Below are 115,343 nucleotides of genomic sequence, written 5' to 3'. Positions count from 1 at the left end.
TACTTTTTGCGCTCTCTCTGTAAATCTGCCGAACATCATACCTATCAGCCTCCATCTATCTCCATTTTTAAACGTTCACGAATTAATGCCGCTCTGCGGATATCCCGCTCATCCGGTGTCAGCCCAGTACCGGAATACTGCTGCAGAAAACCCGGCTGTGTTAAAATCATCAATTCATTTAAAATATTTTTGGAAACGTTTTGTATTAGTCCTAAATCAATTCCCAATCTAACATCGGATAAACATCTGGCTGTTTCTTTCGATTCAATAATTCTGCTGTTGGAAAGAATGCCATACGAACGGTAAATGCGATCCTCGAGCTGGATTTTGGATGCCTGAAGCACCGCTTCCCTTGCCGAACGTTCCTGGGCAATTAATTGCTGCACAACGCTGAGAAGATCCTCCGCTATATCCTCTTCCGACTTCCCGAGCGTGATCTGGTTTGAAATTTGAAACAGGTTACCTAAAGCTTCGCTGCCTTCCCCGTAAATTCCTCTAACAACCAGACCAAGCTGATTAATTGCCGGGACAATCCGGTTCATTTGCTTTGTCAAAGCGAGGGCAGGAAGATGCATCATAACAGAAGCTCTCATCCCGGTACCTACGTTCGTCGGACAGCTTGTCAGATAGCCTCGATTCTCATCAAAAGCATAATCTACCTCTTTTTCAATCCAGTCATCCAGCCTGCCTGCCACTTCAAGGGCCTCTTTTACTTGAAGACCCGGGAACAAACATTGTATTCGAATGTGATCCTCTTCATTCACCATGATGCTCACTTCTTCATTAACAGAAAGCAGACATCCGGAGAAAGCGGAATCCTCTGCCAGACTCGGACTAATCAAATGCTTCTCCACCAATACCCTTTTTTGCACGGGCTCGAGCTCACTCATTTTCAGCAGAACGAAGGATCCGATATCTGGGAACGTCTGATTTGAAAACTGTTCTTCAAAAAGCGTAAGAATGTTCTGGAATTCTTCTTCTGATGCTAAGGTTGGAAAGCGGAACTGCTCAATGTTCCGGGCAAGTCTCACTCTGCTGCTCAATACGATATCTGAGTCCGGACCTTCCTGGCTCATCCACGCACTCATTGCATTGTTCATAAAATCCTGCAATGACATCTTAAGCCTCCTCCCCTCTATCGGCATTCATTTCTCTGACGATCGCTTTAATTTCGTCCCTGAGCTCGGCTGCTTTTTCAAACTCCTCCTGTGAAATGTGATGCTGCATCTGCTTCTTCAGCTCTTCCATTTTCTTTTGGAGATGAATGCTGCCTCCAATGCGCTTCGGAATTTTGCCTCCATGAGCAGTGTTGCCGCTATGAACCTTTCTTAAAATAGGCGTAATTTCACTTTTAAAAGTCCGATAGCAATCCGGACATCCGAATCGGCCAGCCTTCCCGAACTCTCGGAACGTCATCTTGCAGCGGGGGCATTGGCGAACTTCCTCTGCCCGATACATCGAGGATGCATCAGACTTCCCAAGCTTTGTTTCAAAATTCAGAAGTCCTGATAAAAGGGAATTGATTGAAAAGCCGCCGTCGCTTCCGAATACCATCATATTACTATTCTCTTTCGCACAATGTTCACAAATATGCACTTCTGCCTTTTCACCATTCACTACTTTGGTGAAATGAAACGTTGCCGGTCTTTCGTGGCACTCCTGACAAATCAATGAGGATCACCTGCCTTACGATTATTTATATTTAAGGGACGTCAGCATTGCCTTTAACATTCGTGACCGTAATTCGTCTCTTAAAGGCAAATCTACATAAAGCACTGAACGATCCATCACACTTATCATGATTTTCGCTTCACGCGGAGTAATGACCTGCTCTGCTGTCAGCCTAATAACAATATCCTCAGCAGATGCCTGGGAAATCCGGTCCCCCGCAAGCTCCAAAATCTGATCCAGAAGGTGGGCCTTATCATTGGATTGAACTTTAATAATCCTAATATAGCCTCCGCCCCCGCGCTTGCTTTCAACCATATATCCCCGTTCGACAGTAAAGCGGGTATTAATCACGTAATTAATCTGAGAGGGCACACACTGGAACTTATCGGCAATCTCGCTTCTCTTCAGTTCGACGATTTCCTCTTCACTCATATCGAGAACCTGCTTTAAATACTGCTCGATAATATCCGAAATGTTTCTCATCAAGCCTCCTCCTCACTTGACTTTGACTATATTTGACTAATATAAATATATGACGTACTCGCTTTTTTTTCAACTATTTCATTCGAGGAAGCTTTCATTTACAGATCCAATCATCCCTTTTTCAACACTCTAGGGAATAAGCCGGTTCATTTTGATAAGTGCCGGGATTGTTTATGCTCATCTTATACACAGCCAAGTCATTGTGATCCAGTGCCCTAAGCACTTCCTTAGACTTTCCTCCCGGTGCACCTTATTTTCATTCTTTCCCTTTCCTGCTTTTTATTAAAACTTCATTGCACACGATTCAGAAAAGAAAGGCTCATCCTGACAACAAAGGCTGTAAAGCATGCAAGCCTATTCATCCCGGACCTAATTACAAGTACAAGGCAGTTCATGGGACACTGGGTCCCTGATGCTAATAGCCAATTCAGTTAAGACACAGGGTGGAAACCGAGAATGATCGAACAGAGAATTGGGGAATTTCCAAATACTTTAAAAACCGCGAAGAGCAAGCAGCATCAGCAAACATGCAACTATACCAACTATTAAATGAATTCTAAAACCTGCCGATACCCTTTCAATTCACATACTTCACCAATAAAGCCGAATTCGACAGCAGTTAAAATAATTGTGATCATCAGCGTAGATTTTTCAGATAGTATAATATCCATCATGGTTTCCATTAATCTGCACCTTCAAACTTTTATTCTTAAAAAATCATTCTATTGGCATATTCTTTTGGGAGGTGGAATTTTGAGTCATAGATAGAAGGCTCGGGTTAGGGAATGAATTATAGTTTGAGGGGGTGGCGGCCGGGGTTTTTTGATGTTGGAGGATGGAGATGGGTTTTGGGGATGTAAATTGGGTGGGTGTTGATTTTTTGAGTTGGTGGCTTGATGCTGTCGGGAGTACTTTGAGCCTGCCAGGTACCTCCGGCTTGAGGAGTTAATAAGGGAGAGAATGAATTTTTTATTAAAACTCGCCTGTTATTGCTCGAAATTGCTGAAATGGTTGGCAAAAAGACTCGGTGGGAGGAAAATGGCGGTGAAAATGGAGAGGAATACGTTCGTTTCTGGTGCGGCAAGGGGGGAGATGGCAAAATATCGGCTATTCTGGAGCGGATATCGACCGAAATTTTGATATATCGGCGATTAATTTGATATATCGACGATTATTTCGATATATCGACTAAAATGAGCGGATATCGACTTTTCGGGATGGTTCGACAGAGATCGCTGCTGCCTCTATTCGTTGGATCTCTTTCCGCAGCCAGTACGGTCCGCCAGTCTCACTCTGTTAAAACTAAGTCCAGCCAAACATTAAGCTGCTAATAAATACTAAGTTCAACTGAATCGAGTATTCCGCCTCCTTCTCCTTCCCTCTACTCTTGGCGTATCCCGAATCACGTATCCGCCACCCCGTCTTTCTCCCTCTATCCCAAGCGTATCCCTCAACCCCAAATCCCAAACAAAAAAGACCCACCCCCTAAGGGGCAAGCCTTTTTTTCATGTACCTGGCAACGTCCTACTCTCACAGGGGGAAACCCCCAACTACCATCGGCGCTAAAGAGCTTAACTTCCGTGTTCGGTATGGGAACGGGTGTGACCTCTCTGCCATAATTACCAGATATGTGGTTGAAAGATTGCTCTTTCAAAACTAGATAACGATTGCTGCACGAGTGAAGCAGCCTTACTTGAATAAAGGTTAAGTCCTCGACCGATTAGTATTCGTCAGCTGCACGTGTCACCACGCTTCCACCTCGAACCTATCAACCTGATCATCTTTCAGGGGTCTTACTCTTGCGATGGGAAATCTCATCTTGAGGGGGGCTTCATGCTTAGATGCTTTCAGCACTTATCCCGTCCGCACATAGCTACCCAGCGATGCCTTTGGCAAGACAACTGGTACACCAGCGGTGCGTCCATCCCGGTCCTCTCGTACTAAGGACAGCTCCTCTCAAATTTCCTGCGCCCGCGACGGATAGGGACCGAACTGTCTCACGACGTTCTGAACCCAGCTCGCGTACCGCTTTAATGGGCGAACAGCCCAACCCTTGGGACCGACTACAGCCCCAGGATGCGATGAGCCGACATCGAGGTGCCAAACCTCCCCGTCGATGTGGACTCTTGGGGGAGATAAGCCTGTTATCCCCGGGGTAGCTTTTATCCGTTGAGCGATGGCCCTTCCATGCGGAACCACCGGATCACTAAGCCCGACTTTCGTCCCTGCTCGACTTGTAGGTCTCGCAGTCAAGCTCCCTTGTGCCTTTACACTCTGCGAATGATTTCCAACCATTCTGAGGGAACCTTTGGGCGCCTCCGTTACATTTTAGGAGGCGACCGCCCCAGTCAAACTGCCCGCCTGACACTGTCTCCCGGCCCGATCAGGGCCGCGGGTTAGAAGTTCAACACAGCCAGGGTAGTATCCCACCAATGCCTCCACCGAAGCTGGCGCTCCGGTTTCCAAGGCTCCTACCTATCCTGTACAAGCTGTGCCAAAATTCAATATCAGGCTGCAGTAAAGCTCCACGGGGTCTTTCCGTCCTGTCGCGGGTAACCTGCATCTTCACAGGTACTATAATTTCACCGAGTCTCTCGTTGAGACAGTGCCCAGATCGTTACGCCTTTCGTGCGGGTCGGAACTTACCCGACAAGGAATTTCGCTACCTTAGGACCGTTATAGTTACGGCCGCCGTTTACTGGGGCTTCAATTCAAAGCTTCGCTTGCGCTAACCTCTCCTCTTAACCTTCCAGCACCGGGCAGGCGTCAGCCCCTATACTTCGCCTTGCGGCTTCGCAGAGACCTGTGTTTTTGCTAAACAGTCGCCTGGGCCTATTCACTGCGGCTCTTCAAGGCTATTCACCCTAAAGAGCACCCCTTCTCCCGAAGTTACGGGGTCATTTTGCCGAGTTCCTTAACGAGAGTTCTCTCGATCACCTTAGGATTCTCTCCTCGCCTACCTGTGTCGGTTTGCGGTACGGGCACCATTTTCCTCGCTAGAAGCTTTTCTAGGCAGTGTGGAATCAGGAACTTCGGTACTTCATTTCCCTCGCCATCACAGCTCAGCCTTAACCAAGGGACGGATTTGCCTATCCCTTGAGCCTACCTGCTTGGACGCGCATATCCAACAGCGCGCTTACCCTATCCTCCTGCGTCCCTCCATTGCTCAAACGGAAAAGAGGTGGTACAGGAATCTCAACCTGTTGTCCATCGCCTACGCCTTTCGGCCTCGGCTTAGGTCCCGACTAACCCTGAGCGGACGAGCCTTCCTCAGGAAACCTTAGGCATTCGGTGGAGGGGATTCTCACCCCTCTTTCGCTACTCATACCGGCATTCTCACTTCTAAGCGCTCCACCAGTCCTTCCGGTCTGGCTTCTCAGCCCTTAGAACGCTCTCCTACCACTGTTCGTAAGAACAGTCCACAGCTTCGGTGATCCGTTTAGCCCCGGTACATTTTCGGCGCAGGGTCACTCGACCAGTGAGCTATTACGCACTCTTTAAATGGTGGCTGCTTCTAAGCCAACATCCTGGTTGTCTAAGCAACCCCACATCCTTTTCCACTTAACGGATACTTGGGGACCTTAGCTGGTGGTCTGGGCTGTTTCCCTTTCGACTACGGATCTTATCACTCGCAGTCTGACTCCCATAGATAAGTCTTTGGCATTCGGAGTTTGACTGAATTCGGTAACCCGATGAGGGCCCCTAGTCCAATCAGTGCTCTACCTCCAAGACTCTCACTATGAGGCTAGCCCTAAAGCTATTTCGGAGAGAACCAGCTATCTCCAGGTTCGATTGGAATTTCTCCGCTACCCACACCTCATCCCCGCACTTTTCAACGTGCGTGGGTTCGGGCCTCCATTCAGTGTTACCTGAACTTCACCCTGGACATGGGTAGATCACCTGGTTTCGGGTCTACGACCACGTACTCAATCGCCCTATTCAGACTCGCTTTCGCTGCGGCTCCGTCTTTTCAACTTAACCTTGCACGTAATCGTAACTCGCCGGTTCATTCTACAAAAGGCACGCCATCACCCGTTAACGGGCTCTGACTACTTGTAGGCACACGGTTTCAGGATCTGTTTCACTCCCCTTCCGGGGTGCTTTTCACCTTTCCCTCACGGTACTGGTTCACTATCGGTCACTAGGGAGTATTTAGCCTTGGGAGATGGTCCTCCCTGCTTCCGACGGGATTTCTCGTGTCCCGCCGTACTCAGGATCCACTCAGGAGGGAACGAAGTTTCGACTACAGGGCTGTTACCTTCTTTGGCGGGCCTTTCCAGACCGCTTCTTCTACCCCGTTCCTTTGTAACTCCGTGTTGAGTGTCCTACAACCCCAGAAGGCAAGCCTTCTGGTTTGGGCTAATCCCGTTTCGCTCGCCGCTACTCAGGGAATCGCTATTGCTTTCTCTTCCTCCGGGTACTTAGATGTTTCAGTTCCCCGGGTCTGCCTTCCAGATCCTATGTATTCAGATCAGGATGCTGCTCCATTACGAGCAGCGGGTTTCCCCATTCGGAAATCTCCGGATCAACGCTTACTTACAGCTCCCCGAAGCATATCGGTGTTCGTACCGTCCTTCATCGGCTCCTAGTGCCAAGGCATCCACCGTGCGCCCTTTCTAACTTAACCTGATAACAGACGTTATCTTCGTTAGAGCTGAAAACAGATGTTTTCAGACTTGATGTTCTCTATCTACGCAAGCGCAGAAGAAAATCGTAAGGTTATTTGCTTACTCGTGTGAATGTTTGACATTCATATCGTTATCTAGTTTTCAAAGAACAAGTGTATAGAGAGAATGATCTCTCAAAACTAAACAAAGTCGAAGTGCGTCCGTTAATTGCTGCACCGCATGGGTGCTGATAATTCTTCCTTAGAAAGGAGGTGATCCAGCCGCACCTTCCGATACGGCTACCTTGTTACGACTTCACCCCAATCATCTGCCCCACCTTAGGCGGCTGGCTCCCTTACGGGTTACCCCACCGACTTCGGGTGTTGCAAACTCTCGTGGTGTGACGGGCGGTGTGTACAAGGCCCGGGAACGTATTCACCGCGGCATGCTGATCCGCGATTACTAGCGATTCCGGCTTCATGCAGGCGAGTTGCAGCCTGCAATCCGAACTGAGAATGGTTTTATGGGATTCGCTTAACCTCGCGGTTTTGCAGCCCTTTGTACCATCCATTGTAGCACGTGTGTAGCCCAGGTCATAAGGGGCATGATGATTTGACGTCATCCCCACCTTCCTCCGGTTTGTCACCGGCAGTCACCTTAGAGTGCCCAACTGAATGCTGGCAACTAAGATCAAGGGTTGCGCTCGTTGCGGGACTTAACCCAACATCTCACGACACGAGCTGACGACAACCATGCACCACCTGTCACTCTGTCCCCCGAAGGGGAACCTTCTATCTCTAGAAGTGGCAGAGGATGTCAAGACCTGGTAAGGTTCTTCGCGTTGCTTCGAATTAAACCACATGCTCCACCGCTTGTGCGGGCCCCCGTCAATTCCTTTGAGTTTCAGTCTTGCGACCGTACTCCCCAGGCGGAGTGCTTAATGCGTTAGCTGCAGCACTAAAGGGCGGAAACCCTCTAACACTTAGCACTCATCGTTTACGGCGTGGACTACCAGGGTATCTAATCCTGTTCGCTCCCCACGCTTTCGCGCCTCAGCGTCAGTTACAGACCAGAGAGTCGCCTTCGCCACTGGTGTTCCTCCACATCTCTACGCATTTCACCGCTACACGTGGAATTCCACTCTCCTCTTCTGTACTCAAGTCCTCCAGTTTCCAATGACCCTCCCCGGTTGAGCCGGGGGCTTTCACATCAGACTTAAAAGACCGCCTGCGCGCGCTTTACGCCCAATAATTCCGGACAACGCTTGCCACCTACGTATTACCGCGGCTGCTGGCACGTAGTTAGCCGTGGCTTTCTGGTTAGGTACCGTCAAGGTGCGGGCAGTGACTCCCGCACTTGTTCTTCCCTAACAACAGAGCTTTACGATCCGAAAACCTTCATCACTCACGCGGCGTTGCTCCGTCAGACTTTCGTCCATTGCGGAAGATTCCCTACTGCTGCCTCCCGTAGGAGTCTGGGCCGTGTCTCAGTCCCAGTGTGGCCGATCACCCTCTCAGGTCGGCTACGCATCGTCGCCTTGGTGAGCCATTACCTCACCAACTAGCTAATGCGCCGCGGGCCCATCTGTAAGTGACAGCATAACCGTCTTTTATCTCCGAACCATGCGGTTCGAAAAGTTATCCGGTATTAGCTCCGGTTTCCCGGAGTTATCCCAGTCTTACAGGCAGGTTGCCCACGTGTTACTCACCCGTCCGCCGCTGACCTCCGAAGAGGTCCGCTCGACTTGCATGTATTAGGCACGCCGCCAGCGTTCGTCCTGAGCCAGGATCAAACTCTCCAAAAAGTAGTTTGACTAGCTCTTGTTTGTTGCTTAAATTAACGTTGGCACTTCGATTTGTTTAGTTTTCAAAGATCATATAATGGTGGAGCCTAGCGGGATCGAACCGCTGACCTCCTGCGTGCAAGGCAGGCGCTCTCCCAGCTGAGCTAAGGCCCCATCGTTTAAGGAAATGGTCGGGAAGACAGGATTCGAACCTGCGACCCCTTGGTCCCAAACCAAGTGCTCTACCAAGCTGAGCTACTTCCCGAGCCTTAATTGAGTATAATGAAATTATGGCGCGCCCGAGAGGACTCGAACCTCTAACCTTTTGATTCGTAGTCAAATGCTCTATCCAATTGAGCTACGGGCGCAATATATGATTCTCAAGTGCCGAGGACCGGGATCGAACCGGTACGGTAGTCACCTACCGCAGGATTTTAAGTCCTGTGCGTCTGCCAATTCCGCCACCCCGGCGTCATGGGATTGGAGCGGAAGACGGGATTCGAACCCGCGACCCCCACCTTGGCAAGGTGGTGTTCTACCACTGAACTACTTCCGCAATTGTAAAGATGCGGGTGAAGGGAGTCGAACCCCCACGCCATAAGGCGCTAGATCCTAAGTCTAGTGCGTCTGCCAATTCCGCCACACCCGCATATTAAAATGTAAATGGTGAGCCATGAAGGACTCGAACCTTCGACCCTCTGATTAAAAGTCAGATGCTCTACCGACTGAGCTAATGGCTCTCTTTTAATAGAGCATAAATGCTGCTACCAAGAAAGTGGTGCCGGCAAGAGGACTTGAACCCCCAACCTACTGATTACAAGTCAGTTGCTCTACCAATTGAGCTACACCGGCATATAATTTTACGAGTAAAATAAATGGTGGAGGATGACGGGATCGAACCGCCGACCCTCTGCTTGTAAGGCAGATGCTCTCCCAGCTGAGCTAATCCTCCGAAAGTGTTAAAGCTGGCTAAAGCTTTAACATCATATGTATATGCCTGGCGGCGTCCTACTCTCACAGGGGGAAACCCCCAACTACCATCGGCGCTAAAGAGCTTAACTTCCGTGTTCGGTATGGGAACGGGTGTGACCTCTTTGCCATAGTCACCAGACATATTCTAAAAAAGCGACAAGATTTATTATACTATGATTTCAGAAGAAATCAAGATATTTTTTAATCTTTTTTTGCTCTTTCAAAACTAGATAACGATTGCTGCACGAGTGAAGCAGCCTTACTTGAATAAAGGTTAAGTCCTCGACCGATTAGTATTCGTCAGCTGCACGTGTCACCACGCTTCCACCTCGAACCTATCAACCTGATCATCTTTCAGGGGTCTTACTCTTGCGATGGGAAATCTCATCTTGAGGGGGGCTTCATGCTTAGATGCTTTCAGCACTTATCCCGTCCGCACATAGCTACCCAGCGATGCCTTTGGCAAGACAACTGGTACACCAGCGGTGCGTCCATCCCGGTCCTCTCGTACTAAGGACAGCTCCTCTCAAATTTCCTGCGCCCGCGACGGATAGGGACCGAACTGTCTCACGACGTTCTGAACCCAGCTCGCGTACCGCTTTAATGGGCGAACAGCCCAACCCTTGGGACCGACTACAGCCCCAGGATGCGATGAGCCGACATCGAGGTGCCAAACCTCCCCGTCGATGTGGACTCTTGGGGGAGATAAGCCTGTTATCCCCGGGGTAGCTTTTATCCGTTGAGCGATGGCCCTTCCATGCGGAACCACCGGATCACTAAGCCCGACTTTCGTCCCTGCTCGACTTGTAGGTCTCGCAGTCAAGCTCCCTTGTGCCTTTACACTCTGCGAATGATTTCCAACCATTCTGAGGGAACCTTTGGGCGCCTCCGTTACATTTTAGGAGGCGACCGCCCCAGTCAAACTGCCCGCCTGACACTGTCTCCCGGCCCGATCAGGGCCGCGGGTTAGAAGTTCAACACAGCCAGGGTAGTATCCCACCAATGCCTCCACCGAAGCTGGCGCTCCGGTTTCCAAGGCTCCTACCTATCCTGTACAAGCTGTGCCAAAATTCAATATCAGGCTGCAGTAAAGCTCCACGGGGTCTTTCCGTCCTGTCGCGGGTAACCTGCATCTTCACAGGTACTATAATTTCACCGAGTCTCTCGTTGAGACAGTGCCCAGATCGTTACGCCTTTCGTGCGGGTCGGAACTTACCCGACAAGGAATTTCGCTACCTTAGGACCGTTATAGTTACGGCCGCCGTTTACTGGGGCTTCAATTCAAAGCTTCGCTTGCGCTAACCTCTCCTCTTAACCTTCCAGCACCGGGCAGGCGTCAGCCCCTATACTTCGCCTTGCGGCTTCGCAGAGACCTGTGTTTTTGCTAAACAGTCGCCTGGGCCTATTCACTGCGGCTCTTCAAGGCTATTCACCCTAAAGAGCACCCCTTCTCCCGAAGTTACGGGGTCATTTTGCCGAGTTCCTTAACGAGAGTTCTCTCGATCACCTTAGGATTCTCTCCTCGCCTACCTGTGTCGGTTTGCGGTACGGGCACCATTTTCCTCGCTAGAAGCTTTTCTAGGCAGTGTGGAATCAGGAACTTCGGTACTTCATTTCCCTCGCCATCACAGCTCAGCCTTAACCAAGGGACGGATTTGCCTATCCCTTGAGCCTACCTGCTTGGACGCGCATATCCAACAGCGCGCTTACCCTATCCTCCTGCGTCCCTCCATTGCTCAAACGGAAAAGAGGTGGTACAGGAATCTCAACCTGTTGTCCATCGCCTACGCCTTTCGGCCTCGGCTTAGGTCCCGACTAACCCTGAGCGGACGAGCCTTCCTCAGGAAACCTTAGGCATTCGGTGGAGGGGATTCTCACCCCTCTTTCGCTACTCATACCGGCATTCTCACTTCTAAGCGCTCCACCAGTCCTTCCGGTCTGGCTTCTCAGCCCTTAGAACGCTCTCCTACCACTGTTCGTAAGAACAGTCCACAGCTTCGGTGATCCGTTTAGCCCCGGTACATTTTCGGCGCAGGGTCACTCGACCAGTGAGCTATTACGCACTCTTTAAATGGTGGCTGCTTCTAAGCCAACATCCTGGTTGTCTAAGCAACCCCACATCCTTTTCCACTTAACGGATACTTGGGGACCTTAGCTGGTGGTCTGGGCTGTTTCCCTTTCGACTACGGATCTTATCACTCGCAGTCTGACTCCCATAGATAAGTCTTTGGCATTCGGAGTTTGACTGAATTCGGTAACCCGATGAGGGCCCCTAGTCCAATCAGTGCTCTACCTCCAAGACTCTCACTATGAGGCTAGCCCTAAAGCTATTTCGGAGAGAACCAGCTATCTCCAGGTTCGATTGGAATTTCTCCGCTACCCACACCTCATCCCCGCACTTTTCAACGTGCGTGGGTTCGGGCCTCCATTCAGTGTTACCTGAACTTCACCCTGGACATGGGTAGATCACCTGGTTTCGGGTCTACGACCACGTACTCAATCGCCCTATTCAGACTCGCTTTCGCTGCGGCTCCGTCTTTTCAACTTAACCTTGCACGTAATCGTAACTCGCCGGTTCATTCTACAAAAGGCACGCCATCACCCGTTAACGGGCTCTGACTACTTGTAGGCACACGGTTTCAGGATCTGTTTCACTCCCCTTCCGGGGTGCTTTTCACCTTTCCCTCACGGTACTGGTTCACTATCGGTCACTAGGGAGTATTTAGCCTTGGGAGATGGTCCTCCCTGCTTCCGACGGGATTTCTCGTGTCCCGCCGTACTCAGGATCCACTCAGGAGGGAACGAAGTTTCGACTACAGGGCTGTTACCTTCTTTGGCGGGCCTTTCCAGACCGCTTCTTCTACCCCGTTCCTTTGTAACTCCGTGTTGAGTGTCCTACAACCCCAGAAGGCAAGCCTTCTGGTTTGGGCTAATCCCGTTTCGCTCGCCGCTACTCAGGGAATCGCTATTGCTTTCTCTTCCTCCGGGTACTTAGATGTTTCAGTTCCCCGGGTCTGCCTTCCAGATCCTATGTATTCAGATCAGGATGCTGCTCCATTACGAGCAGCGGGTTTCCCCATTCGGAAATCTCCGGATCAACGCTTACTTACAGCTCCCCGAAGCATATCGGTGTTCGTACCGTCCTTCATCGGCTCCTAGTGCCAAGGCATCCACCGTGCGCCCTTTCTAACTTAACCTGATAACGGACGTTATCTTCGTTAGAGCTGAAAACAGATGTTTTCAGACTTGATGTTCTCTATCTACGCAAGCGCAGAAGAAAATCGTAAGGTTATTTGCTTACTCGTGTGAATGTTTGACATTCATATCGTTATCTAGTTTTCAAAGAACAAGTGTATAGAGAGAATGATCTCTCAAAACTAAACAAAGTCGAAGTGCGTCCGTTAATTGCTGCACCGCATGGGTGCTGATAATTCTTCCTTAGAAAGGAGGTGATCCAGCCGCACCTTCCGATACGGCTACCTTGTTACGACTTCACCCCAATCATCTGCCCCACCTTAGGCGGCTGGCTCCCTTACGGGTTACCCCACCGACTTCGGGTGTTGCAAACTCTCGTGGTGTGACGGGCGGTGTGTACAAGGCCCGGGAACGTATTCACCGCGGCATGCTGATCCGCGATTACTAGCGATTCCGGCTTCATGCAGGCGAGTTGCAGCCTGCAATCCGAACTGAGAATGGTTTTATGGGATTCGCTTAACCTCGCGGTTTTGCAGCCCTTTGTACCATCCATTGTAGCACGTGTGTAGCCCAGGTCATAAGGGGCATGATGATTTGACGTCATCCCCACCTTCCTCCGGTTTGTCACCGGCAGTCACCTTAGAGTGCCCAACTGAATGCTGGCAACTAAGATCAAGGGTTGCGCTCGTTGCGGGACTTAACCCAACATCTCACGACACGAGCTGACGACAACCATGCACCACCTGTCACTCTGTCCCCCGAAGGGGAACCTTCTATCTCTAGAAGTGGCAGAGGATGTCAAGACCTGGTAAGGTTCTTCGCGTTGCTTCGAATTAAACCACATGCTCCACCGCTTGTGCGGGCCCCCGTCAATTCCTTTGAGTTTCAGTCTTGCGACCGTACTCCCCAGGCGGAGTGCTTAATGCGTTAGCTGCAGCACTAAAGGGCGGAAACCCTCTAACACTTAGCACTCATCGTTTACGGCGTGGACTACCAGGGTATCTAATCCTGTTCGCTCCCCACGCTTTCGCGCCTCAGCGTCAGTTACAGACCAGAGAGTCGCCTTCGCCACTGGTGTTCCTCCACATCTCTACGCATTTCACCGCTACACGTGGAATTCCACTCTCCTCTTCTGTACTCAAGTCCTCCAGTTTCCAATGACCCTCCCCGGTTGAGCCGGGGGCTTTCACATCAGACTTAAAAGACCGCCTGCGCGCGCTTTACGCCCAATAATTCCGGACAACGCTTGCCACCTACGTATTACCGCGGCTGCTGGCACGTAGTTAGCCGTGGCTTTCTGGTTAGGTACCGTCAAGGTGCGGGCAGTGACTCCCGCACTTGTTCTTCCCTAACAACAGAGCTTTACGATCCGAAAACCTTCATCACTCACGCGGCGTTGCTCCGTCAGACTTTCGTCCATTGCGGAAGATTCCCTACTGCTGCCTCCCGTAGGAGTCTGGGCCGTGTCTCAGTCCCAGTGTGGCCGATCACCCTCTCAGGTCGGCTACGCATCGTCGCCTTGGTGAGCCATTACCTCACCAACTAGCTAATGCGCCGCGGGCCCATCTGTAAGTGACAGCATAACCGTCTTTTATCTCCGAACCATGCGGTTCGAAAAGTTATCCGGTATTAGCTCCGGTTTCCCGGAGTTATCCCAGTCTTACAGGCAGGTTGCCCACGTGTTACTCACCCGTCCGCCGCTGACCTCCGAAGAGGTCCGCTCGACTTGCATGTATTAGGCACGCCGCCAGCGTTCGTCCTGAGCCAGGATCAAACTCTCCAAAAAGTAGTTTGACTAGCTCTTGTTTGTTGCTTAAATTAACGTTGGCACTTCGATTTGTTTAGTTTTCAAAGATCATTTGGAAAAGTGAAGCTTTATTATAATACCATTCAGAGATTATGATGTCAACAACTTTTTTCATCTTAATTTCCGTTTCGCAACTGCGTTTTGCAGCAACGAATATTAATATACCACCCCGGAGAGCCCAGTGCAATAGTTTTTTAAAATAAATAAAAAGAAAGCTGGATAAAGTTCATCCGGCTTTCTTTCGTTCTATTTAACGGTGTCTCATTTGCGGGAACAATAGAACATCGCGGATCGATGCCGAGTTAGTTAAAAGCATAACAACGCGGTCGATACCGATTCCAAGTCCGCCTGTAGGAGGCATTCCATATTCAAGAGCTTCAATAAAGTCTTCGTCCATCAAATGAGCTTCGTCATTTCCTTGCTCACGTTCTTTCAGCTGACCTTCAAAACGCTCTTTCTGATCGATCGGATCATTCAGCTCAGTGAACGCGTTCGCGTGCTCGCGAGCGACGATGAAGAGCTCGAAGCGATCCGTGAAACGCGGATCTTCATCGTTTTTCTTAGCCAGAGGAGAAATTTCCACCGGATGGCCGAAGATAAATGTAGGCTGAATCAGCGTTTCTTCTACTTTTTGCTCGAAGAACTCATTGATGATGTGCCCCACTGACATATGCTCGGTTACTTCTACTCCGTGCTCTGCAGCAAGTGCCTTCGCTTCTTCAGGACTCATTTCTTTCCAGAAATCTGCACCGGTAGCTTCTTTTATGGCATCTACCATGTGAACTCTTTTCCACTCAGGCTCAAGATTTACTTCATGATCGCCATACTGAATCATAGTAGTTCCCCGCACTTCTTTTGCAATGTGGGCAATGAGGTTTTCAGTCAGCTTCATGATATCTTTGTAGTCTGCATATGCCTCATAAAGCTCGATCATAGTGAACTCAGGATTGTGGCGGGTAGAGATTCCCTCATTACGGAACACGCGTCCGATCTCGTACACTTTCTCAAGACCGCCTACAATTAGACGCTTTAAGTGAAGCTCGATCGCGATCCTCATATATAACGGCATATCCAGCGCGTTGTGATGAGTGATAAACGGACGGGCTGAGGCTCCCCCCGGAATCGAGTGCATGGTTGGAGTTTCGACCTCAAGGTATCCATGATCATCCAGGTAACGGCGCATGGATTGAATAATTTTGCTGCGGGCAATAAATGTTTGTTTGCTCTCAGGGTTCATGATTAGATCCAGGTAACGCTGGCGATAGCGCTGTTCGATATCTTTCAGACCATGATACTTATCCGGAAGAGGACGCAGTGATTTTGTCAAAAGCTCAAAAGAAGTCGCTTTAACGGAAAGCTCGCCTACTTTTGTTTTGAACATAACGCCTGTAACGCCTACGATATCCCCAAGATCCGCAGTGTTGAACAAGTCATATTGTTCCTCGCCTACTCCATCCATGCGAACGTAGATCTGGATTTGTCCTTGCAGATCCTGAATATGAGCAAATCCGGCTTTTCCTTTGCCGCGTTTTGTCATGATCCGGCCTGCGATGGTAACACGGCGTTCTTGATCCTCAAGCTCTTCTTTTGTTGTGTTCTCGAATTCTGAAAGAAGACCCGCTGTTTGATGGGTAGCATCAAAACGCTTCCCGAATGGATCGAGTCCTTTTTCTCTTAAAGTATGTAGTTTTTCCCGTCTAACCTGCAGCTGGTCGTTTAATTCTTCGTGATTCATTTCTTGTTCACTCACGGAATCCTCATCTCCTATTCTTCGTTAAAAGGGCGGCCGCTATAGGCCGGCCTCTTTATTCCTTATACAGCTTCAGCGCTATTTTCCTGTTTAGCTTCTATTTCTTCTGTAAATTCGTCCAGCAATGTAACCATATCCTGTCTAGTATCACACACATTGACGCCGTTGCGGACTTTAGCATTGCCTCTAATGCCTTTCAGGTACCATGCAGCGTGCTTACGCATTTCCCTCACCGCTACGTGTTCGCCCTTCAGCTCAATCAGTCGGTCAAGGTGGAGCTTGCAAACAGCCATTTTTTCTCTAGCAGACGGTTCTTCTGCCAATTCACCTGTTTCAAGGTAATTAACTGTACGGTAAATCATCCACGGATTTCCCAGTGCAGCCCGGCCAATCATCACACCGTCTACTCCAGTTGTATCAAGCATTCTTTTTGCATCCTGCGGTGTTTCAACGTCTCCGTTCCCGATAACCGGGATACGAACCGACTCTTTCACCTGTTTAATGATATCCCAGTCCGCATGCCCTTCATACATTTGTACACGGGTACGCCCATGGACGGCCACAGCCTGTCCGCCGGCACGTTCAACAGCCTGCGCATTCTCGATAGCAAAGATATGATCGCTGTCCCAGCCGATTCTCATTTTTACCGTAACGGGCTTATCGACGGCATCGACAACCGCGGCTACCATTTCGTAGATCTTGTTCGGATCGAGCAGCCACCTTGCTCCTGCGTCGCATTTCGTAATCTTTGGTACCGGGCATCCCATATTAATATCAATAATATCGGCTGTTGTGTTTTTATCAACAAACTTCGCAGCTTCTACTAATGTATCTTTCTTACCGCCGAAAATTTGCAGGCTGAGCGGTTTTTCCCGTTCATCAATGAAAAGCATGCCCATCGTTCTTGCATTATTATATAAAATTGCCTTATCACTGACCATTTCCGCACAAACAAGGCCCGCACCGAATTCTTTGACGGTTAGACGGAAGGCCGCGTTGCATACTCCAGCCATAGGGGCAAGGACGACACGGTTCTTCATCTGAATGTCGCCAATTTTGAACATCCATTCTCCCTCCTTTCATTCATTCTTTTATTCTTCAGGTGATAGTTCCTCAACTGGAACCTTCAGTGTATCAGCCATTTCTTTCACAAAATCACGGCTTGGGATCCGGTTGCCCCGCTCTACTTCGCCAAGGACTGAAACCGAGATGCCAAGATCCTTCGCGAAACTTTCCTGGGTGTAGCCCTTCAGCTTTCGGTAGGCCCGAATCCGCCTTCCCCATTTCTCAGCTTCCATAGTCTGACCCCTTCTTTGTCTGATAATTGTTCTATGATGACCGAAACCGGCTTGTTAACCGCCGGTATAAAAGCATTTGAATTGATTTCATTTAAAGGTATTAACACAAAAGCACGTTCCGGCAATCTTGGGTGCGGAACAATTAACCGCTCTGTTTCAATATTTTCATGATTATACAATAAAATGTCAAGGTCTAAAGTCCGCGGGCCCCACCTGATTTCCCTTGTTCTTCCCAGGGATTGTTCAATATGCTGAGTTTTATCAAGTAATTCACACGGGGTGTATGTGGTGGAAATTTCCACCGCCATATTTAAAAAAGCGTTCTGGTCCGTATAGCCGACGGGATCTGTTTCATAGATGGACGACAGCTTTGTGACCTCAATCTCCGGCTCTTCGTTAAGGAGCTTTATGGCATCCAGTAAATACGATTCCCTGTCCCCCATATTCGATCCGAGGGCAAGGTAGACCATTGCATTCATGATCTGCCTCTTGTGATTTCCACTGCCACATGATCATAATGCCCGGGTATAGGAGGGTCAGGCTTAATCAGTTTGATCGTTACAGAATGAATATCCGAAAATGCAGCCAGAATCTCTGAGGCGATTTTTTCGGCCAGTGATTCCACCAGCTTCTTCGGATCCCCTTCAATTACTCGCTGGCAAATCTTATAAAGATCAGCGTAATTCACCGTATGTTCAAGCTTATCCGTTTCCCCTGCTTTTTTCAGATCCTTCTCTATCGTGAGATCGGCACGGAATCTTTGGCCAAGCTTGTTTTCTTCCTTATACACACCATGATATCCGTAAAACTCCATTCCGGATACATAGATCTTATCCATGGCCATGGCACCCCTTCCCTATCATGGCATCCATCATTTTCGCCATCCTTGCTATTTCCTTTACATCATGGACCCGGACAATGCCGCAGCCCTTTTGGATGCCAAGGCATACAGTGGCTCCGGTTCCTTCCATTCTTTCCTCCGGAGGCAGGTCCAAGATCTTTCCGATGAACGTTTTTCTTGATGTTCCAAGAAGTACAGGATACCCAAGGCTCGTAAAGGCCTCTAAAGCTCCCATCACTTCCATGTTGTCACCGAAAGTTTTGGCAAAGCCTATTCCCGGGTCTAGAATGATTTTATTATTTTCAACACCGGCTAGCTCTGCAATGGCTACACTTTCCATTAAGTCCGTAATCATATCCGGTATAAGCTTTTCGTAATTGCGTTCCTTTCTGTTGTGCATAAGAATGATGGGGGCGTCAAATTCCGCCGCTGCCGCTGCAATGGCCGGCTCTGCCTTAGCCCCCCATATATCATTCACAATGTGAGCTCCCGCTTTGAGTGCCTCTCTTGCCACAGCCGCTTTGTAGGTGTCTACCGAAATAGGTGCATCCACTTCTTTAGCTAATCGTTCAATAACCGGAATCACACGTTCCATCTCTACCTCTTCAGGAACAAACTCTGCTCCGGGTCTTGTCGATTCCCCGCCTATATCAATGATGTCTGCCCCGTCCTCAACAAGCGCTCTCGCACGCACAATTGCCTGATCAAGCGAATTATATTTCCCGCCGTCGGAAAATGAATCGGGTGTAATATTTAAAATCCCCATGATCAGGGTCTTTTCATTGTAATTTAATGTGTAGCCGCGGCAATCCATCCCGGACTGCTTCACTAGTGTCGTTAACCCCATCAAACCTCATCCTTTACAGCTCATCTCGTGACCAAAGAGCATGGCGATATTTTGAATACTCTTCTTGTAGTTTCTGTATAACCGCCCCATCCTTCCCTGCAAATGATTGGATATCAATTTTAGAGAACGGAATCAATTCCTGCACAGAGTTGGTCATGAACGCTTCTTCCGAGGAAAGCAGATCATCCAGCGGAAAAAAGCCTTCTTTGTATGGAACATTCATTTTTTCACATAAGGCAAGAACGAATTTCCGGGTAACCCCATCCAATGCGCCCGTTTCAGGTGACGGAGTGAAGACGGTTCCTTTCTTCACCCAGAACAAATTGGAAACAATGCCTTCGCATACGTTATCTTCTTTCGTCAGAAAAATGCCCTCTGTATCCGGCTTGCCGTTCAGCTCTTTTTTGGCCAGAAAATTGTTCATGTAGTGGCTCGACTTCATCCTGAATGTTCCTTCAGGCGTATTCCTTCTTAATGTGAGCACTTGCCCCTGTTTTTGGTCAGCCGGGGCAGCAATCGGCCTTAAAAAACAGGAGATGACCGGTTCATCAAAAACCTGATCTGAAAATCCCGGGCCTCCATTACCTGCTGAAACCGTCAGCCTCACTGCTGCATTCCCATCTTTTATATGGTTGGCAGTGAGCAGTTCCTCAACCATTCCGTGAACCTGCCCGGCCGTCAAAGATGCTTTGATTCCGAGCACGGACAGGGAGGCATGCAGCCGGTCCAGATGGTCTTTTAATAAAAAAGAATGGCCTTGGTAGGCACGGAATGTCTCAAAGATCCCAAGGCCGTACATATATCCATGGTCGAAGAGGGAGATGCTCGCCTCTTCGGCCCTTATCATTTTGGAATTAAGATAAATAAACATTACAAGATGCTCTCTTCCGCTTTCTTGTAGGTTTGTATGAAATTTTCGAGCAGCTTTTTTCCTGCGGATGTCATGATGGACTCCGGATGGAACTGCACCCCTTCAATCGGAAGCTCTTTATGGCGGATGGCCATAATTTCATTCTGCTCTGTTTTTGCGGAAACGATAAAGCAGTCCGGAAGGGTTTCGTTCTTCACAATAAGTGAATGATATCTTGTCGCAAGAAATGGTGTTTCAATCCCGCTGAAAATCGTTTGCCCATCGTGCTGGATCTCGGATACTTTTCCGTGCATGAGCCGTTCAGCTCTTACAACGTCCCCGCCGAATACCTGGGCGATCGACTGATGGCCAAGGCATACTCCAAAAATAGGAATTTCGCCTGCAAATTCACGAATGGCTTCCAGGCTGATCCCTGCTTCATTCGGGCTGCATGGTCCGGGGGATATCATTAAAAATTCCGGATTCAGCTCACGAATTTCCTGAATGGTGATTTCATCATTGCGCCTCACCAGCAGTTCTTCTCCAAGCTCTCCCAAATACTGTACCAGGTTGTACGTAAATGAATCGTAATTATCAATCATTAAAATCACTCTGCTCACCTCATCCTTTTAATCGCTCAGGTCTTCACTCTGCTCTGCCGCTTTTAAGACAGCGGCCGCCTTTTTCAGAGACTCTTTATACTCATAGTCTGGATTCGAGTCAATCACAATACCGGCACCTGCCTGAATATAACCCATTCCATTTTGGGCAAAAAGAGTTCTGATAACTATATTCAACTCCAAATCGCCATTAAAATCAATCCATCCGATAGATCCTGTATAAATTCCGCGCCGTTTCGGTTCAAGCTCCTCAATGATTTCCATCGTCCGAACCTTTGGGGCGCCTGTTATTGTGCCGCCCGGGAATACGGCCCGGATAATATCGGAAAAATTTTTTCCATTTGCTAATTCTCCTTGGACATTAGAAACAATGTGCATCACATGGGAGTATCTCTCTATTGCCATGAACTCATTAACTTCGACTGTTCCATATTTGCACACCCGGCCGAGGTCGTTCCGTTCCAGGTCGACCAGCATGACATGTTCTGCCCGTTCCTTTTCGTTATCAATGAGCTCGGCAGCAAGCTTTACATCCTCTTCATCATCCTTTCCACGCGATCTCGTTCCGGCAATCGGTCTTGTACTAAGAATCGTCCCGCTTTTTTTAACTAACAGCTCAGGCGAGGCAGACACGATTTGAAAGTCCGGTGTTTCCAGATAGCTCATATACGGAGACGGATTGATCTCTCTTAATTTTTCATATATCCGGATGGGATGGTCATGAAGAGCTGCAGCTTGTCTTGTCGATAAATTGACCTGGAACACATCCCCTGCCGCAATGTAATCCTTTATCTTTATCACGGCTTCCTTGAATTGATCAGGGCTGAAATGGAGCTTAGGCTCGCTCCCCGCCTGAGTAGGCTGTGTCCGTTCTCCGTATGAAGGCGGGTTAAGCCACCTGTCCTCAAGCTCAGCAAGTTTCAGCCGCGCCTGCTCTGGTACCGAACTGTCCTCCAGCACAATCAGGTACACTTCGTCAGCTTCATGATCCAATATCGCAAGCTCATGGAAAATCATCCAGAAAAAATCAGGTGTTTGGAGATCATCTTCTCCTTTTTCCTGGAGCTTCTCAAAATGCCGAACCGCATCATAGCTGATGAAGCCAATCGCTCCGCTTTGAAAGTCCGGAAGCTCCGGATTCCTTTCGACATGAACGCCAGCCATCCACTCCTGAAGCCAGACAAGCGCATCCTCCTCTTTGAAAGTTTGCTGCTTACCGTCTTCTGTGAGCACGATTTCATGGTCTTTCGCGGAAATGACAGAGCGCGGAGACAATCCGGCTATGCTGTATCGGCCTCCTCTGCCGCTTTCAAGCAGTGCGTGATGCTTCTCACCAGCTGAAAGGCTTTTATATGTATGAAAAAAGTCATTTACTCGTTTTATTTTTTTGTAAAAAGGATAGTAAACCGTTTTTGGCATGGGGCACACTCCTATTTGGCATATAACGATATTTTACTTGATGACGGCTAAATTCTGCTACATGGAAATTTTGCTGCTAAAAAGCGGGAATGAGGTTCCGCTGAGGAACCAATGATCTTATACAAGTCTTCGGGACAAAAATAAAAACAGTCCGAGGACTGTTTTTATTTTTCTATTCAAATTGGTAAAGCGGTGTGCTCAAGTAACGTTCTCCATTACTAGGAATGATCGCTAGAACCTTTTTGCCTTTGCCCAGCTCTTTCGCAACCTTCAGCGCTGCATAGATGGCTGCACCGGAGGAAATCCCTCCTAGAACACCCTCTTGTTTCGCAGCAAGGCGTGCATATTCAAAAGCATCTTCATTTTTTACAGGGATGATCTCTTCATAAAGCTCCGTGTTCAGGATGTCAGGAACAAATCCCGCTCCGATTCCCTGGATTTTATGAGGTCCTGGCTTTCCTCCGGATAGGACCGGAGAATCGGCCGGCTCCACTGCATAAATCTTAATTCCTGGAAAATGCTCTTTTAAAACTTCGCCGGCACCCGTGATGGTTCCGCCTGTCCCAATACCTGCGATAAACGCATCAAGCTGATCCATTTGACGAACAATTTCCGGACCAGTTGTCAGACGATGGACCTCAGGGTTCGCTTCGTTTTTGAATTGCTGAGGCATGAAGTAACCATGTTCCTTGGACAGCTCTTCCGCCTTGCGGATCGCACCGCCCATTCCTTCTGCTCCGGGCGTCAGCACAAGCTCAGCCCCATAAGCACGCAGCAGGTTTCTGCGCTCCATGCTCATCGTATCCGGCATAACAAGAATCGCTTTGATTCCTTTTGCCGCCGCAACCATTGCAAGACCGATTCCTGTATTCCCGCTTGTCGGCTCGATTAGCGTGTCGCCAGGCTTAAGACTGCCGTTCTTTTCTGCCGCTTCAATCATAGCAAGGGCAATACGGTCTTTTACACTGCTGCCGGGATTCATAAATTCAAGCTTTAAATAGACATCTGCATAGTCGTCTTCAACTAGTTTATTCAACTTTACAATGGGGGTTTCCCCAATCAGTTCATGAATAGAATTTGCCACACGCATTGAAAGCACCTCTAATCCGAGTATTTTTATTGGTTTTATTAAAAGTTACCAATACAATTCGGAATTGTCAATCTTTTTGCCCATAAAACCATTCTGCTTTTGCTTCTTCCCACAGAGGTTTGACCGAGACCTCCCCTTCCATCTGCTCAAGCGCAAGCTGGCGGCGGATCTGCTCTTTTACCTCATTGTATGAATAGGTCCGCCCGTTTATTTTCTCATTCAAAAATAAAACGGCGTATCCCTTATCTGTCTTTACCGGCTGCTTGCTATATTCCCCGGCTCCCATGGAAGCAGCCGCTTTTCTGTAAGCCTTGGGAACGGATGTCTGGTCTTCAGTAATGAAACCAAGGTCTCCCTGCTGTTCCGAAGCAGACGCATGTTCCTCGGCAAGAGCTTGAAAACTGGATCCTGCTTTCAGCTCTTTAATCACATCTTCCGCCTGCTTCTCACTTTTCACCGCAATGTGCGAAAGGTGATAGGCATCATCGAACGCATACTGAGCTTTATTTTCGCTATAATAGGTCTTCATTGCTGCTTCGGAAACATTCACATCTCTCGTTAACAGCTCCTCAAGCAAAATGCTGTAGCGAATCTGTTTCCGCCATTCCTTTTCATTTTCCAAGCCTTCACTCTCCGTTACATTAGAGGAAGCCTTAAACATATCAAGCTCACGGTCGATGGTTTCATCCTTAACGGTGATGTTATATTTCTTCGAAAGCTCTTCAACAACACGGCTGTTCACCATTTGTTCGAGGGTTTCTTTTCCGAACCGGTTTTCAAGCTGTGCAAGCCATTCTTCCCTCGTTACTTCTGTTTTCCCAATTTTTGCAACGGTTTCTGAAGATTCATCCGGAGCTGATTCTTTTGACATAAAAAATAAGAAAGTTGCAAAATTCAATAGAGCAAGTCCAATAATCACGAACCACAGGGCTCTTTTATTCATTTCCCCACTCCCTGGCTGCGGTATTATTTAGATTCTGCTTTCAGTTCTTCAAGCTCTTCTTTAGAAAAAATATAGATTTCGTTGCAGAAATGGCACTGAGCTTCCGCCTGGCCGTCTTCCTCGATCATTTCATCGATCTCTTTCGTGCCTAGACTGATAATTGCTGAACCAAATCGCTCTTTTGAACATTGACATTTAAAGGATACGGGCAAGGTTTCAAGGATCTTCACATTTCCTTCTCCTAAGACCACATCCAGGATTTGTTCTGGAGACAATCCTTTTTCGATAAGCTTAGAAATCGGCTCCATCGCAGTCAGCCGCTCTTCAATGTTCGTAATCGTTTCTTCTTCTGCTCCCGGCAAGAGCTGAACAACAAATCCCCCAGATGCAAGAATTGTATTATCCGGATTCACAAGCACACCGACTCCTACAGAAGATGGTACCTGTTCGGATGAAACAAGATAATACGTGAAATCCTCGCCAAGTTCTCCGGATACAATCGGCACCTGTCCTGTAAAGTGCTCTCTCATGCCAAGATCCTTCACAACGGTCAGCATTCCCTCTGTACCAACAGCACGGGCTACGTCAAGCTTACCGAATTTATTCAAATCAAAGTGAGTCTGCGGGTGGGTAACATACCCTCTTACTTCCCCTTTAGCATTCGCATCAACAAGAATCGGACCAAGCGGACCGTTCCCTTCCACTTTGATTGTTAGTTTATCATTGCCTTTCAGCATCGTTCCAAGCATGATGCCAGCTGTAAGTGTTCTGCCCAGCGCAGCTGAAGCGGTTGGCCACGTTTGATGTCTTCTCTGGCCCTCTGCGACGGTATCGGTTGATTTAACGGCATATGCGCGGACTTGTCCATCATATGCCAATGCCTTTACTAAGTAATCCATGAACTATATGCTCCCTTCAGGATCCTGCTCCTGTATGTGAATTATTGATTTCTGTCGTAAATAAGCTGCAGCCCTTTTAAGGTTAAGAAAGGATCCACGATATCAATCGTATTGGATTCATTCGCAATTAGACCTGCTAAACCGCCAGTACCGATGACCTTTGGATTCTGGCCGGTTTCCTCCTTCATTCTTCTGACAATTCCTTCGACTTGGCCGACATAGCCAAATAAAATACCGGATTGCATCGCACTCACTGTATTTTTGCCAATGATCGTTTCAGGCCTTGCAATTTCAATCCTCGGAAGCTTGGCTGCTCTCGAATATAGCGCTTCCGTTGAGATATTTACTCCCGGCGCAATTGCTCCGCCCATATATTGTTTATCCTCGTTTATATAGCAATAAGTAGTAGCTGTACCGAAATCAACGATGATCAGCGGACTTCCGTAGAGGTGGATTCCCGCTACCGCATTTACAATCCGGTCTGCCCCTACTTCTCTCGGGTTTTCATATTTAATATTCAAACCGGTTTTGATGCCCGGTCCGACAACCTGGGGTTTGATATCAAAGTACTTTTTGCACATACGTTCAAGTGAGAACATGATAGGAGGAACTACAGAAGAAATGATGATTCCCTCAAAATCCTTAAAGGAAATTCCAACATGCTCAAAAAGCGATGTGAACAGCATGCCAAACTCATCTTCTGTTTTATTACGGCTTGTTTCAATCCGCCAATGATAGTTCAGCTCTTCTTTTTCATATACACCAATAACTGTATTTGTATTCCCGACATCCAATACTAAAATCAACGATTTTCACCACTCTATATAGTTTCTCTAAGTCTTTGTAAAACATTCCGCCACCATCATATCATAAAACATGTAAAACAAGACGGCAACGTGCTCCATTCTCTTCGCTCGTTTCATACAAAAGACCGCATTCCCGGAAGAATGCGGTCTTATTAATGGATTCAGTCTTTTTTCAGGTCCGGACGTCCAGGTTCATCTAATGGAGATGGTTCTTCTGTCTTTCTCTGAATGTTAATTTTTACATCTGAAGCATCACTTGTATCTTCAAGATCCTCGATCCGATCTGGAAGCTTGCCGTGTTTCATCAGATGATCAATTTGCTTGGCATCAAGCGTTTCTACTTCGAGAAGTGTTTTCGCTACAAGCTCAAGCTTATCTCGGTTTTCTGTAAGAATGGTTTTTGCACGCTCATAACTCACTTTAATAAAGTTTTGAATCTCTATATCGATTTCATGAGCGATGGCATCACTATAGTTTGGCTCATTGTTAATATCGCGGCCTAAGAACACTTGTCCTTGGGACTGGCCAAACTGAAGCGGTCCAAGCTTATCAGACATACCGAATTCTGTAACCATACGGCGGGCGATGCCAGTCGCTCTTTGGAAGTCATTTGAAGCACCTGTGCTGACTTCGCCGAATACGATTTCCTCTGCCACGCGTCCTCCAAGAAGGCCGGTAATTTTATCAAGAAGCTCTGGTTTTGTCATAAAGTAACGGTCTTCCTTAGGAAGCATAACGGCATAACCGCCTGCCTGGCCGCGGGGGACGATGGTTACTTTATGTACCATTTCAGCCTCATCAAGCACATGTCCGATAATGGTATGTCCGCCTTCATGGTATGCGACAATGTTGCGTTCTTTTTCAGAAATAACACGGCTTTTCTTCGCAGGTCCTGCGATTACCCGGTCAGTCGCTTCATCAATGTCGAGCATGTCGATTTTCTTCTTGTTTGTACGTGCAGCAACAAGTGCCGCCTCGTTAAGCAGGTTCTCAAGATCTGCTCCGGAGAAGCCTGGTGTTCTCATAGCAATAGCTTTCAAATCAACAGAGTTGTCAAGAGGCTTATTGCGGGAATGAACCTTCAGCACCGCTTCGCGTCCTTTTACATCCGGACGGTCTACTGTAATCTGGCGGTCAAAACGTCCCGGACGAAGAAGTGCCGGGTCAAGAATATCAGCACGGTTGGTAGCGGCGACAATGATAATTCCTTCATTGGCACTGAAACCATCCATTTCTACAAGCAATTGGTTCAGCGTTTGCTCGCGCTCATCATGGCCTCCGCCAAGACCGGCTCCGCGCTGGCGTCCAACTGCATCAATTTCATCAATAAAGATAATACATGGTGCGTTCTTTTTCGCATTTTCGAACAGGTCACGTACACGTGATGCACCGACCCCAACGAACATTTCAACGAAGTCTGAACCGCTTATGGAGAAAAACGGCACTCCGGCTTCTCCCGCTACTGCACGTGCAAGAAGCGTTTTACCTGTACCCGGAGGTCCCACAAGGAGAACACCTTTAGGAATTCTTGCACCGAGTTCAGAGAATTTACGTGGATCTTTAAGGAAATCAACGACCTCCACAAGCTCCTGCTTTTCTTCATCTGCTCCTGCCACATCTTTAAATTTAACCTTTTTCTTTTCTTCGCTGTACAGCTTCGCTTTGCTTTTGCCGAAGTTCATGACACGGCTTCCGCCGCCCTGAGCCTGGTTAAGCAGGAAGAAGAAAAGAATGAAGATGATAACAAATGGAATAATGGAGGTGAAAAAAGTCACCCATCCGCTTGTCTCTTCAGCAGGCTGAAATTCCGTCTGGCTTGATTTTGCAGCTGCTGTAATCTTATCAATTGACTCGCTTGGAACATGAGTCAAAAAGTACTCGTCTTTCTTAGCGCCTTTAAGCTGTCCTTTTACTTCAAAAACACCGCGCACGGGTTTTGCCGTTATTTGCTTAACGTCTCCCGCTTCTAATTTCGAAACGAAATTGGTGTAAGTCAATGGTTCTGTTTTCGGATTTTGACCGTTAAAGGTACTAACGATTCCGATCACAACCAAAAATATGAGTAAATAAAAGATCGTATTTCGGAAGATCCGTTTCATTCCTTACCTCCTCCACAGTAGACACAATTAGTTTAAATAGTATCATAGAAAATCATGCCAATACAAACAATATGGCGCCATTTATTCAGGCCTTAATCCTCAGTTGGTGTTTTGATAAACGCGGGGTTTCAAAACGCCGACGTAAGGAAGATTACGGTAGCGCTCAATATAATCGAGCCCGTATCCTACAACAAAGGCATCCGGCACTTCAAATCCAACATAGTCAGCCTGGATGTCCGCTTTTCTTCCGCTCGGCTTATCCAAAAGAGTGACAATTTTGATGGACTTGGCTTTCCGATACCTGAATAATTCCACAAGATAGCTTAATGTTAAACCACTGTCGATAATATCTTCTATGATAAGGATGTCACGGCCTTCGACAGAAGTGTTCAGATCCTTTAAGATCTTTACTTCCCCTGAGGATACAGTTGATGAACCGTAGCTTGAAACATCCATAAAATCCATTTCCAAATATGTATCGATGTGCTTAAGAAGATCTGTCATAAAAGGCAGTGCACCTTTTAATACTCCAATAGCTAAAGGAAAGGTTTCTTTGTACTCTTCAGTTAACAGTGTTCCCAATTCTTTAACTTTTGCCTGTATTTCTTCTTCTGTAACCAAGATTTTTTCAATATCCTGTTTCATCATGTGTGTTTTGCCCCCTAGAAGATCCTTGTTGATGATATTGTAAAAAAATGAATTCGCCCTCAGACCAATCATTTTCCTCCCAGGCTGATTTCGTCAGACCCGGCAGCCACAAAATCGTTCCATTTGCGTCTTCAAGAACCGGCCACTGATTCCTGGCTTCAATTGCGATCTTCTTGTCAATAAATATATCTTTGACTTTTTTTGTGCCATTCATGCCTTTGAGTTTCAGTTTGTCCCCATTTTTCCTGGAACGGACTGAAAGCGGCAGCAGGACTTTGTCCCGCTTTATAAGAAGGCTGTTCTTTCCCCTGTCAGCACCTGGACTCTCAGTAATCAGCTTCGCTTCTATACGGCCTCCTGAGGGAAGCATAGCCTCGCCCGGAATTGGCAATTCCAGGTGGTACGGTTCCGGTTCTGCTTGTTCAAAAGTAAACATGCAGAGGTTATAGGATTTAACGGCCTTTAAACCATTTGGAAGATGGAGAGATCCGGAAGGGTGAGATTGGGAAAGCAAAGATAGAACGCTTTCTGTATGTATGGATGATAATGAAGACGGAACACTTTTGTAAAGATAGTTTAATATTAGTTGAATCCCTCTTCTTTGTAAAGGTAAAGGCAACCTTTTCAGCAGATCGATTTCAAGCTCTGCAAAACCGTCTCCTCTTCTCCATACTGTATTCATCTCATGCTCCGTTAATTCCTGCAAATACCGCTCGTCTTCTGTTAAGTTTTCGCTGAATGCCTGGAACTTTTCATGCACTTGAGGGTTTTCTTCTTTCAGAAAAGGGAGGATCCTCTTTCGGAACCTGTTTCGTGTATAAGTGTCTTTTTCATTGCTCGGATCAAATCGGGGGGCCAATCTTTCCTTCTCGCAATAATCCAGGATTTCCTGCCGAGTCATGCCGAGAAGGGGCCGTATAATGAATCCGCCGGCAAACTCCCGTTTGGGCTGTATTCCGGCAAGTGCCGTACCTTTGCCGCCGCGGACCAGCCTCATTAATATGGTTTCAACCTGATCGTCTCCGTGGTGGCCCAGCGCTAAGGCTGATGCCTGGTATTGATTCATCATTTTTTCAAAAAACTGATAGCGGCATGCTCTTGCTGCTTCCTGCGCACTCATTTGATGGGATATGGCATAAGCTCCTGCATCTGCCTGGCAGCTTTCGAAAGGTACATCATGCTCCCTGCAAAAGGATCGGACAAATTCCATCTCTTCTTCAGATTCTTTTCCCCTGAACATGTGGTCTACATGCAGAACAACAAGATTCAATTCCCATTCTTTACGGATGCGGAGGAGCATGTGCAGCAGACTAAGCGAGTCAGGACCGCCTGATACGCCTGCCAAGATGGTTGAAGAGGGTTCGATCAGCTTATGCTTTTGTATAAATTGAATAAAGGGTACCACGTCTCTCCCTCATTTACTGACAATTTCGGACTAAGGATATCGTACCATTATTATCCTGATTTCCGCAAAATTCAGACCGTTTGTTCACAAAATCACCATTTTTACGGCAGCAGGAAATGATAGATGTAGAGAGCATACAATATAAAGACTCCGCTTACGACAATAAAGGTATCCATCCAGCCGCTGCTCGAATGACTGCCGCCGCTGCTCCTTTTCCTTTTCGTAACGGGCTTCTTTTGGGCTGAATGCCTTTTTGGCGGAGGAGATGCCGTTTTTTGCCCGGATCTGCTGCTTCTCCCCATTGAAGACGTTTGCCTTTTTTCCGGTTCCGCCAGACATCGAAGCAGTTCTTTCTTCATCTCTTCCGCTTTGGCATATTGTCCTTTTAATGCCTTCCTTAGAACACTTCGCTGTTTATAAAGAAGCGGTACGCTGTCAATTTTCTCAAATAAAAGCTTTTCTCCCTCACTGTTTTTAAGAAACCTCCCCCCGCAGCCGGCATTGACCGCAATCATGGCTGCGGCAAAAAGATCATAGCCGGGATCCGCTTTTCGTGATCCCATTCCCCAGTATCCTCTGTCGAAAAATTCTGTGTACTCCTTAATGGATCTGCCTATTCCTGTTGTTCCGCCTACATCAATAATCTTAACTGTAACAGGCGAATCCGTTACAATAAGATTTTCCGGTTTAAGATCTCCGAAAACCCAGCCGGCTTCATGCAGATTCGACAAGCTGCCAAGAAGCTGGAGCATGAGGACAGGCACCCATTCAGCACCCCTTGCCTTCACAAAATCCAAAAAGGGAACACCTTTTATGTATTCCATCACGTAAAAAGAAGGAACGGGGCTTCCCCCTCCCTGATCCCAGTCGTCCGTATCAAATAAATGAGGCCCAAGGTTTTTCCCCTGGACCTTTGAAAAGTGTTTCAGCACATTCACTTCAGACGTGATAGACATGCTGTTGTCACTCAGTTTTAACGCCGCAAGCCCACTGCTCCTCTGAACTAAATAGACCGCCCCGTTCGCTCCTTTTCCGAGAGACTTGATCACGGTGTATTCGTTCTGATGCCACTTTCCCTTAATTTTCGTACCGGGAAGTATTTTATCGGCCACCTTCATAGCGATACCCCTCATCATCCAGCAGGTCTTTCCGGCTTCCTCTTTTTTTGCTGATAAGAGCGGCACCCTCGCGAATTGCAGGTCCCGTTGGGGTAAGCCCCCCAGCAGAAAGCTTGGAAAATATAGAGGATATGGACTCCAGCCGAGGTGTCCAGTCTATGACGGTCTCCACATCCGCACGTTTCCCAGGAAATACACACACAGAGAACTCATTTTCGCCAATCCGGGAATTCAGGCTGATGGACAGATCCAGCAGCGCCTCTTTCACAGTAGGGAGCTTCGGTGTCATGCTTGCACTTACATCGACCATGATGACCATTTCTAAATGCATGGTTTCTCCCAGCTCGTCCACTACCTCCATCACTTCCCCCCTTTTATCAGGCGGCAGCTCTTCCATTGAAACCTTTTTCCCCAGAATTTGCTGAAGCTCTTTGTTGACGACCCCCTGGATGGTTTGCGTCATCGCTTTCCTTGTGACCATTTGTACCGTTTGAGACAGCACTTGAGTGTAGACGGTCTGGCTGACACCGCCTCCGGAAGCTGCAATGCTCTCAATCTCTCTCATAGCGGCTTCATCAATAACCTTTTCATCTACCACCCCAATTACGTTCACTGTGATCCCTTGCTCGTTGGCATACGCTGCCATTGCGACCGGGTCCTCTCCATGATTGGAACATCCGTCAGTGATGAGAAGGATCTGTTTAATTCGTCCTCGATTCATTGCTTTCCCCTCCTGTAAGGTCTGATATCTATCAGCCTTGCCACAGGAGTACAATTTTCATACTATTAAATTTTTATTCTGTATGATCATGAAGTGGAATTCACGGTTCTACTGCTTTTCCTTTATGAAACACTCTGTTTTTTCTTTTGAAAATAGCGGTTTGTAGAAATCGCCGCCCATTTAGGAGTGTTGTGTTCAATCTTCGCAGCGATAATGGTCATATCATCATCGATTTTTCCGGAACGGGTCCTAATGACCTCTTCCATAATTAAATCCGCCACCTCCTGAGGATCATTTGTTTCCAGCTCCGATACTTTTCTCTTCATCCAAATTTCATGATTCTCTACATGTTTAGGTCCTTCAAAAATCCCGTCGCTCATCATAATAAGCAAATCCCCTGCTTTAAGCTGCTCACCTACCACATCCACTTCAAAGTCTTCGATAATTCCAATCGGCAAATTGCTCGCCTGTATTTTTATGACTTTATCCCCCCGTTTGATAAAGCTTGGCGTTGAACCGATCTTAAGGAATTTACACGTGGCATCCTGCAAATCTACAATAGCCAAATCAAGTGTTGAGTACACTTCATCTGTCGTTCGAAGAGATAGAATCGAGTTGACGGTTTTAATCGCCACCTTTTCATCGATCCCCGATTGCAGGATTTTTTCAAGGAGCTTAATCGTTTCGTTGCTTTCAAACTGTGCTCTCGCTCCATTTCCCATTCCGTCGCTTATGGCAATGGCATATTTTCCAACCCCCAAATCAATCATGGAATAGCTGTCTCCTGAAACAAGCCCGCCTCCTTTTGCAGCATGTGCTGCTCCGATATCTACTTTAAAGCTCTTGGCTGAACCGAATGATACATGACAAAATCCGTTTGGATACAGGCCGCACTCCTCGTGCTTCACTATGACCTGCTCTTCCAATATATCTGAAAGCATTGGAGCAATGATTTTTTCGCATTCGCCATGGCCCTGGCAAAACGGGATCGACATTTCCATGTCTACATTCCCCTGCTCCAAGCTGTATATTTCAACATGACCGATTTCCACTCCGAAATTCTGGAGAGCTTCTAAGATCTGCTCTTCCAGTAAAAAGTGATTTTCCCTTTCACGTCTGATTTCCCGGGAAAAGTCCTCCATCACTTTGGAAACGCCAAGCAGCTGTTCAGCTACGAGTCTGCGGCTCTCCTGGACTTGCTTATTCAATTTCTGGTTCGCTTTGAACTCATTAAGCTCCTGTTCTATGGCCACTTCTACCTGAGTCGCCTTGGAGCAATGTGCATGAAATTCCTTCTTCAGTTTCCGATTAACCGAGTACGTGTTCGCACTCGTCTCATTCGTCACCTGTGTCATAAGATCATAGGTGTCTTGAAAATTATTGACCCAGCACCTTTCTTTTTTATAGCAATGATGACAGGTTTTCTCTGTAATCGTACTTAAAAATAAATCCGTTTCTCTTGCCGAGTCTGCCTCTCCCTTTTCATAGAAGGCATTAAAACTTTGGGACAGAGCCTCAAATACACCAGAGAACTGATCCACCCGATGCGCGGTGACATCTCTTATTCTCGTAGCGTACAGCTGCTGTTCCATCGCATGCTCATTTGTTCCAGGAATATGCTTTGCAAGACTGGCTGTTATTCCTTTCGGTGTAAGGAAAAACAAAACGATTGCTGCCGTGGATTCCACCATAGTGGCCATGAAGTCGGACGTGCCGCCCCCATACAGGGACAGCAGCATGGATCCGATGAGCAGGCCAGCTGCTGCCCCGATTTTCTGGCCTTCCTTTAACAGCCCGCCGAGTAAACCTGAAAATGCCAGCAGACTCATTTGATACAGGTTTCCTACATTGGCGAGACTCAAGATCAGGCCGGTGACTACCCCAACGGTACAGCCGATGCTTGATCCTCCAATAAAGGCAAATAATAGGACCATGTATCTGGAAAAAACGTGCTCTGCTTTGAAGTCCATATAAGAGACCCCGGTTAAACCGGTCATTACCGAAGCAATGAGAATCATCAGACAAATGATTTCCTCTGATTTCAGTGACTGCTTATACCGCGGACTCGATATGAGCGGAATGCTTTGAAGAAAAATGAGAGTAAGGATAAAGGCCAATCCGGCTTCTACACCGGCCATCATCCCATCATAGGAAGAAATTGTTCCGTATAATACGAAGGTGGAGGCAATCCTCGTTCCCGCTACCGCGAGCAGGATGATGAAAGGCAGTGTCCGAACCCGGTCCTTAAATATAAAGGCACCGGCCTTTTGCAAAAATAAGAAGAACAGCAGGTGGCACGTAATGATGAGGGATGTTTCCAGTGAGATTGTCAGCCCTCCGGCCGCCAGCGATAAAGCTCCGATCAGCGCTTTATCTTTTTTCATTAAGAAGAGTACTCCAAAGAACGGAAGGGCAAACGGGAGAATTTCAGTTAGGATAACAGCTCGTCCAAGTAAAAATCCGATGAACATATATAGAAGTCCTTTATGAAACAGAATGGATTGAAAGTAAGCACCCGCTTTTTTCGTAGATCTTTGAATTGCATGCTGCGTTTTTTCAATCGCTGCTCCGCTAATCGGTTCCATTAATCTTCTTTCAGCTTTTTGCACTATACATACCCCCAAATCGGTTTGTTGAGGTAATTATAGCGGACGGAAAAAATAGATTTTGTCAAAACAAGGGTGCTTGAACAAGAAAGCGTTCGACGGTTTAAGCTTGCTCCTTCATGATTTAGAGCGAATCCCCCAGCATTTACAAAAGAAAAAGAAGATTGCTGACGTCATTTCGATGAACGTGTAGAAAAGACTGAAAATTATTTGGTATAAATTTTGAATTTGTTTAATTTGCCTATTGATTTTAGCTTCTGGTCCGGCGGTCCGGTTCCAAAATCAATAGATCGCATTAGGAGGTAAACGAAGAAATTAAGCAGAGAAGCGTACAGCTGAGAAGAAATGACTGATTGAAGCCCCGGGGACAACGTGTGGGATTCTGGAAGGCTTTTATTATATAGGTGCTTTGAACAATTTTGAGTTATGATGATTGGAGCATCCTGCAGCGAAAATCTGCCGCCACGCAATTTAAAAATTACTTTCTTATATAAACAAAAAAACTTCCCTAATGGAAGTTTTTCAATGATTGATGACCCGTACGGGATTCGAACCCGTGTTACCGCCGTGAAAGGGCGGTGTCTTAACCGCTTGACCAACGGGCCTCATAATTCTGTTTTAAAAATTGGTAGCGGCGGAGGGGATCGAACCCCCGACCTCACGGGTATGAACCGTACGCTCTAGCCAGCTGAGCTACACCGCCATATAAATGCGCGACCTGCCATGGCCGTGCGGGCTGTACTTCTTTCAAACAGGCTTGCTGTCCTATGAAGCACAAGTTCTATAATACAAAGCTTTGGGTTATGAGTCAATACTAAATTTAATTTTTTTCAAGAAACCATTAAATGACTGGGTTATCTTCTGCTCAGTCATCTAATAAAAAACAAAAAAACACCCCAAAGGAGTGTTTTTATCTATATTGACAGCAGCAAGTTAGCCTCTTTTTGCTCCGCGTCCGCCGCGTTTTGATTCTGTATTCCTTTTAAGAGAAGATAACCGGTCTTCACTGTCTTTAAGGAAGCGGCTCATTTTTTGTTCAAAATTCTCTTTAGGACGGAATTCGTTTCTTCCTGCTCCGCCTCCGCCACCTCGGTGCGGCCGGTCTGTACGCGGGCGATCCTGACGAGGACGCTCAGGACGTTCAGGACGATCTGGACGGTCGATTGCTTTCTTAATCGATAGACCGATCTTTCCATCTTTTTCAACGTTGATGACTTTTACTTCAACCATGTCGCCAACTTTAAGATGGTCATTAATGTCTTTCACGTAATTATCGGCTACTTCGCTTATGTGAACTAGACCCGTGGAACCTCCCGGTAGCTCAACAAAAGCTCCGAAATTCGTAATACCAGTTACTTTACCTTGTAACTTGCTGCCAACTTCAATGGACATAAAAAAAATGCTCCTCCTTAAACTGATAAAAAAATCATCATTTCTTTAATTATACCTAAACCAAAATCATAGTGTCAATAAAGGCTATTTTTTGTCCGGTGAACTGAAAATAATTTCATTCTCTCCGGAGAGGAAATAATCCCTTCTCGCCAGTTCTGCAATATAGTCATCGTCGTTCAGTTTGCCAATTTCCTCCTGAAGCATACTTTGTTCTTTTTTCAAATCCTTCAGCTCACTCGTTAGCTTGTCCTTCTGCTCGGCTTGCTCTGAAAGGGCTGCTGACTGATTGATCATTCCAGTAATAATGAAAATCGCGAATAAAGCGACGATGGCTCCAAAGACGGTTAAACGGCGAAAAAGACCTCTTTTTCTGCGCTTTAGAATTTGATCATTGCGCTCCTGCTGCTGCATATATTGGGACTGAAGCTGCGTTACTTTATGGCTTCTTTCTGCTGACATTTATACATTCCCTCACTTTCCAGTGATTCGTTTAATCGATTTCCACGCACTAATCAATAAGTTCTTGGCTTGATTCGCAATTCCTTCCAATTTTGAAAAGATTCGCGAAAAAAATGTTTTCAAAAAACCGGGCATCATGTTCCAGATGAGCAGCATGGCCCATCTTAAAGGTGCTAATACGATTTTAACGGCTCCCCAGATAAAAAGAAACGCCCATTTTAATATTTTCCAAAAAAGATTCAGCAAACCGGTGATGACAACGGCAAATAGTGTGATGATTCCCTTAATGGGTTTTATCAGAACAAAATGTGCGACACCCATTAAAAGCTTAAAGATAAAGAGGAAGGATCGGATCAGAAAATTCAGGACTGCCAGGTATATACCCTTTAGCAGGCTTTGATAAGCAGCAAAACCGCATAAAATGGCGAGGAACATATAAATTCTCAGTTCCCCCTCATTTACAAGAAGCAGCACGTAAAAAAAGAGAACACTTTGGAGCAGCCAAAATACCAGATCATTGAAGAATACAATCCAGCCTGCCCTTTTGGAACGGACTAGAAATCTTCTATATGTATCCAGGGCTGCTCCAAGCCATGCTCCCATTCCTGCCATGGCAAACATGGTATAAAACTGAACCGTTAGCGTCATTTAAATAATTTGCTAAAGAATCCTTTAGCTTTCTCCGCATGCTGTTCGTCCAGGTAAACAATGTCCAGAATCCGGCCCTTAATGGACACAATTCCTTTGTCCACATCAAGATTTTGCATCTGCAGATTTTCACCGCGGACCGCAAGCGCCCCCATAACCGTATCCAGCAGAAACTCTTCGTTATCAAAGCTTTCTACTTCTTTAACGCCTGTAATCTCCAGGAGTTTTCTGCCTTTCATGACAAGATCATGGTTTTCCGGTACTGTATTTGTCTGAGGCTGATTTTGCTGATAGTAATTCATCCTCTGTACCCCCGCTTCTCATATCGTTTTGCTTATATCTATGAGTAAAACGGGAGAAAAAGAACAAGCCCCTTCAAGCAGATTCAGTTCTCGCCCAGTTTTTCTTCTTTAATAATCGTATACATTTCTGCTGCATCTTCTTTTTTAGTGGTTTCTTTTAAATGGTCGATGCGGACCGTTACACGCTTTTGGCCGAAGCGGATGACCATTTCATCCCCTTCTTTTACATTAGAGCTTGCTTTTGCGGGTGTTCCATTGATTTCAATACGGCCCTGATCGGCAACTTCCTTTGCCAGCGTGCGGCGTTTAATCAGTCTGGATACCTTCAGAAATTTATCTAGTCTCATGTTCATAACCCCTTCTTTCTGTCTATTCCAATCCTTTTGCTTCATCCCAGTAGGTGTCCATTTTTTCAAGCGTCAACTCTTCTAGAACTTCGCCATTTTCTTTGGCTTTCTTCTCTATATATTTAAAACGAGAAGTGAATTTTTGATTTGTTGAGGACAGCGCCTCTTCCGGTTCAATTTGAAGGAATCGTCCAATGTTCACCAGGGCAAATAAGACATCCCCAAACTCCTTGAGAAGTGCTTTATTATCTTCACCGGGATTTTGTTTAAGCTCTTCTTCAAACTCCAGGATCTCTTCCTTTACCTTAAGCCACGCATCTTCTACCTTATCCCAGTCAAACCCTGCTTTCGCAGCCTTTTTCTGAATTTGATACGCCTTTGAAAGGGCTGGCAAAGCCCCAGGAACGGAATCAAGCAATGATTCTGGAGCTGTCTTCCCTTCCGCTTTCTTAATCTCTTCCCAGTTTACAAGCACTTCTTCTGCCGTATCTGCTTCGATGTCGCCAAAGACATGAGGGTGCCTCCGCACCATTTTTTCAGAGATTGACCGGATAACTTCATCGATGGAAAACAGCCCTTCGTCTTCACCAATTTGTGCCTGCAGGACAACTTGAAGAAGAACGTCTCCCATTTCCTCAATCATATGGTCAATGTCCTCAGACTCAATCGCATCGAGGAGCTCATAGCACTCCTCAATCAAGTACTTTTTCAGCGATTGGAAGGTCTGCTTCTGATCCCAGGGACATCCTCCAGGTCCGCGGAGCGAAGCAATGATGTCTCTGAACGCATCGAACCTGTGATAAAGAAGCTTCTCATCCTGAACAGGCGGAATATACAGGCTCGTAAGGTTGGAGACAGCGGAAACCCGGTCCAGTTCATATAGCGGTACTTTAAGAATTTCTTCCTGCCTGCTTCCTGCAGCTGTAACGATGTATACCTCATAATCAAAAGGCAGCTCTTCCATAAGAGTGAGCTTGACCTCAGACGCCACCATCTGATCATATACCTGACATAAAACGATATGCTGGGTGAATTGCAATTCTCCCCTTTTCAGAGTCAAAGCATCCACCATTTGAAAGCCGTCAATTGGATCAATGTTCAGCGATGCGAACGTCGCGTCCAAAAAGCTCTGTCCTCCTGCGACACGTACTTGGAATGAATTTCGCTTCGATTCCTCAAGCAAAATTTGAACCGTTTTTTCAGCAACCATCGGATGCCCGGGAACCGTATAAACGACATCTCCGCTAGCTGCCTCCTTGATCAGGAATTCAGCAATTTCTTCATATACATCCTCGAACCTCGAATGCTGCATGTACATTTCATCAAACGAGCCGGCTATCGCTATTTCATTCTTCAGTTCTTCCAGAACAGGATGGTCCATCGTTCTTGTATAAATCCGGTTTGAGGATTGAAGAAGACGGTAGATCCCAAGCGGAAGCTGGTTGATGTCGCCAGCGCCAAGTCCGGCTATATGAATGGTGTTCATTTTTTCACGTCCCTTTTCTTCTGCGACCACAGCCGGATTTTTGTGCCGAATGGAACAATATCCAGTTCGTCGCTGTTAAAAACATTTAATTTGATGACAGCAAACATATAGACGGCGCCGCCAACTGCGACTGCCGTTATGGCCTCAATAGAAGCAAGAGCCCTGTTTCTCCCAAGCACCCACTCAAACCCTGCCATGTAGCCTCTCAAAACGGCAAGCATGAGGACAGCGGAGAAAACAATCTTGATAATACTCCTGTACTCATGAAGCTTGTACTGTTTTTTTCTGAGAAAATATATATTCATCACCGCAACAACGAAGAACGCCGCGACGGTTGCAACAGCGGCCCCATCCGCTTCGTAACGGGGGATCAGGACAATGTTTAAGGAGATTTTTATGATGACACCTGCAATTACGGATATAGCAGGATAAATGGTCTGATTCAAACCTTGAAGGATAGCTGCAATAGTCATGGATAAAGATGTAAACAGGATGGACAAGCTCAAAATACCTAAAATATCTGATCCATAGTTGTTACGGAAAAGCATAATATTCGTTTCCTCGACAATCCCAATCAGTCCTGCTGTAGCACCCGCTCCAACAGCCAAACAAACCTTAATCGATAAATTAATTTTATCTTTTATAAATTTCTCATCATTCCTGCGCTTCGCACTGGAAATCAAGGGCACAAGCGACAATGACAGGGACGTAGCGACAACAGTTCCCAGCTGAATAAGAGGCTGGCCCCGGTCATAGATTCCTTTAGCTGTTTTAGCAGCAGTCGGATCCATTCCTTTATTGACCAGCATTGAAAAGAGCTGAAATGCGTCAACAAGCTGAATTAAAATCAGCAGAAGACTGCTGACACATATGGTAAAAGTAAACAGAATAAGGTCTTTTAATAAATCCCAAGTCTTAATTACGGAAGGAATTAAAGGCCCATTTAACTCTCTGTGATCCCTGCGGAACCAGTAAACAGCAAGAACAATCAAAGCAGCAGCCCCTCCGGTAAGAGACCCAAAGAGCGCGCCTTGCCCCGCTTCATAAAAGTTGCGTCCATTTTTCAGCAAAATATAGGCAACCCCTATAATTGTCACCACACGAAATGCCTGTTCAACTACTTGGGAAAGAGCCGTCGGAAACATATGATGCATCCCTTGAAAATAGCCCCTTAGCACGGATACGAAAGGAACGAGCAAAAATGAAAATGAAATAATTTCAATTAACGGTTTAAGATGCATATCTCCCATAATGCCCGCAATCCATCCGGAACCTGCATACAAAAGAGAAAATGATAAAAGACCGGTAAACACAAGAAATAAACTGCTGACTTTCCAAATTTTCCTTAAATCAGCAGGATTGTGCCCCTCACCATATTCAGCGAACAGCTTTGAAACGATAATCGGAAACCCTGATGTAGCAAGCATAATAGAAATCCCGTAAAACGGATAAACCTGCTGATATATGTAAAATCCAATATCTCCAACAATATTTTGATAAGGCACCCGATAGGCAGCACTCATAATTTTTGTAAGCAAACCGGCAATCGTCAAAACGAAAGCCCCCTGCCAAATAACGCTCTTTCTAGACGGCACAGCCATCCCCATTCTCCTTCCAAATTCACTGACGAAGATATTATATCACATGAAATGCGCAGGGCGCTTGCTTAGCCGTGAAAGACGGTGGAGCCCCCGACGGAGAGGCGCTCAAGTAAGGTTGTTCAGCTAAAAGCGCGACATCCTGTCGCAACGCTGAACGGGCCTTCATCGTGAAGGCCCTCGACCGAGGGGGCGAAGCGGCCGAACGGCTAGCGCCCGGAGCTGGACACCATGAAAAGCGGAGGCGTCTTGTAATTAAGGATGTTCAGCTAAGAGCGCGGCGTCCTGCCGCAACGCTGAACTGACCTGCCTCCTGCAGGCCCCCGACAAGCATAAGAGAATTCTCAGAGAGGAAGGCGGTTTTTCCTTCCGCAGGATAATTCACTTATGACCTCGAGGGGCTAGACGCCGCAGCTGGACAATTTGAAATGCGGAGGACGCTTCTAGTAATGAGGTTCTGCTAAGTGCGCGGCGTCCTGCCGCAACGCTGAACTGACCTGCCTCCTGCAGGCCCCCGACAAGCATAAGAGAATTCTCCGGAGGAAGGCGGTTTTTCCTTCCGCAGGATAATTCACTTATGACCTCGAGGGGCTAGACGCCGCAGCTGGACAATTTGAAATGCGGAGGACGCTTCTAGTAATGAGGTTCTGCTAAGTGCGCGGCGTCCTGCCGCAACGCAGAACTGACCTGCATCCTGCAGGCCTCCGTGAGAGACATTGGAGCCCCCGACCGAGAGACGCTCAAGTAAGGTTGTTCAACTAAACCCACGACATCCTCTCTATACAGGAAAAGACAGCCCAAAGGCTGCCTTTTTGTAATACATATAATAAGATCGAAACCTAGTTCTCCATTTGGCGTGCAAGGAAGCCGGCTGCTGTTTCTACCGCTTTTTTCTCCACTTCGCCAAGCGTTCCTTCTTTTGAGAAGATAACGACTGCGCCGATTGGATCTCCATTTGCAATGATTGGACCTATAGTATAGGCTTTGACTTCTTCTTTAATCCCTTCAAGAAGCTGAAGCTCTCCTGCATCTGTTTTTAGAATGGAGCTTCTTTCTTCCATGGAGCGTTCAATGTCTTCGCTGATGTTGCGGTTCATGTATTCCTTTTTTGAACTTCCGGAAACAGCGATGAAAGCGTCTCTGTCACAAATCAGCACCGGGTGCCCCATGCTGTCGTAAAGAGCGTCTGCGTATTCCCTTGCAAAATCTCCAAGCTCACTTATTGGTGAATATTTCTTCAGAATGACTTCGCCGTCGCGGTCTACGAAAATTTCCAGCGGATCCCCTTCACGGATGCGGAGTGTTCTGCGGATTTCTTTCGGAATAACCACACGTCCTAAATCATCAATTCGACGAACAATGCCAGTTGCCTTCATCTATTGCTGCCTCACTTTCATCTTGTGAATTGATACCAGGTAATGGCTCCATGTTAGCAGCCGTGACCTCTTGTTGAGAATAGTATCCTTCACAATAAAGGTAATATACACACAATAAATGAAAATATAAGCAGATAATCAACTGGCTGAAATTTCTTCCTTTTTCACATGCTTTAGTCCTTTAAGAAGGCCGATTAAAATAGATAAACGTTCTTCCGCACTTAAGCCCTTTGTCTGGACAGAAATTTTTAATTTGTTCGCGTCCATTCCGAGACCGACTTTACGGCCGTACTGGCTGCTTAATTCAAACAGCTTTTGGCCATCTGCGCGCTGGCTGGCCTCCTCGTTGATGGACATGTAAATAACGTCCTTCGCTTCTTTAATGATTTCGACTTTTTCACGAATCGCAAGAAGTTTCGCTTCAGCCACTTTAAAGAGATAGCTTACTTCGGAAGGATATGTGCCGAAGCGATCCGTCATTTCTTCCTGCAGCTCTGCTAGATCTTCTTCTGTGGCAATTCCTCTGAAGCGTTTGTACATATCGATTTTCTGTTTTCCATCTGAAATGTACGCCTCTGGAATGTATGCATCCAGATCCAGATCAATTTCCGGTTCAAATGCTTTTTCTTTCGGTGCATCGCCTTTGCGTTCTTCGATGGCCTCTTTCAGCATCTGGGAATATAAATCAAATCCGACTGAATCAATGAAGCCATGCTGCTGTGCTCCAAGAAGGTTTCCTGCACCCCGAATGGATAAATCGCGCATTGCGATTTTGAATCCGGATCCAAGCTCGGTAAATTCTTTTATCGCCTGCAGCCTTTTTTCTGCAACTTCTGTAAGAACTTTGTCCTTCCGGTACGTGAAGTAAGCATATGCGACCCTGCTTGATCGGCCGACACGCCCTCTTAACTGATAGAGCTGGGAGAGTCCCATTTTATCTGCATCATACACAATAAGAGTGTTTACGTTCGGGATGTCGACGCCCGTTTCAATAATCGTGGTACTGACCAGGACGTCTGACTGGCCTTCAAGGAAGTTAAGCATGACGGATTCCAATTCGTTTTCCGTCATTTTCCCATGTGCATACGTGACTCTTGCATCTGGAACAAGCATTGAAATTTCATCGGCTTTGCGGCTGATGTCCTCTACGCGGTTGTAAAGAACATAGACCTGCCCGCCCCTTGAGAGCTCACGTTCAATGGATTCTCTGACAAGTCCTCCGTTGTTTTCCACAACATATGTCTGCACAGGGTAGCGGTTTTCCGGCGGCGTCTCTATGACCGACAAATCCCTTACTCCGAGCATCGACATATGCAGTGTTCTTGGAATTGGAGTCGCGGTAAGCGTCAGTACATCTACGTTTGCTTTCATTTGTTTGATTTTTTCCTTATGGGTAACACCAAAGCGCTGCTCCTCATCAATTATGAGCAGTCCCAGATTCTTATATTTAACATCCTTAGAAAGAAGACGGTGGGTTCCTATTACAAGATCTACCGTTCCATTCTCCAGGCCTTTTGTCGTTTCATTCATTTCCTTGCGGGTTCGGAATCTGCTTAGGAGACCGACAGTCATAGGATAGTCCTGGAACCGTTCGCGAACAGTTTCGTAGTGCTGCTGGGCTAGGATCGTCGTTGGAACAAGGAGTGCTACCTGCTTTCCATCAGCAATAGCCTTGAAGGCTGCCCGGATTGCTACCTCTGTTTTCCCGTAGCCAACATCTCCGCAAAGAAGCCGGTCCATCGGACGTTCCCGCTCCATATCCATTTTAATTTCATGGATGGAACGAATCTGATCCTCTGTTTCCTGATAAGGGAACGCAGCCTCGAAATCGCGCTGCATTTCTCCATCCGGAGAAAAGGCATAGCCTCTGCTTGCTTCCCTTTCCGCATAAAGCTTAATTAAATCATCCGCAATATCCTGAACGGATGATTCCACTTTTTTCTTCACCCGGCGCCAGTCATTTCCGCCAAGCTTATAAATTTTCGGTTCTTTCCCTTCAGATCCAACGTACTTTTGAACCTGATCAATTTGCTCTACCGGAACGTAAAGCTTGTCAGAGCCCTGATACCGGATATGAAGATAATCCTTGTGATTGCCGTTGATTTCAAGCGTTTCAATCCCTAAATACTTTCCGATTCCATGATTAATGTGCACGACATAATCACCTGTTTGAAGCTCGGAGTAGCTCTTAATCCGCTCGGCATTGGACAGCTTCTGACGTCTCGGCTGCTTCTTAGCGCGCTTTTTGAACAGCTCTTCTTCTGTAATGACGGCAATTTTTTGCAAAGGAAGCTCAAAGCCCGTTTGCAGATCCCCCTCTAAAATATAAGCCTTTCCAGGTTTAAGAGGATCTCCATCTTTCATAATTGTTGCTGACATATCATAGTCCTGGAGCACCTGCTCGAGCTTTTGCACCCGCTCTGCACTGGCTCCCAGAAAAACAGTGATGAACTTTCCTTTGTTCCATCGGTCGAGCTCGCCCTTTAAGACGTTCATCTGGCCATGAAAATTCTGCATTTGCTTGCATGATACGTTTAAGATATTTTGAGGACTTGTATGAGGGACATGTCTTAAAAACAAGGAAAGGTATACGATTGGATTGGCTGGAAGAGCCAGAGGCTGCTCGCGGGAAATTTTCACATCATGGACAATCTTCCCGTTTTCAAGCATGCTCGTAATCCATTCCGCTTCTTCCGATTCAAGCTGCTCCATCATCTCATGGATACGGCTGATTTCATCCATCACAACGGTTGCAGTCCCATCAAAATAATCTAGTAAACTAGCAGGCTTTTCATAGAAGAAGGAAAGGTATTTATGCATTTCCTCCGTAACCTGGCCATTCCGGAGCATTTCAAGCTCATACTGGACATTTTGGAGCAGCAATTCCTTCTGCTGGTCATTTTTCAGCTTTTTCAATGATTTGGAAAGAGCAGCTTCTAATTGCTGTTCGCCGCGCTCAAGATGCTCACGCTGCAGCAGAATTTCTTTTGCAGGACCAAGCACGATGTTCTTCATCTTTTTCAATGAACGCTGATCTGCAAGGTCAAATGAGCGGATGGAGTCCACTTCAATATCAAACAGTTCAATCCGGACGGGATTTTCCTCCGTCAGCGGATAAAGGTCAATAATCCCCCCGCGAACACTGAATTCTCCCGGTGCCGAAACCATGTTGGTCCGTTCATAGCCAATTTGGGAAAGCCAGCTGAAAAATGAATCCGTATCCAGTTCATCTCCGACCGAAAGTGTTTTCTGGCTTGCATTCCACATGCTTTTGGCTGGAAGCAGTCTCCGCAATGCAGCAGCCGGTGCAACCACAATGCCTTTTTTACCAGAGGCCAAATGATTCAGCACTTCCATCCTCTGAGCCATCAGCTCCGGACTGGCTACCGCCATATCAGAAGCAATCAGTTCATTAACAGGATAGAGAAAAACATTACCGCCCGCTAAATTTGCCAAGTCCTCAAAAACCTTTTGAGCCTGGTAGAGATTGTGTGTGACAACGAGGACGGATTCTCCTGTTTCCATATATAAAGAGGATGTGAAAAGAGACCTTGCCGAACCGGAAAGCCCAGCCAGCAGCTGCTCTCTCAATCCTTCTTTCAGACCGGTAACAACGGTTTTAAAATCTTCGTTTGAATAAAAAAACGAGTGCAGACTTTTCATGCCTTTCCCTCCTTCCGAAAAATTTGTCCCCATACAGGCGGACAAATAGAAAAACGCTTTGGGACTAAAAGCCAAAGCTTTTTATTGTATGAATTTTTCTACCTGGTGGAAAGCAGGGTTCCGATCAAGGGCTTCCTGGCAATCCTCACAAATCGTTTTTACCTCTATATCTCCATTCGCCATGTAGCGGATCATTTCCTGTCTCTCTTCACTGGTTAAGTAGTGAAAACCTAATTCTCCGCTATGAATGGCCTCATTTTCCAATGTGCCGACTTTTGTGCCGCAATGGCGGCAATAATAGTGGTAACCCATAGTTCCTCCAAAAGCTTTTTACAGATAGTATAAACGCTTGAGGAATCCATTATACTTACTTGGACTGATTAAACTCGTTCATCACCTGAAGAAATGGTTTGTTCAGCCATTCTGCGCAGGCATCTGCTGATCGGATTACAGCATCTTTAATCAGGGGCTGTTCATCCTTTGAAAATTGACCGAGCACATAGTCCGGCACCTTCATCCCGCTTGGCGGACGGTCGATTCCGATCCGTACACGGTTGAATTCCTGTGTGCCAAAGTGCTGGATCATGGACTTGATGCCATTATGACCGCCTGCGCTGCCCTTTGTACGAAGCCTGATTTTTCCTGCCGGCAAATCAAGGTCATCATAAATGACCGCCATGTCTTCATCTGGCACCTCGTAAAAATCCATAAGAGGGCGGACGCATTCTCCAGATAAATTCATATATGTAAGCGGCTTAACAAGTAAAACCTTTGTTCCGCCGGCCATACCCAAGCCATACACCCCATTGAATTTAGAGCGGTCAAGCTGAATGGACAGACGGTGAGCCAATTCATCGATTACCATAAAACCAGCGTTATGACGTGTTTCTGCATATTGTTTCCCCGGATTTCCGAGCCCAACAAAAACTTTCAAGTAATTCCCACCTTTATAAATAAAAATCGGCGGATGTCTTCCAGCCAATTTTTCTTCTTGATTTCTCCATTATATTATAAAAAAGTTTCGGCACATAGAAAAGAGGCTGGCACAAAACAGTCTGTTTTGGCCAGCCCGGCATGGTTATTCTTTTATTCAGCCTCGTCTTCCCCTTCACGCCCTTCAGCGTTTTCAGGCTCACCAGGCTCCTGCTCTTCGCCAGAATCAATTTCTTCTTCTGCTTGAGGAGGGAGAATCGAAGCGATAACCTCATCATCTTCATGATTGATTGTGTATTTTTTAGAATCCTTCAAGTCGGATATAGTCAGCGTATCATTAACAGCAAGGTTTGAAATATCCACTTCAATCGTTTGCGGGATATCATTTGGTTTTGCTGTAACGGAAATCTGGTAAAGAGGCTGCTGAAGCACTCCGCCGTCTTTCACGCCCTGCGCTTCGCCAGTTAAGGTAAGCGGAACTTCTACATCCACTTCGGAATTCATATTTACAGCTAAAAAGTCAGCATGCAGAATTTCGTTCTTCATGGTGTCGCGCTGCATATCATTTACCATTACGGAATGCTTTTTACCATCTACATCAAGCTGAATGATTGCGTTGCGTCCTTCATCACGCAAGACTTTCAGAAGATCGATGCTGTCAATAGAGACCGCTTTGTTATCTGTTTTAAATCCATATATGATGCCAGGCACATGGCCTTGCAATCGTATTGCCCGTGTAGCGGACTTTTTAAAATCTTTTCTTTCTTTCGCTTTAATTGTTGTGCTCATGTCTTACACCTTCCTAACATCGTGATAATTGCTTATTATAGTCAATTCCCACAATTCGTCCGGTCTAAACATAAGATCGATTAATCGAACAGTGTACTTACAGATTGCTCTTCATGAATACGGATGATGGCTTCACCGATAAGCGGAGCTACGGAAAGCTCAATTACCTTATCAATTTTTTTATCTTCCGTAAGCGCAATAGAGTTTGTTACAACAAGCTCTTTAATCTTGGAATTCTGGATTCTCTCGATTGCAGGGCCTGACAAAACAGGGTGCGTACAGCATGCATACACTTCTGATGCTCCATTTTCAACGAGTGCATTCGCTGCAAGTGTAATTGTCCCTGCTGTATCAATAATGTCATCAATCAGAATGGCAGTCTTTCCTTCAATGTTACCGACGATATTCATGACCTCAACCACATTAGGGCGCGGTCTGCGTTTATCAATAATGGCAATAGGCGCTTTCAGACGGTCTGCCAGCTTACGGGCACGTGTTACTCCGCCATGGTCAGGGGAAACGATTACGATATCCTTAAGATCCTTCTTGCTGAAGTAATCCCCAAGGATCGGAACACCCATTAAGTGGTCGATCAGAATATCAAAGAATCCTTGAATCTGCGGTGCATGCAAGTCTAACGTGATGACACGGTCCGCTCCTGCCGTTTCAAGAAGATTTGCCACAAGCTTCGCTGTAATCGGCTCGCGCGCGCGTGCTTTACGGTCCTGGCGGGCATATCCGTAGTAAGGCATAACAATGTTAATTGTTTTAGCAGAGGCACGTTTCAATGCATCAATCATGATCAGAAGTTCCATGAGATGTTCATTAACAGGGCCGCTTGTAGATTGAATAATGTATACGTCACAGCCGCGGATACTTTCTTCAATGTTGATTTGAATTTCGCCGTCGCTGAAACGGGTAACAGAACATTTTCCAAGCTGAACGCCTACAACATTTGCTATTTCTTCGGCAAGACCGGGATTTGAATTCAGTGAGAAAATCTTTAAATTTGCATCACCGTACTGATTTGACATAATGTGGTGAACCTCCAATTAGGAATTAGAATTTTGATTCATGCTCAGACGGCCGACATAGTCTTCTTTGTTGACTTGTCTGGCGCGTGCAACCGATAGCGCTTGGCCCGGCACATCTTCTGTAATCGTTGAGCCTGCTGCTACATAGGCTCCTTTTCCAACTGTTACAGGTGCAATCAAGTTAGAATTGCATCCGATAAATGCCCCATCTTCCACCTTTGTTAACGCCTTATTCTTCCCATCATAGTTCACTGTAATCGAACCGCAGCCGAGGTTAACGTCTGAACCGATTTCCGCATCGCCGATATAGCTCAGGTGAGAGGCTTTGCTTCCTTTGCCCATAGATGTTTTCTTGATTTCGACAAAATTGCCGATCTTCACTTCATCTGAAACAGAGGACTGCGGACGAATATGCGCAAACGGGCCCACTGCGACTAGCTTTCCAATTTCACTATCATGAACAACTGATTGGCGGATCACTGTTTGATCTCCTATTACACTGTCTTTAATCTCAGTGTTAGGGCCAATTTCACAGTCTTCTCCGATTTTAGCATTCCCTTTAATTATCGTCCCTGGATAAATCATGGTATCTCTGCCAATCTCAGCATCTGCAGAAATGTAAGTCTGGTCAGGATCGATCAAGGTAACCCCATTGCGCATATGGAAGGTATTGATGCGTTTCTTCATATATTTTTCTGCTTGTGAAAGCGCTACGCGGTCATTCACCCCGAGTGATTCTTCAAATGAGTCTGTCTGATAGGCAGAAACCACCTGGCCCTCGTTCTTAAGAATTTCAATCACGTCCGGCAAGTAGTATTCACCTTGTACGTTGTCATTCGAAACTTTGCTTAGCGTTTCGAACAGCATTTTGTTATCAAAGCAGTATGTACCGGTATTGATCTCATCAATTTTCCGTTCCTCTGCTGAAGCGTCTTTATGCTCAACAATTTTCTCAACAAGTCCCGAGCTGCTGCGGACGATACGGCCATATCCGGCTGGATCCTCTGCTTTAACCGTCAGAATTGTTGCTTTTGAGTTTGTTTCGCTGTGATGGGAAAGAAGATTCTCCATCGTTTCAGACGTGATCAGCGGTGTATCTCCGCATACTACGATCGTCGTACCATCAAGATCCTGGAGCTGGCTTGAAGCTTGCATGACCGCATGAGCGGTTCCAAGCTGCTCGCTTTGCAGAGCATATTCACTTTTTTCTCCAAGCTGTGCTTTTACCATTTCTGCACCATGCCCAATAATTGTCACCATTTTCTCAAGGTTTAATTTGGACATTTCATCCGCTACGTGCTGAACCATTGGTTTGCCGCAAACAGGATGCAGAACTTTATAAAGCTTGGATTTCATACGTGTACCTTGACCAGCTGCTAGAATGACTGCAAAACGATTTTCCATGTGTAAGCCTCCCAAGTATCCCTATTTATCCATTAAAAAATATATCTTAAATATGGCTTCATTTCAAGGCAGGATGCTAAAGTGCCGAATATTTCTCATAGAAGAAAAATCAGGATAGGACTTTATCAGCAGGTTCTTAAGCAGGGTCGGACCCTGTGGACCGCTGAGGTGAGGAGTTAGGATGGATGCTAAAGTACGGGGCACAATTTAGACATAATTAAACCCCTGTTACTTAGTAACAAGGGCGAACATATTTTAGGAAGCACCTGCTTCTTCAAATTCAACTTCAACTTCTTCCATTTCTCCAAGCCTGTGGTATTCAGTCAAAACAGCTTCTTGAATTTTCCCGCGTGTACCCGAATTGATTGGATGGGCAATATCACGGAATTCTCCGTCTGGAGTTCTTTTGCTTGGCATTGCTACGAATAGCCCATTATTCCCATCGATTACACGAATGTCATGTACAACAAATTCGTGATCGAGTGTAATGGATGCAATCGCTCTCATTCGGCCTTCTGTGTTAACGCGGCGTAATCTTACGTCAGTCACTTCCATTATGTTCACCACCTTTTCCCTGGATGAAAAACTTTACAGTATGAATTCCACGGAAATTTCTCAATTCCTGCATTCTGAAAAAATTTTTTTGAAAAAACAGGGAAAGGTAGGAAAGTTTTCTTATTGACTTGGGTAAATTATTTAGTTAGGGCAACGCATTCAATTTCAATAAGTGCGTCTTTTGGCAGTCTCGCTACTTCCACACAGGATCTTGCGGGCTTGTGCGTATGAAAATATTCCCCGTACACATCGTTGATTTCCGGGAAGTCATTCATATCCTTGATGAAAACAGTTGCTTTTACAACCTGCTCAAGTGAGCTCCCAGCCTGTTCCAGAACCGCCTGTAAATTCGCAAACACCTGATGGGTCTGCTCCCTCACGCCGCCTTCCGCCATTTCACCATCGGTTTTGAGCGGAATTTGTCCGGAAGTGAAAACGAGATTGTTCACAGCCATCCCTTGAGAATAAGGTCCGATTGCCGATGGCGCTTTACTTGTTTGAATGATTTTCATCGTTCTTCAGCTCCTTTTAAAATGCCAAAAAAACCTTACGGCCGCTTGGCAGCATCAAAAAAATTACCTTCCTGAAGCTCAATTTGTTTGCCCTTCACATCAACACCGGTCAGTTTTACAAGAGAAATATACTCGTCCACTAAACGCTCTTCGACACCCTTGGTCTCAACCAATACGCCGATTCCCGCGACCTTCGCCTGGAATTCCTCCAGCAGGCTCACCATTCCGTTAATCGTTCCCCCGGCCTTCATAAAATCATCAATTATGAGAACGTTTGATCCTTCTTTCAAACTTCTTTTCGCAAGCACCATTGTCTGGATTCTTTTGGAGGACCCGGAAACATAATTAATGCTGACAGTAGATCCCTCTGTCACCTTGCTGTCTTTTCTAACGATGATCACCGGAACGTTCAAGTCGTTGGCTACTGCATAGGCAAGAGGAATTCCTTTTGTCGCAACGGTCATCACAACATCAATTTTCCGCTCTGCAAAAACAGAGGCAAACATTCTTCCCACCTTATTCACGATGGATGGATCTCCAAGAATATCCGTCAAATAAAGATAGCCGCCCGGAAGCAGACGGTCCGGAGCCGCCATTCTCTTTTTAATGGAGTCAATGATTGCGCCTGCTTCTTCGATATGCATACCCGGTACGAATTTCACCCCGCCTGCTGCGCCCGGAACCGTTTGAAGAGAGCCGACACCCTGCTGTTCAAAAGTTTGTTTAATAATGGTTAAATCTTCACTGATTGATGATTTTGCAGACTGGTATCTTTCCGAAAAGTAGGTAAGAGGGACAAGCGAATGCGGATGATTAAGCATATAATTCGTCATGTCCACGAGTCTGCCGCTTCGACGAAGCTTCATGGAATAACCCCCAAAATCCGAATATTGTTAAAGATAATATATCTTAATATACGTCTTTAATCAAGTTCGCATCGCTCGCCAAGCATTCTTACGGCAAATACCTGATCGCAAAATCCTCTCAGCCCATTGTAAATCCGGTGGACCTTTGATTCATATTGAACCAAACCAAACACAGTAGGCCCGCTTCCGCTCATCAAAACAGCATCTGCGCCAAACCGTTTCATCTGATCCTTAATCATCGCAACTTCCGGCTGCATTTTCAGGGTAACGGATTCAAGAACATTCCCAAGATTATCGCAAATGCCTTCATAGCTTTTTTCCTGAATAGCCCCTACCATTCTGCCGGTGTGCGGATGCTTAACGCCATCCAGCTTCAAACCGCGGTAAACATCTGCAGTTGATACCCCTGCTGTAGGCTTAGCCAGGATCACCCAGCAATGCGGAGGTGCTTCAATGTGGCGGATTTTTTCTCCGCGTCCGGTAGCAACCGCTGTTCCGCCGTATACGCAAAAGGATACATCAGAGCCGATTTCCGCTCCGATTTCAGCCAGTTCATCCAGAGTCAGCCCCAGATTCCATAGTCTGTTCAGACCTCTTAAAGCTGCTGCTGCATCACTGCTGCCTCCTGCCAGTCCTGCTGCTACAGGAATGACCTTGGTAATCCCGATCGACACTCCCCGCTTAATGCCAAAGCGTTCTTTCAATATACTTGCGGCCTGATAAGCGAGGTTCCGGTGATCATCAGGAACGAACCGGTTGTGTGAGGTGATGGATATGCCGCCTCTAGGCCCCATATCAATCAGCTCGATCCGGTCTGCCAGATCAATGGTCGTCATCACCATTTCCACTTCATGAAACCCGTCTTTTCTTTTATGTAAAACGTCAAGCGACAGATTAATCTTCGCCGGCGCTTTTTCTAGAACTCGCATACTCTCACCTGCTTCTAAAACGAACTGAAATTGTATCCACATTGTACCACAAAAAGAAGATAAATATTGCTGTTTTTCGACATGGTTTTCATGTACGCCAAGCCTCGGGAGCTTTTACATGCTGCGCAAAAGAATTTCCCTGACATCCTGTTTATTCAGGACCTTATAGGTTCCGACTTCATCCTTCATGAATGATTTTTCAACAAGCTGATCAAGCTTTGAATCATCAATGCCATAATCAGCCAGTCTGCTTGGTGCGCCAATTGAATTCCAAAAGCTTCTCAGCGCTGCAATACCTTCTTTAGCCGTCTCTAATTCACTTTTTCCTTCAGGGGAAATCTTAAACACATTCACCGCCAGTTTTTTCATCCTGGAAGGATCAATTTCAGAACAATAGCTCATCCAGTTTGGAAAAAGAATTGCAAGCCCGCCTCCGTGGGGAATATCATAGACAGCTGAAACGGCATGTTCAATTTGATGCGAACCCCAGTCTCCACCATCTGTCCCGTTTGACAGCGTCTCATTGAATGCAGTTGTGCCGGCATACATCACCGTCTCCCGCAGTTTGAAATTATGAAGATCCTGAACCAGTTCCGTTCCTGCTTCCATAACCGTAATCAGCAGCGACTCAATAAACCGGTCAATCATTGGGGTATTCTCTGTTCGGTGGAAATATTGCTCTAGTGCGTGGGACATGATATCCACGATTCCGTAAACCGTTTGATCACGCGGAACGGAAAAAGTAAAAGTTGGATCCAAAATCGAGAATTGCGGGAATACAAGCGGACTTCCCCAGCCCCGCTTCTCATTTTTCTCCCAATCCGTAATGACGGAAATATTATTCATTTCCGATCCTGTCGCTGCCAATGTCAAAACCGTACCGAAAGGAAGGGCCCGGTCCGGTGCTCCTTTTCTCGATATGACGTCCCATACGTCCCCTTCATAATAAACACCAATGGAAATAGCCTTCACACAATCAATAACACTTCCGCCTCCAACGGCCAAAAGCAAATCGATTTCCTCTTTGCGGCAAAGCTCAATTCCTGCCTTTACTGTAGTAAGACGGGGATTCGGTTCCACTCCTGACAGTTCAAATACATGTGCATCTGCTTTATGTAATTCGTTAAGAACTGCATCATATACACCATTCTTCTTAATGCTTCCCCCGCCGTATACGATCAGCACGTTTTTGCCAGTGCCTCCGAGCTCGCTCTTCAATTGACGGATTTGACCTTCTCCAAACCAAAGCTTAGTTGGATTATGCTGTAAAAAAGAAATCACGTACTCTTCCTCCTAAAAAATCATCATGAATGTATCATAGCAAAAAGTGCCGGGAATAAGAACAATAGTGCAAGCGAATGAAATTCTGTTAAGTGCGAGGCACCCTGCTTTTCCCGAATTTCCAAATAACGAAAAAGAGCAGCCTCGTGAAGAGACTGCCCTTTCTTTATCGTGAGGTGTGAGAAGCCATATGCTCTTGAGCAAGTTCAACTGCTCTTTTTGTCATATTGCCGGCATCCCTTGAGCGGATTCCGCCCCAGCCTTCTTTCATTACGGTATCGTAAAAGCCTAAATCCTTTGCAAGCTCATACTTAAAACTTTCCGTCATGATCCCTTTTCGTCTGCCCATGAAACGAACCCCCTCATGTGTGCTTTAACGTGTCCGGGACGAGTTTGCCGGGACCCTTTTAGTATGTGCACACTTAATGAAGACAGGCAGCTTGAATATATGTAAAAAAAGGTGAAAACCGGTAAAATAAAAAAAGCCGCCGTTTTTCGACATGAAAAAAGCAGCAAACAAATGTCTACTGCCCGCTTATAGCTAATGCTCCTGATGCATCTTCAAAAAATGTTAATTGTACAGTTTCGGTGAGAACATCTGCATAGCTGTAGGAAACTCTTTCAAATGCATTCTCATCTTGATCCAATTCTACGATAAAGACGGACGGATAGGTCTCAGCCAGAACCCCAGATCGCTCTACGGTCTTTCTGCGTCCTCCATTTGCCTTCAATGTCAATCTTTTGCCCAGATTCAAATCCAACACGTTTTTGATATCGGTTAAAGTCTTCGCCATTGCATCCACCTCACTGTAGACAATTATACCTCTTTAGCACTCTAAAGTCAAACAAAATTTAAATTATACAGAGGCTCAACAACATTGTCAACAAAATTATTTCTACAATATTTTCTAACCTTCGCACCTATTATGTACCGAAGCATCCCCTTTTATGTAAATTTTTTCTGACTTTATCTTTTCATATAAACATATGGGATTGGGCATGCTATCGAGCTGAGTGATACACCGATCTTTTAGCCGGAAATATGGAAAACAAAAAAACCGCCTAAAAAAGCGGCTCCTACTCCTGAACAGTTTGAATACGTTTGTAGGGCATTCCTGTACGAAGCACTCCCTTTGTCTCAACGCCTCCCAGACCCTTCTCACGGGTAAGCGTATTGCGAAGGACATCCCACACATTAATTCTCTCTATAAACGGTGTGAAACTAATCTTGGCTACAATATAAACCGGATCAAGAGCATGAATATTCACCCTCGATGGCGAGCTTGCAAAGTTCGCCCCGGCGCGAATCAGCGATTCAAAATGGGATTGGCAGGCTCCTGCAAATATAACAAGCTGATCCAGATTCGGAATCCGGCTTCTCGCATTCAAAACAGCCTCCACAAAATGCTTTGAATGCCTGTAAGCCTCCAAATCACTCATGCTTCCTTTATGCTTTGAATATGCATCATGGCCTGTAATGACCAGGATATCTGGACGGTATTGAGCCAGAAGCCCTGTAACCTTCTCAGGCATCTCCTTTTCCAGGCAATGAACACCGTGAACAGGTACACCTATTTTTTCGTACAAAGAAAGGCATTTCTGAAGATAAACGGGATCTCCATCTAAATGAAGAACCTTGCCGGGCACGTGAAAAAAATCCTCCTGATGACTATAGCTAGCCGTGGCATAATATTCCCTTTTTTCTTTCAAAAGCTGATAATCCTGTTCCAAAAGATACAGCGATTGATCGAGCTTCTCTTTTTGCTGGACATGGCGCTGATTGAGTTCACGATCACTGATCACCACCAGATCGGAACAAGGCGAATCCGCAATAAGACGGAATTCCTCACCATAAAGAACTGCAATCACCTCGCCGCTCTGCCCCTGCTTCAAATCTATAACCCGAAAGAGCATATCCAAATGATACGATTTGCGCGCAACGACATCTCCTATAGTAAATGACATATTCTCACTCCAAAACGGGGGATTTTGGAACATACCTGCATATGGATCCTTTTTTAGCCTATGTATGAAAAAGGAAATTGTGAAAAGAAAAGCGGAGGCGGCTTGCTCAGCCCTGAGAGACGGTGGAACCGGGACTGGCAAAGTCGCTCTTTGACTTTGACTGAACCGGTGAAGCGGCCGAAGGGCTAGCCGCCGGAGCTGGACACCAAGAAAAGCGGAGGGCGCTTGCTTAGCTGTGAGAGACGGTGGAGCTCGCGACCGAGAGGCGCCCAAGTTAGGTTGTTCAGCTAAATGCGCGACGTCCTGTCGCAACGCTGAACGGGCCTTCATCGTGAAGGCCCTCGACCGAGGGAGCGAAGCGGCCGAACAGCTAGCGCCCGGAGCTGGACACCAAGAAAAGCGCAGGCGGCTTCTAGTAAGGAGGTTCTGCTAAAAGCGCGCCGTCCTGCCGCAACGCAGAACTGACCTGCATCGTGCAGTCCTCCCTGAGAGACGGTGGAAGGGCATGAAACAAAGAAAACCCCCGTTACGCGCTATCCGGGGGTTTTAAACTAATATGGATCAGACTTATTGTTTTTTCAGCAGCGGATAAAGTGCATCGGCCGCTTTGGCAAATTCCTCAATGGTCAGCGACTCGCCGCGTCTTCTCGGATCAATTCCGGCTTGATTCAGCCCAAGCTCAATTTCTTCCTTCATCGGCTTGCCTGCAGGGTAAAACTGCAGGATATTATTCATGATGGTTTTTCTTCTCTGTGCAAAAGAAGCTCTCATCAGTTCAAAGAAAAAGGCTTCATCCTTCATGTCTACTGCAGGTTTTTCCCGCTTTAGCAGCCGGATGACAGCTGAATCTACATTCGGCTGAGGAACGAAAACGGTTTTCGGAACGGTCATTACGGTTTTCGCTTCCGTGTAATATTGAATCGCAATAGAGAGGGAGCCGTATTCCTTTGTAGAAGCATTTGCCGAAATCCTGTCTGCCACTTCTTTTTGAAGCATAACAACAATGCCTTTGAGCGGAAGCTGGTCCTCAAGAAGCTTCATAATAATTGGAGTGGTTACGTAATACGGAAGGTTGGCTACAACCATTACTTCCTTGCAGTCTCCGAACTCCTCTTCCATCACTTGCTTCACATTTGCTTTCAGTATATCTTCGTGGATAATTTTAATGTTTGGATAAGGACTGAGTGTGTCATTTAGAATAGGCAGCAGTCTTTGGTCAATTTCAAAAGCAACTACCTTTTTTGCACGTTTGGCAAGCTGCTCCGTCAAGGCTCCTATTCCCGGACCGATTTCTATGACTCCGGTTTCCTCGCCCACTTCCGCATGATCCACGATCCGGTGCAGGACGTTCGTATCAATGAGAAAGTTTTGTCCAAGACTTTTCTTGAAGGCAAATCCATATTTTTTTAGTATCTCTTTCGTTCGTGCCGGAGTGGCGATATCTTTAATCATGTTTTTCTTCCTCCTGCAAAATCCTGTTCATGGCATTTTCATAATCTGACTTTGGTATTTGAAACATTTGCAGCCTTTTTAACAGCTGTTTCCCGTTCGTATATCCGATTTTCAGTTCTGTTCCAAGCTTCTCGCGGCGTTCTTTAGCCATTGGATGCCCAATCAGTCCATAATCAAGAAGATCGTCCTGTGTCCATTCCGATGGAATATCCGGCATCTCTTCTTTCACTTCACTCAAAGCTGCGCGGATTGCGTCCGGAGAAGCATGCTCCACTCCAATTCCGCGGCCTTTTTTTGGCCTCGCATCGGATTTTTCAATAAATGCATGCTTACAGCCGGGAACAGCCTCTGCCACAGTCTTGCGGATTTTTTCACCTGGGAAATCCGGATCTGTAAAAATGATCACGCCTCTTCCCGCAGCAGCAAGCTTAACCCGTTCAATCACGTCTTCACCAATGGCCGATCCATTCGTTTCTATTGTATCCGCAGTGACGGCTCTTTTGATAGCGACTGTATCATCGCGCCCCTCCACCACAATTATTTCTTTAATTTTCATTTTTTCCTCCAACTAATGAAACTTTCAGAAATTTCATTTCGTCTAAATAGTAAAGCTGAATATCGTTATTATAACGCAAGTTTCTTCGTAAACATAAACCTTCCAAAAACCTTCCGTTTAATAACACTTGAATTCCTCTCGTGCACGCTGAAGAAGGCATAAAAAAACAGAGGGAATCATCCCTCTGTTCGATCTTTTTGTGTCGGCCAGAAAAGCAGGCAGGTATTAGTCGAGGATTTTAATTTTAACCCGTTTGCTGCCCCATTTGATTGCCGAAGATTGATCCGGGAAAAATACATCAATCTTATTCCCGTTAATCGCTGAACCTGTATCGGCTGCTACAGCATAGCCATAGCCTTCAACATAGACTTTCGTTCCAAGCGGGATGACATCAGGGTCAACAGCAATTACCTTAGCATTAGGATTTGCCTTCAAATTAACGCCTGTAGCCGTACGTCCAGAACATCCGCTGCAGCTTGCCGTATAGGCAGTAGACGTCACATACATTTCTTTCGAAACCGAGTCATTGTTTCTGGAAGCAATTGCCCTGGGTGCAGATGAAGCCGGTTTTGAGACTATTGCAGCTTTCTTGGCTTTTGTGCCGATAGCCACAATGCGGTCCTTGCTCTCTTTAACCGTTTCCTCTTTCACAAGCCTGCGGGAGATGACCTTCCCGTTTTCCTTCACCACTGCGAAGTGGACTTTCTTGGATCCTTGTTCGCCTTCTTCAACTACGTTTTGCTTTCCGCGTTCCAAATTACTGTCGTTTTTCTTCACAACAGCGAAATCAAGCGGTTCTTCCACTACATCGGTGACTTTTTCTACGCGTTTTACAGTTACAGCGCTGTTTGCCTGCAACGTATCCTCTAATCTTGGCTCAACTTTATCTGATGGATTGAGTTTAATTTTCTGGTTCTTTAAAAAGTCAGCGACCGTAGTCGAAGTGGTCCAAACCTTTTTCTCTTTGCCGCCTACATTCATGGACAGCTGAAAAGCTCGGTTAATTGAGAGGGATAGCTGATCCGTAATCTTTGTATCCGGGGACGGACTGACCTTGTCGTGGCTGGATAATTTAATGCCTTCTTCTTTCAGCATTTCGTCCACAGTATCAGCTGTAGTCCACAGAGTTTGATCTTTTCCGTTGTCTGAAAGCCTGACCGGTTTGGCTGCTTCGTAGACAACTTTCATGGTGCTGTTTAATTTTGTGTTCTCCGAATGGGAAAGCTGGTCTTGATCGCGCACATCTATATCTAATTCTGAAAATAAATCTCCTACGGTGTCTGCGTGCGTTCTAATCGTCTCCTCATTTCCGTTCACAGAAACAGTAATTTCGTCTTTCGTTCCCTCATATGTACCGAAAGCAGTGCCTGTTCCCATTACTAGCAAACTAGTAGCGGAGAGGATGAGTTTATTTTTACTCATCTTTTCGGAAAACAGCTTTTTCAAGTTTTCTATCACTATGAAAAACGCCTCCTTATCCTCCGAGTGATTATATAGAGTATCACTCAGACTGTCAACCCTCACCACATTTTTCTATATTTTCTAGCCGCAGTCCCTATTATGCTAAGAAAATAGTGAAATGGGAAGGAAAACTTGTCGACAAGGTTATCCTATGCACAGGCCCAAAACGGTAGAACTTTTTTACATTTACGACATGCCGGACAAGCTTCCCCACCATTTGACAGGGATTTCTGTCAGGAAATGCCGAAACATTTTTTTGCATTTTTGGTGGTAATCTGAGCTACCTCTTCGTAAGTCATTCCTCTGAGTTCCGCAATCTGTTCAGCCACATATTTCACATAGCCCGGTTCATTTCGTTTTCCTCTGAAAGGATGAGGAGTAAGATATGGACAGTCTGTTTCGATCAGCAATCGGTCCAGCGGAATCTCTGCAGCCACTTCCTTCGGTTTTTTTGCATTTTTAAACGTAACGGGACCTCCAAACGAAATATAAAAATTCATATCCATACACTCTTTTGCAACTTCTGCGCTTCCTGTGAAACAGTGCATGATTCCGCCAACCTCTTCTGCTCCTTCTTCTCTCAATATTTCAACCACATCTGCCGTAGCATCACGATTATGAATAATGATTGGGAGCTTTACTTCTTTCGCTAATGCAATTTGCTTCCTGAAAACTTCTTTTTGAACTTCTTTTGGAGATTTGTCCCAATGATAGTCCAAACCCATTTCCCCAATAGCTACCACTTTAGGATGGGAGGCAAGTTCCTTAATCCATTCAAGGTCCTGATCCGTCATATCAATCGCATCTACAGGATGCCATCCGACTGCTGCATAGATAAAATCATATTGATCTGTCAGCTCCATTGCTCTCGTGATGGTATCTGTGTCAAATCCAACCACTACAATTTTTTCAACGCCTTCTGCTTTTGCCCGATCAATAACTTCCTCAAGATCTTCTTTATACTGTACCGCGTTTAAGTGTGCGTGCGTATCGAATAACATGTTTATATACCCCTTTCTGTCTTGCTTTTTTTATCATACTCTTCTCTGCCTTTTTTAACAAAAAAGCTCTTCTTTCATCAACAATTCTAAACAAAAAAAGAGGCGTTCCACCAAAATGTTACACGTGGAACACCTCTTTCGACAAATTGTATGCTTGTCAAAATTATTTTATTTTTGTACCGTTTGGCAGGGTTTGATCCACTGTTGCGAGAGATAATCCCCCTTCATGATCTCCGGCCAGGATCATCCCTTGGGATAGTTCGCCTCTCAGCTTGACAGGTTTAAGGTTTGTCACGCAAATGACCTTTTTTCCAACAAGGTCCGCAGGTGTATAATACTTGGCAATTCCTGAAACTACTTGCCTTTTTTCCGTTCCAAGATCCAGCTGCAGTTTAAGCAGCTTGTCTGCTTTCTTGACCGGCTCAGCTTGCAGAACCTCTGCCACCCGAAGCTCCACTTTGAAGAAATCATCTACCGTGATTTCAGCCGCTTCTTCAATTTTTTCTTCTGCAGGTTCCTCTATCGGGGTTCCGCCTGACATTTGGGACTTAATGTACTCCACTTCTTCCGCCATATCGAGACGAGGGAAGATTGGGTCACCTTTTTCCACTTTACTATTCTTAAGATGGCCAAAGGTGTATATGCTTTCCCACTTTGTTAAAGAATCGTCTTTAATGCCAAGCTGGGAGAAAATTTTAGCCGGCGTCTCTGTCAGGAATGGCTGAAGAAGAATCGCTGTTCTTCTCAAAGATTCTGCAAGATGATGCATAACAGAGCCGAGATCGTCTGTTTTTGCAGCGTCTTTCGCCAATGCCCAAGGCTGTGTTTCATCAATGTATTTATTCGTACGGCTTACAAGCTGCCAAACGGAAGCCAGAGCTACCGAGAATTCCATTTTTTCCATAGCCTCTTCATAGCGTTCTGAGACTGTACGGTTCATTTCTTCGAGTATACGGTCAAATTCCGTAACGGATCCTTGGTAATTAGGAATATTTCCTTCGAAATATTTGTCGATCATCGCAACCGTTCTGTTGAGAAGGTTTCCTAAGTCATTCGCCAAGTCGTAATTTACTCTCTCCACGAATCCTTCCGGTGTGAATACACCATCGGAGCCGAACGGAACTTCTCTGAGAAGATAATAGCGCAAAGCATCCAGTCCGTAGCGGTCAATCAGTGTAATCGGGTCCACGACATTCCCTTTGGATTTGGACATTTTTCCATCCTTCATCAGCAGCCATCCATGAGCGAAAACCTTCTTCGGCAGCGGCAAATCAAGCGCCATAAGCATGATTGGCCAATAGATTGTATGAAAGCGGACAATTTCTTTACTCATCAAATGAACATCTGCCGGCCAATACGTGCGGTATTTCTCATCCTGATCCGTTCCATATCCAAGAGCGGTAATGTAATTAGAAAGTGCATCAATCCAAACATAAACGACGTGCTTCGGATCCCCCGGAACCTTAACCCCCCAATCAAAGGATGTTCTGGATACAGCAAGGTCCTCAAGACCCGGTTTAATGAAGTTGTTAATCATTTCATTTTTACGGGACTCAGGTTGAATGAATTCCGGATTTTCTTCGTAATACTTCAAAAGGCGGTCTGCGTATTTTCCTACCCGGAAAAAGTACGACTGCTCTTTAACCAGTTCAACAGGATGTCCGCTGTCAGGGCTTTTTCCGCCGACAATTTTGCCATCCTCCATAATCGGGTCATCGAGCTGATGTGCCGTGTAATAGGTTTCATCAGGGATTGAATACCAGCCCTCATATTCATCCAAGTAAATATCTCCCTGATCAAGAAGCTGCTTGAATATTTTTTCGACAACCATTTTGTGGCGGGTTTCTGTAGTTCGGATAAAGTCGTCATAAGAAATATCCATGCGCTTCCATAGGCTTTTTATTCCGTCCACAATACCATCCACGTATTCCTGCGGAGTAACGCCCTTTTCCGCTGCTTTTTGCTGAATTTTTTGTCCGTGCTCATCCGTTCCTGTCAGATACATCACATCAAATCCGCGCATGCGCTTATATCTTGCCATCGCATCGCCTGCCGTTGTTGTATAGGCATGGCCAATATGTAAATTTCCGCTTGGATAATAAATCGGAGTTGTAATATAAAACGTCTTTTTGCTTTCCATGAATTCCACTCCTTGCCGTAAATTAGAACAAATGCCCTCGCCCCGAAGGACGAGAGCATGTTTGCTATCTCGCATCTACTCTTTATGATACCATCTTAGCCTTCAATATCAAGAAAATATACCGCAGTATGGACAAAAAAATGCATCATCCAGTGAATTATATAATATTGCAAACCATCCAAATGCTGGATTTAGCAAAATTATGTTGAATTTTGTCGAAGGATGTTTATAATTAGGTAACTAGAAAGCTATTACCGCTATAATGTTTCACTGGTTGAATTAGGTTTAATTTCCTATTTTCTAGGGTATTTATTTAAATACAAACTTTATCAGAACAAGCTTTGCAGTCTTTTTCTAAAATGCTTAATAATTATTGGAAACAAAATTATTGACGTAATTTGGAAACACTGTTATGCTTATGAAGCAAATAAATTTTGTCGAATAATGACGAAGTTAATAGAAAAATAGCATATATAGCAAAAACGGGAGGAGAACATTCAATGAAATCTACAGGTATTGTACGTAAAGTTGATGAACTAGGCCGCGTGGTGATTCCGATTGAATTGCGCCGTACACTAGGAATTGCAGAAAAAGACGCTCTTGAAATCTACGTGGATGATGAAAGAATCATTCTTAAAAAATACAAGCCAAACATGACTTGCCACGTTACTGGTGAAGTTTCTGATGACAACATGACATTGGCTAACGGCAAATTGGTGCTAAGCAAAGAAGGCGCTGAGCAGCTGATCCAAGAAATTCAAAACCAATTCCAATCTAAGTAATATAAAAAAGTCCCTATAACAGGGACTTTTTTCTTATTCACAAAAAGAGCTTACTCCTCCTTATGATACTCGTTATACACTTCCCTTTTAGGCAGTCCTCTATCTAAAGCTACTGTTTTTATAGCTTCCTTTGAAGAAATCCCTTTTTCAATATAATGTTCAATATGGGTAATTATACCTAATCCATTCCACCACAAATCTTCCTCCGGCTGTATATCGTCATTGGATGCACCTTCTAAAATAAGGCAAAATTCCCCGCGGATCTCATTGGCTTTTGCCCATTCATTCGCTTCAGAAAGGGTGCCTCTTACAAACTCTTCAAACTTCTTTGTCAGCTCTCTTGACAGGACAACCTTCCGATTTCCAAGGATTTCTTCCATTAAAGTGAGCGTATCTTTCAGCCTGTGTGGTGATTCATAAAAGATCATCGTTTCCTGACGCAATTTCAATAACTCAAGCTCTTTCTTCTTTTCTTTTTTCTGGCGATTTAAAAACCCATAAAAGAAAAATGGCTGCGGTGTCAATCCGGATGCAATAAGTGCAGTTAGGGCAGCATTTGCCCCCGGAAGCGGAACAACTGTAAGATTTTCTTCCAACGCTGCTTCCACAAGCTCGCTTCCCGGATCCGAAATGGTCGGCATCCCCGCATCGCTTACTAGGGCTATGGTTTTTCCCTCTTTTAAATAGTCGATAATTTTATATCCGCTGCTTTCTTTATTATGCTCATGATAGCTTGTCAGCGGTGTATTAATTTCAAAATGGTTGCACAGTTTCTTGGATTGCCTCGTGTCCTCAGCAGCAATCAAATCGGCTTCCTTTAATATGCGAATGGCCCTGTATGTCATATCTTCAAGATTTCCGATGGGCGTCGGAACCAGATAAAGGATCCCCGTTTCCGTATTCTCCTTGAAGCTCTGCTGTGTCTGCATGCTTATTCATCCTTTTCCAGATTGGAAGATGCTCTTCCAGGTATTTTTCCTTGCGTTTTCTTGTCAATTTTTTAAAGTGGTATTCGGCACTCATCGCTTCATTTTTCGTTTCAAAGCAAGCAGCATAGAGAAGCACAACCGGCCTGCGCGCTCTCGTATATTTCGCACCCTTCCCATCATTATGCTTTTTGAGCCGCTGCTCAAGGTGATTGGTGTATCCTCCATAAAAGCTTCCATCGCGGCATTCAAGTACATAAAAGCAATGGCTATTCTTCTCCATAAAGGATGTTCCTGACTTCCTTTGTATATTCATTGTTTTCATCGTATACAAACAGAGGCGGCAGGATCTTTAAATCCGGCTGTCCGTTCTTAGTTCCTTCTATTAAAAGAGTGTTCGCTTCCCTGCCCTTTTTCGGGTAAACAAATTGTATGCGCTTTGGCTCAATCTTATAGTGCTTCATCCACTCAGTAATCTCAAGCAGACGGCCCGGCCGGTGAACGAAGGCAACCTTTCCCCCCGGTCTGACGAGCTGGCTGCTTACGCGCACAACATCCTCAAGTGTACAGTGAATTTCATGTCTGGCAATCGCCAAATGTTCATTTTCATTCTGCTCCCTTTTTTGAGGAGTCTTGAAATATGGCGGATTGCATGTTACCACATCATACTTTTGATGCCCTAGTACAGAAGGCATATCCTTTAAATCTCCGTGGATCATGTCAATCTGATTGGAAAGCGCATTGTACTCCACGCTTCTTTTCCCCATGTTATAAAGCCGTTCCTGAATTTCCACTCCTGTAATTTGTGCTTTTGAACGGGTGCTTAAAAGCAGCGGAACGACCGCGTTTCCTGTACATAAATCTAGTACCTTTCCCTTCTGGATCGGCATATATGCAAATTTGGCGAGCAGTACGGCATCTAGCGAAAAAGCAAAGACACTCGGACTTTGGATAATCCGGAGGTTTTCTGCCAATAAGTAATCCAGCCTCTCATCGCCTATTAATTCCAAATTCATCACTTTATCCTTTCTTCAGAAATTGACCGATAAAAAAAGCCCCCAAATAAAAGGGAGGCTACTTTTTATTAAGAAATGACAAACAGAAAAGGCAATCTCCGTCTTTTCTCAGACTTCCGTAGTGAACATTGCAGATATGAAAGCCTTCCTGATAAAGCCTCGCAAGGTTATCATACCCTTCACTTATGTCCACATTGTCATCATCATGGTGAACCTGTCCCTTTTTTTCATCAGAACGAAGAGTGACATCCTCTGAAGAAGAAAGCTCAAGCCGTCTTCTTAAATTCTGATTTTCCAAAGATAAGGCCTGATTTTCTTCAATCAATTCTGCTATATGCTGTTTTAAATCGCCTAGCTGATTGTATAGGGAACCAATTTGTTCTTCCAAACTGGTCACAGATTCGAAGATTTCTTTTTTCTCCAATCTTTCCACCTCATTCTGTGGATTGCATCGAAACGGCGCCTTCCTGCTGCAATTCCTCCCAGCTGAACTCGACCACTCCGTCTCTTTCCTTCAGCTGAACCTGCAGGAGCCGCTCTAAAATATTCAATCCGACAACCTTGCCTGTTCCGGACGGGGTTCTGATCGTTTCCCCAAGATCGGGCAGAAGTTCTTTTGCGGATTCATATTCATCATTCTCATATTTCAGGCAGCACATAAGACGGCCGCACAAACCTGAAATTTTGGTCGGATTAAGAGAAAGGTTTTGATCCTTTGCCATCTTAATGCTGACGGGCTCAAAGTCTCCGAGAAATGTCGAACAGCATAGCATTCTTCCGCATGGACCTATGCCTCCGAGCATTTTAGCCTCATCGCGAACCCCAATTTGGCGAAGCTCAATTCTTGTTTTAAAAATAGAAGCTAAATCCTTAACCAGCTCCCTGAAATCGACCCGCCCATCAGCAGTGAAATAGAAAATGACCTTATTCCGGTCAAATGTATACTCTACATCCACAAGCTTCATATCAAGCCCGTGTTCCCCTACCTTTTGCTGGCAGGTTTCATACGCCTTCAGGGCCGCTTCATGATTTTCTTCGACAAGCATCCTGTCTCTTTGATCTGCAACACGGAGCACCTTTTTAAGAGGGAGCACTACATCATGCTCGTCCACTTTTTTACTGGCAACCACGATCTTGCCGAACTCTACTCCTCGAACTGTCTCAACGATGACACAATCGTTCTCATCTATATCAAACCCGTTCGGGTCGAAATAATATATTTTGCCGGCTTTCTTAAACCGGACACCTACTACATCATACAAAGTTATCCCTCCTGCAACGTTAAAACCAGCTGCTCCATCAAAAGCTGCGGATTTGCATTTGAATGAAGCTTCCGCTTGGTCTCCAATATGCTCAATACCTTCTCTGTTATACGTTGCTGACCTGTCTGAAGGGCTTCCTTCTTCAAGGTTTCCTTCATATCTATATAAATTACGGCATCTTCCATCCCCAATTGAATGGAGAGAAGGTCTTTATATAAAAATAATAACAAATCCAATCCTTGATCCTGAAGCTCTTTCTCAGAAAAAAACGGCATCCACTGAGTATGCACGAACACCATTGCTTGCTCTTTTCTTACCGTTAAGGCTTCATACAATTTTATCACTATCGCTCTAGCTTCTGCAAACCAATCATTTCGACTTAATTCGATAGCGTCGTCCAGGTTGTTCGTCATTTGGGAAGCAGCAGCAGCCATATATCCTATAACGTCCTGTTTTTCAAGCTCAAGACGAATAATTGATGAAGGAAGCGGGCTAAAGGGAAGAATTTGGCACCGTGATTGAATCGTGTTCAGAATCATATGAACCTGCTCAGTCGTTAAAACCGCAATGGTATCTTTTCCTGGTTCCTCTAAAAATTTCAGAAGGCTGTTCGCTGCGTTCGTAGTCATTTTATCCGCATGCGAAATCATATAAAACTTCTTTGAAGATTCCAATCCTTTTTTCGAGAATTCTTCCTGAAGACTTTGAATCTGATGTTTCTTTATGGAAAGACCGTCCGGTTCGATTATATGAAGATCAGGATGGTTTCCTGAATTAATTCTCCGGCAGCTGCTGCATTCACCGCATGGCTCTGCATCCATACGTTCTGTACAAAAGAAGCTCTTGGCAAGAAGAAGGGCCGTTTCTTTCTTTCCGGTTCCCTTTTTCCCCTCAAATAAATAAGCATGCGCCAGCCTGTTTTTGCCAATGCTTTTTTCCAATAGCTTCAATACCCTCGGCTGATAAGCCTCGAGCTCTGTCCACGTTCTGTTCATCTATATCACTCGCTAAATATATAAATTAACCAGCATCCCCTTAATTTCTCCAACGGTTCCAAGGATGTCGATGGCAGTCTTTTCTTTCTTCACAAGATCTTCCGTTAACACGATAAGCTTGTCATCAATTTGCTCAATCAATTTATGAGAGCGGCTGTTTCCTTGATAATCCCAGCTTTTTGATTCCTTTAGCTGCATACCATAATCGACAGCTTCCTGGACAATTTTTTTCACGAGTCCTTTAACCTTCGCCAAGTCCTGAAAATTTCTTGAACGGGATAAGCGGCTTCCTGCTGCCTCAAGCTCCGCAATCATTTGATTTAGCTGACTTACCTTCATCTGGCCGCTTTCTTTCAAAACGGCATTTCGAAAGCTTCCGGCGGATGAGGGAGCCTCCTGATGACGGATGTTCTGTTTATCGGCAGCAATGCGAATATCCTGATTAATTTTCATTTTCGCTTCTCCTTAAAATTGGTGGAATTCTTCCACAGGAAGAACAAATACAGTTGCTCCTCCTACCTCTACCTCTACTGGATAGGGAACATACGAATCTGCATTTCCTCCCATGGGTGAAACAGGGGCAACAAGCTGTTCGCGGGCCTGGCAGCTGTCTTTAATAATTTGAAGTGCCTTTTGCACTCTCAATTCTTCCGTTCCAATCATGATCGTAGTGTTGCCTGATTTCAAAAAGCCTCCGGAGGTTGCAAGCTTCGTAACTCTGAAATTATGATCGGTAAGAGATTTGATTAAACGATTCGTATCTTGATCCTGCACAATAGCAATTACCATTTTCATTTCCAATTCCTCCTTGGATTATAGAGACAATTTATTTCGAATTAATAGCCATACTTCCTCTGCCACCTCTTCAGGCGTCTGGTCCGCATTAACTGATTTTATTCTCTCGGGATATTTCTCAAGTAAGATGGCATACCCTTTTTGAACGCGATCATGAAACTTCAGATCTTCGTTATCAAGCCGGTTGATTTCTCTATTTTCGCCCGAATAGACTCTTTTCAGCCCTTTCTCAGCGTCAATGCTGAAATAAATCGTCAAGTCCGGCATAACATCCTCAATGGCAAACAGATTAATCGAAAGAACTTCTTCCATGCCAAGTCCTCTTGCATATCCCTGATAAGCAAGAGAGCTGTCTATAAAGCGGTCGCATAATACAACCTTCTTCTCTTTTAAAGCAGGCAGTACCTTTTCAACCAGATGCTGTCTCCTGGCAGCCGCATACAGAAGAGCTTCTGTTCGCGGATCCATTTCGGTATTCTCTATATCTAAAATAACACTGCGGATTTGTTCAGCGATTTTAATTCCCCCGGGCTCGCGGGTAGCAACCGGATCAATTCCTTTTTCCTGCAGCTTCTTATGAATTTCTTTTAAAATAGTGGTCTTGCCGGCCCCTTCAGGACCTTCAAATGTAATAAAACAGCCTGTCAATCTTCTCAACCTTTCTTATAAACAGCTACAGTATTAAAATTCCTGTTCTGTCGGCCCTGAAACCGGGCTCCCCGATCCTTCATCTGAAGAATCCATTCTATGTGCTGTTCGCTTATTCTTTCTCCTGCCAATAGGAGCGGAATCCCCGGCGGATACGGAATGACCGCCTCTGCCATCACCCTGCCATCCGCTTCGTGCAGATGTACTTCTTCCTTGGCTGTTTGCTCCATCTCGCCATAGGTCAGAGAAAGCTTGGACGCAGGCAGGGACGGGAATGTAATCGGGAGTTTTGTTTTCGCAGGATTCGTCATGGACGAAAATTCTTTTTCAAGACCTGGGTGACGAAAGCTGCTTTTCCCCAGTCCAGCAATCAAAAGGAAATTGCGCTCATCTGCAAGTTCTCCGTATATTCCATGACGCTCAAAGCGTTCCTGAAGATCAAAGCCAGAAAGCCCGGTTTCAGAAACAATGGCCAGCTTTATAGGATCCTGAATAGCATTTGGATCCTCTGTACCTATTGCTTTAATTCCCTCAATAGAATTGAAATACTCTTTTATTTTTGAAGCTTCAAGCGCAAGTTCTCCTGCTCTTCCGGAATCCTTTATTTCCTGGGCAAAAGCCCTGGCAAGATCCAGCGAGGCCATAATTGGATAGGATGGACTGCTCGTTTGCAGCATAGACAACAATTTTGCTACTCTCCTAAAGGAAACAAGCCTGCTGTTCACGTGTAAAAAGGAGCCCATCGTCATAGCAGGCAGCGTTTTGTGAGCGGATTGAACAACCGCGTCCGCGCCGGCTTTTAATGCAGATTCGGGAAAAGGAGCACCTATTCCGTAATGGGCACCATGTGCTTCGTCAACCAGAACAGGAATGCTGTAAGAATGAGCAAGGCGGACGATACGCGTGAGATCCGCCGTTACCCCGTAATAATTAGGATTTGTTATAATAAGCGCCTTTGCATGAGGATAAGCTTCAATGGCTTCAGCTATGCGGTCTTCCTCAACGTAAGAAGGAACATGCAGCGCTTCATCTATTTTAGGACTGATAAAGACCGGATCTGCTTTAGCAAGCTCCAATGCATTCATAATGGATTTGTGGCTGTTCCGCTGAACTAGAACGGTATCCCCTTCCCTGCAGCATGACAAAATCATCGCAAGATTACCGGATGTCGAACCATTTACAAGAAAAAATGTCTTCTCTGCTCCATAAAAGGATGCAGCGAGCGACTGGGCCTCATCAATCACTCCATGCGGGTCATGTAAATCATCCAGTCCTGACAATTCCGTTACATCAAGCTTCATCACATTTTTAAAAAAACGTGATGTCTCTTCCGGCAGCAGCAAACCATTTTTATGGCCAGGCACGTGAAAAGATACCGGGTTTTTCTCTTGATGCTTCAATAGCGAAGAAAACAATGGAGTATACATAAGCACTAGGTCCCATCCTTTTAATACGATACTTCCATTATACCAATATTTGTTCCTCACTTCAGCAACGATTCCATCTGCCCATCAAAACCCACTAAATCAGCAAAAAGAAAAAAGACCCTTTCAGGTCATTAAGAATACATAGGCGGTGCCTTTACGCTCTTTAGTTTTTTTACGAAAAAATCATACTTCGGCTCCGCTGCATCAGTCGACACCATTTCCCTTTCACAGTCCGTACATATAAAGCTCGTATAGAGATGAATTCCATCAGGTTTGCACGTGTCGCATATAATACACGTTTCCTCCTTTGAAATTCCAGACAGTTTACCAATCATTCCCTCCACCTCCATACTGCTATTTTGGCCAGCGGCGGTGATTTGTATACAACTTTCAGAATTTTACAGGTTCACCTTTGCCCTCTGCCCTTAATGTATGAAGGCTTTCGCCCAACTGTGTATGTCTATAAAAGTTAATCTTGCTGTTTTTGTTGGGGAGGGGGCAGATCGGAGGATATTCACACGAAAACTTTATCATTGCATTTAAACTAGATTAACTGCAGGCGGTGGGAGGCTGGATATATTTGATGGCAGATGAGGAATTTTGAAGGTGGATACCGATTTCTCGGGAGATTGGCTTTAGCAGAAGCATCTTTTGGAGAGTAGAGGATTAAGGTAGTGGATTTTTTTATTAAAACTCGCCTGTTTTTGTTCAAAACTGATGAATTGGGGAGCATTACGATGCGGAGAGAAGAAATTGGCGGCGAGAATGGAGAGGAATACGCTCGTTTCTGATGCGGGAAGGGGGGAGGTGGCAAGATATCGGCTATTCTGGAGCGGATATCGACCGAAATTTGGATATATCGGGGATTATTTTGATATATCGACCAAAATTTTAATATATCGACGATTATTTTGATTTATCGACTAAAATGAGCGGATATCGACTTTTCGGGAGGGTTCGATAGAGATCGCAGCCGCCTCAATTCGTTGGATCCTCTTCCCCAGCCAGCACCATCCAGTACGGTCCGCCAGTCTCACTCTGTTAAAAATAAGTCCAGCCAACCGTTAAGCTACTAATAAACACTAAGCCGAATCGAGTATTCCCCCTCCTTCTCCTTCCCTCCACCCATGGCGTATCCCGAATCACGTATCCGCTCCCCCTTCTTTCTCCCTCTATCCCAAGCGTATCCCGCATCCCCAATCCCAACAAAAAAAGACCCACCCCCTAAGGGGCAAGCCTTTTTTTCATGTACCTGGCAACGTCCTACTCTCACAGGGGGAAACCCCCAACTACCATCGGCGCTAAAGAGCTTAACTTCCGTGTTCGGTATGGGAACGGGTGTGACCTCTCTGCCATAATTACCAGATATGTGGTTGAAAGATTGCTCTTTCAAAACTAGATAACGATGTGCTGCACGAGTGAAGCAGCCTTACTTGAATAAAGGTTAAGTCCTCGACCGATTAGTATTCGTCAGCTGCACGTGTCACCACGCTTCCACCTCGAACCTATCAACCTGATCATCTTTCAGGGGTCTTACTCTTGCGATGGGAAATCTCATCTTGAGGGGGGCTTCATGCTTAGATGCTTTCAGCACTTATCCCGTCCGCACATAGCTACCCAGCGATGCCTTTGGCAAGACAACTGGTACACCAGCGGTGCGTCCATCCCGGTCCTCTCGTACTAAGGACAGCTCCTCTCAAATTTCCTGCGCCCGCGACGGATAGGGACCGAACTGTCTCACGACGTTCTGAACCCAGCTCGCGTACCGCTTTAATGGGCGAACAGCCCAACCCTTGGGACCGACTACAGCCCCAGGATGCGATGAGCCGACATCGAGGTGCCAAACCTCCCCGTCGATGTGGACTCTTGGGGGAGATAAGCCTGTTATCCCCGGGGTAGCTTTTATCCGTTGAGCGATGGCCCTTCCATGCGGAACCACCGGATCACTAAGCCCGACTTTCGTCCCTGCTCGACTTGTAGGTCTCGCAGTCAAGCTCCCTTGTGCCTTTACACTCTGCGAATGATTTCCAACCATTCTGAGGGAACCTTTGGGCGCCTCCGTTACATTTTAGGAGGCGACCGCCCCAGTCAAACTGCCCGCCTGACACTGTCTCCCGGCCCGATCAGGGCCGCGGGTTAGAAGTTCAACACAGCCAGGGTAGTATCCCACCAATGCCTCCACCGAAGCTGGCGCTCCGGTTTCCAAGGCTCCTACCTATCCTGTACAAGCTGTGCCAAAATTCAATATCAGGCTGCAGTAAAGCTCCACGGGGTCTTTCCGTCCTGTCGCGGGTAACCTGCATCTTCACAGGTACTATAATTTCACCGAGTCTCTCGTTGAGACAGTGCCCAGATCGTTACGCCTTTCGTGCGGGTCGGAACTTACCCGACAAGGAATTTCGCTACCTTAGGACCGTTATAGTTACGGCCGCCGTTTACTGGGGCTTCAATTCAAAGCTTCGCTTGCGCTAACCTCTCCTCTTAACCTTCCAGCACCGGGCAGGCGTCAGCCCCTATACTTCGCCTTGCGGCTTCGCAGAGACCTGTGTTTTTGCTAAACAGTCGCCTGGGCCTATTCACTGCGGCTCTTCAAGGCTATTCACCCTAAAGAGCACCCCTTCTCCCGAAGTTACGGGGTCATTTTGCCGAGTTCCTTAACGAGAGTTCTCTCGATCACCTTAGGATTCTCTCCTCGCCTACCTGTGTCGGTTTGCGGTACGGGCACCATTTTCCTCGCTAGAAGCTTTTCTAGGCAGTGTGGAATCAGGAACTTCGGTACTTCATTTCCCTCGCCATCACAGCTCAGCCTTAACCAAGGGACGGATTTGCCTATCCCTTGAGCCTACCTGCTTGGACGCGCATATCCAACAGCGCGCTTACCCTATCCTCCTGCGTCCCTCCATTGCTCAAACGGAAAAGAGGTGGTACAGGAATCTCAACCTGTTGTCCATCGCCTACGCCTTTCGGCCTCGGCTTAGGTCCCGACTAACCCTGAGCGGACGAGCCTTCCTCAGGAAACCTTAGGCATTCGGTGGAGGGGATTCTCACCCCTCTTTCGCTACTCATACCGGCATTCTCACTTCTAAGCGCTCCACCAGTCCTTCCGGTCTGGCTTCTCAGCCCTTAGAACGCTCTCCTACCACTGTTCGTAAGAACAGTCCACAGCTTCGGTGATCCGTTTAGCCCCGGTACATTTTCGGCGCAGGGTCACTCGACCAGTGAGCTATTACGCACTCTTTAAATGGTGGCTGCTTCTAAGCCAACATCCTGGTTGTCTAAGCAACCCCACATCCTTTTCCACTTAACGGATACTTGGGGACCTTAGCTGGTGGTCTGGGCTGTTTCCCTTTCGACTACGGATCTTATCACTCGCAGTCTGACTCCCATAGATAAGTCTTTGGCATTCGGAGTTTGACTGAATTCGGTAACCCGATGAGGGCCCCTAGTCCAATCAGTGCTCTACCTCCAAGACTCTCACTATGAGGCTAGCCCTAAAGCTATTTCGGAGAGAACCAGCTATCTCCAGGTTCGATTGGAATTTCTCCGCTACCCACACCTCATCCCCGCACTTTTCAACGTGCGTGGGTTCGGGCCTCCATTCAGTGTTACCTGAACTTCACCCTGGACATGGGTAGATCACCTGGTTTCGGGTCTACGACCACGTACTCAATCGCCCTATTCAGACTCGCTTTCGCTGCGGCTCCGTCTTTTCAACTTAACCTTGCACGTAATCGTAACTCGCCGGTTCATTCTACAAAAGGCACGCCATCACCCGTTAACGGGCTCTGACTACTTGTAGGCACACGGTTTCAGGATCTGTTTCACTCCCCTTCCGGGGTGCTTTTCACCTTTCCCTCACGGTACTGGTTCACTATCGGTCACTAGGGAGTATTTAGCCTTGGGAGATGGTCCTCCCTGCTTCCGACGGGATTTCTCGTGTCCCGCCGTACTCAGGATCCACTCAGGAGGGAACGAAGTTTCGACTACAGGGCTGTTACCTTCTTTGGCGGGCCTTTCCAGACCGCTTCTTCTACCCCGTTCCTTTGTAACTCCGTGTTGAGTGTCCTACAACCCCAGAAGGCAAGCCTTCTGGTTTGGGCTAATCCCGTTTCGCTCGCCGCTACTCAGGGAATCGCTATTGCTTTCTCTTCCTCCGGGTACTTAGATGTTTCAGTTCCCCGGGTCTGCCTTCCAGATCCTATGTATTCAGATCAGGATGCTGCTCCATTACGAGCAGCGGGTTTCCCCATTCGGAAATCTCCGGATCAACGCTTACTTACAGCTCCCCGAAGCATATCGGTGTTCGTACCGTCCTTCATCGGCTCCTAGTGCCAAGGCATCCACCGTGCGCCCTTTCTAACTTAACCTGATAACAGACGTTATCTTCGTTAGAGCTGAAAACAGAAGTTTTCAGACTTGATGTTCTCTTCATACGCAAGCGCAGAAGAAAATCGTAAGGTTACTTGCTTACTCGTGTGAATGTTTGACATTCATATCGTTATCTAGTTTTCAAAGAACAAGTTTTAGAGACAAAAAAAGTCTCGTTGGTGGAGCCTAGCGGGATCGAACCGCTGACCTCCTGCGTGCAAGGCAGGCGCTCTCCCAGCTGAGCTAAGGCCCCAACGAATTTCAATGTATAAAGATGGTGGGCCTAAATGGACTCGAACCATCGACCTCACGCTTATCAGGCGTGCGCTCTAACCAGCTGAGCTATAGGCCCATCAAAAAGAGAAGCAAGTTCTCTCAAAACTAAACAAAGTCGAAGTGCGTCCGTTAATGTTGCACCACATGGGTGCTGATAATTCTTCCTTAGAAAGGAGGTGATCCAGCCGCACCTTCCGATACGGCTACCTTGTTACGACTTCACCCCAATCATCTGCCCCACCTTAGGCGGCTGGCTCCCTTACGGGTTACCCCACCGACTTCGGGTGTTGCAAACTCTCGTGGTGTGACGGGCGGTGTGTACAAGGCCCGGGAACGTATTCACCGCGGCATGCTGATCCGCGATTACTAGCGATTCCGGCTTCATGCAGGCGAGTTGCAGCCTGCAATCCGAACTGAGAATGGTTTTATGGGATTCGCTTAACCTCGCGGTTTTGCAGCCCTTTGTACCATCCATTGTAGCACGTGTGTAGCCCAGGTCATAAGGGGCATGATGATTTGACGTCATCCCCACCTTCCTCCGGTTTGTCACCGGCAGTCACCTTAGAGTGCCCAACTGAATGCTGGCAACTAAGATCAAGGGTTGCGCTCGTTGCGGGACTTAACCCAACATCTCACGACACGAGCTGACGACAACCATGCACCACCTGTCACTCTGTCCCCCGAAGGGGAACCTTCTATCTCTAGAAGTGGCAGAGGATGTCAAGACCTGGTAAGGTTCTTCGCGTTGCTTCGAATTAAACCACATGCTCCACCGCTTGTGCGGGCCCCCGTCAATTCCTTTGAGTTTCAGTCTTGCGACCGTACTCCCCAGGCGGAGTGCTTAATGCGTTAGCTGCAGCACTAAAGGGCGGAAACCCTCTAACACTTAGCACTCATCGTTTACGGCGTGGACTACCAGGGTATCTAATCCTGTTCGCTCCCCACGCTTTCGCGCCTCAGCGTCAGTTACAGACCAGAGAGTCGCCTTCGCCACTGGTGTTCCTCCACATCTCTACGCATTTCACCGCTACACGTGGAATTCCACTCTCCTCTTCTGTACTCAAGTCCTCCAGTTTCCAATGACCCTCCCCGGTTGAGCCGGGGGCTTTCACATCAGACTTAAAAGACCGCCTGCGCGCGCTTTACGCCCAATAATTCCGGACAACGCTTGCCACCTACGTATTACCGCGGCTGCTGGCACGTAGTTAGCCGTGGCTTTCTGGTTAGGTACCGTCAAGGTGCGGGCAGTGACTCCCGCACTTGTTCTTCCCTAACAACAGAGCTTTACGATCCGAAAACCTTCATCACTCACGCGGCGTTGCTCCGTCAGACTTTCGTCCATTGCGGAAGATTCCCTACTGCTGCCTCCCGTAGGAGTCTGGGCCGTGTCTCAGTCCCAGTGTGGCCGATCACCCTCTCAGGTCGGCTACGCATCGTCGCCTTGGTGAGCCATTACCTCACCAACTAGCTAATGCGCCGCGGGCCCATCTGTAAGTGACAGCATAACCGTCTTTTATCTCCGAACCATGCGGTTCGAAAAGTTATCCGGTATTAGCTCCGGTTTCCCGGAGTTATCCCAGTCTTACAGGCAGGTTGCCCACGTGTTACTCACCCGTCCGCCGCTGACCTCCGAAGAGGTCCGCTCGACTTGCATGTATTAGGCACGCCGCCAGCGTTCGTCCTGAGCCAGGATCAAACTCTCCAAAAAGTAGTTTGACTAGCTCTTGTTTGTTGCTCTAGAATTAACGTTGGCACTTCGATTTGTTTAGTTTTCAAAGAACTTTTTTTCATTCACTTCTTATTGAAGCGACTTGATTATCATACCATTTACTCGCTTGCCGTGTCAACAATTATTTTTACTTTTGTTTTTTCGAAATAACTTATGTATCAGCGACGTATAATAATATACCATCCATTTATCTTATATGTCAACAAAAAATAAAAGCAAATGGCGAACCATTTGCTTTTACACTAGAATATACGTTTTTATCACGTATAATGCAGCGATGCCCGGTATGCCGAGCAGCCCGGAAACTGCGGAAGTACCGGCATTAATCGGGATGTGGATTCCAATTCCTGATCCTAATGCATTTAATACAAAGAGGAGCAGGGCTCCCGCTACAATCTTGGCTGCAAGTCTTCCTGCCCATTTAATGGGATTTCGGAACGAGCCGTTCATCAGCAGAAGCACAATGGCTCCGCCGGCAATAGCAAATATGACAATCGGATTCAAATAATCACTCACCTTCACAGTACCTGTTTTGTACAAGCATATGAAGCCTGACCGCTTATTAGAACTTCCCGTCTACAGGGTAATTCGAATCTTTCTTTGTTTTGCTTCTCTTAATAGAAAGAAGTATTTCGACTCCGCCACTTTCAAATCAAAAAGAACTTCTTCAGAAGGTTCTACGCTTTTTTCTACAAGCTGCTTTTGACGATTCCATTCAGATTTATTTTTCATAAGAAGATTGATTAGCTGTTGGTTAAAATCCTGCCTTAACCGCCCTTTTCTTTTGAAAAGCAACAAAAACCCTCCTATTATAGTTCTCTTCTTCCCTCAAGCGCTTTGGATAAAGTAACCTCATCCGCGTATTCCAAGTCTCCCCCTACAGGAAGACCGTGAGCAATTCTCGTAATTTTAATTCCTGAAGGTTTTAGAAGGCGGGATATGTACATGGCCGTTGCTTCTCCTTCAATATTTGGATTCGTGGCAAGAATTACTTCCTGGATTGAATCGTCCTGAAGTCTTTTCAGCAATTCCGGCACTTTAATATCTTCCGGGCCAATTCCTTCTATTGGAGAAATAGCACCATGGAGTACGTGGTAAAGACCGCTGTATTCCTTCATTTTTTCCATTGCTATGACATCCTTTGGATCCTGAACGACGCATACAACGGAACGGTCCCTTCTTTTATCCTCGCATATATAGCACGGGTCCTGATCTGTAATATGGCCGCATACGGAGCAATACGTCAGGTTTCTTTTGGCGTTAACAAGTGCCTTGGCAAAATCAAGGACGGTGTCTTCCTTCATGCTGAGGACAAAAAAGGCCAGACGTACGGCCGTTTTCGGTCCTATGCCTGGCAACTTCATAAAGCTGTCAATTAATTTGGATATAGGTTCAGGATAATGCATAAAGCCTTCCTCCTAGAATAAACCTGGCATATTCATTCCTTTTGTAAATTGACCCATTGTTTGAGAGGTCATTTCTTCTACCTTTTTCAAAGCATCGTTTGTAGCAGCAAGGATTAGATCCTGAAGCATATCGATATCTTCCGGGTCCACAACTTCTTCCTTAATCTTCACGTCGATGATTTCGCGGTTGCCGTTTGCGATTACGACTACCATTCCGCCGCCGGCTGACCCTTCAACTTGCTTTTCGGCAAGCTCTTCTTGAGCCTTCTCCATATCTTTTTGCATTTTTTGCATTTGTTTCATCATTTTTTGCATATTTCCCATTCCGCCGCGCATTGTAACATCTCCTTAAATTTAGTCTTTTATTTCAATTAAATCATCGCCTACTAATTTCTTCGCTTCCGCTATGAAGGGATCTTCTTCCGCTTCATTCGCGCTTGGATCTTCATCCTTCTGATCCCGGATGAATTCTTCTCTTATTTTACCCCAATCCCTCTCAGGGACGCCAACCATTTCGACTGGTTTGCCAAGTAAATTTGCGAGAATGGCTTCAATGTTGGTTCGGACATCATTATTGTTCTCAGCGACCATTTTGCAATGAATCTCATACTTGAATTTTAGCACAAATGATTTGGACGATGCCGCAACAGGTTCGCTTTCCCCGATAAGAGCTGCGTGTGAGGCTTTATTTTGGGTGCGAAGCTGATCAATCATCCCGCTCCAGATTTTCTTGAGTGCCTCCAGATCCTGTCTTGTTGCTTCTTTAAGAATCTCATGAATTCTCCCGGCAGGAACCTTGAAATTGCTTCTTACCATTTTTGCTGCCTTTTGGTCACTAGGAGCTTGGGCCGGCTGGCCGGCTGGCACTCCGTTCTTTCTTAGCTCTTTCAGTTCTGCTTCAAGCTGTGAAATCCTCTCCAGCAGCTGCGGATCGGCTGTTCCTGTTTGCACCGCTTTTGCGGCCTCTGTTTCACAAAGCTTTACAATCGCCACTTCGAGGAAGATCCTTGGGTGGTTTGTCCATTTCATTTCCTGCTGGCTTTTATTCAGTATGTCTATGACCGCGTATAGGCTTTCGGCTTCAGCAGCATCCGCCAGTTCCTTAAACGCATCGTCTACAACGACTCTCTCCAAAGCCTCTTCAAGGTTAGGCGCAGTCTTGTAAAGCAGCAGATCCCGGTAATAATAGATCAGGTCTTCGATAAACCTTACGGCGTCTTTCCCCTGGTCCATTAACTGGCTCAGAATTTGAAGGGCCCCTGAAACCTCTTTTCTGTGAATGGATTGAACGAGTCCCGTCAGCAAATTTTGTGAGACGGAGCCCGTTATGAGCAGGGAATCCTCCAGGGTAACGCGTTCATCGCTGAATGAAATGGCCTGATCAAGAAGGCTGAGTGCATCACGCATACCGCCATCGGCAGCCCGGGCAATTACGTGAAGCGCTTCTTCCTCCGCTTCAGCCTCCTGCTCTTCCATAACCGTTTTCATCCGGTCCACAATGTCTTGAGAGGTAATTCTCTTAAAATCAAATCGCTGACAGCGCGAGATAATGGTTAAGGGGATTTTATGAGGCTCAGTTGTAGCGAGAATAAAGATGACATGTTTAGGCGGCTCTTCAAGTGTTTTAAGCAGTGCATTAAAGGCGCCCATGGAAAGCATGTGAACCTCATCTACTATGTATACTTTATATTTAACCGCAGAAGGAGCATATTTTACTTTATCCCGTATGTCGCGAATTTCATCCACGCCGTTATTGGATGCCGCATCAATCTCCAGCACATCCGAGATGGAACCATCTGCAATTCCTATGCAAGACGGACATTCTCCGCAAGGCTCGGCTACAGGTGCTTTTTCGCAGTTAACTGCTTTGGCAAAAATTTTGGCCGCGCTTGTTTTCCCTGTTCCCCGCGGGCCTGAAAATAAATAAGCATGGGAGAATTTGCTGTGAAGCAGGGCATTTTGCAATGTGCGGGTAATATGATTCTGGCCGGCAACATCCTGAAAGAGCTGCGGTCTGAATACACGATATAATGCTTGATAGCCCACAAAAGCCCCCTCCTTTTTATTCGTAGTGGAAATCCAATATGTATTATAACCCACTGCAGGCACACAGAAAAGCCGGGTCCTTTTTCTATCATTATACAGAAAAACTCACCCTATAAGGGTGAGTGTTCTATTATTATTATAACTGCCGTGCACCTTTCGTCGATTAGCGGCCACAAGCGTTACTCAAGCAGTTAGCTCGGCCCAGGCTGTCCCGCGGCACATGAAAGCTTCCACTTAATGCTGCTTCCTTCCGGACCTGACATGGTTCATGGATTTCCATTGCGCAGGACCCAGACGTCAACACCACTTACTTGAGGGCAGACCCTGCAGTCAACTAACCTCGGAAAGGGATTCGGCCTCGCTAGAGCGGATTGCGAGTACAGGGCACCGCTACCTCCCCGCTTAGCACGGCAAAATTGATACCTATTAGAAGTGCGTCTTATCGGACGCATAATTTAGTATACTCTGATTCCGGAAAAAAATCAATTCAAGGCAGATGTAAATTTTTTGAAATAGCCTTTTCAGATTTCTTCCGTTCCCGAATCTGCCGAAAAAAATCGGAAAGCAGTTTGCCGCACTCTTCCCGCAGAACTCCCTCTTCCACTTCAACCTGGTGATTAAAGCGCTCCTCCTGAAGCAGATTCATCAGGGTCCCTGCACAGCCGCCTTTCGGATCGGGAGCACCAAATACTACCCGTTCCACTCTTGAAAGCACAATCGCTCCTGCACACATCGGGCAAGGTTCAAGAGTGACGTACAGTGTCGCCCCCTCCAGTCTCCATGTCCCAAGCTCCCGGCATGCTTCATCAATAGCCAAAATTTCAGCATGAGCAATGGCACGCTGCTCGGTTTCTCTTAAATTGTGGGCAGCTGAAATGACTTCTCCATTGCGGACGATCACGGCTCCGATTGGAACCTCCTGGACAGCCTCTGCCTTTTTTGCCTCTTCAATTGCAAGCTTCATATACCATTCATCTAATTTCATGTTCCGCTCCTTACTTATAGAACAAATTAAACATGCATACCCTAACTTTAAAGGAGAGGACAAGATGAGTCAAAACCATAAAGCCGCATTACTCATTATCGACATGATCAACAATTTTCAATTCGGATATGGTCCAGAGCTTGCAGAAAAAGCAGCTGCCATTGCAAAGCCTCTCTCCCAATTAAAAAAGCTGGCTGTTTCGAGAGGCATTCCCGTTATTTATATTAATGACCATTATGAGCTGTGGCAGGCCAATTTGGAAAAAATCATGAAGAAGTGCCGCAACCCGCTGAGTGCGCCTGTTATGGAAGCCATTGCACCAGGGGATGATGATTATTTTTTGATTAAGCCGAAGCATTCGGCCTTCTATGGAACAGCCCTGAACACTCTTTTGTATCATTTAAAAGTCGATACCCTCATTTTAACCGGACTTGCTGGAAATATATGCGTCCTTTTTACAGCAAATGATGCTTATATGCGCGGGTACAGCCTGATCGTCCCGCCGGACACCATGGCATCCGTCAGTGAAGAGGATGAGCAGTACGCGCTTCGGATGATGGAGAACGTATTGAAAGCAAAAGTTGAACCAAGTGATCAGATTAAGCTCTAGCATAGTCAGCAAGCCCTGCTCATATTCTTCTATAGAAAGAAGCAGTATGAGGAGGGCATCATATGCAAATCTATATTGTCAAACAGGGAGACACCATTTCCAACATTGCCTTTCGCTATGGAACAGCCGCGAAGGAAATAGAAGAAGCCAATCAGCTCCCCAATCCAGACCAGCTCGTGGTCGGGCAGGCGCTTGTCATTCCGATTATAGGCCGCTTTTATACGATTAAAAGGGGCGATACGCTTTGGACGGTCTCAAGGCTCTTCTCCATCAATCCCGTGCAGCTCGCCCGCATTAACCGGCTGAATCCCAATAGTCCTTTACAGGTCGGTTTCAGGCTTTATATCCCGGAACCTCCTAAAACTAAAGCTGAATTTAATGCCTACCTTGAACCCGCTCAGAATCAGGTAACCGAAGAGCAAAAGCAAAGCGCGAGAGAGGCAGCCCCCTACTTAACCTATCTGGGACCATTTAGCTTCCGGATTCAAAAGGACGGATCTTTAAAGGAACCTCCGCTGGACAGTCTTCCAGAAATCGCTTCCTCCAACAATGTTACGTTGATGATGATTGTGACCAATTTAACAGATGAAGGCTTTAGTGATGAAATCGGGAAAATTGTATTAAATGATCAGCAAATTCAAAACAAGCTGCTAGAAGAAATAACCATTAAAGCGAAAAAATACGGCTTCCGAGACATCCATTTTGATATGGAATATTTGAGACCGGAGGATAAAGAGGCCTATAATGCTTTCCTTAGAAAAGCGAAGCAGCGGTTCCAGAAAGAAGGATGGCTCCTATCCACCGCCCTGGCTCCTAAAACAAAAGCCGATCAAAAAGGGAAATGGTATGAGGCGCATGACTACAAAGCCCACGGCCAGATTGCGGACTTCGTTGTCCTTATGACATATGAATGGGGATACAGCGGCGGCCCTCCCATGGCTGTATCGCCGATCAATCAAGTGAAAGAAGTGCTGGATTATGCATTAACTGAAATGCCGGCATCCAAGATTATGATGGGGCAAAACCTGTATGGCTATGATTGGACGCTCCCCTTTAAACCTGGAGGGGAATTTGCAAAAGCCATCAGTCCCCAGCAAGGCATCCAACTCGCCGCCAAGTACAATGAAGCCATTCAATACAGCCAAAGGGATCAAGCTCCCCATTTCAAATATCGGGATGAAAACGGGAAAGATCATGAGGTATGGTTTGAAGACGCACGCTCCATTCAGGCAAAATTTAATCTGGTGAAGCAGCTGAAATTGCGGGGCATGAGCTACTGGAAGCTTGGTCTTTCGTTTCCTCAAAATTGGCTTCTGATTCAGGATCAGTTCGAGGTTGAAAAAAAGACAGTTCCGTCCCGCTGAACTGTCTTCCTTTTTTTCGATTCCTTCCTTCCTCTAAAAAAACAATTCCCCCAAAATGGAAACCGCTGTGATAAAATAAAGTTTGTCTTTTTTAAAAAAGTTGTCGAATATTGCACACATCCATCTATTCTGCCTGCACCATGCAGGCTCATCATACCAGTATACATGTTTCTGATTGAATTGCAGCAAAGGAGGAACCGGCATGAAAGGAGTACCCTTCATTACCGTTGAAGGTCCTATTGGCGTGGGCAAAACCTCTCTCGCCAAAGCGATTTCGGACCATTATCGCTATCAGCTATTGAAAGAAATTGTGGATGAAAATCCATTTTTGGGGAAGTTTTATGAAAACATTGATGAGTGGAGTTTCCAGACAGAAATGTTTTTCCTGTGCAACCGGTATAAACAGCTGGAGGAAATCAATTCTGATTACCTGCAGCGGGACCAGGCGGTTGTAGCAGATTATCATATTTACAAAAATCTGATCTTCGCCAAACGGACTTTGAAGGACGAGCAGTATACGAAATACATTCAAATTTATGATATTTTGACAAGTGACATGCCTAAACCGAATATCATCCTGTATTTGAGTGCGAGCCTTGATACTCTTCTGGAAAGAATTTCACTGCGCGGAAGAGATATTGAAAAGAACATTGACCCAAGCTACCTGGAGCAGCTCTCAGCCGACTATGAGACCGCGATGTCTCAATGGGAACAAATTAATCCTGAAATTCCAATCCTCCGTTTTAATGGGGACGAGCTTGATTTTGTCCACCGCCCTGAGGATTTAACGTATATCCTTAAACGCCTTGATGATTATTTGCTAAAAGGAGTAAGCCATACATGAATCTACGCGATCAGTACCAAATACCGAAGGACGCGGTTATAACGATAGCCGGGACGGTCGGAGTCGGAAAATCAACCATGACGAACGCTCTTGCCGAAGCCTTGAATTTCCGCACATCCTTTGAAAAAGTTGATACCAATCCTTACCTCGACAAATTTTACGCAGACTTTGAGCGGTGGAGCTTTCACCTGCAAATTTACTTCCTGGCCGAGCGTTTCAAGGAACAAAAGAGAATCTTTGAATACGGCGGCGGATTTGTTCAGGATCGTTCCATTTACGAAGATACAGGCATCTTTGCCAAAATGCATTATGAAAAAGGCACAATGACAGAAGTTGATTACGAAACCTACACAAATCTCTTCGACGCCATGGTCATGACTCCTTATTTCCCTCACCCGGATCTTCTCATCTATCTGGAAGGAAGCCTTGAGGATATTTTAGGAAGAATCGAAAAGCGCGGTAGACCGATGGAACAGCAAACTCCTATTTCCTACTGGGAGGAAATGCATGCGCGGTATGAAAACTGGATTAACAGCTTCAATACATGTCCTGTTATGCGCTTAAATATCAACGATTATGACATTATGGCCAACGGAGGTTCCGTCGAGCCTATTTTAGAGAAAATCAGCTACTTTATGAAGCAATCACGCAAGCTGAAAAGATAAAAATCCGGAAAGACCTGACGATTTTATATCGCCGGGTCTTTTTTTGGAACTTTTTCCAGTTATCAATCGTATTAAAAACTATCCCGGACGAAAAAGGAGGAAATGATTTGTCATACGTACTGGAAGTCCAAGGATTGAAAAAGAAAATCAGAAAGCGATACATAGTAAATGATGTGAACTTCAGGGTGGAAGAGGGAGAAATATTCGGTCTGCTCGGACCGAACGGCGCAGGAAAAACAACGATCATCCGAATGATTACCGGGCTGATTAACCGCACAGACGGGAATGTCCTGATCAGAGGCAAAAGTGTGGATACGAGCTTTAAGGAATCCATGAAGGAACTGGGGGCCATTGTAGAAAACCCCGAATTCTATAAGTTTATGTCCGGGTACGCTAACTTAAAGCACTACGCAAGAATGGCTTTGGAGCCTATCTCAGAAGAAAGAATAAAAGAAGTTATCGGGCTGGTAAAGCTTGATGGTGCCATTCATCAAAAGGTGAAAACCTATTCACTTGGAATGAGGCAGCGGCTTGGAGTTGCCCAGGCTCTTTTACACAATCCTTCTTTGCTCATTTTGGATGAACCGACAAACGGATTGGACCCGCAAGGCATGAAGGAGCTTAGAGAGTATTTGAAGACGCTGGCTCAAAGCGGTACAGCGGTTCTCGTATCCTCGCATATTCTTGGAGAGATGCAGCTAATGTGCGATCGCTTCGCCATTATTGAAAAAGGAGTTTTAACACATGTGTCCTCCATGGAAGACACAAATCTTGCCGCTGCAGAAGAAATGCGGGAAGTTCTGCTTACCGTCAGCTCAGCGGCAGAGGCAGCCGCCTTGCCTGGATTAAGCTCCCTATCAGATAATTTGGCGGTTACCGGTGATGGAACGCTAAAATTTTCAGCAAAATACGAATCTCTTCCATTAATTATTAAAGAATTAACGGAGAACGGAATTCTCGTCTATGAGATGACACCTGTCAAAAAATCATTGGAAGACCGTTTCCTTGAGCTGACGAAAGAGAAGGAGGGTGCCCTCTCATGATGAATTTAGTAAAAAATGAATGGGTTAAAATCTTTGCAAAGAAATCATCCTGGATTTATTTTATTCTCCTGGCTGTATTTCTCATCATCCTGACTGTTGCAACAGCCTATATCGATCAAGAAAAAACAGTATCGAACTGGCGTCCAGGTGTGGAGCAGGAAATCGCTGATTTAAAGCAGCAGCAAGAGGATCCAAAGCTTGAGGCCGGTGAGAAAGAGGATCTCGCCCAGCAGGCAGCTGAAAAACAGTTCTATCTGGATCAGAACGTGAACCCCTCTTTAAAAAGCAACTGGCAATATGCAAATTCTGACGGCGTTTCTCTTTTCTCAACCGTCGCCCTGTTCTGCGTCATCATCGCGAGTACGAGTGTAGCTTCAGAGTTTTCGGACGGGACCATTAAGCAGCTGCTGATCCGCCCGCATCGCAGGTGGAAGATTCTTTTGTCCAAATACATTTCAGTCGTTGCGTACTCTTTGCTGCTTTTATTCTTCCTGGCAGCAGCAAACGTTATTGCGGGTACCTTCCTATATGGGACAGGAGATTTTGGTGCAAAAATAGCTGAAACACCGATGACCTTCGGAGGCGGAGAGCCTGTTATTTCGGCAGTTGGAAATATGTATATCGAAAAGATCCTGCTATTCATTCCAAATCTCATTATGGTGGTTACGATTTCCTTTATGCTATCCACTCTCTTCAAGAGCCAGTCAATGGCAGTGGGCTTTGGAATTTTCGTTCTTTTCATGAATAGTGCATTAAACATAGGTGTCCAGCTCCTGATCGGCTTAAAACAGGAATGGGCTAAGCTGCTGCTGTTCCCTCACCTTGAGCTGATGCAATTCTCAGCGGCGGAGGAAATCCTCCCAGGTGTCACGCTTATGTTTTCATTGGCGGTGCTTCTCGTTTACTATATTCTCTTTATGGCCATCACCTTCTTCTTCTTTCAAAGGAAGGATGTTAGTATTTAAAAACACAAAAAGGATGCCTTCACGGGCATCCTTTTCGCTTTTTCCATATAAAAAATCCGCTGCACAAAATATGCAGCGGACAAGACAATCTCCAATTTATATGCGCGTAACATAATAAGTAAATGGAGGAGGAAGGGGGATTCGAACCCCCGCGAGGTTTGACCCTCCTGTCGGTTTTCAAGACCGATCCCTTCAGCCGGACTTGGGTATTCCTCCGTGTCGACAAGAATAAATATATCAAATCATAAAATACTTGTCAACACACTATTTGAGAAAAGTTTAATTTATTTACCAACCGGTTTAATGACTTCTTTATTTCCCATATATGGGCGCAGGACCTCTGGAATGATGACACTGCCGTCTTCCTGCTGATAGTTCTCAAGAATGGCTGCAACGGTGCGTCCTAGCGCCAAACCAGATCCATTCAGCGTATGAACCGGCTCCGGTTTTGCTTTCGGCTCCGGACGGAAACGGATATTCGCACGGCGCGCCTGGAACGCTTCGAAATTACTGCAAGAAGAAATCTCACGATAAGAACCGTAGCTTGGAATCCATACTTCCAAATCGTATTTCTTCGCTGCCGTAAAGCCAAGGTCTGCTGTACACATGCTCATTACACGATAAGGCAGGTTTAGAAGCTGAAGAACTTTCTCAGCATGACCTGTCAGGTTTTCAAGCTCCTCGTAAGAGTTCTCCGGCTTAACAAACTTCACAAGCTCTACTTTGTTAAATTGGTGCTGACGGATAAGTCCGCGTGTATCTCTGCCTGCTGATCCTGCTTCAGAACGGAAGCAAGCACTGAAAGCTGTGTAATTGATCGGAAGCTGAGACGCCTCAAGGATTTCATCACGGTGCATATTCGTGACTGGCACTTCAGCCGTCGGAATCAAGAAGTAGTCCTCTTCTCTAATTTTAAATGCATCCTCTTCAAATTTAGGAAGCTGACCTGTTCCCGTCATGCTTGCACGGTTCACGATGTAAGGAGGCAAAATTTCTGTATAGCCATGCTCATCATTGTGAAGGTCCATCATGAAGTTCAGAAGCGCACGTTCAAGGCGGGCACCCAATCCTTTATAAAATACGAAGCGGCTTCCTGTTACTTTAGCAGCTCTCTCGAAATCAAGAATATCTAAATGGTCTGCTACGTCCCAATGTGCCTTCGCTTCGAATCCGAATTCGCGAATCTCCCCCCATTTGCGGACTTCGATATTATCATCCTCTGAATCCCCTTGCGGAACACTCTCATGCGGGATGTTCGGGATAGAAAGAAGCAGTTTTTCAAGTGTTTCTTCTACTCCGCGCAATTCTTCATCGATTTCTTTGATGCGGTCTCCAACCTCACGCATTTCCTTGATCAGATCATCTGCATCTTTTTTCTCTTTTTTAAGAGCAGCAATTTGTCCGGATACTTCATTCCGTTTGCTCTTCAGTTCCTCAGTAGCAGCAATCAGTTCGCGTCTTTTAGAGTCAAGCTCTTCAAATTTTTCAAAATCTGTTAAATCTTCTCCGCGAATAGACAGCTTTTGTTTTACTTCTTCAAAATTTTGACGCAAATATTTAATATCCAGCACAGCAATCTCTCCCTTTTTTAATAATTAGGCTGTTACTTTCCATGGCATCCGGTTCGCTTATCCCTTCGCGGGCGATGTGTACCTTACGCTTGCGGGGGCCACACCTGTCCCTCTGATCAGGAGTCTCCCTTCTTCCACGGCTTACACCCAGCCAAAAAACAAAAAACTCCCGTCCCCAATAAAGGGACGAGAGTTAACCCGCGATGCCACCCTAATTGAAGACAGAAGTCTTCCAGCTCTGCATGATAACGGCCATGACCGGAAGCATTTCAATGCTTCACTCGAGGACGGATTCACAAACTTCCAGCACCGGTTCGCACCACCCACCGGCTCTCTTAAGAAGGAATATTCGCTACTGCTTCCTGTCAATGTTTTAACGATTTCTTTGATAGTTCATAATTTACTACAAGTCTGAACCAGTTTCAACCTTTTTATGCAGAAGCTTTTTCTTTTGATTCTTTCACCATCTCAAGGAACAGCTGCGTCATCCGGTGATCATCGGTCAGTTCCGGGTGAAAAGAGCACCCAAGCAGGTGATCCTGTCTCGCTGCAACGATTCTTCCGTTGTATTTAGAAAGAACTTCGACATTCTCTCCAGCCTCAACAATATGAGGAGCGCGAATAAACACGCCTGTGAAATTTTCCCCGACTCCTGTAATGGTCAAGTCTGCTTCAAAGCTCTCCCGCTGGCGGCCGAACGAATTGCGCTCGACCTTAATATCCATGGCCGCGAGATGTCCTTCCTCGTAGCCGACAATCTCCGAAGCCAGAATAATCAGCCCTGCGCACGTACCGAACACCGGCTTTCGGCTCGCCGTAAACTGGCGCAGCGGCTCCATAAATCCGTATTTATCAATCAGGCGGCGCATTGTCGTGCTCTCGCCACCCGGAATAATCAATCCGTCTATTTCATTCAGCTGCTCAGGACGCTTTATCGTAACAGCTTTCGCTCCGCTCGCTTCAATAGAACGAATATGCTCGCGGAAAGCTCCCTGCAGGCCTAATACTCCAATTGTGTACATATGCAAAACTCCTTTTTACCAGCCGCGCTCCTGCATACGGTTTTCAGGCAGAAGTGTGGAAATTTCAATGCCCTTCATCGCTGTTCCAAGACCTTTTGACAGTTCAGCGATTAGCGCATAGTCTTCATAGTGAGTCGTAGCTTCGACAATGGCACGGGCAAATTTAGCCGGGTTTTCGGATTTGAAAATTCCGGATCCGACAAAGACTCCGTCTGATCCAAGCTGCATCATTAGAGCGGCATCCGCTGGAGTTGCTACACCGCCAGCTGCGAAGTTAACAACCGGCAAACGGCCTTCTCTTTTAATTTGAAGAAGAAGCTCATACGGAGCGCCTAACAGCTTAGCTTCTGTCATCAGTTCATCTTCATTCATGCCTGCCACCTTGCGGATCTGGGCATTCACTTTACGAATGTGGCGGACAGCTTCAACAATGTTTCCAGTACCGGGCTCTCCCTTTGTGCGAAGCATGGAAGCACCTTCGCCGATACGGCGTGCTGCCTCACCTAAGTCGCGGCATCCGCAAACAAAAGGTACCGTATAATCACGTTTGTTCAAGTGATACTCTTCATCAGCAGGGGTCAAAACTTCACTCTCATCGATGTAATCTACACCCATTGCTTCCAAAACGCGGGCCTCTACGATATGTCCGATTCTGGCTTTCGCCATGACCGGAATGGAGACTGCTTTCATGACTTCTTCAACAATTGTAGGATCAGCCATTCTCGCTACCCCGCCTGCAGCACGGATATCAGCAGGAACGCGCTCAAGAGCCATAACCGCTACTGCTCCGGCTTCCTCTGCTATTTTAGCCTGCTCTGCATTCACAACGTCCATAATAACGCCGCCTTTTTGCATTTCTGCCATGCCGCGCTTTACTCGATCTGTACCTGTATTCATTGTAAATCCCCCTCTATACTCAACATTGTAGTTTTATGTAATCATATTCTCTATTTTATCTCATATCTGTGAATAATCCTATACTATTATACGATTGCAGATTCAATATTCTAAAAGTTCACTGTAAAAACTTCCAATAACGGAAATGATCGCTAAAAAAAGACACCTTCTGCAAGGTGTCTTTCTTATTATTAGGAGAACCAGCCGGATACAGTCTGAACCACACTGTCCCAAAGACCGGCAAAGAATCCGCCAATGCCTCTCATCGTCAGAACAAACCAGTTGGCTTTTTCTACGCCTTCTTTTGTCACGACGTTAACTTCGCCGCCTGCTTCACCAGTTAGGAAACCATAATCTTTTTCTTCGCCTTTATAATCTACGACCATTTTACCAACTGCCTCTTTTGCTTTAAAAGGAGCAGCCAGCTCGCCTTTTTCATTTAATTTCTTTTTATCTATCATATATTTAGCCTTGTAGTTGCCTTTTTCACCGTTTTTCATAGCAACCGTCATAGGCTGGTCCGTTTGGATTCCAACCTCTTTTTCTTTTCCGCTGACAACTGGAATAGAAGATTTGCCTTTAATCTGATAGCCTGCAGGGTAAAGCTCTTCTACAGAATAATTATTGTAGGCAAAATCGAGAAGCTTCTTTGTCTCTTTGAAACGAGGAGATTTTAAATCGCCTGTTCCATCAGAAGCATCCATTACAACCGTAATCACACGCATTCCGTTTTTCTCAGCTGTCGCCGTAAAGGATGAACCGGCTGAATCTGTTGAACCTGTTTTGAGTCCGTCTACTCCTTCATACTCATAGATCAATCCTTTGAGCATCCAGTTGTAGTTCGGCATGTCCGTTCCTTCTTTAAAGGTCTTTCTCGGAATGCTTGCCGTCTCAAGAATCTCTGGGTAATCCTTAATTAAACGGGAAGCAAGCTTCGCCATATCGCGTGCTGAAACTTTGTTCTCGTCATCCTCTGATGTACCCTCCGGATGATTTCCGTTTAGATCTTTGTTTTCAAGGCCTGTAGCATTAACAAAATGATAATCGGTCAAACCAAGTTCTTTCGCTTTATCATTCATCATTTTAACAAAATTTGTTTCAGAGCCGGCAACCACTTCTGCAAGGGCAATGGCTGCACCGTTTGCTGAATAAATCGCCATCGCTTCATACAATTCTTTTACTGTATAGCTTCCGTCTTTTCTGAGAGGTACGTTAGACAGTCCGCGGATTTGCGAGATGCTGTATGTATAGTCGTTAGGCGTATACGTTTGCTCCCATGTAACTTTTCCGTCTTTGATCGCTTCCATAACCAGGTACTCAGTCATGATTTTTGCCATACTTGCAATCGGGAGAGATTCATCTATGTTGTTTCCGTAGAGAATTTTTCCGGATGATGCTTCCACTAAAATAGACGCTTTTGCATTAATGCTGATTGGATCAGCTGCAGCGGATACCTGTTTCATTGGCGCAAGCACAGTAAGGAACATCGCTGCTGCCATGAAAACTGCTAAAATACGTTTTTGATTCATGCTGTTCAATAACCTCCATGTGAATTTTCTATCTATGTAATAGGTTTGACTGTGGGTAAAACATTTAAAAATGGGGATGCTATAGTATACGTAACGGCTTGTCCCGCTTGGACGGAGCTTGGTCATTTTTTTCGAAAAGAAACACAAAATTAATTCTATCATAGGGATGCTAAAAAAAATAGACAGAGAAAGAGTCTCTGTCTAAATGTTTGCTTTTTGTACACTATTTATAGATTACGATATTATCTTGAATAATTAGGCGATTCTTTTGTAATGTTTACATCGTGAGGATGGCTTTCAATCAGGCCAGCTCCGGTCATGCGGATAAATTTGCTGTTTTCACGAAGTTCGAAAAGATTTTTCGTTCCGCAATAGCCCATTCCGGAGCGAACCCCGCCGGTAAGCTGATAAACGGTATCCGCCAATGGCCCCTTATAAGCAATTCTTCCTTCAATTCCTTCTGGAACGAATTTTTTATTATCCTCTTGGAAATAACGGTCCTTGCTTCCTTTTTCCATGGCACCAACTGAACCCATTCCGCGGTACACTTTAAATCTTCTTCCCTGGAATATTTCCGTTTCGCCAGGACTCTCCGTCGTACCGGCAAGCAGGCTGCCAAGCATTACAGCATGTCCCCCTGCAGCAAGTGCTTTTACGATATCGCCGGAATATTTAATTCCGCCGTCAGCGATAATGGAAGCACCATGATTTCTTGCTTCTGTCGCACAATCGTAAATCGCTGTGATTTGAGGAACACCTACTCCAGCTACAACACGGGTTGTACAGATGGATCCAGGCCCAATTCCGACCTTCACCACATTCGCTCCTGCTTCAATTAAGTCTCTTGTCGCTTCAGGAGTAGCCACATTTCCCGCAATGATATTCAGTTCAGGATACGTTTCCCTGATTTTTCTTACTGCATCAAGTACGCCTTTTGAATGACCGTGCGCTGTATCGAGCACAATAACATCAACGCTTGCTTCAACCAATTTTTCTACCCGCAGCATCGTGTCAGCTGTAACTCCTACTGCTCCGCCAACGAGCAAGCGGCCATGCGCATCTTTAGCGGAATGCGGGAATTCAATTACTTTTTCAATATCCTTAATGGTGATCAGGCCTTTCAGTACGCCTTCATCATCCACAAGAGGGAGTTTTTCAATTTTATATTTCTGCAAAATGCTTTCCGCTTCCTGAAGTGTTGTTCCAACAGGAGCCGTAACCAAATGCTCTTTTGTCATAACATCGGAAATTTTAATGGAGTAATCCTGGATGAAGCGCAAATCGCGGTTCGTAATAATCCCGACTAGCTTTTGCTCCTCCAGTGTATTCACGACCGGAACACCTGAAATGCGGTATTTACCCATCAAATGCTCAGCATCGAATACTTGATGATCCGGAGTTAAAAAGAAAGGATCCGTAATGACTCCGCGTTCGGAACGCTTCACTTTATCCACCTGCTCTGCCTGCTGCTCTATGGACATATTCTTGTGAATTACACCAAGTCCGCCCTGGCGAGCCATAGCAATCGCCATCTCTGCTTCCGTAACAGTATCCATCCCCGCACTGATAATAGGGAGATTTAATTTAAGGGTGGGGGTTAATTCAACCTTAAGGTCTACATCTCTTGGCAGGATTTCCGACTTAGCCGGGACCAAAAGAACATCGTCAAACGTCAAACCTTCTTTAGCAAACTTATCATTCCACATTATATAAATCCCCTCGATTCCGCAAAATATTATTAGTAGAGTATCAATAGGTTCTAGATAATGTCAAGAAGACCACAAAGAGTTTAAATATTAAGAAAACTGGAGAGGCATACAATGAAACCAACTAATCCTTGGAATTCCTACATATACCTGCATTCGACTGAAAGCTCGCAAAACACACTGGAAAAAATTTATACAAAGTCATTCGGATCTCTCGCATCCCAATTGTCTTATCGAAACTCCTGCACATTCATGTATTATCTCATGCATGCAGAGAGCTTTTACAAGCAGGCAGAGGAAGCTCCCCTTTCCATTAAACCCATCCTTTACTTCTATGGCCTCACTCAGCTCGTGAAAGCAAGCATTCTTACCGAGGACCCTGATTATCCCGAAACCACCTCAGTGCTTGCCCACGGCGTCACAACACGTAAAAAGAAGAAACAGGATTACTTGTTTCTTAAAGATGAGGTACGACTCCAGAAAAACGGCCTGTTTCACCATACCGCCCGAACTCTCTTTAAGCTCAAGGAATTGGATAAAGAACGCTATACAATGGAAATGCTCCTGCGGAGAATACCCGAAATGGGGCATTGCTTCAAAGTACTCCGGAATGGGAAACCGGCTTTCCCTCTAAAGGAAGGCCCGGATGCCATCTATCTATCATCTGAAGCAGCCGTCGCCTATCACATCACCGATAAAAGGCTGGCGGAAACAATCGAACACCTTACCGGCTTGGAAACCGCCATTTCAGATGGAGAAAAGATAATTATGAAAAAAGAAAGCCTCTCTCCATTTTCAACGGCCATACTCTCCTACAGCCTCGAAAAAAAGGAGTACTCGCTGCCCGCTGAAAAAGAACAGCTGTTTATCATGCCTGAACTGCTCACTCATTACCTGCTGCTCTACAACCTCAGCATGATCTCAAGATACGAAACAGAATGGTGGTACGACCTGATACAAAACCGCTCAACAAATGACTATATTTACATTACCGCCTTTATGGAAATCACCGCCTGGAAAATTCCTCAGCTGATTTGGCTGTATTTGAGTGAACGGATTTAGGGATGGATGGGGTTTGGCTGGGATCAACAGGAGGTTCGGCGCTATTGCAATGTGAGTGAGGCGAAGGGTTGAATTTTTTAGGAGTGGACCATTAATATCTCAAATTTACGATCAAAACTCCTCTATTTTGGTTCAAAACTGTTCAAATGGCATGACATTACGGCGTAGTGGAGGCGAAATAGGGTTAGAATCGAGGCAGATTCATTCGTTTCTGTTGCGGCATTGGGGTAGCTGGAGAGCATATCGGCTATTCTGGAGCGGATATCGACCGAAATTTGGATATATCGGGGATTATTTTGATATATCGACCAAAATTTTAATATATCGACGATTATTTCGATTTATCGACTAAAATGAACGGATATCGACTTTTCGGGAGGGTTCGACAGAAATCACAACCGCCTCTATTCGTTGGACCCTCTTCCCCAGCCAGCACCATCCAGTACGGTCCGCCAGTCTCACTCTGTTAAAAATAAGTCCAGCCAACCGTTAAGCTACTAATAAACACTAAGTTCAACTGATTCGAGTATTCCCCCTCCTTCTCCTTCCCTCCACCCATGGCGTATCCCGAATCACGTATCCGCTCTCCCTTCTTTCTCCCTCTATCCCAAGCGTATCCCGCATCCCCAATCCCAACAAAAAAAGACCCACCCCCTAAGGGGCAAGCCTTTTTTTCATGTACCTGGCAACGTCCTACTCTCACAGGGGGAAACCCCCAACTACCATCGGCGCTAAAGAGCTTAACTTCCGTGTTCGGTATGGGAACGGGTGTGACCTCTCTGCCATAATTACCAGATATGTGGTTGAAAGATTGCTCTTTCAAAACTAGATAACGATTGCTGCACGAGTAAAGCAGCCTTACTTGAATAAAGGTTAAGTCCTCGACCGATTAGTATTCGTCAGCTGCACGTGTCACCACGCTTCCACCTCGAACCTATCAACCTGATCATCTTTCAGGGGTCTTACTCTTGCGATGGGAAATCTCATCTTGAGGGGGGCTTCATGCTTAGATGCTTTCAGCACTTATCCCGTCCGCACATAGCTACCCAGCGATGCCTTTGGCAAGACAACTGGTACACCAGCGGTGCGTCCATCCCGGTCCTCTCGTACTAAGGACAGCTCCTCTCAAATTTCCTGCGCCCGCGACGGATAGGGACCGAACTGTCTCACGACGTTCTGAACCCAGCTCGCGTACCGCTTTAATGGGCGAACAGCCCAACCCTTGGGACCGACTACAGCCCCAGGATGCGATGAGCCGACATCGAGGTGCCAAACCTCCCCGTCGATGTGGACTCTTGGGGGAGATAAGCCTGTTATCCCCGGGGTAGCTTTTATCCGTTGAGCGATGGCCCTTCCATGCGGAACCACCGGATCACTAAGCCCGACTTTCGTCCCTGCTCGACTTGTAGGTCTCGCAGTCAAGCTCCCTTGTGCCTTTACACTCTGCGAATGATTTCCAACCATTCTGAGGGAACCTTTGGGCGCCTCCGTTACATTTTAGGAGGCGACCGCCCCAGTCAAACTGCCCGCCTGACACTGTCTCCCGGCCCGATCAGGGCCGCGGGTTAGAAGTTCAACACAGCCAGGGTAGTATCCCACCAATGCCTCCACCGAAGCTGGCGCTCCGGTTTCCAAGGCTCCTACCTATCCTGTACAAGCTGTGCCAAAATTCAATATCAGGCTGCAGTAAAGCTCCACGGGGTCTTTCCGTCCTGTCGCGGGTAACCTGCATCTTCACAGGTACTATAATTTCACCGAGTCTCTCGTTGAGACAGTGCCCAGATCGTTACGCCTTTCGTGCGGGTCGGAACTTACCCGACAAGGAATTTCGCTACCTTAGGACCGTTATAGTTACGGCCGCCGTTTACTGGGGCTTCAATTCAAAGCTTCGCTTGCGCTAACCTCTCCTCTTAACCTTCCAGCACCGGGCAGGCGTCAGCCCCTATACTTCGCCTTGCGGCTTCGCAGAGACCTGTGTTTTTGCTAAACAGTCGCCTGGGCCTATTCACTGCGGCTCTTCAAGGCTATTCACCCTAAAGAGCACCCCTTCTCCCGAAGTTACGGGGTCATTTTGCCGAGTTCCTTAACGAGAGTTCTCTCGATCACCTTAGGATTCTCTCCTCGCCTACCTGTGTCGGTTTGCGGTACGGGCACCATTTTCCTCGCTAGAAGCTTTTCTAGGCAGTGTGGAATCAGGAACTTCGGTACTTCATTTCCCTCGCCATCACAGCTCAGCCTTAACCAAGGGACGGATTTGCCTATCCCTTGAGCCTACCTGCTTGGACGCGCATATCCAACAGCGCGCTTACCCTATCCTCCTGCGTCCCTCCATTGCTCAAACGGAAAAGAGGTGGTACAGGAATCTCAACCTGTTGTCCATCGCCTACGCCTTTCGGCCTCGGCTTAGGTCCCGACTAACCCTGAGCGGACGAGCCTTCCTCAGGAAACCTTAGGCATTCGGTGGAGGGGATTCTCACCCCTCTTTCGCTACTCATACCGGCATTCTCACTTCTAAGCGCTCCACCAGTCCTTCCGGTCTGGCTTCTCAGCCCTTAGAACGCTCTCCTACCACTGTTCGTAAGAACAGTCCACAGCTTCGGTGATCCGTTTAGCCCCGGTACATTTTCGGCGCAGGGTCACTCGACCAGTGAGCTATTACGCACTCTTTAAATGGTGGCTGCTTCTAAGCCAACATCCTGGTTGTCTAAGCAACCCCACATCCTTTTCCACTTAACGGATACTTGGGGACCTTAGCTGGTGGTCTGGGCTGTTTCCCTTTCGACTACGGATCTTATCACTCGCAGTCTGACTCCCATAGATAAGTCTTTGGCATTCGGAGTTTGACTGAATTCGGTAACCCGATGAGGGCCCCTAGTCCAATCAGTGCTCTACCTCCAAGACTCTCACTATGAGGCTAGCCCTAAAGCTATTTCGGAGAGAACCAGCTATCTCCAGGTTCGATTGGAATTTCTCCGCTACCCACACCTCATCCCCGCACTTTTCAACGTGCGTGGGTTCGGGCCTCCATTCAGTGTTACCTGAACTTCACCCTGGACATGGGTAGATCACCTGGTTTCGGGTCTACGACCACGTACTCAATCGCCCTATTCAGACTCGCTTTCGCTGCGGCTCCGTCTTTTCAACTTAACCTTGCACGTAATCGTAACTCGCCGGTTCATTCTACAAAAGGCACGCCATCACCCGTTAACGGGCTCTGACTACTTGTAGGCACACGGTTTCAGGATCTGTTTCACTCCCCTTCCGGGGTGCTTTTCACCTTTCCCTCACGGTACTGGTTCACTATCGGTCACTAGGGAGTATTTAGCCTTGGGAGATGGTCCTCCCTGCTTCCGACGGGATTTCTCGTGTCCCGCCGTACTCAGGATCCACTCAGGAGGGAACGAAGTTTCGACTACAGGGCTGTTACCTTCTTTGGCGGGCCTTTCCAGACCGCTTCTTCTACCCCGTTCCTTTGTAACTCCGTGTTGAGTGTCCTACAACCCCAGAAGGCAAGCCTTCTGGTTTGGGCTAATCCCGTTTCGCTCGCCGCTACTCAGGGAATCGCTATTGCTTTCTCTTCCTCCGGGTACTTAGATGTTTCAGTTCCCCGGGTCTGCCTTCCAGATCCTATGTATTCAGATCAGGATGCTGCTCCATTACGAGCAGCGGGTTTCCCCATTCGGAAATCTCCGGATCAACGCTTACTTACAGCTCCCCGAAGCATATCGGTGTTCGTACCGTCCTTCATCGGCTCCTAGTGCCAAGGCATCCACCGTGCGCCCTTTCTAACTTAACCTGATAACGGAAGTTATCTTCGTTAGAGCTGAAAACAGAAGTTTTCAGACTTGATGTTCTCTTCATACGCAAGCGCAGAAGAAAATCGTAAGGTTACTTGCTTACTCGTGTGAATGTTTGACATTCATATCGTTATCTAGTTTTCAAAGAACAAGTTTTAGAGACAAAAAAAGTCTCGTTGGTGGAGCCTAGCGGGATCGAACCGCTGACCTCCTGCGTGCAAGGCAGGCGCTCTCCCAGCTGAGCTAAGGCCCCAACGAATTTCAATGTATAAAGATGGTGGGCCTAAATGGACTCGAACCATCGACCTCACGCTTATCAGGCGTGCGCTCTAACCAGCTGAGCTATAGGCCCATCAAAAAGAGAAGCAAGTTCTCTCAAAACTAAACAAAGTCGAAGTGCGTCCGTTAATGTTGCACCACATGGGTGCTGATAATTCTTCCTTAGAAAGGAGGTGATCCAGCCGCACCTTCCGATACGGCTACCTTGTTACGACTTCACCCCAATCATCTGCCCCACCTTAGGCGGCTGGCTCCCTTACGGGTTACCCCACCGACTTCGGGTGTTGCAAACTCTCGTGGTGTGACGGGCGGTGTGTACAAGGCCCGGGAACGTATTCACCGCGGCATGCTGATCCGCGATTACTAGCGATTCCGGCTTCATGCAGGCGAGTTGCAGCCTGCAATCCGAACTGAGAATGGTTTTATGGGATTCGCTTAACCTCGCGGTTTTGCAGCCCTTTGTACCATCCATTGTAGCACGTGTGTAGCCCAGGTCATAAGGGGCATGATGATTTGACGTCATCCCCACCTTCCTCCGGTTTGTCACCGGCAGTCACCTTAGAGTGCCCAACTGAATGCTGGCAACTAAGATCAAGGGTTGCGCTCGTTGCGGGACTTAACCCAACATCTCACGACACGAGCTGACGACAACCATGCACCACCTGTCACTCTGTCCCCCGAAGGGGAACCTTCTATCTCTAGAAGTGGCAGAGGATGTCAAGACCTGGTAAGGTTCTTCGCGTTGCTTCGAATTAAACCACATGCTCCACCGCTTGTGCGGGCCCCCGTCAATTCCTTTGAGTTTCAGTCTTGCGACCGTACTCCCCAGGCGGAGTGCTTAATGCGTTAGCTGCAGCACTAAAGGGCGGAAACCCTCTAACACTTAGCACTCATCGTTTACGGCGTGGACTACCAGGGTATCTAATCCTGTTCGCTCCCCACGCTTTCGCGCCTCAGCGTCAGTTACAGACCAGAGAGTCGCCTTCGCCACTGGTGTTCCTCCACATCTCTACGCATTTCACCGCTACACGTGGAATTCCACTCTCCTCTTCTGTACTCAAGTCCTCCAGTTTCCAATGACCCTCCCCGGTTGAGCCGGGGGCTTTCACATCAGACTTAAAAGACCGCCTGCGCGCGCTTTACGCCCAATAATTCCGGACAACGCTTGCCACCTACGTATTACCGCGGCTGCTGGCACGTAGTTAGCCGTGGCTTTCTGGTTAGGTACCGTCAAGGTGCGGGCAGTGACTCCCGCACTTGTTCTTCCCTAACAACAGAGCTTTACGATCCGAAAACCTTCATCACTCACGCGGCGTTGCTCCGTCAGACTTTCGTCCATTGCGGAAGATTCCCTACTGCTGCCTCCCGTAGGAGTCTGGGCCGTGTCTCAGTCCCAGTGTGGCCGATCACCCTCTCAGGTCGGCTACGCATCGTCGCCTTGGTGAGCCATTACCTCACCAACTAGCTAATGCGCCGCGGGCCCATCTGTAAGTGACAGCATAACCGTCTTTTATCTTCGAACCATGCGGTTCGAAAAGTTATCCGGTATTAGCTCCGGTTTCCCGGAGTTATCCCAGTCTTACAGGCAGGTTGCCCACGTGTTACTCACCCGTCCGCCGCTGACCTCCGAAGAGGTCCGCTCGACTTGCATGTATTAGGCACGCCGCCAGCGTTCGTCCTGAGCCAGGATCAAACTCTCCAAAAAGTAGTTTGACTAGCTCTTGTTTGTTGCTTTAGAATTAACGTTGGCACTTCGATTTGTTTAGTTTTCAAAGAACTTTTTTTGCTGTTGCCCCCGAAGGAACTATCTTAATATACCACCGCGGACTACCCATGGTCAAGGTTTTTCTTAAAGTTTTTCAATCTTTTATTTTTCGGCTGCCAAATGCTTATGAATAAAGAAAAAAGAGCCGGAAATAACCGGCTCAGAGAAGAGTTTCTACTATATAAAGATCTATTCGTTTTTCGAGCTGGAGAATCTGATTAGACTCTAAGCGGATGATCGGACGAACCGGTTTCTGCGAATCAGTGAAAATAACCTCCCCGATTGTTCCATCCGATAATTTCACATGTGAACCATTCAGAATACGAGCCAGCATTTTTGAAAGTACATTTACGGCGGTGAGATCAAATTTCCCAAAGCTATCATGCTTGATTTCTTCAAATACCTTAAAAGGTGAAAGTCCGTTTCGGTATGGACGGGGGCAGATCATGGCCATAAACGTATCTGCCAGTGCAACAATTTTTCCGTATGGATGAAGCTGATCGCCTTTTACCCCTAAAGGATATCCGCTCCCGTCCATTCTCTCATGATGCTGCAGCACCCCGACTTTCACTCCTTCTTTAATTACGGCAATATCTTTTATCATTTTGTACCCTTGAATCGAATGCTGTTTAATTTCCGCAAACTCTTTATCTGTCAGAGCAAGCCTTTTAAGCAGGACAGACGGCTGTATTTTAGACATACCGCAGTCGCTCAGTGCACCGGCTAGAGCAATTTGATTAATCTCTCCACTCGGAAAGTTTAATTGATTCGCAATATATGAACTCATGAGAGAGACGGCAAGGCAATGCTGCGCTATGTAATCTTTCCCCGTATAGTAGTTTGGAATATTCAGCAGCTCTTTTGGCTGGTCTTTAAACAAATCGATTAGGGGCAGTACAATTTCCCTTACTTTTGGAATATCGATGGATACGCCTGACTGCCACGAGTTAAACATCCGCTCGAACTGCTCGGCTTGTTTTTTGAATTGAATCGAAATATCCGTAGTTTCCATTTCAATTCGTCCATCTGCTTCATTTTTCTTTTTAATTTTATAGCCTGGTTTAAAAGGCTCTCCGCTTATTAAATAAGGCTCGACCTCTATTTCCTTTACCATAAATGCCCGGAGAACTTCCAGCTTTTCCTCATCCATGACCGTTTCTTTCTTCATTAATGGTTCTTTAGACTTACCATTAATATCTTCTGAGAGAACACACCCGTCAATTATTTGCTCCAATCCTGTGCGCATTTTCGAAACACCCCCCTGTCCTTATATGAGCCGTTTGTCCTATATATTCCTTTTATCGGCAAAAAAAGGGACAACCTTTAATGGTTGTCCCTTTTTTTTACTATTTTTTATTCAGCTGAAGATTCACTATCATGATGCCCTTCTTCCAGCAACTCTTCTTCTTCTGCAGCAGGCTCTTCTTTTTCAACGAGAGCAACCGTTGCAACATGATGATTTTCACCCAGCCTGATCAAACGTACACCTTGTGTGTTACGTCCCATCGTGGAAATATCGTTAACATCCATACGGATCAGAACTCCATTTGCCGTGATGAGCATCAGATCTTCTTCGCCGGTGGAAGCTTTAAAGGATACAACAGAGCCGTTTTTCTCTGTTATATTGCACGTTTTCAAACCTTTACCGCCGCGGCTTTGAATACGGTACTCCCCAGCAGGAGTCCTCTTCCCAAAACCATTCCGCGTTACAATCAGGATATCTGTGTCTTCTTCCAGAATCTCCATACCGACTACTTCATCACCTTCGCTAAGGTTAATCCCCTTCACTCCAGTAGCGGTTCTTCCCATTTGACGAACGTCCGTCTCAGGGAAACGGATCATCATTCCGTCCTTCGTTCCAATAATAATGTCTTTTGATCCATCCGTAAGGCGGACAGAAATAAGTTCATCCTCTTCGCGCAGTCCAAGGGCGATCAGACCGTTCGTACGGATATTGGCGAACTGGCTAAGCGGAGTCCGTTTGGAAATCCCCTCTTTAGTTGTAAAGAACAGATACCAGTCATCCACAAATTCAGAAACTGGAATAATGGCTTTTACCCACTCATCCCGCTCCACTCCAAGAAGGTTAACGATTGGAAGACCTTTAGCCGTGCGGCCGTATTCAGGCACTTCATACCCTTTCGTGCGGTATACCTTCCCTTTATTGGTGAAATAAAGAATGGTGTCATGGGTTGAGGTTGTCAAAAGCTGATCGACGAAATCATCCTCGTTTGTGCCCATCCCTTGAATTCCTCTTCCTCCGCGCTTCTGGCTGCGGTAGGTTGAGATTGGGAGACGTTTAATGTATCCATTATGAGTAAGTGTAAGTACGATGTTTTCTACAGGAATGAGATCTTCATCTTCAAATACCTCTGCTCCGCCGGCAATCAGTTCCGTGCGGCGCACATCATTGAAGCGCTCTTTAATTTCAAGAAGCTCTTCTCTGATGATTTCGAGTACTTTTTCTTCGTCAGCAAGGATGGCCTTCAATTCGGCAATCAGCTGTACAAGACCCTGGTATTCTTCTTCAATTTTTTCTCTTTCCAGACCTGTCAAACGCTGAAGACGCATATCAAGAATCGCCTGTGCCTGCTTTTCGCTGAGTGAAAACTGCTCCATTAAGCCTTGACGGGCAATCTCAGTCGTCTGCGAGCCGCGAATCAAAGCGATGACGGCATCCAAATGATCGAGCGCAATCCGCAGGCCCTCTAAAATATGAGCACGTGCTTCTGCTTTTCTCAATTCAAAGGCAGTACGTCTCTTAATAACAACTTTTTGGTGTTCCAGGTAATGCTCAAGGAACTGCTTAAGGTTCAGTACCTGCGGCTGGCCGTTTGCAAGGGCAAGCATGTTAATACCAAAGCTTGTCTGCAGAGCAGTCTGCTTGTAAAGGTTGTTTAAAAGAACATTCGCATTGGCATCTTTGCGAACCTCGATGACAATTCTCATACCGTTACGGTCGGACTCATCACGAAGATCGGAAATACCCTCTATTTTTTTATCGCGGACAAGGTCAGCGATTTTTTCAATTAATCTCGCTTTATTTACCTGGTAAGGAAGCTCGTGGACAAGAATAACTTGTTTGCCTGATGGCTTCTCTTCAATTTCAACCTTTGCACGGACAATGATGGAACCTCTGCCCGTTTCATATGCTTTGCGGATTCCGCTGCGCCCAAGAATCTGGCCGGCAGTCGGGAAGTCCGGACCTGGAATGATTTCCATTAGTTCAGCAATGGTTACATCCGGATTTTTACTAACGGCAAGAACACCGTCAATTACCTCGCCCAGCTGATGGGGAGGGATGTTTGTAGCCATTCCGACTGCGATTCCAGCCGCACCGTTAACTAGCAGGTTCGGGAATCTTGCCGGAAGAACGACTGGTTCTTTTTCTGAGCCGTCGTAGTTATCTTGATAGTCAATTGTATCTTTATTAATATCCCGAAGGATTTCCATTGAAATTTTAGACATGCGCGCTTCTGTATAACGCATCGCAGCTGCTGCATCGCCGTCCACTGAACCGAAGTTTCCGTGTCCGTCTACAAGCATGTACCGGAAGTTGAAATCCTGCGCCATCCTGACCATTGTGTCGTAAACAGCGGAATCACCATGGGGGTGATACTTACCGATTACTTCACCGACGATACGTGCCGACTTCTTAAAGGGCTTGTCGCTCGTCATGCCGAGATCATTCATCGCATACAAAATTCTGCGGTGGACCGGTTTCAATCCATCGCGCACGTCAGGCAGTGCACGTGATACGATGACGCTCATCGCATAATCCAGGAATGAAGAACGCATTTCCTGGCTAATATTTATTTCTTTCACTTGAGGTGTTTTATCTTCAGCCATGTTTAAACCTCCCCAGAACTTTAGTTTGGGAGTTAGAAAAAACTATCTCCGTTTATATGAAAATTATTTCAAAGATTTTATGTAGTTTGAAATCAGGCCATATTCTCCATTATATCAATAATCCCTTTATATTACACGTCTATTGGCGAAAAACTCCTTTCTTTGTGAATTTTTGATCAAAAAAAGAACCTCCAGCAATAAACTGGAGGTTCTTCTCTAAAAAACCTATTTCAATTAGTTCAATCTTCTTTTTCGAACAATTGTTGCAATAGCAGCAAGGGCCAGAATGAATCCTGAAACACTCATCCAAATCAATGAAGAATTTCCTGAATCGGATGTTCCGCCCATACCTGTTTTTGGCATTTCGGTAGGCATGCTGCTCATAAACTTATCAGGGTATTGATCTACGATTGCTCCTGAAACACCAAGACCTACACCAAACATATGATTATAGGCTTCATGGATGCTGTCATAAGCCATCTCGTAGTCTTTTTCATTATAGCTGTTAAAAGCGTTTAGCAATTGATCAATATGCATTTCCAAACCTTTTTCCAGATCCGCTGCTTTTAATCTGCCTTCTGTTGCTGTATCCAGGAATTTTGCTTGTTCTGCACGATATTCATCCAGCTCCTTTAACGCCATTTCTTTTGCTTTTTCATCCTTCGCACCTGTAGCCTTCACATAGTCTACAAGATAGCCAATGTGGCTGTTCCAGATTTTTTTATACTGCTCTCCGCCTTCATTTCCGTATACGGATGCAACAGCAGCTGATAAATCATTTGTATTTTCGTTAAGGGCAGCGGCAGCCTCATCAAAGTCTTCTGTCCCGTCAATTCCTTTTTGCATCGCTAAGGCTGCAAGAGCGGCATGCTCGGAGAACAGGTAGTTTAAATCAGCTCTGAGATTGGCTGCAGGAGTATCAACAGATTTTTTCTCGAATTTATCAGGGAATTGATCTGTAATCGCCCAAGAAAGGCCTTTTCCTACTCCATACATATGCTTAATGGATTCTCTAACTGTGCTGTAAGTTGTATCATAGTCTTTTTCTGTATAGCTATCAAATGCTGTAATTAATTCAGTTACGTGCATTTTTAGGCCTTCTTCAAGATCTTTCGCTTTTAAACGGCCTCCTGTTGCTTTATCTAAAAATTGGGCTTGTTCAACACGATATTCATCAAGATCTTTTTTTGCCTTCATTTTGCCATCTTCATCTTTTGCAGCGGTTGCTTTGACATAATCTACGAAGTAGCCGATGTGGCTGCCCCAGATCTCCTTGAACGCATTGCCTGCTTCTTCACCGTAAACGGAACCGACTGCCGTTGATAGAGCATCCGTATTCTCATTCAGCTGAGCAGCTGCCTCATCGAAATCTTCTTTTCCGTCAATGCCTTTTTGCATCGCTACGACAGCCAAGTATGCATGTTCTGAAAGAATAGCATCAAGCTGTGCTCGTAAGTCGATTGCAGGATTAGAGACTTCGGTTGACATTTTCATATTGCCGGAATGATTCATTGAATGTCCTTCATGGGCTGAAGCAACACCCGCTGCTGGTACTAATAGTGCGATGCTTAGAGGTACAGCCAACCATGTTCTTTTCATTTTCATATGAACCTTCATTTTCATCTCTCCTCAAATGCTCTATTTACTAAGTAAACGGAGGGGGATGAAAAATGGATCACACCTTTAGAACATATTTACTTTATTGCACCCTTCGTAACTCCGCTGATAATCCATTTTTGCGCAATGATATAGACAAGAATCATTGGAGCTAATGCCATCAAGTAAGAAGAGAAGGCTAAATTATAATCGGTGCTGAACTGTCCCTGGAAGACGAATTGCACGAGCGGCAGAGTGGAGAGCTCCCTGTCGCTGATGATGACGAGCGGCAGCATAAAGTCGTTCCAGGCCCACAGAGTCGTCAATATGCCGACTGTTGCGTTCATCGGCATAAGCAGAGGGAAGATGACCTTCCAGAAAACCACCCATGTACTCGCTCCATCCACAATCGCTGCTTCTTCCAATTCTGCTGGTATAGACTTGATATACCCTACATACAAAAACACGTTGAAAGCCAATCCGTATACAACATAAAGAAAAATCAACCCAACCAGGTTATCGAGATTCCATTGTGCTGTCTGCTTGACAATCGGCAGCATGATGATCGGAAAAGGAATAAACATCGCACTAACCAGGTAGTAAAAAATAAACTTATAAAATTTTTTGTGCATATTGCGCGCAATGGCATACGCGACCATTGAGTTCGTAAGCAGAGTCAGAACAACAACGAAAATTGTAATGAATAAGCTATTGCCCATCGCCTGAAAAAAGTTTGTCAGCTCGATTGCCTGGGCATAGTTGGAGAAGTTCCATTGCTCCGGCAGGGCGAGAAGGGATTTCCCCATCTCTTCCGGCGTTTTAAATGAGATCGTAACAGCGAGATAAAGCGGAAAAAGAATCAGTAGGGAACCCGCGATTAAAAGACCTGTAATAAGCCAGTTTGTTTTGCCTTTTTTCATCACAGTTCCACCTCTCTTCTTTGAAGATAGCGCAGCTGAACTACAGAAATAATCACAATGACCAAGAAATAGATGACGGCATTGGCAGACTGATAGGCGAATTCTCCGCCCTCAAAGCCGCCGCGGAAAATCAATAAAGAAATCGATTCCGTTGATGTACCCGGGCCTCCGCCTGTCATCGCCATAATATGGTCAAACACCATCAGGAAGTTTTTCATTGCGAGCACCATGTTGATCGTGAAGAATGGTGCAATCAGAGGAAACGTAATGCTCCAGAACTTTTTCCAGGTCCCTGCTCCATCAATGCTTGCTGCTTCATACAGCTCCTCCGGGATCGTGACGAGACCGGCCAGATAAAGGATGGTGTTAAAAGCAACGCCTTGCCATACGGACACCACGATAATCCCAATCCAGGCAGCATCAGGCTTTCCAAGGATATTTTCTGCAAGGGCATTGATGCCAAGCGCTTGAGCAATATCCGGAATAAAAAAGGTGAAAATGAAGTTGAAAATGTACCCAACGATCAAAATACTGAGGATATTCGGAAGAAAATAGACAGCCCGTAGCGTCTTTGAAAATTTGATTTTTGAATTTAGTCCGATGGCAATAACCAAACTGAAGATATTAACTAATATTGTCGCGATAATTGCAAATTTGAACGTAAATCCATAGGCCTGAAGTGCCCGCTCATCCTGAAAAACATTAAAATAGTTTTTCAGTCCGACAAAATTCCATTCGCCGTAGCCTTTATAGTCGGTAAAGCTGTAATAGATTCCCTGCAGCGCCGGATATGTATGAAAAATGAAAAAGAGAATAAGCGCAGGAATGGTCATGAGCATGAAAGCCCGTTGTCTTGATTTCATCCGTCTGGTCCCCCCTTAAGGCGAAATTAGTAGCGATTTTGAACCTTATCCCATTCCCGGTCCATTTTTCGTAAAAAAGCCTCTTTGTTTTTGCTGATTAAAAATTCCTGAATGATCCCCTCTGGACGTATTGCTCTCGGATAGGAATGGTCAGGGAAGCCGGTTAACTGCTCGTTTTTAAAACTATCCTGGATTCCTTCCATCACGGGGTCCTCCTGAATCACTCCTTCAAGTGCAGAAAAGGCTTTTTGTTCTTCGATATACCGTTTGGATTGCTTCTCCTCCAGCATAAAGGCTAAGAACTTCTTAGCTTCTTCCGGATGTTCGATGTCTTTATTCATTGTCAAAAGTACGTCGACTCCTGATACAAGATTGTTTTGATCAGGCTGATCTGTTACCGGGAGCGGAAAAACCCCAAGCTCCAGTTCCGGATTAATTTTCTGTATTTCCGGGATTGCCCAGTTTCCCTGCAGATAAAATACACCGTCGCCATTTGCAAATGCTTTGTTCCCATCTGCATAGCCGTATCCGTAATTATTCTTATGGCCATATTCCAAGAGAGTCAGCATCTTATCCGCCACTTCAGAATAGTTTTTTTCAAAGCTTGCTTCCCCTTTTCGTTTTTTCTCCGCAAAGTTTTCACCCTGCAGATTTCCTGCAATTGAATTCCACGGAATCATCCCTGTCCAGGCATCTTTGAGAGTGAAGTAAATCGGTACATCGCCGGCCTGCTTCACTTTCTCCAGCTGTTCTGTAAATTCACTCCATGTTTTGGGAGCGTCAAATCCGTACTTTTGGAATTTTTCTTTGTTGTAAATCACTACGTTCGCATTGGTTGAATAGGGAATACCGTATGTACCGCTCTGTTCATTGGAAAGAGTATTAATCATTTCTAAATAGGAAGGCTTCACTTGATTGAGAAGGTCTGTTTTGGAAAAATCATAAAAGATTCCTGCGTTTGCCAATTCTCCGTAGGATCCGTTTCCACCAATGGCAAGCATGTCCGGCATGTCCTCTTTCACGAGTCTGGTTTTAAGGACTGTGTCTGCTTCAGGAGGTGCATTAAGCTGAATATCAATCGCTGGATTTTTCTTTTCAAATTCAGCGATGAGGCCTTCAAAGGTTTTGACATTCTCAGATTTATTGGAAAACAGCTCAAGCTTCACTTTCCCGGCAGACGAAGTATTCTCAGCCTGGCATGAAGTAAGCAAACCCATACCGATGAGTAGAAAAACACTGTACATCAATCGTTTTCTTAACATGATGAGCACTCCTCCTTCGTTTGGTAAACGTTTACGTAAATGGGTAAAAAAATATGTGTGTAAACGTTTACGTTAATCAATGAATTTATCATACCAAGAGCCCGGCTTATTGTAAACTCTTACATTACATTTCTTTTCTGCTATCTCCGTGCTTTTCCCAACAAAAAAACCCGCTCATTTAAGCGGGGCTTTTTTTAATAGCTCTGTTAAATTTGGCTGTTGATTGCAGCTAGCAGGCGTTCGCCTTCCACTCCAATCAACAGGTGTTAAAAATCAACACCAGACTTTAACATAGTTTTTTTATTAAATATCAAGATTTTTAACATACCGGGCATTTTCTTCAATAAAGTTCCGGCGCGGCTCTACCTTGTCACCCATAAGGATATCAAACGTTTCGTCCGCTTCAATGGCATCCTGAAGGTTGACCTGCAGAAGGGTTCTAGTATCTGGATCCATCGTTGTTTCCCATAGCTGCTCAGGGTTCATCTCTCCAAGACCTTTGTAGCGCTGAATGCCTGGTTTCGGATTTTGCGGTAATTCTCCAAGAATGCGCTCGAGCTCACGGTCGTTGTATGCATACTCGATCCGCTTGCCCTGCTGAATTTTGTAAAGCGGCGGCTGGGCAATGTAGATGTAGCCACTTTCAATAATTTCACGCATATACCGGTAGAAGAATGTCAGAAGCAATGTGCGGATATGCGCTCCATCGACATCGGCATCTGTCATGATGACAATTTTATGATATCTTGCTTTTGCAATATCAAAATCCTCGCCGATTCCCGTTCCAAGAGCGGTAATGATCGTGCGGATCTCATTGTTGGATAGAATTTTATCAAGACGCGCTTTTTCCACGTTGATGATTTTTCCGCGGAGCGGCAGGATTGCCTGGAAATGACGGCTGCGTCCTTGCTTCGCGGAGCCTCCGGCAGAATCTCCCTCCACGACATACAGTTCGCTGATGGATGGATCTTTAGAAGAACAATCCGCAAGTTTTCCCGGAAGGTTGGAGATCTCAAGCGCACTTTTGCGGCGTGTCAGTTCTCTCGCCTTTTTGGCAGCCATTCTGGCACGTGCGGCCATCAGACCTTTTTCTACGATTTTTTTCGCAACCTGCGGATTTTCAAGCAGGAAGGTTTCGAAGCCCTGGTCGAAAAGTGAATCCGTTACGGTACGCGCTTCGGAATTTCCAAGCTTCGTTTTTGTTTGTCCTTCAAATTGCGGATCAGGATGCTTAATGCTGACGATTGCGGTAATTCCTTCCCGGACATCTTCACCGCTCAGGTTCGCATCATTGTCCTTGAACACATTTTGTTTGCGGGCATAATCGTTGATTACACGGGTAAGGGCTGTCTTGAACCCTGCCTCATGCGTCCCGCCCTCGTACGTATGAATGTTATTAGCAAACGAATAAATGCTCGTTGTATAGCCTTCGTTGTATTGAAGGGCAATTTCAATCGTAATCCCGTCTTTTTCCCCTTCAAGGTAAACAGGCTCTTCATGAATCACTTCTTTTGTCCGGTTTAAATGCTCTACATAGGATTTAATTCCGCCCTCATAGTGATATTCATTTTTGCGTTTATTCTCGCGCTTGTCTTCAATGACAATGTTGATGCCGCGGTTAAGGAACGCAAGCTCTCTTAAACGGTTTGCCAGTGTTTCATAGTCATACTCTGTCGTTTCCGTGAATATTTCATCATCAGGCACAAAGTGAATAATGGTTCCTGTTTTGTCGGTTTCCCCAATAATCTCAAGATCGCCCTGAGGTACACCGCGCTCGAAGCGCTGGTAGTGGATTTTCCCATCACGGTGGACTTTGACTTCAAGCAAAGTGGAAAGGGCATTAACAACAGATGCACCAACACCGTGAAGACCTCCGGAAACCTTATAGCCTCCGCCGCCGAATTTACCTCCGGCATGGAGTACGGTCATGATGACTTCAACAGCCGGCCGTCCCATTTTTTCATGGATTCCGACCGGAATTCCGCGGCCGTTATCGGTTACGGTAATGCTGTTGTCCTCTTCAATAATGACGTTAATTTCATCACAGTGACCAGCGAGTGCTTCATCAATACTATTATCAACAATTTCCCAGACTAAGTGGTGCAAGCCTCTGGCGCTTGTCGAACCGATGTACATTCCGGGACGCTTACGAACCGCTTCAAGGCCTTCAAGTACTTGTATCTGGTTTTCATCATATGCTTGTTGTTCCATTTGTTTTTGTTCCATGGCCAATTATGTTCACCTACTCTTTACGACTTATGGTGCCATTATGCTGATTTTTCGGGTGGAATCTATATCAAACGCGATATGCGCTCTTTTTTTGAGTGTGCTTGATGACAGGGGAGAAAAATAAATATGTTTTTCTGTTACAACGATCGATTTCGCATCTCCCTCGGAAAGCTGAATCACTTTCTCCTTCTGCTTTTCCAAAAACTCGGACACAATATCAGATGTCTTGGATGAGGGGTAATCCATAATAAAAATGACATCTTTGGATGGCACGACAAAGTCATCTCCTAAATGGATATACATGCTGCTCACCTCGATTCGTTTGGATCCAGCTCACCAGAAGATACCCGGTAGGAAGCTGCTTCTTTTAATGTCTGATGATCAATTCCTTCTACACTCGTCGTTGTTACGAATGTCTGGACCCTTCCCTGAATCGTGTTCAAAAGGTGGGATTGCCGGTAATCATCCAGTTCAGAAAGCACATCATCCAAAAGTAAAATCGGATATTCTCCAATTTCTTCGTGTATCAATTCAATTTCTGCAAGCTTTAAAGAAAGAGCCGTCGTCCGCTGCTGGCCTTGTGAGCCAAATGTTTGAACATCACGTCCATTAACAAAAAACAGCAGGTCATCCCTATGCGGTCCGGCAAGTGTCGTTCCACGCTCGATTTCTCGTTCTTTTATTTTATCAAACTTTTCCAAGTATACTTCTATCATTTTCGACAAATCCGCATCTTCTGATACCTCAGTGGAGGATTTATATTGGATAGTCAGCGTTTCAAGACCTCTCGAGATGCCTGAATGGATGGGCTGGGCCCATTTCTCCAGCTGATCAATAAACAATTTCCGTCTTCGGTACAGCTTGGCAGCTGCTTCGCTCAGCTGCTCTGTCAAAACCTCAAGCATCGTCCGGTCATGCTGTTTCCTGATTTGCAGCTGCTTTAAGTAATGATTCCGCTGCTGAAGGATTTTCTGATAGTGGCTCAGGTCATGCAAATAGACAGCCGAAACCTGTCCGATCTCCATATCGACAAACCTTCTCCTTACCTGGGGGCTTCCCTTAACAAGGTTCAGATCTTCGGGAGCGAACATAATAACATTGACTGCCCCAATATACTGGCTTAGCTTCTGCTGTTCCAGATGATTAATTTTCGCTTTTTTTCCTTTTTTGGAAAGGACAAGCTGCATGGGAATAGCTCCGTTAGCTTTTACGACCCTTCCCTCTATTTTAGCATATTCTTCATCCCAGCGGATAAGATCTTTATCATTGGAGGTACGGTGGGATTTTGCCATAGCCAGGACATAAATCGCTTCCATCATGTTTGTTTTTCCCTGAGCGTTTTCTCCGATAATGACGTTCACTTTATTTTCAAAAGAAACCGTCAGTTCCGGATAATTACGATAATTTCTTAGCTTCAGCTCTTGTATATGCATCTTCCCACCAACTTTGCTCTATTCATGCGTGCTGATTACAACAAACGATCCAACCCCGGGAACCTCGACTGTATCCTGGTGTCTCAGCTTCTTGCCGCGGCGGTTTTCCGATTCACCGTTCACAAAAACTTCGTGCTCGCTCAAAAACCATTTCACCATCCCTCCGGACTGGATCACATCCGCAAGCTTCAGAAATTGTCCTAACGTAATAAATTCCGTATCGATTTGAATGTGCTGCTTTTCACTCATGCTCTTACCTCCCAATCATTCAAAATCTAATCGCTGCATTTCGGCGTACCCTCTATTTTACCTATTTTCTGCTGAAAAGGAAAGAGGACAGCTCCTTGTTATACAACAACCCACAATAAGATATTTCTCTAAAACGAACAGTGTCCATTCCTCGTGTACAAAAAAGAAGGCTGACACATTCATGCCAGCCATGTTGCTTATGAGTTTAATACGTACGAACCGGAAGAATCAGCTGAAGAATAGTATCATCCTCTGGCGTACGGATCAGGAACGGTCTCATTGCACCTGTAAAGCTTACTTTGATTTCGCTGCTTTCCAGTGCTTTTAAAGCATCCATCATATATTTTGCGCTGAAAGAAATTTTTAATTCCTCTCCGGAAATTTCTTCTGTTTGTACTTCTTCTATAACCTTTCCGATTTCTGGAGAGTTAGAAGAGATCTCGAGCATGCCGCCTTCTAAAGTCGACAGTTTCACGACATTGTTCCGGCCTTCTTTTGCAAGAAGCGAAGCACGGTCGATGGATTGAAGAAATTCTTTTGTCTGAACAAGTACATCCGTTTTGCTTTCATCGGGGATCAGACGGGATGTATCCGGGTAGTTGCCATCTAAGAGTCTTGAGAAAAACAGAATATTTTTCGATTTAAACAAAACCTGGTTATCTGTGAACACCATTTCCGTCAAATCATTGGAATCATCCAGTATCTTGCTTAGCTCTGTTAAACTTTTCCCCGGAATCACCACATTGTATTTTCCTTCATGGCCTGCATCAATGCTTGTTTTTCTCAATGCAAGACGGTGGCTGTCTGTCGCGATGCAGGTAAGCTCTCCATCTTCAATTTTCCAATTGACGCCTGTCAAAATCGGTCTCGTTTCAGAGGTCGATACAGCAAAGCCAGTCTGCCTGATCAAGGTTTTTAAAAGATCTGTTGGAATACGGAAAACATTCTCCTCTTCAACATTCGGAAGATGAGGGTATTCCTGAGCATCCTGACCGTTAAGGTTGAACTCAGCTTTTCCAGAACGGATAATCGTTGAAAAATGATTCTGAACTTCCATCTCAACTGTGTCTTTAGGCAGTTTTTTTACGATCTCGCTAAAGAAACGGGCTTGCAGCACAATGCTTCCTGGAGTCTGAACTTCAACATTGATCTTTCCTTTTTCCTCAATCGGGATAAAGGATTCGATGGAAATATCGGAATCACTTCCTGTTAGCGTTACTCCTTCACTGTTGGCCACAATTTTTATTCCGGTAAGAATGGGAATAGTAGTTCGGGAAGATACGGCTTTCATCACGTCTTGCACGCCTTGTGCTAGTTTATCTTTTTGAATGACAAATTTCATTCGATTCCCTCCTGTTCTAACGTCCAAATATATTAAATAATGTTTTAAAAACTAGTAGAAGTACTAGTAGGGCCTGTGATTATGTGGATAACTTCAAAAAGACAAGGAAACACAGTCTATCAACATGTGGATAGACTGTGTATGAATGAGAGAAAGTTATGCACATTATTCACGGTTTAGTTTTTAAGAGATTCTTTAATTTCTTTCACCTGGCGCTGCAGCTGATCATCCACTTGAAGCATTTTGCTGATTTTCTCATGAGCATGGATTACGGTCGTATGATCCCGCCCTCCAAACTCTTCTCCGATTTTAGGAAGAGAAGAATCGGTCAGCTCTCTGGAAAGATACATGGCGATTTGTCTAGGGAACGCGACGGATTTTGTCCGTTTTTTCGCTTTAAAATCTTCCAGCCGGACTTGGTAATGCTGACCGACGGTTTTCTGAATATCCGTAATGGTCACCATCCGCGGCTTCGAGCTTGGAATAATATCCTTTAAAGCCTCTGCTGCTAGATCTGCGTTGATGTCTTTATTAATCAGCGAGGAATAGGCTACTACACGAATGAGTGCTCCTTCAAGCTCCCTAATATTCGAATCAATCTGGTTTGCTATGTACAGCATCACCTCATTCGGAATATCGAGCCCTTCTGCTTTCGCCTTTTTGCGAAGAATGGCGATTCTTGTTTCAAGGTCCGGCGGCGTGATATCCGTAATCAAACCCCATTCGAACCGGCTTCTTAAGCGGTCCTCTAGCGTTGGAATTTCTTTTGGCGGCCTGTCACTGGAAATGACAATCTGCTTGCTTTCTTCATGCAGCGTATTGAACGTATGGAAAAATTCTTCCTGAGTCTGTTCTTTCCCTGCCAAAAACTGAATATCATCAATTAGCAGAACATCCACGCTTCGATATTTATTGCGGAAATCGACTGCTTTGTTGTCACGAATCGAGTTGATGAATTCATTGGTGAACTTCTCAGAAGATAAGTAAACAACCTTTGCAGATGGGTTATGGTCAATGACATAATGTCCGATTGCATGCATTAAGTGGGTTTTACCCAGTCCTACTCCCCCATATATAAAGAGCGGATTATAGGCTTTTGCCGGTGCTTCCGCTACAGCAAGTGATGCGGCGTGGGCAAACCGGTTGCCGGATCCGATAACAAACGTGTCGAACGTGTATTTCGGGTTCAGCAT

Annotated in this window: 92 protein-coding genes, 16 tRNA genes, 12 rRNA genes, 1 other RNA gene, 1 pseudogene and 1 other annotated feature (1 of these 123 running past the window's edge); of the genes and pseudogenes, 8 read left to right on the top strand and 114 right to left on the bottom strand. The window is 46.0% G+C overall.

What is annotated here, in order from left to right; genetic code table 11:
• The 68 genes from clpC to metG form a co-directional block, all read right to left on the bottom strand.
• Positions 1 to 39, bottom strand: the 5' end (the start) of a protein-coding gene (clpC, locus tag WCV65_RS00610; protein WP_338779315.1) for an ATP-dependent protease ATP-binding subunit ClpC. The gene continues 2,400 nt to the left of window position 1, outside the view; the window shows 39 of its 2,439 coding nt (coding positions 1-39); it begins with the start codon at positions 37 to 39; its stop codon lies off the left edge, out of view.
• A 5-nt stretch (positions 40 to 44) separates the two neighbouring features.
• A complete protein-coding gene (locus WCV65_RS00605) occupies positions 45 to 1,118 on the bottom strand; it encodes a protein arginine kinase (protein WP_338779313.1) in 1,074 nt (357 codons plus the stop codon).
• A 1-nt stretch (position 1,119) separates the two neighbouring features.
• On the bottom strand, positions 1,120 to 1,671 hold the full coding sequence (locus WCV65_RS00600; RefSeq protein WP_035406700.1) for a UvrB/UvrC motif-containing protein: 552 nt from the start codon (positions 1,669 to 1,671) through the stop codon (positions 1,120 to 1,122).
• 21 nt (positions 1,672 to 1,692) lie between these two features.
• Positions 1,693 to 2,154 (bottom strand): CtsR family transcriptional regulator, encoded by a 462-nt coding sequence (locus WCV65_RS00595; RefSeq protein WP_035406697.1) that lies wholly within the window; start codon positions 2,152 to 2,154, stop codon positions 1,693 to 1,695.
• A gap of 545 nt (positions 2,155 to 2,699) precedes the next feature.
• The gene (locus tag WCV65_RS00590) at positions 2,700 to 2,837 is read right to left on the bottom strand and encodes a hypothetical protein (RefSeq protein WP_338779310.1); all 138 of its coding nucleotides are present in this window, start codon (positions 2,835 to 2,837) and stop codon (positions 2,700 to 2,702) included.
• Between the two features lie 828 nt (positions 2,838 to 3,665).
• Positions 3,666 to 3,781 (bottom strand): 5S ribosomal RNA (gene rrf, locus WCV65_RS00585).
• A 73-nt stretch (positions 3,782 to 3,854) separates the two neighbouring features.
• A 23S ribosomal RNA gene (locus WCV65_RS00580) occupies positions 3,855 to 6,781 on the bottom strand.
• Positions 6,782 to 7,026: 245 nt separating this feature from the next.
• A 16S ribosomal RNA gene (locus WCV65_RS00575) occupies positions 7,027 to 8,565 on the bottom strand.
• A gap of 77 nt (positions 8,566 to 8,642) precedes the next feature.
• Positions 8,643 to 8,718: transfer RNA gene (locus WCV65_RS00570), tRNA-Ala, on the bottom strand.
• A gap of 14 nt (positions 8,719 to 8,732) precedes the next feature.
• Positions 8,733 to 8,809, bottom strand: a tRNA-Pro gene (locus tag WCV65_RS00565).
• A 26-nt stretch (positions 8,810 to 8,835) separates the two neighbouring features.
• Positions 8,836 to 8,912, bottom strand: a tRNA-Arg gene (locus WCV65_RS00560).
• A 17-nt stretch (positions 8,913 to 8,929) separates the two neighbouring features.
• Positions 8,930 to 9,015, bottom strand: a tRNA-Leu gene (locus WCV65_RS00555).
• A 10-nt stretch (positions 9,016 to 9,025) separates the two neighbouring features.
• Positions 9,026 to 9,100, bottom strand: a tRNA-Gly gene (locus tag WCV65_RS00550).
• A gap of 11 nt (positions 9,101 to 9,111) precedes the next feature.
• Positions 9,112 to 9,193 (bottom strand) — tRNA-Leu (locus WCV65_RS00545).
• Between the two features lie 15 nt (positions 9,194 to 9,208).
• A tRNA-Lys gene (locus tag WCV65_RS00540) sits at positions 9,209 to 9,284 on the bottom strand.
• A 36-nt stretch (positions 9,285 to 9,320) separates the two neighbouring features.
• Positions 9,321 to 9,396: transfer RNA gene (locus WCV65_RS00535), tRNA-Thr, on the bottom strand.
• Between the two features lie 24 nt (positions 9,397 to 9,420).
• Positions 9,421 to 9,496, bottom strand: a tRNA-Val gene (locus WCV65_RS00530).
• A 43-nt stretch (positions 9,497 to 9,539) separates the two neighbouring features.
• Positions 9,540 to 9,655 (bottom strand): 5S ribosomal RNA (gene rrf, locus WCV65_RS00525).
• A 131-nt stretch (positions 9,656 to 9,786) separates the two neighbouring features.
• Positions 9,787 to 12,713, bottom strand: a 23S ribosomal RNA gene (locus WCV65_RS00520).
• Between the two features lie 245 nt (positions 12,714 to 12,958).
• Positions 12,959 to 14,497, bottom strand: a 16S ribosomal RNA gene (locus tag WCV65_RS00515).
• Together the 16S, 23S and 5S rRNA genes with 9 tRNA genes alongside form the textbook arrangement of a ribosomal RNA operon.
• A gap of 271 nt (positions 14,498 to 14,768) precedes the next feature.
• Entirely contained in the window at positions 14,769 to 16,268 is a 1,500-nt protein-coding gene (gene lysS / locus WCV65_RS00510; protein WP_338779308.1) for a lysine--tRNA ligase, read from the bottom strand.
• Positions 16,269 to 16,330: 62 nt separating this feature from the next.
• Positions 16,331 to 17,332 carry a tRNA dihydrouridine synthase DusB gene (gene dusB / locus WCV65_RS00505; protein ID WP_035412465.1) on the bottom strand — a complete coding sequence of 334 codons (1,002 nt, stop codon included), beginning with the start codon at positions 17,330 to 17,332 and terminating at the stop codon, positions 16,331 to 16,333.
• A gap of 27 nt (positions 17,333 to 17,359) precedes the next feature.
• Positions 17,360 to 17,566: a helix-turn-helix transcriptional regulator gene (locus WCV65_RS00500; protein WP_035412468.1), complete on the bottom strand. Its 207-nt coding sequence runs from the start codon at positions 17,564 to 17,566 to the stop codon at positions 17,360 to 17,362.
• Complete coding sequence (gene folK / locus WCV65_RS00495; protein ID WP_338779305.1) at positions 17,518 to 18,045, bottom strand: 2-amino-4-hydroxy-6-hydroxymethyldihydropteridine diphosphokinase; 528 nt, start codon at positions 18,043 to 18,045, stop codon at positions 17,518 to 17,520. Before folK ends, WCV65_RS00500 begins: the two co-directional genes overlap by 49 nt.
• A complete protein-coding gene (gene folB, locus WCV65_RS00490) occupies positions 18,042 to 18,404 on the bottom strand; it encodes a dihydroneopterin aldolase (RefSeq protein ID WP_035412474.1) in 363 nt (120 codons plus the stop codon). Before folB ends, folK begins: the two co-directional genes overlap by 4 nt.
• On the bottom strand, positions 18,397 to 19,254 hold the full coding sequence (gene folP, locus WCV65_RS00485) for a dihydropteroate synthase (RefSeq protein WP_338779301.1): 858 nt from the start codon (positions 19,252 to 19,254) through the stop codon (positions 18,397 to 18,399). The genes folB and folP overlap by 8 nt, the downstream gene beginning before the upstream one ends.
• A gap of 13 nt (positions 19,255 to 19,267) precedes the next feature.
• Complete coding sequence (gene pabC, locus WCV65_RS00480) at positions 19,268 to 20,125, bottom strand: aminodeoxychorismate lyase (RefSeq protein ID WP_338779299.1); 858 nt, start codon at positions 20,123 to 20,125, stop codon at positions 19,268 to 19,270.
• Positions 20,125 to 20,715 (bottom strand): aminodeoxychorismate/anthranilate synthase component II, encoded by a 591-nt coding sequence (gene pabA, locus WCV65_RS00475; protein ID WP_338779297.1) that lies wholly within the window; start codon positions 20,713 to 20,715, stop codon positions 20,125 to 20,127. The genes pabC and pabA overlap by 1 nt, the downstream gene beginning before the upstream one ends.
• 18 nt (positions 20,716 to 20,733) lie before the next feature.
• Entirely contained in the window at positions 20,734 to 22,143 is a 1,410-nt protein-coding gene (locus WCV65_RS00470) for an anthranilate synthase component I family protein (protein WP_338779295.1), read from the bottom strand.
• A gap of 172 nt (positions 22,144 to 22,315) precedes the next feature.
• Entirely contained in the window at positions 22,316 to 23,233 is a 918-nt protein-coding gene (gene cysK, locus WCV65_RS00465; RefSeq protein WP_338779293.1) for a cysteine synthase A, read from the bottom strand.
• Between the two features lie 67 nt (positions 23,234 to 23,300).
• Positions 23,301 to 24,176 carry a peptidyl-prolyl cis-trans isomerase gene (locus WCV65_RS00460; protein ID WP_338779291.1) on the bottom strand — a complete coding sequence of 292 codons (876 nt, stop codon included), beginning with the start codon at positions 24,174 to 24,176 and terminating at the stop codon, positions 23,301 to 23,303.
• A 23-nt stretch (positions 24,177 to 24,199) separates the two neighbouring features.
• On the bottom strand, positions 24,200 to 25,075 hold the full coding sequence (gene hslO, locus WCV65_RS00455) for an Hsp33 family molecular chaperone HslO (RefSeq protein ID WP_338779290.1): 876 nt from the start codon (positions 25,073 to 25,075) through the stop codon (positions 24,200 to 24,202).
• Positions 25,076 to 25,116: 41 nt separating this feature from the next.
• Positions 25,117 to 25,881: a type III pantothenate kinase gene (locus WCV65_RS00450; RefSeq protein ID WP_035412495.1), complete on the bottom strand. Its 765-nt coding sequence runs from the start codon at positions 25,879 to 25,881 to the stop codon at positions 25,117 to 25,119.
• Positions 25,882 to 26,042: 161 nt separating this feature from the next.
• Positions 26,043 to 27,980 carry an ATP-dependent zinc metalloprotease FtsH gene (gene ftsH / locus WCV65_RS00445; RefSeq protein ID WP_035412498.1) on the bottom strand — a complete coding sequence of 646 codons (1,938 nt, stop codon included), beginning with the start codon at positions 27,978 to 27,980 and terminating at the stop codon, positions 26,043 to 26,045.
• A 99-nt stretch (positions 27,981 to 28,079) separates the two neighbouring features.
• Positions 28,080 to 28,628: a hypoxanthine phosphoribosyltransferase gene (gene hpt, locus WCV65_RS00440; RefSeq protein ID WP_156505819.1), complete on the bottom strand. Its 549-nt coding sequence runs from the start codon at positions 28,626 to 28,628 to the stop codon at positions 28,080 to 28,082.
• On the bottom strand, positions 28,609 to 30,033 hold the full coding sequence (gene tilS, locus WCV65_RS00435; RefSeq protein ID WP_338779288.1) for a tRNA lysidine(34) synthetase TilS: 1,425 nt from the start codon (positions 30,031 to 30,033) through the stop codon (positions 28,609 to 28,611). The genes hpt and tilS overlap by 20 nt, the downstream gene beginning before the upstream one ends.
• Before the next feature lie 101 nt (positions 30,034 to 30,134).
• A complete protein-coding gene (locus WCV65_RS00430) occupies positions 30,135 to 31,151 on the bottom strand; it encodes a serine/threonine-protein kinase (protein WP_338779286.1) in 1,017 nt (338 codons plus the stop codon).
• A complete protein-coding gene (locus WCV65_RS00425; protein ID WP_338779284.1) occupies positions 31,135 to 31,872 on the bottom strand; it encodes a VWA domain-containing protein in 738 nt (245 codons plus the stop codon). Before WCV65_RS00425 ends, WCV65_RS00430 begins: the two co-directional genes overlap by 17 nt.
• A gap of 122 nt (positions 31,873 to 31,994) precedes the next feature.
• Positions 31,995 to 34,481 carry a stage II sporulation protein E gene (spoIIE, locus tag WCV65_RS00420; RefSeq protein WP_338779282.1) on the bottom strand — a complete coding sequence of 829 codons (2,487 nt, stop codon included), beginning with the start codon at positions 34,479 to 34,481 and terminating at the stop codon, positions 31,995 to 31,997.
• A 530-nt stretch (positions 34,482 to 35,011) separates the two neighbouring features.
• Positions 35,012 to 35,083 (bottom strand) — tRNA-Glu (locus WCV65_RS00415).
• A 21-nt stretch (positions 35,084 to 35,104) separates the two neighbouring features.
• Positions 35,105 to 35,181: transfer RNA gene (locus tag WCV65_RS00410), tRNA-Met, on the bottom strand.
• Between the two features lie 230 nt (positions 35,182 to 35,411).
• Complete coding sequence (locus tag WCV65_RS00405; RefSeq protein ID WP_035412509.1) at positions 35,412 to 35,870, bottom strand: S1 domain-containing RNA-binding protein; 459 nt, start codon at positions 35,868 to 35,870, stop codon at positions 35,412 to 35,414.
• A gap of 84 nt (positions 35,871 to 35,954) precedes the next feature.
• Positions 35,955 to 36,329, bottom strand: coding sequence for a septum formation initiator family protein (locus tag WCV65_RS00400; protein WP_338779280.1), 375 nt, complete (start codon positions 36,327 to 36,329; stop codon positions 35,955 to 35,957).
• Positions 36,330 to 36,341: 12 nt separating this feature from the next.
• On the bottom strand, positions 36,342 to 36,977 hold the full coding sequence (gene yabQ / locus WCV65_RS00395; RefSeq protein ID WP_035412516.1) for a spore cortex biosynthesis protein YabQ: 636 nt from the start codon (positions 36,975 to 36,977) through the stop codon (positions 36,342 to 36,344).
• Complete coding sequence (yabP, locus tag WCV65_RS00390; protein ID WP_035412519.1) at positions 36,974 to 37,279, bottom strand: sporulation protein YabP; 306 nt, start codon at positions 37,277 to 37,279, stop codon at positions 36,974 to 36,976. The genes yabQ and yabP overlap by 4 nt, the downstream gene beginning before the upstream one ends.
• 83 nt (positions 37,280 to 37,362) lie before the next feature.
• Complete coding sequence (locus WCV65_RS00385) at positions 37,363 to 37,626, bottom strand: RNA-binding S4 domain-containing protein (RefSeq protein ID WP_035412523.1); 264 nt, start codon at positions 37,624 to 37,626, stop codon at positions 37,363 to 37,365.
• Between the two features lie 22 nt (positions 37,627 to 37,648).
• A complete protein-coding gene (mazG, locus tag WCV65_RS00380) occupies positions 37,649 to 39,112 on the bottom strand; it encodes a nucleoside triphosphate pyrophosphohydrolase (protein WP_338779276.1) in 1,464 nt (487 codons plus the stop codon).
• Complete coding sequence (locus tag WCV65_RS00375) at positions 39,109 to 40,713, bottom strand: polysaccharide biosynthesis protein (protein ID WP_338779274.1); 1,605 nt, start codon at positions 40,711 to 40,713, stop codon at positions 39,109 to 39,111. The genes mazG and WCV65_RS00375 overlap by 4 nt, the downstream gene beginning before the upstream one ends.
• 836 nt (positions 40,714 to 41,549) lie before the next feature.
• Positions 41,550 to 42,086 (bottom strand): stage V sporulation protein T, encoded by a 537-nt coding sequence (gene spoVT, locus WCV65_RS00370; RefSeq protein WP_035412531.1) that lies wholly within the window; start codon positions 42,084 to 42,086, stop codon positions 41,550 to 41,552.
• 138 nt (positions 42,087 to 42,224) lie between these two features.
• Positions 42,225 to 45,749 (bottom strand): transcription-repair coupling factor, encoded by a 3,525-nt coding sequence (gene mfd, locus WCV65_RS00365; protein ID WP_338779272.1) that lies wholly within the window; start codon positions 45,747 to 45,749, stop codon positions 42,225 to 42,227.
• Positions 45,750 to 45,830: 81 nt separating this feature from the next.
• Complete coding sequence (locus tag WCV65_RS00360) at positions 45,831 to 46,061, bottom strand: anti-sigma-F factor Fin family protein (protein ID WP_211555638.1); 231 nt, start codon at positions 46,059 to 46,061, stop codon at positions 45,831 to 45,833.
• 55 nt (positions 46,062 to 46,116) lie between these two features.
• Positions 46,117 to 46,683: an aminoacyl-tRNA hydrolase gene (gene pth / locus WCV65_RS00355; RefSeq protein WP_338779267.1), complete on the bottom strand. Its 567-nt coding sequence runs from the start codon at positions 46,681 to 46,683 to the stop codon at positions 46,117 to 46,119.
• 152 nt (positions 46,684 to 46,835) lie between these two features.
• A complete protein-coding gene (locus WCV65_RS00350) occupies positions 46,836 to 47,471 on the bottom strand; it encodes a 50S ribosomal protein L25/general stress protein Ctc (RefSeq protein ID WP_338779265.1) in 636 nt (211 codons plus the stop codon).
• Positions 47,472 to 47,551: 80 nt separating this feature from the next.
• A complete protein-coding gene (locus tag WCV65_RS00345; protein WP_035412546.1) occupies positions 47,552 to 48,505 on the bottom strand; it encodes a ribose-phosphate diphosphokinase in 954 nt (317 codons plus the stop codon).
• 18 nt (positions 48,506 to 48,523) lie between these two features.
• Positions 48,524 to 49,909 carry a bifunctional UDP-N-acetylglucosamine diphosphorylase/glucosamine-1-phosphate N-acetyltransferase GlmU gene (gene glmU / locus WCV65_RS00340; protein WP_338779262.1) on the bottom strand — a complete coding sequence of 462 codons (1,386 nt, stop codon included), beginning with the start codon at positions 49,907 to 49,909 and terminating at the stop codon, positions 48,524 to 48,526.
• 255 nt (positions 49,910 to 50,164) lie between these two features.
• Entirely contained in the window at positions 50,165 to 50,464 is a 300-nt protein-coding gene (gene spoVG / locus WCV65_RS00335) for a septation regulator SpoVG (protein WP_035412552.1), read from the bottom strand.
• Between the two features lie 137 nt (positions 50,465 to 50,601).
• Entirely contained in the window at positions 50,602 to 50,976 is a 375-nt protein-coding gene (locus WCV65_RS00330) for a RidA family protein (RefSeq protein ID WP_035412555.1), read from the bottom strand.
• A gap of 35 nt (positions 50,977 to 51,011) precedes the next feature.
• On the bottom strand, positions 51,012 to 51,842 hold the full coding sequence (gene purR / locus WCV65_RS00325; protein ID WP_035412558.1) for a pur operon repressor: 831 nt from the start codon (positions 51,840 to 51,842) through the stop codon (positions 51,012 to 51,014).
• A 56-nt stretch (positions 51,843 to 51,898) separates the two neighbouring features.
• Positions 51,899 to 52,771, bottom strand: a complete 873-nt coding sequence (gene ispE, locus WCV65_RS00320; protein WP_035412561.1) for a 4-(cytidine 5'-diphospho)-2-C-methyl-D-erythritol kinase — start codon at positions 52,769 to 52,771, stop codon at positions 51,899 to 51,901.
• A 114-nt stretch (positions 52,772 to 52,885) separates the two neighbouring features.
• Positions 52,886 to 54,052 carry an iron-containing alcohol dehydrogenase gene (locus WCV65_RS00315; RefSeq protein ID WP_338779255.1) on the bottom strand — a complete coding sequence of 389 codons (1,167 nt, stop codon included), beginning with the start codon at positions 54,050 to 54,052 and terminating at the stop codon, positions 52,886 to 52,888.
• A gap of 166 nt (positions 54,053 to 54,218) precedes the next feature.
• On the bottom strand, positions 54,219 to 54,401 hold the full coding sequence (locus WCV65_RS00310) for a small, acid-soluble spore protein, alpha/beta type (protein ID WP_035412566.1): 183 nt from the start codon (positions 54,399 to 54,401) through the stop codon (positions 54,219 to 54,221).
• A 175-nt stretch (positions 54,402 to 54,576) separates the two neighbouring features.
• Positions 54,577 to 54,846, bottom strand: a complete 270-nt coding sequence (locus WCV65_RS00305) for a Veg family protein (RefSeq protein WP_035412569.1) — start codon at positions 54,844 to 54,846, stop codon at positions 54,577 to 54,579.
• 283 nt (positions 54,847 to 55,129) lie between these two features.
• A complete protein-coding gene (gene yabG, locus WCV65_RS00300; RefSeq protein ID WP_035412572.1) occupies positions 55,130 to 56,017 on the bottom strand; it encodes a sporulation peptidase YabG in 888 nt (295 codons plus the stop codon).
• A 567-nt stretch (positions 56,018 to 56,584) separates the two neighbouring features.
• A complete protein-coding gene (gene rsmA / locus WCV65_RS00295) occupies positions 56,585 to 57,469 on the bottom strand; it encodes a 16S rRNA (adenine(1518)-N(6)/adenine(1519)-N(6))-dimethyltransferase RsmA (protein ID WP_035412575.1) in 885 nt (294 codons plus the stop codon).
• Complete coding sequence (gene rnmV / locus WCV65_RS00290) at positions 57,462 to 58,025, bottom strand: ribonuclease M5 (RefSeq protein WP_338779250.1); 564 nt, start codon at positions 58,023 to 58,025, stop codon at positions 57,462 to 57,464. Before rnmV ends, rsmA begins: the two co-directional genes overlap by 8 nt.
• Positions 58,026 to 58,250: 225 nt before the next feature.
• Complete coding sequence (locus WCV65_RS00285) at positions 58,251 to 59,471, bottom strand: ubiquitin-like domain-containing protein (protein WP_338782108.1); 1,221 nt, start codon at positions 59,469 to 59,471, stop codon at positions 58,251 to 58,253.
• Between the two features lie 248 nt (positions 59,472 to 59,719).
• The gene (locus tag WCV65_RS00280; RefSeq protein WP_035412581.1) at positions 59,720 to 60,487 is read right to left on the bottom strand and encodes a TatD family hydrolase; all 768 of its coding nucleotides are present in this window, start codon (positions 60,485 to 60,487) and stop codon (positions 59,720 to 59,722) included.
• Between the two features lie 163 nt (positions 60,488 to 60,650).
• A complete protein-coding gene (gene metG / locus WCV65_RS00275) occupies positions 60,651 to 62,627 on the bottom strand; it encodes a methionine--tRNA ligase (protein ID WP_035412584.1) in 1,977 nt (658 codons plus the stop codon).
• 500 nt (positions 62,628 to 63,127) lie between these two features.
• On the opposite strand from metG, the gene WCV65_RS00270 reads away from it, so the two are divergent.
• Positions 63,128 to 63,409 (top strand): AbrB/MazE/SpoVT family DNA-binding domain-containing protein, encoded by a 282-nt coding sequence (locus WCV65_RS00270; RefSeq protein ID WP_035412587.1) that lies wholly within the window; start codon positions 63,128 to 63,130, stop codon positions 63,407 to 63,409.
• A gap of 50 nt (positions 63,410 to 63,459) precedes the next feature.
• On the opposite strand, the gene rsmI is transcribed toward WCV65_RS00270, so the two are convergent.
• The 23 genes and pseudogenes from rsmI to tadA form a co-directional block, all read right to left on the bottom strand.
• A complete protein-coding gene (gene rsmI, locus WCV65_RS00265; RefSeq protein ID WP_338779247.1) occupies positions 63,460 to 64,338 on the bottom strand; it encodes a 16S rRNA (cytidine(1402)-2'-O)-methyltransferase in 879 nt (292 codons plus the stop codon).
• A 31-nt stretch (positions 64,339 to 64,369) separates the two neighbouring features.
• A pseudogene (locus tag WCV65_RS00260) lies at positions 64,370 to 64,618 on the bottom strand (GIY-YIG nuclease family protein); the annotation flags it as partial.
• On the bottom strand, positions 64,605 to 65,351 hold the full coding sequence (locus tag WCV65_RS00255; RefSeq protein ID WP_338779245.1) for a tRNA1(Val) (adenine(37)-N6)-methyltransferase: 747 nt from the start codon (positions 65,349 to 65,351) through the stop codon (positions 64,605 to 64,607). The pseudogene WCV65_RS00260 and the gene WCV65_RS00255, both read right to left, overlap by 14 nt.
• A 58-nt stretch (positions 65,352 to 65,409) precedes the next feature.
• Positions 65,410 to 65,775, bottom strand: coding sequence for a DNA replication initiation control protein YabA (gene yabA / locus WCV65_RS00250; RefSeq protein ID WP_338779243.1), 366 nt, complete (start codon positions 65,773 to 65,775; stop codon positions 65,410 to 65,412).
• A 10-nt stretch (positions 65,776 to 65,785) separates the two neighbouring features.
• Positions 65,786 to 66,613 (bottom strand): stage 0 sporulation family protein, encoded by an 828-nt coding sequence (locus tag WCV65_RS00245; RefSeq protein WP_338779241.1) that lies wholly within the window; start codon positions 66,611 to 66,613, stop codon positions 65,786 to 65,788.
• A 2-nt stretch (positions 66,614 to 66,615) separates the two neighbouring features.
• On the bottom strand, positions 66,616 to 67,608 hold the full coding sequence (gene holB, locus WCV65_RS00240; protein WP_338779240.1) for a DNA polymerase III subunit delta': 993 nt from the start codon (positions 67,606 to 67,608) through the stop codon (positions 66,616 to 66,618).
• A 12-nt stretch (positions 67,609 to 67,620) separates the two neighbouring features.
• The gene (locus tag WCV65_RS00235) at positions 67,621 to 68,061 is read right to left on the bottom strand and encodes a YaaR family protein (protein ID WP_035412607.1); all 441 of its coding nucleotides are present in this window, start codon (positions 68,059 to 68,061) and stop codon (positions 67,621 to 67,623) included.
• A gap of 12 nt (positions 68,062 to 68,073) precedes the next feature.
• Complete coding sequence (locus WCV65_RS00230) at positions 68,074 to 68,403, bottom strand: cyclic-di-AMP receptor (protein WP_035412611.1); 330 nt, start codon at positions 68,401 to 68,403, stop codon at positions 68,074 to 68,076.
• An 18-nt stretch (positions 68,404 to 68,421) separates the two neighbouring features.
• On the bottom strand, positions 68,422 to 69,051 hold the full coding sequence (gene tmk, locus WCV65_RS00225; RefSeq protein WP_338779239.1) for a dTMP kinase: 630 nt from the start codon (positions 69,049 to 69,051) through the stop codon (positions 68,422 to 68,424).
• A gap of 5 nt (positions 69,052 to 69,056) precedes the next feature.
• A complete protein-coding gene (locus WCV65_RS00220) occupies positions 69,057 to 70,478 on the bottom strand; it encodes an aminotransferase class I/II-fold pyridoxal phosphate-dependent enzyme (protein WP_338782106.1) in 1,422 nt (473 codons plus the stop codon).
• Positions 70,479 to 70,609: 131 nt separating this feature from the next.
• Positions 70,610 to 70,813 carry a sigma factor G inhibitor Gin gene (locus tag WCV65_RS00215; RefSeq protein ID WP_338779238.1) on the bottom strand — a complete coding sequence of 68 codons (204 nt, stop codon included), beginning with the start codon at positions 70,811 to 70,813 and terminating at the stop codon, positions 70,610 to 70,612.
• A 915-nt stretch (positions 70,814 to 71,728) separates the two neighbouring features.
• Positions 71,729 to 71,844 (bottom strand): 5S ribosomal RNA (gene rrf / locus WCV65_RS00210).
• Positions 71,845 to 71,918: 74 nt separating this feature from the next.
• Positions 71,919 to 74,845 (bottom strand): 23S ribosomal RNA (locus tag WCV65_RS00205).
• Between the two features lie 178 nt (positions 74,846 to 75,023).
• Positions 75,024 to 75,099: transfer RNA gene (locus tag WCV65_RS00200), tRNA-Ala, on the bottom strand.
• Between the two features lie 22 nt (positions 75,100 to 75,121).
• Positions 75,122 to 75,198 (bottom strand) — tRNA-Ile (locus tag WCV65_RS00195).
• 93 nt (positions 75,199 to 75,291) lie between these two features.
• Positions 75,292 to 76,830: ribosomal RNA gene (locus WCV65_RS00190) — 16S ribosomal RNA — on the bottom strand.
• Positions 76,831 to 77,088: 258 nt separating this feature from the next.
• Positions 77,089 to 77,355: a pro-sigmaK processing inhibitor BofA family protein gene (locus WCV65_RS00185; RefSeq protein ID WP_035412691.1), complete on the bottom strand. Its 267-nt coding sequence runs from the start codon at positions 77,353 to 77,355 to the stop codon at positions 77,089 to 77,091.
• 72 nt (positions 77,356 to 77,427) lie between these two features.
• Positions 77,428 to 77,646, bottom strand: a complete 219-nt coding sequence (locus tag WCV65_RS00180; RefSeq protein ID WP_338779237.1) for a YaaL family protein — start codon at positions 77,644 to 77,646, stop codon at positions 77,428 to 77,430.
• Between the two features lie 14 nt (positions 77,647 to 77,660).
• A complete protein-coding gene (gene recR / locus WCV65_RS00175; protein WP_338779236.1) occupies positions 77,661 to 78,257 on the bottom strand; it encodes a recombination mediator RecR in 597 nt (198 codons plus the stop codon).
• Between the two features lie 12 nt (positions 78,258 to 78,269).
• Positions 78,270 to 78,593: a YbaB/EbfC family nucleoid-associated protein gene (locus tag WCV65_RS00170; protein ID WP_035412683.1), complete on the bottom strand. Its 324-nt coding sequence runs from the start codon at positions 78,591 to 78,593 to the stop codon at positions 78,270 to 78,272.
• Positions 78,594 to 78,611: 18 nt separating this feature from the next.
• Positions 78,612 to 80,303, bottom strand: coding sequence for a DNA polymerase III subunit gamma/tau (dnaX, locus tag WCV65_RS00165; protein ID WP_338779234.1), 1,692 nt, complete (start codon positions 80,301 to 80,303; stop codon positions 78,612 to 78,614).
• Between the two features lie 145 nt (positions 80,304 to 80,448).
• An RNA gene (gene ffs / locus WCV65_RS00160) (signal recognition particle sRNA large type) lies at positions 80,449 to 80,714 on the bottom strand.
• Between the two features lie 76 nt (positions 80,715 to 80,790).
• The gene (gene tadA / locus WCV65_RS00155; RefSeq protein WP_338779232.1) at positions 80,791 to 81,288 is read right to left on the bottom strand and encodes a tRNA adenosine(34) deaminase TadA; all 498 of its coding nucleotides are present in this window, start codon (positions 81,286 to 81,288) and stop codon (positions 80,791 to 80,793) included.
• Positions 81,289 to 81,352: 64 nt separating this feature from the next.
• Here tadA and WCV65_RS00150 point away from each other — a divergent pair, with 64 nt between their 5' ends.
• The 6 genes from WCV65_RS00150 to WCV65_RS00125 all read left to right on the top strand — a co-directional run bounded on the left by WCV65_RS00150 (position 81,353) and on the right by WCV65_RS00125 (position 86,779).
• Entirely contained in the window at positions 81,353 to 81,898 is a 546-nt protein-coding gene (locus WCV65_RS00150; RefSeq protein WP_338779230.1) for an isochorismatase family cysteine hydrolase, read from the top strand.
• A gap of 62 nt (positions 81,899 to 81,960) precedes the next feature.
• Positions 81,961 to 83,262 (top strand): glycoside hydrolase family 18 protein, encoded by a 1,302-nt coding sequence (locus WCV65_RS00145; protein ID WP_338779228.1) that lies wholly within the window; start codon positions 81,961 to 81,963, stop codon positions 83,260 to 83,262.
• A 202-nt stretch (positions 83,263 to 83,464) separates the two neighbouring features.
• Positions 83,465 to 84,106: a deoxynucleoside kinase gene (locus WCV65_RS00140; RefSeq protein ID WP_338779225.1), complete on the top strand. Its 642-nt coding sequence runs from the start codon at positions 83,465 to 83,467 to the stop codon at positions 84,104 to 84,106.
• Positions 84,103 to 84,771, top strand: a complete 669-nt coding sequence (locus tag WCV65_RS00135; protein ID WP_035412665.1) for a deoxynucleoside kinase — start codon at positions 84,103 to 84,105, stop codon at positions 84,769 to 84,771. The genes WCV65_RS00140 and WCV65_RS00135 overlap by 4 nt, the downstream gene beginning before the upstream one ends.
• 107 nt (positions 84,772 to 84,878) lie before the next feature.
• On the top strand, positions 84,879 to 85,814 hold the full coding sequence (locus tag WCV65_RS00130; protein WP_338779222.1) for an ABC transporter ATP-binding protein: 936 nt from the start codon (positions 84,879 to 84,881) through the stop codon (positions 85,812 to 85,814).
• A complete protein-coding gene (locus WCV65_RS00125) occupies positions 85,811 to 86,779 on the top strand; it encodes an ABC transporter permease subunit (RefSeq protein WP_338779220.1) in 969 nt (322 codons plus the stop codon). Before WCV65_RS00130 ends, WCV65_RS00125 begins: the two co-directional genes overlap by 4 nt.
• Positions 86,780 to 86,902: 123 nt before the next feature.
• Here WCV65_RS00125 and WCV65_RS00120 read toward each other — a convergent pair.
• The 6 genes from WCV65_RS00120 to guaB form a co-directional block, all read right to left on the bottom strand.
• Positions 86,903 to 86,995 (bottom strand) — tRNA-Ser (locus WCV65_RS00120).
• A 68-nt stretch (positions 86,996 to 87,063) separates the two neighbouring features.
• Entirely contained in the window at positions 87,064 to 88,350 is a 1,287-nt protein-coding gene (gene serS / locus WCV65_RS00115) for a serine--tRNA ligase (RefSeq protein ID WP_338779218.1), read from the bottom strand.
• A gap of 179 nt (positions 88,351 to 88,529) precedes the next feature.
• Positions 88,530 to 88,728 (bottom strand) — a binding site (T-box leader).
• Positions 88,729 to 88,781: 53 nt separating this feature from the next.
• A complete protein-coding gene (gene pdxT / locus WCV65_RS00110; RefSeq protein WP_338779216.1) occupies positions 88,782 to 89,372 on the bottom strand; it encodes a pyridoxal 5'-phosphate synthase glutaminase subunit PdxT in 591 nt (196 codons plus the stop codon).
• 15 nt (positions 89,373 to 89,387) lie between these two features.
• Complete coding sequence (gene pdxS, locus WCV65_RS00105) at positions 89,388 to 90,269, bottom strand: pyridoxal 5'-phosphate synthase lyase subunit PdxS (protein ID WP_035412651.1); 882 nt, start codon at positions 90,267 to 90,269, stop codon at positions 89,388 to 89,390.
• A 191-nt stretch (positions 90,270 to 90,460) separates the two neighbouring features.
• A complete protein-coding gene (locus WCV65_RS00100) occupies positions 90,461 to 91,798 on the bottom strand; it encodes a serine hydrolase (protein WP_338779213.1) in 1,338 nt (445 codons plus the stop codon).
• A gap of 242 nt (positions 91,799 to 92,040) precedes the next feature.
• The gene (gene guaB / locus WCV65_RS00095; protein ID WP_035412646.1) at positions 92,041 to 93,504 is read right to left on the bottom strand and encodes an IMP dehydrogenase; all 1,464 of its coding nucleotides are present in this window, start codon (positions 93,502 to 93,504) and stop codon (positions 92,041 to 92,043) included.
• Positions 93,505 to 93,618: 114 nt separating this feature from the next.
• Here guaB and WCV65_RS00090 point away from each other — a divergent pair, with 114 nt between their 5' ends.
• Entirely contained in the window at positions 93,619 to 94,566 is a 948-nt protein-coding gene (locus WCV65_RS00090) for a YaaC family protein (RefSeq protein ID WP_338779212.1), read from the top strand.
• Between the two features lie 680 nt (positions 94,567 to 95,246).
• On the opposite strand, the gene rrf (WCV65_RS00085) is transcribed toward WCV65_RS00090, so the two are convergent.
• The 17 genes from rrf (WCV65_RS00085) to dnaA form a co-directional block, all read right to left on the bottom strand.
• Positions 95,247 to 95,362: ribosomal RNA gene (gene rrf, locus WCV65_RS00085) — 5S ribosomal RNA — on the bottom strand.
• A gap of 73 nt (positions 95,363 to 95,435) precedes the next feature.
• Positions 95,436 to 98,362, bottom strand: a 23S ribosomal RNA gene (locus WCV65_RS00080).
• Positions 98,363 to 98,540: 178 nt separating this feature from the next.
• Positions 98,541 to 98,616: transfer RNA gene (locus WCV65_RS00075), tRNA-Ala, on the bottom strand.
• Between the two features lie 22 nt (positions 98,617 to 98,638).
• Positions 98,639 to 98,715 (bottom strand) — tRNA-Ile (locus tag WCV65_RS00070).
• Between the two features lie 93 nt (positions 98,716 to 98,808).
• Positions 98,809 to 100,347: ribosomal RNA gene (locus tag WCV65_RS00065) — 16S ribosomal RNA — on the bottom strand.
• 220 nt (positions 100,348 to 100,567) lie between these two features.
• Complete coding sequence (locus tag WCV65_RS00060) at positions 100,568 to 101,653, bottom strand: HD-GYP domain-containing protein (RefSeq protein ID WP_338779210.1); 1,086 nt, start codon at positions 101,651 to 101,653, stop codon at positions 100,568 to 100,570.
• Between the two features lie 107 nt (positions 101,654 to 101,760).
• Entirely contained in the window at positions 101,761 to 104,256 is a 2,496-nt protein-coding gene (gyrA, locus tag WCV65_RS00055; protein WP_338779208.1) for a DNA gyrase subunit A, read from the bottom strand.
• A gap of 234 nt (positions 104,257 to 104,490) precedes the next feature.
• Positions 104,491 to 105,861 (bottom strand): copper amine oxidase, encoded by a 1,371-nt coding sequence (locus WCV65_RS00050; protein WP_338782399.1) that lies wholly within the window; start codon positions 105,859 to 105,861, stop codon positions 104,491 to 104,493.
• Positions 105,862 to 105,950: 89 nt separating this feature from the next.
• Positions 105,951 to 106,772 carry a carbohydrate ABC transporter permease gene (locus WCV65_RS00045; protein ID WP_338779206.1) on the bottom strand — a complete coding sequence of 274 codons (822 nt, stop codon included), beginning with the start codon at positions 106,770 to 106,772 and terminating at the stop codon, positions 105,951 to 105,953.
• Positions 106,772 to 107,635 carry a sugar ABC transporter permease gene (locus WCV65_RS00040; protein ID WP_035408452.1) on the bottom strand — a complete coding sequence of 288 codons (864 nt, stop codon included), beginning with the start codon at positions 107,633 to 107,635 and terminating at the stop codon, positions 106,772 to 106,774. The genes WCV65_RS00045 and WCV65_RS00040 overlap by 1 nt, the downstream gene beginning before the upstream one ends.
• A gap of 26 nt (positions 107,636 to 107,661) precedes the next feature.
• The gene (locus WCV65_RS00035; RefSeq protein WP_338779203.1) at positions 107,662 to 108,897 is read right to left on the bottom strand and encodes an ABC transporter substrate-binding protein; all 1,236 of its coding nucleotides are present in this window, start codon (positions 108,895 to 108,897) and stop codon (positions 107,662 to 107,664) included.
• Between the two features lie 303 nt (positions 108,898 to 109,200).
• Positions 109,201 to 111,123: a DNA topoisomerase (ATP-hydrolyzing) subunit B gene (gyrB, locus tag WCV65_RS00030; RefSeq protein ID WP_035408532.1), complete on the bottom strand. Its 1,923-nt coding sequence runs from the start codon at positions 111,121 to 111,123 to the stop codon at positions 109,201 to 109,203.
• A 30-nt stretch (positions 111,124 to 111,153) separates the two neighbouring features.
• Positions 111,154 to 111,429 carry an extracellular matrix/biofilm biosynthesis regulator RemA family protein gene (locus tag WCV65_RS00025; RefSeq protein ID WP_035408456.1) on the bottom strand — a complete coding sequence of 92 codons (276 nt, stop codon included), beginning with the start codon at positions 111,427 to 111,429 and terminating at the stop codon, positions 111,154 to 111,156.
• Positions 111,430 to 111,434: 5 nt separating this feature from the next.
• On the bottom strand, positions 111,435 to 112,559 hold the full coding sequence (recF, locus tag WCV65_RS00020; protein ID WP_338779201.1) for a DNA replication/repair protein RecF: 1,125 nt from the start codon (positions 112,557 to 112,559) through the stop codon (positions 111,435 to 111,437).
• An 18-nt stretch (positions 112,560 to 112,577) separates the two neighbouring features.
• Entirely contained in the window at positions 112,578 to 112,808 is a 231-nt protein-coding gene (yaaA, locus tag WCV65_RS00015) for a S4 domain-containing protein YaaA (RefSeq protein WP_035408461.1), read from the bottom strand.
• A 205-nt stretch (positions 112,809 to 113,013) separates the two neighbouring features.
• The gene (gene dnaN, locus WCV65_RS00010; RefSeq protein ID WP_338779198.1) at positions 113,014 to 114,150 is read right to left on the bottom strand and encodes a DNA polymerase III subunit beta; all 1,137 of its coding nucleotides are present in this window, start codon (positions 114,148 to 114,150) and stop codon (positions 113,014 to 113,016) included.
• Positions 114,151 to 114,326: 176 nt separating this feature from the next.
• Positions 114,327 to 115,343: chromosomal replication initiator protein DnaA (dnaA, locus tag WCV65_RS00005; protein ID WP_211555535.1), on the bottom strand; the 1,017-nt coding region annotated here is incomplete at its 5' end.

Origin of the sequence: Metabacillus sp. FJAT-52054, from assembly GCF_037201815.1 — a bacterium.
In the GTDB taxonomy this organism is placed as follows: domain Bacteria; phylum Bacillota; class Bacilli; order Bacillales; family Bacillaceae; genus Metabacillus_B; species Metabacillus_B sediminis.
Note: the sequence above shows the minus strand (reverse complement) of the source record. Positions and strands in the feature narration are given on the sequence as shown.

Excerpts from the sequence above, each read along its gene's own strand:
- WCV65_RS00605 (WP_338779313.1), bottom strand. The coding sequence starts at position 1,118 with ATGTCATTGCAGGATTTTATGAACAATGCAATGAGTGCGTGGATGAGC.
- WCV65_RS00595 (WP_035406697.1), bottom strand. The coding sequence starts at position 2,154 with ATGAGAAACATTTCGGATATTATCGAGCAGTATTTAAAGCAGGTTCTC.
- WCV65_RS00590 (WP_338779310.1), bottom strand. The coding sequence starts at position 2,837 with ATGGAAACCATGATGGATATTATACTATCTGAAAAATCTACGCTGATG.
- dusB (WP_035412465.1), bottom strand. The coding sequence starts at position 17,332 with ATGTTCAAAATTGGCGACATTCAGATGAAGAACCGTGTCGTCCTTGCC.
- WCV65_RS00500 (WP_035412468.1), bottom strand. The coding sequence starts at position 17,566 with ATGGAAGCTGAGAAATGGGGAAGGCGGATTCGGGCCTACCGAAAGCTG.
- folK (WP_338779305.1), bottom strand. The coding sequence starts at position 18,045 with ATGAATGCAATGGTCTACCTTGCCCTCGGATCGAATATGGGGGACAGG.
- folB (WP_035412474.1), bottom strand. The coding sequence starts at position 18,404 with ATGGATAAGATCTATGTATCCGGAATGGAGTTTTACGGATATCATGGT.
- folP (WP_338779301.1), bottom strand. The coding sequence starts at position 19,254 with ATGGGGTTAACGACACTAGTGAAGCAGTCCGGGATGGATTGCCGCGGC.
- pabC (WP_338779299.1), bottom strand. The coding sequence starts at position 20,125 with ATGTTTATTTATCTTAATTCCAAAATGATAAGGGCCGAAGAGGCGAGC.
- WCV65_RS00470 (WP_338779295.1), bottom strand. The coding sequence starts at position 22,143 with ATGCCAAAAACGGTTTACTATCCTTTTTACAAAAAAATAAAACGAGTA.
- cysK (WP_338779293.1), bottom strand. The coding sequence starts at position 23,233 with ATGCGTGTGGCAAATTCTATTCATGAACTGATTGGGGAAACCCCCATT.
- WCV65_RS00460 (WP_338779291.1), bottom strand. The coding sequence starts at position 24,176 with ATGAATAAAAGAGCCCTGTGGTTCGTGATTATTGGACTTGCTCTATTG.
- hslO (WP_338779290.1), bottom strand. The coding sequence starts at position 25,075 with ATGGATTACTTAGTAAAGGCATTGGCATATGATGGACAAGTCCGCGCA.
- ftsH (WP_035412498.1), bottom strand. The coding sequence starts at position 27,980 with ATGAAACGGATCTTCCGAAATACGATCTTTTATTTACTCATATTTTTG.
- hpt (WP_156505819.1), bottom strand. The coding sequence starts at position 28,628 with ATGATGAAACAGGATATTGAAAAAATCTTGGTTACAGAAGAAGAAATA.
- WCV65_RS00430 (WP_338779286.1), bottom strand. The coding sequence starts at position 31,151 with ATGAAGGTGGCCGATAAAATACTTCCCGGTACGAAAATTAAGGGAAAG.
- WCV65_RS00425 (WP_338779284.1), bottom strand. The coding sequence starts at position 31,872 with ATGAATCGAGGACGAATTAAACAGATCCTTCTCATCACTGACGGATGT.
- WCV65_RS00405 (WP_035412509.1), bottom strand. The coding sequence starts at position 35,870 with ATGTCCATTGAAGTTGGCAGCAAGTTACAAGGTAAAGTAACTGGTATT.
- WCV65_RS00400 (WP_338779280.1), bottom strand. The coding sequence starts at position 36,329 with ATGTCAGCAGAAAGAAGCCATAAAGTAACGCAGCTTCAGTCCCAATAT.
- yabQ (WP_035412516.1), bottom strand. The coding sequence starts at position 36,977 with ATGACGCTAACGGTTCAGTTTTATACCATGTTTGCCATGGCAGGAATG.
- yabP (WP_035412519.1), bottom strand. The coding sequence starts at position 37,279 with ATGAATTACTATCAGCAAAATCAGCCTCAGACAAATACAGTACCGGAA.
- WCV65_RS00385 (WP_035412523.1), bottom strand. The coding sequence starts at position 37,626 with ATGAGACTAGATAAATTTCTGAAGGTATCCAGACTGATTAAACGCCGC.
- mazG (WP_338779276.1), bottom strand. The coding sequence starts at position 39,112 with ATGAACACCATTCATATAGCCGGACTTGGCGCTGGCGACATCAACCAG.
- WCV65_RS00375 (WP_338779274.1), bottom strand. The coding sequence starts at position 40,713 with ATGGCTGTGCCGTCTAGAAAGAGCGTTATTTGGCAGGGGGCTTTCGTT.
- spoVT (WP_035412531.1), bottom strand. The coding sequence starts at position 42,086 with ATGAAGGCAACTGGCATTGTTCGTCGAATTGATGATTTAGGACGTGTG.
- mfd (WP_338779272.1), bottom strand. The coding sequence starts at position 45,749 with ATGAAAAGTCTGCACTCGTTTTTTTATTCAAACGAAGATTTTAAAACC.
- WCV65_RS00360 (WP_211555638.1), bottom strand. The coding sequence starts at position 46,061 with ATGGGTTACCACTATTATTGCCGCCATTGCGGCACAAAAGTCGGCACA.
- WCV65_RS00350 (WP_338779265.1), bottom strand. The coding sequence starts at position 47,471 with ATGAGCACAACAATTAAAGCGAAAGAAAGAAAAGATTTTAAAAAGTCC.
- WCV65_RS00345 (WP_035412546.1), bottom strand. The coding sequence starts at position 48,505 with ATGTCAAATCAGTACGGTGATGCAAATTTAAAGATTTTCTCACTGAAT.
- glmU (WP_338779262.1), bottom strand. The coding sequence starts at position 49,909 with ATGGAAAATCGTTTTGCAGTCATTCTAGCAGCTGGTCAAGGTACACGT.
- spoVG (WP_035412552.1), bottom strand. The coding sequence starts at position 50,464 with ATGGAAGTGACTGACGTAAGATTACGCCGCGTTAACACAGAAGGCCGA.
- WCV65_RS00330 (WP_035412555.1), bottom strand. The coding sequence starts at position 50,976 with ATGAAAATCATTCAAACAAGTAAAGCGCCATCGGCAATCGGACCTTAT.
- purR (WP_035412558.1), bottom strand. The coding sequence starts at position 51,842 with ATGAAGCTTCGTCGAAGCGGCAGACTCGTGGACATGACGAATTATATG.
- ispE (WP_035412561.1), bottom strand. The coding sequence starts at position 52,771 with ATGCGAGTTCTAGAAAAAGCGCCGGCGAAGATTAATCTGTCGCTTGAC.
- WCV65_RS00310 (WP_035412566.1), bottom strand. The coding sequence starts at position 54,401 with ATGGGCAGACGAAAAGGGATCATGACGGAAAGTTTTAAGTATGAGCTT.
- WCV65_RS00305 (WP_035412569.1), bottom strand. The coding sequence starts at position 54,846 with ATGGCGAAGACTTTAACCGATATCAAAAACGTGTTGGATTTGAATCTG.
- yabG (WP_035412572.1), bottom strand. The coding sequence starts at position 56,017 with ATGTCATTTACTATAGGAGATGTCGTTGCGCGCAAATCGTATCATTTG.
- rsmA (WP_035412575.1), bottom strand. The coding sequence starts at position 57,469 with ATGATTAAAGATATCGCCACTCCGGCACGAACGAAAGAGATACTAAAA.
- rnmV (WP_338779250.1), bottom strand. The coding sequence starts at position 58,025 with ATGAAAATTAAAGAAATAATTGTGGTGGAGGGGCGCGATGATACAGTC.
- WCV65_RS00280 (WP_035412581.1), bottom strand. The coding sequence starts at position 60,487 with ATGTTATTCGATACGCACGCACACTTAAACGCGGTACAGTATAAAGAA.
- metG (WP_035412584.1), bottom strand. The coding sequence starts at position 62,627 with ATGGAAAGCAAAAAGACGTTTTATATTACAACTCCGATTTATTATCCA.
- WCV65_RS00270 (WP_035412587.1), top strand. The coding sequence starts at position 63,128 with ATGAAATCTACAGGTATTGTACGTAAAGTTGATGAACTAGGCCGCGTG.
- rsmI (WP_338779247.1), bottom strand. The coding sequence starts at position 64,338 with ATGCAGACACAGCAGAGCTTCAAGGAGAATACGGAAACGGGGATCCTT.
- WCV65_RS00255 (WP_338779245.1), bottom strand. The coding sequence starts at position 65,351 with ATGAATTTGGAATTAATAGGCGATGAGAGGCTGGATTACTTATTGGCA.
- holB (WP_338779240.1), bottom strand. The coding sequence starts at position 67,608 with ATGAACAGAACGTGGACAGAGCTCGAGGCTTATCAGCCGAGGGTATTG.
- WCV65_RS00235 (WP_035412607.1), bottom strand. The coding sequence starts at position 68,061 with ATGAAAATTAATCAGGATATTCGCATTGCTGCCGATAAACAGAACATC.
- WCV65_RS00230 (WP_035412611.1), bottom strand. The coding sequence starts at position 68,403 with ATGAAAATGGTAATTGCTATTGTGCAGGATCAAGATACGAATCGTTTA.
- WCV65_RS00220 (WP_338782106.1), bottom strand. The coding sequence starts at position 70,478 with ATGTATACTCCATTGTTTTCTTCGCTATTGAAGCATCAAGAGAAAAAC.
- WCV65_RS00215 (WP_338779238.1), bottom strand. The coding sequence starts at position 70,813 with ATGATTGGTAAACTGTCTGGAATTTCAAAGGAGGAAACGTGTATTATA.
- recR (WP_338779236.1), bottom strand. The coding sequence starts at position 78,257 with ATGCATTATCCTGAACCTATATCCAAATTAATTGACAGCTTTATGAAG.
- WCV65_RS00170 (WP_035412683.1), bottom strand. The coding sequence starts at position 78,593 with ATGCGCGGCGGAATGGGAAATATGCAAAAAATGATGAAACAAATGCAA.
- tadA (WP_338779232.1), bottom strand. The coding sequence starts at position 81,288 with ATGAAATTAGATGAATGGTATATGAAGCTTGCAATTGAAGAGGCAAAA.
- WCV65_RS00150 (WP_338779230.1), top strand. The coding sequence starts at position 81,353 with ATGAGTCAAAACCATAAAGCCGCATTACTCATTATCGACATGATCAAC.
- WCV65_RS00145 (WP_338779228.1), top strand. The coding sequence starts at position 81,961 with ATGCAAATCTATATTGTCAAACAGGGAGACACCATTTCCAACATTGCC.
- WCV65_RS00140 (WP_338779225.1), top strand. The coding sequence starts at position 83,465 with ATGAAAGGAGTACCCTTCATTACCGTTGAAGGTCCTATTGGCGTGGGC.
- WCV65_RS00135 (WP_035412665.1), top strand. The coding sequence starts at position 84,103 with ATGAATCTACGCGATCAGTACCAAATACCGAAGGACGCGGTTATAACG.
- WCV65_RS00125 (WP_338779220.1), top strand. The coding sequence starts at position 85,811 with ATGATGAATTTAGTAAAAAATGAATGGGTTAAAATCTTTGCAAAGAAA.
- pdxT (WP_338779216.1), bottom strand. The coding sequence starts at position 89,372 with ATGTACACAATTGGAGTATTAGGCCTGCAGGGAGCTTTCCGCGAGCAT.
- pdxS (WP_035412651.1), bottom strand. The coding sequence starts at position 90,269 with ATGAATACAGGTACAGATCGAGTAAAGCGCGGCATGGCAGAAATGCAA.
- WCV65_RS00100 (WP_338779213.1), bottom strand. The coding sequence starts at position 91,798 with ATGAATCAAAAACGTATTTTAGCAGTTTTCATGGCAGCAGCGATGTTC.
- guaB (WP_035412646.1), bottom strand. The coding sequence starts at position 93,504 with ATGTGGAATGATAAGTTTGCTAAAGAAGGTTTGACGTTTGACGATGTT.
- WCV65_RS00090 (WP_338779212.1), top strand. The coding sequence starts at position 93,619 with ATGAAACCAACTAATCCTTGGAATTCCTACATATACCTGCATTCGACT.
- WCV65_RS00060 (WP_338779210.1), bottom strand. The coding sequence starts at position 101,653 with ATGCGCACAGGATTGGAGCAAATAATTGACGGGTGTGTTCTCTCAGAA.
- gyrA (WP_338779208.1), bottom strand. The coding sequence starts at position 104,256 with ATGGCTGAAGATAAAACACCTCAAGTGAAAGAAATAAATATTAGCCAG.
- WCV65_RS00050 (WP_338782399.1), bottom strand. The coding sequence starts at position 105,861 with ATGAAAATGAAAAGAACATGGTTGGCTGTACCTCTAAGCATCGCACTA.
- WCV65_RS00045 (WP_338779206.1), bottom strand. The coding sequence starts at position 106,772 with ATGAAAAAAGGCAAAACAAACTGGCTTATTACAGGTCTTTTAATCGCG.
- WCV65_RS00040 (WP_035408452.1), bottom strand. The coding sequence starts at position 107,635 with ATGAAATCAAGACAACGGGCTTTCATGCTCATGACCATTCCTGCGCTT.
- WCV65_RS00035 (WP_338779203.1), bottom strand. The coding sequence starts at position 108,897 with ATGTTAAGAAAACGATTGATGTACAGTGTTTTTCTACTCATCGGTATG.
- gyrB (WP_035408532.1), bottom strand. The coding sequence starts at position 111,123 with ATGGAACAAAAACAAATGGAACAACAAGCATATGATGAAAACCAGATA.
- WCV65_RS00025 (WP_035408456.1), bottom strand. The coding sequence starts at position 111,429 with ATGTATATCCATTTAGGAGATGACTTTGTCGTGCCATCCAAAGATGTC.
- recF (WP_338779201.1), bottom strand. The coding sequence starts at position 112,559 with ATGCATATACAAGAGCTGAAGCTAAGAAATTATCGTAATTATCCGGAA.
- yaaA (WP_035408461.1), bottom strand. The coding sequence starts at position 112,808 with ATGAGTGAAAAGCAGCACATTCAAATCGATACGGAATTTATTACGTTA.
- dnaN (WP_338779198.1), bottom strand. The coding sequence starts at position 114,150 with ATGAAATTTGTCATTCAAAAAGATAAACTAGCACAAGGCGTGCAAGAC.